This window comes from Nocardiopsis sp. M1B1 (assembly GCF_052466615.1).
On record NZ_CP196194.1, the window covers coordinates 6,796,228 to 6,900,836 of the forward strand.

The following is a 104,609-nucleotide window of genomic DNA, read 5'->3' on the forward strand; positions in this document are numbered from 1 at the left end:
GGCGCCGTGGGCACCGACCTGCTGCGGCCGGTCTCCCTCCAGGCCTGGTGGCTGGCCGAGGACCTGGGCAGGGCCACGTTCAACCTGGTCTTCCGCGGGGTGCCCACGTTCGCGGTCGGGATGGTGCTCTTCGACCTGGAACTGCCCGGCGACCCGCTCCGCTGGGCCGCCGTCCTGCTGTCCGCCGTACTGGCCACGCTGGTCTCGTTCGGGCTGCGCTACCTGTACGAGCTGGCCGGTTTCTGGATCCTGGACTCCAGCGGGATCTGGGCGGTGGCCGGGCTGCTCGGCCCGGTGGCCGCCGGGATGCTGCTGCCGCTCACCCTGTTCCCCCCGGCACTGGCCGACACCCTGCGGCTGCTGCCGTGGGCGTCGATGGTCCAGATCCCCGCCGAGATCATGCTCGGCAAGAACACCCTGCCGGGCGGCACCGTGCTCGGCGGGCTGGCCCTCCAGGCGTGGTGGGCCGCCGCCCTGTTCGGCCTGGGCGCGTGGGTCACCGCCCGCGCGACCCGCAGGGTGGTGGTCCAGGGTGGCTGACCTGCTCTCCCGCGCCCGCGAGTCCGTGGCCTGGCCGCTGCGCGCCTACCTGCTGCTGGCCTGGACCTGGTGCCGGGCCCTGGCCCAGTACCCGACCTCGCTGGTGCTGATGACCCTGGCGACCTCGATCGGGGTGTTCGCCGAGATCGGCGCCGTCCTGGTGGTGTTCGGCCACGCCGGGCGGCTGGCGGGGTTCGACCTCACCGAGGGGCTGCTCATCGCCGGGCTGGCCGCGACCGCCTTCGCCTGCGCCGACATGATCCTGGGCAACGTCGAGCGGCTGGGGGAGCACATCCGCACCGGGTCGCTCGACGTGATGCTGGTGCGCCCGGTGCCGCCGCTGGTGCAGATGGCGACCGACCGGTTCGCGCCGCGCCGCCTGGGCCGGATCGTCCCTGGCTCGGTCGTGACCGTCTTCGCCCTGGCCGCGTGCGACATCGACTGGACCCCCGGCAAGGTGCTGATGCTGCCGCTGCTGTGGGTCTCGGGGACTGCGATCTGCTGCGCGGTCTGGGTCATCGGGGCGTGCCTCCAGTTCCTCGTCGCCGACGCCCGGGAGGCGGCCAACTCGGTCACCTACGGCGGGCAGGCCCTCACCGAGTACCCGCTGGCCATCTACGGCCGCGACCTCGTGCGTGCGGTGACCTTCGTACTGCCGCTCGCCTTCGTCACCTGGCAGCCCGTCCTGTACCTGCTCGACCGCCCCGACCCGACGGGGCTGCCGGACGCCCTGCGCCACGCCACGCCCCTCGTCGCCGCCGTCCTGTGCCTGGTCGCCGCCGCCTGCTGGCGCTTCGGGCTGCGCCACTACCGATCCTCCGGGAGCTGAGCATGACCTCCGTCCGCGGGTCCGACGCGTCCGACGCCGAACCGATCATCGAGGCCGTCGGCCTGGGCCGCGACTTCGTCCTGTCCGAGGGGCCGTTCCTGCGGCGCAGGCGGCGCACCGTCAGCGCCGTGCGCGACGTGAACCTCACCGTGCGGCCCGGTGAGATCGTCGGTTACCTGGGTCCCAACGGCGCCGGGAAGAGCAGCACCATGAAGATGCTCACCGGCATCCTCACCCCATCCTCCGGGCGCCTGCGGGTGACCGGCCTGGAGCCCTCCCGCCAGCGGACGAGACTGGCGAGCCGGATCGGCGTGGTGTTCGGCCAGCGCACCACCCTGTGGTGGGACCTGCCGCTGCGGGACAGCCTGGAGCTGACCCGGCACATGTACCGCGTTCCGGCCGCCGACCACGCCCGCCGCCTGGCCGAGATGACCGAGCTCCTCGAACTCGGGCCGTTCCTGGCCACCCCCGTGCGCCAGCTCAGCCTGGGCCAGCGCATGCGAGGCGACCTCACCGCGGCCCTGCTGCACGGCCCCCGGCTGCTGGCGCTGGACGAGCCGACCATCGGCCTGGACGTGGTCAGCAAGTCGAGCATCCGCGAGTTCCTGCTGCGGCTCAACGCCGAGGAGGGCACGACCATCCTGCTGACCACGCACGACCTGGGCGACGTGGAGCGCCTGTGCGAGCGGGTGGTGGTCATCGACCGGGGAAGCCTGGCCTACGACGGCGGTCTGGACGGGCTGCGCGCGAGCGTGCCCGCACCGCGCGTGCTGGTCGTGGACCTGGCCGAGCCCGCCCCGGACATCGAGGTGGAGGGCGGCCGGTGCGTGCGCGTGGACGGCCCGCGCCAGTGGCTGGAGCTGTCGGAGAACCCGGCGGCGGTGATCGCCCGCGTCGCCCAGCGGCACGAGGTGGTCGACCTGACCCTGCGCGAGCCCGACATCGAGGGCGTGGTGGCCGCGCTGTACCGGGGGGCGGCCGTCGGCGGCGGAACGTAGCGCCGTCGGCGGGTGGCGCGCGCACCACCCCCGGAGGGGAACGGACACCATGGAGACCGCGCCCGCTTCCGGAGAATCCTGGAGGGCATGAGAAATCCTGAGACCGCGCGAGAGACGGTTCCCGGCTCGGTGCGCAGGACGGTTCCCGGTCCGGTGCGCTGGGCGGCAGCGGCGTGGGCGACGGCGGTGGCCTGCGGCGTCGCCGAGAGCGCAGTGGCGCTGGCGGGCATGGTGTCGGCGGGTGAGGGCGTCCCGTGGCCGGGGCTCGCGCTGCGCCTGACGGTCTACACGTCGGCGGCCCTGGTGGTGGCGTGGTTCGCGCGGGGCCACCGGTGGGCGCGGGTGGCCCTGGTCATCGGGCTCGGCGTGGTGGGTGGCCTGGGAACGCTGGTCGCGCCCGTGGTGCTGGCCGTGCTGGGGGGCGGCGGGGTGCTCGACGCGATGGGTTACGGGTCGCACGGGCCGCTGTACCTGGCGCTGCGGATCTGGCACATCGCGTCGGTGGCGGCGGCCGTCGTGCTGGCGTTCGCCCCTTCCGCGAACCGCTTCTTCGCCAAGGCCCCCGGGCGGTCGGAAAGCGCGCCGGTGTAGGGGACGAGACCAGGGGCGGGTGCGCCCGTTCCCCCGTGCGGTCGGAAAGCGCTCGCTGGCCGCGGTTTTCCGGCCCCCGCGGCGAACCGGGCCGGGGACGGCGGGATCATCGCTGTCATGGAATCAGGCGTGGTGTCGGGAATCGCGTTCGCGGTGCTCTCGTGTGCGGCCTACACGGCCGCCGCGGTGGCCCAGCGCAGGTTGGCGGTACGGGTGGCCGGGCCGCTCACCGGCGGTGGACAGCTCGCGGCCCTGCTGCGGCACCCGCTGTGGTGGCTCTCGCTGCTGTTCAACGGGGGCCGGGCCGGTTTCCAGGTGGCGGCGGTGAGCAACGCGCCGCTGACCGTGGTGCAGCCGCTGGGCGTGCTGGTGCTGGTGTTCGGCATCCCGTGGTCGGCCCGGCTGGGCGGGCGCCGTGTCACCCGCGAGGAGTGGCGGGGGGCCGCGTTCACCTCGGTGGCGCTGGGCGTGCTGCTGGCGGTGACGGTGACCGGCGGTCAGGGCGGTGTCCTCGACGACACCGGCTCGGTGGTGGTCGGCGGCGGGACGACCGCGCTCCTGCTGGCGGCCGCGTGGGCGGCGGGGCGGGTCCGCTCGGCGGCCTGGCGCAGCTACCTGCTGGCGGGCGCGGCGGGTGTGGCCTTCGGGGTCTCCTCCGCGACGGTCAAGACGGCGGTGGCGGTCATCGGGGAGACCGGCGCGATCGGGCTGGTGCACGCGTCCTCGCTGGCCACGCCCGTGATCGCGGTGCTCGGACTGTTCCTGGCACAGGCCGCCTACCAGGGCATGGAACTGGGCGCCCCGCTGGGGATCACCACCTTCACCAACCCCGTCTCCGCCACCGTGGTGGGCGTGGCCTTCATGGGCGAGACCTACGCGGGCGGGTGGATCGGCGGCGCGGTCGCGGTGGTGTGCGCCCTGCTGGCGGCGTACGGGATCCGGCTGCTCACCGTTCCGCAGGGCCCGGCTCCCGAGCGGGAGCCGCGGAGGGAGCCGGAGTCCGGAAGCGTGGCCGGGGAGCGCTGAGCGGTCGGCGGCCCCGACCGGAGGCAGGGTCGGACGCGGCCATTGCGTTGGCGGCGCAGGGCTGTTCGCGGGCCATTTTCCGTTGGCCCGGAGGTGACGAAACCCTTTGCGTAGCCGATCGCGATTTCGTTGCGTTGTTTCGTCACCCGAAAACGCGTTCGGTCACACCCTGCCGGGCGTCCGCCCGGAGGCGCAGCCGACCGGCCGGGGCGGTGCCCGCCGGGGTGCCCCGCCCCGGGGGCCGCTCCGGTCGGGCGGAGGCCGGTGAATTCCGGGGCCGCACGGCGTGATCGGGCCGCGTCCCGGCGGAGAACGCGACCCCGCGTGCGCGCGCTGTTATGGGAACGCTCCCAAAAGGGGGGATGGGCACCCTCGGGAATCTGGGGGATACTGACCGCCATGGCCGGTACGGTCCCGCTCCGACTGCCTCGCGCCACGGTGTTCGCCGCGGTGTGCACGGGCGTGTCCTCCACCGGCCACGTCCTCGCCTCCGGACACGCGGTGTCGCCGCTCGGCCTCGCGGCGGGGTTCGTCCTCGTCCTCGCCGTCGCCCACGGGCTCTTCCGCTCCGAGCAGCACCTCGGCCCCCTCGTCGCGACGACCCTGTGGGGACAGACCGCCCTGCACCTGCTGTTCGCGGTCGCCTCACCCGGCGGCTCCGCGTCGCACGGCGCCGACCACGCGGCCGGTTCCGGGGCCCTGGCCGGAGCCGGGGTCGGGGCGGACATGCTCCTCGCCCACGCCGCCGCTGGGGTGGTGTGCGCGTGGTGGCTGCGCCAGGGGGAACGGGCGGCCTTCGCCCTCGTCGACCTCGTGCGCTCCCTGTTCCGCCGTCTGCTGGTCCTCGCCTCGACCCCCGCCGTTCCCGCGCGCCGCGGTCCCGCACGGCTCCGCGGACGCACGCCGCTCCGGCACGGCGTCGTCCTCCTGTTCCTGCGGCACGTCCGGATCCTGCGCGGACCGCCCGCGGCCTTCCTGTTCTGAACCACCCGCCGGTGCCGCCAGCGCCCGGCCTCCACCGACACGTCGGTGCCCCAGGCGTGCCCGCACACCCCCCGGGCCGCCCCGAACCAGACCCAGGAAGGTCGCCCCCATGACGTCCCATGCCCCCGACCGGCTCGACTCCCCCGAGCCGCCTCCCCCTCCGAACCGCCGCTCCTCCGTCTGGGCGGCCCTGCGCCAACTCCTCCTACGCCTGCACTTCTACGCCGGAGTCCTCGTCGCGCCGTTCATCGCCGTGGCCGCCCTCACCGGACTGCTGTACGCGTACGCGCCGCAGCTGGAGCAGGTGCTCTACGCCGACCAGCTCCGCGTCGCCCCCGGCGACAGCGCGCTGCCCCTCCAGGAACAGGTGGACACCGCGGTCGCCGCCCATCCCGAGGGAACGCTGAGCGCAGTGCGCCCGGGCACGGCCCCCGACGAGAGCACCCGCGTCCTGCTGGACGTGGAGGGGCTCCCCGAGAGCTACCGGCTCGCCGTCTTCGTCGACCCCTACAGCGGCGAACTCCTCGGCGAGACGACCAGCTACGGCAGCAGCGGCGCGCTGCCCGTGCGGTCGTGGCTGTCCGAACTCCACCGCCACCTGCACCTGGGAGAGTTCGGCCGCCTGTACGGTGAACTCGCCGCGAGCTGGCTGTGGGTGGTCGCGCTGGGCGGGGTCGTGCTGTGGACCGCGCGCCGTCGCAAGGCCCGCCGTCTGCGCCGCACCCTGCTGCCCGAGCCCTCCGCCAAGGGACGGAACCGGACCATGTCCTGGCACGGGTCGCTCGGCATCTGGGCCGTGGTCGGCCTGCTGATGGTGTCCGCCACCGGGCTGACCTGGTCCCGGTTCGCCGGGGCCAACGTCACCGACATGCGGGTGGCCCTCGGCTGGACCACGCCGTCGCTGTCGGCGCCCGCCCCGTCCGAGCACGCGGACCACGAGGAGCAGTCGGACCACGCGGGCCACGGTGACCACGGCGGGCACGGCGACCACGCGGACCACGGCTCGGGCGGGCAGGACGTGGACCTGGACAAGGTCCTGGAGTCGGTGCACGCCGCGGGGATCGACGGTCCGATGGAGATCTCGGTGCCCGTGGAGGAGGGCGCGCCCTTCACCGTCCAGGGAACCGGGCGGAGCTGGCCCGTGCACCAGGACGCGGCGGCCGTGGACGCGACGAGCGGCGAGGTGGTCGAGGAGCTGCGGTTCGAGGACCACCCCTTCGTGGCCAAGCTGGCCACATGGGGGATCGCCTTCCACATGGGCCTGCTGTTCGGCCTGCCGAACCAGCTCCTGCTGACGGGGATCGCCCTGTCCGCGCTGTTCCTCGTGTTCTGGGGCTATCGGATGTGGTGGCTGCGCCGCCCGACCCGGGACACCGCGTTCTCCGTGGGACGGCCGCTCGCCCCGCGCGGGACCTGGCGTGGGCTGCCGTGGTGGTGCCTGGCCCTGGTCGCCGCGGCGGCGGTGGGCGTCGGCCTGTTCCTGCCGGTGTTCGGGGTCTCCCTGCTGGCCTTCCTCGTGGTGGACGCGGCCCTGGGCCTGCGGCGCACGCGCCCGGAGTCAGTCCCGAAGCCGTGACCGCGCCGCCGGGGCCGGACGCACCCGCCGCGTCCGGCCCCGGCGGGCCCGCCGTTCCGCGCCGAACCGCCGACGGGCGCGGATGAAGAATTCCTCATGTTCGTTTCATCTCGTATTCCCCCGCGCCCGGAAGGCTCGGGGAGTATGAGATCACCACTGTTGTTGCTGTTAGCGGGCACCGTCGCGGCCTTCCTGGTCGCGGGTGCGGTCCTGGTGTGGGCGATGCCCGAGCGCACCCCGGACACCGCCGCCCCGGGTGAGGTGGTGGTCGGGGAGTCCCCCGGCGCCAGCCCCGCCCCTCCCTCCGACGAGGACGTCGTCCCTCCCCCGCCGCCGATCACCGACCACGACGGCGACGGGACCCCCGACGCGGAGGACCCCGACCACTCCGAGGCGTCGGACGAGCCCTCGCCGTCCCCCTCCGCGACCCCGAGTCAGGCCCCCGCTCCCACCTGCGGTGACGGCAGCGGCGATGATGATGACGACGACTGCGACGATGACGGCGACTACGAGGGCGGCGACGATGACGACTGAGGGTCGTTACGACGGGGACGCCCCGACCGAGGACCTCAGCGGCGTGGTCGGCGGGAACACCTGGGGCGCGTCGGCGCACACCGACATGAACTCCACCATGGTCATGAGGGGCCCCCAGCCGGAGGTGCCGCAGAAGCGGCGCATCCCCGCCAGACTCCTCATCATGGCCTGGGTCGTCCTGCTGATGGCCGCCGTCCTCGTCCTGGTCAACATCCTCACCTGGAGCGCGCTCACCGCGCGCAACGACGAGCGCGTGGACAGGGCGCTGTCCCAGGAGATCGGCGAGTTCCAGGAGTTCGCCGCCGTGGGCGTGGACCCGAACACGGGTGAGCCCTTCACCGACGTCTCCACCCTCATCCGGCTCCACCTGGCCCGCCAGTACCCCGACCGGGCCGAGATCCTGTTCGGCTGGGTGGAGGAGTCGGCCTCCGGCGGAGGCGCGGGCGGCGCCCCGGACGCCGGGGCCCAGCCCGGACGCATCCGCCAGGGCCAGGAGCCGCCCTTCGACGTGTCCGCGGATCCCGCGATGGTCGCGGAGGTGCTGGAGGCGTCCAGCGCCCGAGGGACCCTGGACACCCCCGCCGGTCCGATGCGGTGGGAGAAGATCCGCGCCCTGCCCCCGGGCGGCGGCGCCGACGCCGCGGGCTCGGGGTGGTTCGTCATCGGCTACTTCACCGAGGCCGACGAGGACACGGTCACCTCCACCACGCAGACGATCGCGCTGGTCAGCCTGGCCGGGCTGATCGCGGCGAGCACCGCGGCCTGGTGGGTGGCGGGCCGCTTCCTCGCGCCCGTGCGCCTGGTCCGGCAGACGGCCGCGCAGATCACCGAGGAGGACCTGACCCGGCGCATCGACGTGTCCGGGCGGGACGACATCGCCGCGCTCGCCGAGCAGTTCAACAGCATGCTGGACCGGTTGGAGGGCGCCTTCACCGCCCAGCGGCAGTTCGTGGACGACGCCGGGCACGAGCTGCGCACGCCCATCACCATCGTGCGCGGCCACCTGGAGCTGATGGGCGACGACCCCGAGGAGCGGCGCGAGGTCGTGCGCCTGGTCACCGACGAGCTGGACCGGATGAGCCGGATCGTGGAGGACCTGCTGCTGCTCGCCAAGGCCCAGCAGCCCGACTTCCTGCGCGAGGAGGAGGTGTCCCTGGCCGAGCTGACCAGCGACATCGACGCCAAGGTGCGCAGGCTCGGCGACCGCGACTGGCGCCTGGAGTCGCTGGCCGAGGGGGTCGCCCTGCTCGACCCGCAGCGCGTCACGCAGGCCGTGGTACAGCTGGCCGCCAACGCGGTGCGGCACACCGAGCCGGGTTCGACGCTGCGCGTGGGCTCGGGGTTCAGCGGCGACGACGTGCTGTTCTGGGTCTCCGACCAGGGGCCCGGCATCCCTGCCGAGGAGCACGGCCGGATCTTCGAGCGCTTCTCGCGGGGCAGCGGGGCGGCCAGGGGGGACCGGGGCGCCGGTCTGGGCCTGGCCATCGTCCGCGCCATCGCCGAGGCCCATCACGGGCGGGTGGACCTGCGTTCCGCGCCGGGCGCCGGTTCGACGTTCACCCTCGTCATCCCCACCGGAAAGAGGTACGTGTGAGTCGCATCCTCATCGTCGAGGACGAGGAGCGGATCGCCTCGTTCGTCCGCAAGGGCCTGGACGCCAGCGGGTTCACCACCACCGTGGTGGGCACGGGGGCGGAGGCCGTGGACTACGCGGTGACCGGCGGGTTCGACCTGATGCTGTTGGACCTGGGCCTGCCGGACACCGACGGGTTCGACGTGCTGCGGCGCGTGCGTTCGCTGGGCGTGGACATACCCGTGGTCATCCTGACCGCGCGCGACGGCGTGCGGGACACGGTGACGGGCCTGGAGATCGGGGCCGACGACTACGTCACCAAACCGTTCCGGTTCGAGGAGCTGCTGGCCCGGGTGCGGCTGCGGATGCGCAACGAGCGCCCCACCGAGCTGACGGTGCTGCGCGCGGGCGGCCTGGCCCTGGACCTGCGCACGCGGCGGGTGGCGGTGGAGGGGACGTCCGTGGACCTGACCGCGCGCGAGTTCTCCCTGCTGGAGCTGCTGATGCGCCACCCGGGCCAGGTGCTCACCAGGCAGCAGATGCTGTCGCACGTGTGGGGCTACGACTACGACCCCGGGTCGAACGTGGTGGACGTGTTCGTGCGGGCGCTGCGCCGCAAGGTGGGCGCGGAGCGGATCGTGACCGTGCGCGGGATGGGTTACCGGTTGACCGGATGAAACGGGTGACCCGCGTGATCCGGGCGGACCGGCGACCCTGTGCCCCGAGCGATCAGCGTGACGCGGGCGGCCTGAAGCGGCCCGGTGTGACCCCGGATGACCGGCGTGCTCCGGGACGGCAGGGCCCCGGTGTGCGGCGGGCGATGTCCCGGTGACGAGGGGGCGGAGGTGTCGGTGACGCCTCCGCCCCCTCGCCCGTGTCACGGATGACCGACGCATGACAAACATGAGGGTTCCCTCATCCACTCCTCATGGGTTCCTCACCGCCCGTCCAGAGGATGAACACATGTTCTGGTTCGCACTGGCGGTCAACACGACCGCGATCATCGTCCTGTCGTACGCCATCTACTTCCGCCGCCACGGACGACGCGACCTGCTGCTGGCCTACGTGGCGCTCAACACCGGCATCTTCGCCGTGGTGTCCATGCTGACCAACCAGGAGGTCGGCCTGGCGGTCGGCTTCGGTCTGTTCGGCGTGCTGTCGATCCTGCGCCTGCGGTCGGACCTCATCAGCCAGGGCGAGATCGGCTACTACTTCACGGCGATCGCCCTGGGGCTGGTCAACGCGGTGGCGGCCCCGATGCCCTGGGTGCTGCTGGGCCTCAACACCCTGCTGCTCACCGGCATGTACGCGGCCGACCACCCGCGCCTGCTCTCGCGGCACGAGCGCCGCATCCTGACCCTGGACGTGGTGCACGAGGACCCCGTGGCGCTGCGCCAGGACCTGGAGGCGCGGCTGCGCGGCCGGGTCACGAAGATCGAGGTCACCGAGGTCGACTACGTGCGCGACCTGATGATCGTGGACGTGCGGTTCCGGGCGCCCCGGATCGCGTCGGCCCCCGGCTCCGGACGCGGGTTCGGACAGGGCTTCACCTCCGTGGCGGGACGGACGGGACGCCGATGAGCACAGCCGTCCTCGCCCCCGCGCAAGCCCTCGTCACCGTGGAGACACCCATGACCCTGGACGCCCTCAGAGCCGTGGAAACGCCGGCTCCGTCGGACGTTCCCTCCCCGGTCCTCGCGGGGCTGCGCCCGATGTCGCTCGCCGAGATCAACGAGCGCGCCGCCCTGGTGACCCGGACCTGCCGCAAGTACCTGGTGCCCGTTGAGCTGCTGGAACCGCTGTTCGCGTCCGCAGGGGACCGGTTCGGGGTGCTGACCATCGACGGGCAGCGGGACTTCCGGTACTCGTCCACCTACTTCGACACCCCCGACCTGCGGACCTTCCACGACCACCGACAGGGGCGGCGGGTGCGCTTCAAGGCCCGGACGCGCACGTACGTGGACACGGGGACGCGCATGTTCGAGATCAAGCTCAAGGGCGCACGCGGGATCACCGACAAGACGCGGATCGCCTACACGGGGCCGCCGGACCGGATGACCCCCAAGGCCCGGCGGTTCCTGGACGACACCCTGGTCTCGTACGGCATCGAGGCGCCGGACGTGCTGAGGGCCAGCGCGGTGACCGACTACCGGCGCACGACGGTGGTGGCCTTCTCGGGTGAGGAACGGGTGACGGTGGACACCGGCCTGGTCGGCTACCGGGCGGGCTGGTCGGTGCGGATGCGCCCGGAGGCGGTGCTGTTGGAGATCAAGACGCGCGGCGGGCTCACCGCGACCGAGCGCAGACTGCACGAGCACGGGGTCCGGGAGGCGCGGTTCACCAAGTACGGGGCGACGGTGGCCGCTCTGGAGCCCCGGCTACGGGGCAACCGGTGGCACCGGGCGATGGGCGCGTGCCTGGACCACCCGGCACCGTGCACCCTGGAGCGGGCGCGGGTGGGGGCAGCGCTCGTTCGCTGACCGGCCGCCGACGGGCGCGGGAACCCACCGCGCCCGGCTCTGGCCGGTTCGGCCGAGGCCGCCCGGACACCTCGTGCGCGAATACTTTCAATTCCGGCATGAGGGATTTTTTGGATAGGGCCAGCAGTTAGTGCTGGCCCCTTTTTCATGCCCGCTGAGCTGGCATTACATAAGGCCGTAGAAGTTTTTTCGGCCGCCTCGCGGGAAACGTGCTACGTCCGAACAGGCGTGCCCTAATCTGGCTGCGAACACACAACTGAACCCACACGATGACCCCGCAACGGTTAACTGCCGTTCGGGGCCGTGGCCAGCAACTCAACACCTTTAGACAAGGAACCTGCCAGCATGCGCCAGTTTAGCGCTGCCGTTCTCAGCCGTGCCCTCGGCCCGCTGATCGCCTTCCTCTCCGCCCCCTGCGGACGCCACTCCACGGTGGCCGGTCGCCGCCGACGCCGCTCCACCCGCGTGCGGCGCTACGTCCCCGCCCCTCCCCCGGCCCCGCTTCCACCTCCCCGTCTGGCTCCGCCCAGCACGTCCTTTCCGGCCGAGGACATCGCCCTGGTCAGGCCCTACTTCGCCGCCCACGAGCGCTCACGCGCCGCTGTGTCCGGCACCCGCGCGCCCCGCGTCCCGGCACCCCGTGTTCCCGAACTCCGGACCTCCGCCGCGCCCCGGGGCCCCGGCCTCGCCTCCGAGACGGAGGAGGTCCGGCGCGCGTTCGCCCTCGCCGTGGAACGCGCCGCCGCCCTGCGCCAGCAGTGGAAGGACGACCCCGGCGGCGACCTGCTCGGTGAGCCCGCGCCCCGTTCCGGGGTGGTCAGGGCCGCCGGACCCCGGGAGCGGTACGTGCTCTCCGGCCTGCCGCACACCCGGCTCGACCGACAGCGCCAGGCCGCGCCCGCGTGACTTCAGCACCGACAGCACCGACAGCACCGACAAGGAGACGTATGCCCAGCCGAGCCCATGAGATCCCACTACGGATCATCCAGAACCAACCAGCCCTGGCCTCAGTGCTACTCAAGGAGTCCTTGGGATTCGATGTCCCCCACCACACCGAGGCGCTGCCCACCACTTCGGTTCTCACCAACTGTGACCCGAAGGAACTCAACAGCGACGGAGCCACACTGCTCCGCGACGGGACCCGTAACGTGCTGGCGATCGTCGTGGAACGCCAGCACGACCGGGACAAGGAGAAACGGGCGAGTTGGCCCGCCTACCTGGTCAACCTGCACGTCCGCCTGGAGTGCCCCGCCGTGCTCGTGGTCCTGTGCCCTGACGACGCGATGGCGCGCTGGTGCGCCAAGCCCATCAGCATCGGCCATCCCGGCTTCGTGCTGAGGCCGTTGGTGATCGGTCCGGGCAACACTCCCGTCGTCACTGATGTGGAGCAGGCACGCGCGATGCCCGAACTCGCGGTGCTGTCGGCCTACGCCCACGGGGACACCGACCCGCGCACCCTGAAAACGGTGGTGGAGGCGCTTGACTCCACCGCTCCGAAGAACCGCACGTTTTACTATGACTACGTACTGGCCGGTCTTCAGGAGGCCGCCCGGAAGGAGTTGGAGGGCTTGATGGCCTTGGACACCTACAAGTGGCAGAGCGACTTCGCCCGCAAGTACGTCCATATGGGCCGCGAGGAGGGCCGCGAGGAGGGCCGCGAGGAGGGCCGTGCGGCCGAGGCCGCGAACAGCGTCCTGCTCTTCCTCGACGCACGCGGTCTGACCGTCTCCGACGAGGTCCGCCAGCGCGTCGATTCCTGCACCGACCTGGAGACCCTGCGGACGTGGGTTCGTCGCGCCAGCGAGGTCGAGCGCGCGGAGGACATCTTCGGCTGAGACGCCCGCGTCCAGCTCGAAGGTTTCACGTGAAACCTCGCTGAGCTGCGGGAACGAGGCAGCCACCGTCCCGTATCCGATCGGGACGGTGGCCTGTCGCGATGCCCCTCCCGCTACCGGAGGGGCGCCGCGATCTCCAGAGATTACCGGGTCCGATCCCGCCGTCGACGGGACCTTCGCCCCTCAGGAGGAGGCGCTCAGGTCCACCCGGCGCAGGAGTTGGGCGTTGAGCGCCACGATGATCGTGGACAGGCTCATCAGCACCGCTCCCACGGCCGGGGCGAGCACGATCCCGACCGGCGCCAGCACCCCGGCGGCCAGCGGGACGGCGAGCACGTTGTATCCGGCGGCCCACACGAGGTTCTGCACCATCTTGCGGTAACCGGCCGCCGACAGCTCGCGGACCGCCACCACGCCGCGCGGGTCGTCCGAGGCCAGCACGACCCCGGCGGACTCGATCGCCACGTCGGTGCCCGCGCCGATCGCGATGCCGACGTCCGCCCTGGCCAGGGCGGGCGCGTCGTTCACACCGTCGCCGACCATCGCCACCCGGTTCCCCCTCGACTGGAGGTCGCGGACCACGGCGTCCTTCTGGTCGGGCAGGACCTGGGCGAAGACCTCGTCGAGGCCGAGCCGCTCGGCCACGGCGTCGGCCACGTTGCGGGCGTCGCCGGTCACCATCGCGACGCGCACGCCCCGCTCCTGGAGCCGCCGGACGGCCGCGGCCGACTCGGGGCGGACCTCGTCGGCCAGCGCCAGGGCTCCGGCCACCTCGCCGTCCACGACCACGTGCAGCACCGTCGCGCCGCGCTCACGCCAGGGCCCGGTGCGTCCGGCCAGGTCGTCCGGCTCGGTGAGACCGAGCGACTCCAGCAGGGACGGGCCGCCCACGTGCACGTCGGAGCCCTCGACCGAGGCGCGGACGCCGCGTCCGGTCAGCGACCGGAAGCCGGTGGCGGCGGGCACCGGGCCCGCCTCCCGCGCCGCCCGGACGATCGCCCTGGCGAGCGGGTGCTCGGAGTCGGCCTCGACCGCACCGGCCAGGGCCACCACCCGCTCGGAGGTGCGCCCGGAGGCGGCGGCGGTGTCGGTGACGGCGGGGGCGCCCTTGGTCAGGGTGCCGGTCTTGTCGAAGAGCACGGTGTCCACGAGGCGGGTCCGCTCCAGGGCCATGCGGTCCTTGACCAGGATGCCGTTGCGGGCGGAGACGGCCGTGGAGATCGCGATGACCAGCGGGATCGCCAGCCCCAGGGCGTGCGGGCAGGCGATGACCAGGACGGTCACGGTGCGTTCGACGGCCTCGGTGGCCTCGCCGAGCAGGGTCCACACGGCGGCAGTGAGCACGGCGGCGACCAGGGCGAACCAGAACAGGAGGGCGGCGGCCCGGTCGGCGAGCGCCTGCGAGCGCGAACGGGACTCCTGCGCCTCGCTGACGAGCCGCTGGATACCGGCCAGGGCGGTGTCCTCGCCGACCGCGTCGACGCGGACCCGGACTGAGGAGTCGGTGGCGACGGTCCCGGCGACGACGCGGTCGCCCTCGGAACGGGTGACCGTGCGGGACTCGCCGGTGATCATCGACTCGTCCATGGCGGCACCGCCTCCGACCACGGTGCCGTCGGCGGGGACGCGCCCGCCGGAGCGGACCAGGACGGTGTCGCCGGTGCGCAGGTCGGCGAGGCCCACCTCCTCGATCCCCCCGTCGGCGCCGACCCTCTCGGCGCGGTCGGGCAGGAGCGCGGCCAGGGCCTCCAGGGCACCGGACGCCTGGCCGAGGGCGCGCATCTCCAGCCAGTGGCCGAGGAGCATGACCACGACCAGCAGGACCAGCTCCCACCAGAAGTCGAGTTCCATGCCCACCACGCCGAACGTGGCGAGCATGCTGGAGCCGAAGGCGACGGTGATCGCCATGGCGACCAGGGTCATCATGCCGGGCCTGCGCTCGCGGAGCTCGCCGACGACGCCGGAGAGGAAGGGCCAGCCGCCGTAGAGGTAGACGACGGTGCCGAGTACCGGCGGCACCCAGGTCAGCGCGGAGGGGACCTGGTAGCCGAGCCAGCCGGAGATCATGTGACTGGTGAGAACCACGGGAACGCTGAGCAGCAGGCTCCACCAGAAGCGGGTCCGGAACATCGCGGCGTGGTCCCCGTGGCCCCCATGGCCACCGTGACCCCCATGACCGCTGTGGCCACCGTGACCGGCGTGCTCACCGTGTCCGGGGGCGTCCCCGTCACCGGCATGCTCATCGGCGCTGCTGGGGCCTTGGCGATCCCTGTGGCTGGAGCGCTCACCATGCCCCGGGGTACCGGCGTGAGCCGTGTGCGTGCCGTGACTGGCGTACCCCTCATGCCCCTCGTGTGTCTCATGAGCTGAGGGGTTCGTGTACCCGGCACGCCCCTCGGGGCTCTCGTCCCGCCACCGGGCCCGGTCACCTCCGTGGCCGTGCGGTCCGTGTTCACCTGCGGTCATGTCGTTCTCCTCCTCACTCTCGCAACATACCCCTTAGGGGTATCCACGGGACAGACGTCCACCCCGTCGGCGTGTCACTACAAGCAATATACCCCTGAGGGGTATTCCCAAAAGGGATGACGGCTCATTCCCCGTTCCGGAACCGGTGTCTCCCGCCACGGCGCCGCCCCGCCTCCGCCGGAGGGAACGGGGCCGCCCGCGTCCGACCCCGGGCCCGGACATCCGGCACAGCGCTACCCCGCACGGCGCCACCCCACACGGCGCCGCCCGACACAGCACCCCGCGAACAGCCCCACCCCGCACGGCGCCCCCGCCCGGGTTCCCTCCGGGGGCGCCGGGGTAGGCCGATGCCGAGTGGACCTGGAGGGACACCATGGCCGGACGCGAGATCGACGAACGCGGGCTCCTGAGCGGCCCGAACACCACCGAACGCCCCCGTGCCACGAGCACGGCGGTCTACACGGCCCACTTCGACGCGCCGCCCGACCGGGTGTTCGCGTTCTGCACGAGCCGGTCGGGCCTGGAGGACTCCATGCCCGGCGGGGTACGCGTCCTGCGCTGGCCCGAGGCGGGCTTCGCCGTGGGCGAGACGATGGTGATGCGCTGGCGCCTGGCCGGGCTCCTCCCCGTGCGCTGGGTCGGCGTCATCGACTCCTTCGAGGAGGGCGACCACTTCACCGACCTCCAACTGCGCGGCATGTTCCGGTTCTTCCGGCACACGCACACGACGGCGCCCGAGGGGGCCGGGACCGCCTACACGGACCGGGTGGAATTCGCCAGCCTCTTCGGTCCCGTTGTGGACAGAACCGTACTAAGGTTTGTGATGGACCGGATGTTCCTGCAACGTCTGGCCCGCATGCGGGAACTGGTGGAGGCCGGGGCCTGACCGCGGGGAGCCCTCACGGCTCCCCCACGTCGGTTCCACGGACCCGCCAGCGCCCCCACCAGCACGTACGCGGCGCGCCGACACGTCGGCGCACTTGGCCCCGTCCCGGACGGGCGTCGGGACCGCGGACGAGCGCGGCGCCCGCCGGACCGGGTCCGACGGGCGCGGTGCCACGGGTGGGAGGGCGGCTCAGTCCCTCACGGGAAGCGCACCGTCCCCCTCGCCGTACCAGGGCCACCACTGCGTGGTGCGCCCGGACGGGATCATCCGGTCCAGCCGGATGGTCACCCTCAGTGCGAAACCGCCCGCGACCATCCCCGCCATCAGATCCGTGAACCAGTGGAAGTGCAGGTAGATCGAGACGATGGACTGGAGCAGGGCGATGGCGACGATGCAGTACGCCAGGCGCCGGATGATGTGCGGCCGGGCCGCCCCGAACCGGATGATCAGGAAGAGCACCAGGCCGTAGATGAGGATCGCGTTCGCCCCGTGCCCGGACGGGAAGGCCACGTTGCCCGGCCCCATGAAGAAGTCGGGGTTGAAGTCCTTGGCGTGCCCGCGGTTGATGGCCAGCTTCATCACCGACACCAGGGACATCATCCCCACGACGCCGACCGCGCCCAGCACGATCGGACGCCAGCTGCGATGCCAGTAGGCCAGCTGGAGCGCGGTGACGCCCAGGACCGGCAGCGCGACCGCACGGGAGGCGACGGTGTCCGGCCACAGGATCATGGGCTCGCGGAGCGTGTCCCAGTAGGGCCGGGGCAGCTCGTTCAGGAAGTTGTCGACCGGGTGCAGCGGCCCCGCGGCCAGCATCGTCATGACGAGCAGCGCCACGGCGAGCATGATGGCGATGCGGTCCGACGCGATTCCCCACGCGATCTCGCTCACACTGGGCCATCGGACCGGGCGCACGACGGGCCGCCCCGGGTCGTACACGGTGGTACGAACCATGGGGATCGGTCCGCTGTAGGGTCCCGGGAGCGGTGTCGCCCGCTCTTGCCTGTCGTGTGGCTCGGTCAACTGCCTCGCCCGTGGATGTCGTCGTGTCCTCGAAGAGTGCGTCATGTGCTCAGTGCTGTCTCACACGTCGTGGGCTTGCCTGTGGCACTTGTGAAGCGTGGGGGACGGGCTAGCCGTGGTTACTGGAACTGATCTGACGTCCTCAGCGCCGACTCGGAGTGGACATGACGGAGAGTTCACTACTCTCCGCCCACTCCGTTCGACGGCCGGTCCTTCGGGCTGGTTCACTACGTCGTGACCGGCCTCTGGGCAGGATCGGCGTCCGAGGAACAAGGGGTGTCGACCGTGGCGTCTACGGTGCGCCGTGTGCTCGGCCCGGACCAGTCGGCGCGGACCGCTTGAGCGCGGATGAAGGCGGCGCAGGTCAGGGCGCCTCATCGAACTCCTCGTCGTTACGTGCGTCACGCTCCGTACAGCTTTGTGTGAATATTGCCGACAGATGAGCCTACCCGGACAGTTCCCCCCGTCGGTGGTGTGGTGGCCCACGTGCGTTCGCCGCCACCTCGGACTTTGCCCCACGCCCCGACACTGGACGTTGGCGGTTCACCGCCATGCGACCTGTTCGTGAGCCTTCTGTTAGCGGTTCGAGGCCTGCTGTCCGGTTGACCCGCGGGTGTGTGGCACTCTTCAGAGAGCTTGTACGACGCTGAGCGAGCCGGTCCGCGCACGGGCCGTGTGCTGGACGTGGAACGGAAGGGCCCTGGATGGTCGACCTGCCCCAGCTGCCGGATGATCCCTCGAAGCTGGCCCGTGAGCCGCTCAGGGAGCAGATCCGGCAGGTACTGGTCGAGGGCCTGCTGTCCGGTCGCTGGCAGCCCGGCGAGCGGATCGTGGAACGCCGCGTCGCCACGGAGCTGAGGGTGAGCCAGGCGCCGGTGCGCGAGGCGCTGCGCGAGCTGGAGACCCTGCGCCTGATCGAGACCGTCCCCAACAAGGGCGCCCGGGTGCGGGCCTTCGGCGTCCAGGACATGGCGGAGATCTACCCCGTGCGCGCCGGGCTGGAGCTGGTCGCGGCGCAGTTGGCCGCGCCCCGGCTGGCCGACGACCCCTCCCCCCTGGAGCGGGAGGTGGAGGCGCTCCAGCGGGCGACCGCCCAGGGCGACGTGTCCGAGCAGATCCGGCACAGCGTGGAGTTCCACCGCGAGGTCGTGCGCGCCGCCCGCAACAGCGTGCTGCTGCACACCTGGGAGTCGCTGGGCGTGGAGGTGTGGACCGCGCTGTCGGTGCGCTGGCTGAACATGGAGCTGCACGCCAAGGCCGCCGACCACGCCCAGATCACGCGCGCCTTCGTCGAGGGCGACCCCGCGGTGGGACAGATGCTCAGCGACCACGTGCTCAACTACGTGGAGGCCGCGCTGAAGTCCCACGAGAGCGCCCGCTGACCCCTGGCCCCGGGACCGCCCAGCATCCCCGTTCCGCGGGAGCGCGGTGACCTGCCCCGTCGCACCGAAACCGGACCTTCTGCCATAGAGTTGTATTGATCGATCATCGATCAGACCGTAGAGTGTGCGCGACACACATCACACACGAGCGAACCCCTCCCGGGCAAGCGGAGTCGTTCATCCGGCCGGTGGACGAACCCGTGCGACCGGCAACCGCCGCGCCGGACCACGGACGCATACGCGGGTGCAGACCGGGAAGCAATGCGGCAGGGGTTCTGCGGACAACTGCACACGAGACCCCACCAGCGCTTCGTGTCCGGGAGAGGACGAGCCACCCTCCCCCGGGACGCGCCCCGCAACAGCCACAGAGCGCCGCCACCGCATGAGCCGGGTGGCTGCGCACGCCACGGTCGCACCCGACAGCGCGGCCACGGCGGGCCTGGTACCCCGGTCCACAGACCCGGGGCCCCAGGCCTTCTCGTACGTAGAAAGGCACACCATGGCTGACACGGCCAAGCCGAAGGGCCGCACCGCCAGGTCCTCAGGGACCCGGCGGCGTACCACCCGCAAGGACACCTCCCCCGGCCTCGCCGACGAGAAGCCCGACACCCTCCTCGACTACTACCGCCAGATGGTGTTCATCCGGCGGTTCGAGGAGCGCACGGCCCAGGCCTACACCCAGGCCAGGATCGGCGGCTACTGTCACCTCAACCTCGGCGAGGAGGCCACGGTCGTCGGCCTGATGACCGCCCTCCAGGAGCGCGACTACCTGTTCACGAACTACCGTGACCACGGGTACGCGATCGGCAAGGGCATGGACCCCAAGCGGGTCATGGCCGAGCTCTACGGGCGCACCGACGGCGTGTCCAAGGGCTGGGGCGGCTCGATGCACATGTACGACACCGAGACCCGCATGCTCGGCGGCTACGGCATCGTCGGCGGACAGCTGCCGCTGGCCGCCGGCGCCGCGCTCGCCGTCTCCTACCGGGGCGGCGACGAGGTCGTCATGTGCCAGATGGGCGACGGCACCACCAACATCGGCGCCTGGCACGAGACGCTCAACATCGCCAAGCTGTGGAACCTGCCGATCGTCTTCGTGGTGATCAACAACTTCACCGGCATGGGCACCACGGTCGAGATGTCCTCCGCCGAGCCCGACCTGTACAAGCGCGGCGCCGCCTTCCGCATCGAGGGCGAGCGCGTGGACGGCCGCGACGTGCTCGCGGTCCGCGACACCGCGTCCAGGCTCATCGAGCGCGCCCGCGAGGAGCAGACCCCGTTCCTGCTGGAGGCGTGGAGCTACCGGATGAAGGGCCACTCCGTGGTCGACCCGGCCAAGTACCGCACCGACGAGCAGAAGGACGAGGCGCGGTCGGAGGAGAACGACCCGATCGCCCTGTTCGAGGCCAGGCTCACCGAGGAGGGCGTCCTCACCGACGAGCTGCGCGAGGAGATCGCCGCCTCCGTCAAGGCCGAGGTCGCCGAGGCCGCGGACTTCGCCGAGAACAGCCCGCACCCGGAGGTCTCCACCCTCTTCGACTACACCTACGCCACCCCGGTGCCCAACGAGTCCACCCGCATGCCCGCCGACCCGGTGTTCGCGGAGTAGGGAAGGAACCCACATGTCTGTGATCACTTACCGCCAGGCTCTGCGGGACACCCTTCGCGCCGAGATGGTCCGCGACGAGAACGTCCTCGTCATGGGCGAGGAGATCGGCGTCTTCGAGGGCTCCTACAAGATCACCGAGGGCCTGCTCAAGGAGTTCGGCCCGCGCAGGGTCAAGGACACCCCGATCGCCGAGGAGGGCTTCGTCGGCGCGGCCGTCGGCGCGGCCATGCTGGGCCTGCGCCCGGTCGTCGAGCTGATGACGATCAACTTCTCGCTGATCGCCATCGACCAGATCATCAACCACGCCGCCAAGATCTACGGCATGTTCGGCGGACAGACGAGCGTGCCCATGGTCATCCGCACGCCCGGCGGCGGCGGCCAGCAGCTCGGCGCCACGCACTCGCAGAACATCGAGCTGTTCTACTCGTTCATCCCCGGCCTGAAGGTGCTCGCTCCCAGCACCCCGGCCGAGGCCTCGCAGATGCTGCGCGCGGCGATCCGCGACGACGACCCGGTCCTGTTCCTGGAGAACCTGGGCCTGTACAACTCCAAGGGCGAGGTCCCCGACGACTACGCCGAGCCGGAGAACGACAACGTCGCCACCATCGGCCGCGCCAAGGTCACCCGCGAGGGCAGCGACATCACCCTCATCGGCTACTCCCGGATGGCCATGGTCGCGAACCAGGTCGCCGAGAAGCTGGCCGAGGAGGACATCGACGTCGAGGTCGTCGACCTGCGCAGCCTGCGGCCGCTGGACCGCCAGACCTTCGTGGACTCGGTCAAGAAGACCGGCTCCGCGGTGATCTGCGAGGACGACTGGCTGACCTACGGGATCGGCGCGGAGATCGCCGCCTCGATCCAGGAGGGCGCCTTCGACTACCTCGACGCCCCGGTCCGCCGGGTGGCGATGGCGGAGGTCCCCATGCCCTACGCCAAGCCGCTGGAGACGGCGGCCCTGCCGTCGGTCGAGTCGATCAGCACCGCCATCAAGGAGACCCTGAGCGCCGTCGGCAAACGGGTCGGGTAGAGGGAGTTTCAAGCATGAGCGAGATCCAGATGCCGCGCCTCTCCGACACCATGGAGGAAGGCGTCATCAGCACGTGGGTCAAGAACGTGGGCGACAAGGTCGCCTCCGGTGACGTCCTGGTCGAGATCGAGACCGACAAGGCCGTCATGGAGTACGAGGCCTACGAGGACGGCTACCTGGTCAAGCAGTCCGTCTCCGAGGGTGAGACGGTGCCGATCGGCGCGGTCATCGGCGTGATCGCCGACTCCCCTGACGCGGTGCCCGAGGACTCCGGCGACGGCGGCTCGGAGCCCGAGCCCGCCGCGGAGGAGCAGGGCGAGAAGGCGGAGGAGATCCAGGAGGCCGCCGAGGGCACGGAGAAGGAGGCGGAGGAGTCCGAGGAATCCGCCCCGGCCTCCGGCGACGAGGCCGCGCGCCCGCGCACCTCCCCGCTGGCCCGGCGCCTGGCCAAGGAGTACGGCCTGGACATCAACAAGATCCAGGGGTCGGGCCCCAAGGGCCGGATCGTGCGCGCCGACATCGAGGCCGCCCGGGAAGGCGGTGCCGCCGAGCAGGCCGCACCCGCCGCGCAGCCCAAGGAGGAGGCCAAGCCCGCCGCGGAGAAGGCGGCGACCGCTCCGGCCTTCGACGACGGCCGCGCCTCCGAGGAGCTCAAGGTCAGCAACGTGCGCAAGGTGATCGCGCGCCGCCTGACCGAGAGCAAGCAGACGGTGCCGCACTTCTACCTGCGCCGCACGATCGACGCCGAGAAGCTCAAGGCCTTCCGCGCGCAGATCAACGAGCAGCTGTCCAGCACGGGCGTGAAGGTCAGCTTCAACGACCTGATCGTCAAGGCCAGCGCGACGGCGCTGAAGCTGCACCCGGCGGTGAACACCTCGTGGGTGGACGACAAGCTGCTCCAGCACCACCGGGTCAACGTCGGTGTGGCCGTGGCCGTGGACGCCGGGCTCGTGGTGCCGGTGCTGCACGACACCGACAAGGCGACGCTGTCGGAGATCTCCACGCGCACGCGCGAGCTGGCGGGCAAGGCCCGTGACGGCAAGCTCAAGCCGCAGGAGATGAGCGGCGGCACGTTCAGCGTGTCCAACCTGGGCATGTTCGGCGTGGACAGCTTCTCCGCGGTGATCAACCCGCCGGAGGCCGCCATCCTCGCGGTCGGCGCGATGCGCCAGGAGCCGGTGGTCGTGGACGGCGAGGTCGCCGTGCGCAACCGGATCTCCCTGGAGCTGTCGGTGGACCACCGCGCGGTGGACGGCGCCGTGGGCGCCGCGTTCCTCAAGGACCTCGCGGAGATCCTGGAAGAGCCGATGCGGATCATCCTGTAGCGTCCGGCGCTCGGTACACGCGACGCCCCGGCCGGAAACGGCCGGGGCGTCCGTCGTTCCCGGGGCCGCACGTCCGGCCCCGTCGTTTCCGGGCGGACGCGGCGGATTCCGTTCACAGCCTGTGGACAAGTGGACGCGGGGACATGCCGACGAGTCGACACGGCGACGAACCGACAGGGTGACAGAGTGACAGGGCGGCGCCCTCACCGCTCCGACACCGGAGGTCCCGGCGTGGCGGCCACCGCTGTCCACAGGCTGTGGACAGCCGAACGAGCGAGCGGGCGGGCGAACGGGCGAGAGGACACGCCACCAGGGCGGCATGGCGAAGACCTGGCCGAGAAGGGACCCGCCCGCGACGGCCGCGCCGTAGGCCAGCATCCGCCAGTCGGACCACCGGAACCGTTCGCGGAGGGGCCGCTGGTGGCGGCGGTGGCGTCCGCCCTCGGCGGGTTCGGTTCCCTCCTCCAGAACGCCTGGCCGGGACGAGGCCCGGTTCCGCTGAACGCGGCGCTCCTCGGCCACCCTCATCCAATGGGGCAGGACCCCGTGTTCGAGCCGGTAGGCGACCCGTGGGTTGCTGCGCATCTCTTCGAGGAGCCGCTGTTCCCTCGTGAGCGGGGTGGGCTCGGAGGTGTGCGAGGGGCGGGAGAAGCGACGGCCCCGGGGTGCGCCGAGCACCTCCCGCATGCGCGGGTTCACGGTGACGGCGGTCATCGGAGGGCCTCGCCCGTACCGGGGATGGTGAACTCGGCCCACACGGCCGTTCCCAGGTCGGCGCAGAAGGGGAACGGGACGACCGGGTAGGTACCCCAGGTCTGTGCGAGGTTGTCGATGAGGAGGAGTCCGCGTCCGCGTTCGGCGGTCATCCACTCCGTCTCGGTGCGCTGTTCGGGTATGCGCGGCGCGGTCTCCCGGGCGCCGTCGTCCACCAGGACCAGGCGCAGGACACCGGGGTTGGTGAGGAACAGAGAGCGGAGCACACGTCCTCCGGGTTCTCCGGAACAGGTGTGCTCGACGGCGTTGGCGGCGGCCTCGCTGGCGCACAGGACCACCGTCTCGACCAGGTCGTCGTCGAACCCGGCCAGGTCGGTGCGCACGTCGGCTCGGACGTCGGACATCCGGGAGAGGGTTCCGGGGTAGATCCGGGCCTTCCACCGGGAATCGGCGGGTATCACCTGCGGCACAATGGACATGTCGACAGCTCGCTTTCTGGTTATTGCTTGGATGTCGGCCTGCTCTGGGGGTGTGATTGCACCCGCCAGGGCTTTTCTCTTTCTTCCGGCTTCAGCGGGCGGCGTGCTGGGCGGCGACACCGCCGAGCGGTGTGGACGTGTCACTGTCGGCCTGACCGGCCGTGATGGCCCTGCGTGCGGGAGTCGTGTCGAACGCGGCCGCGATGTCGGTGAGCAGGTCCAGGGATTCGGCCGTCGGAAGCGCGGCGCCGCGCAGGTCCTCGAACAGGTCGATGAACGCTTGGACGTCGCCGGGTTCGGTGATGAGCTGGCCGTCGCCGCAGGGAGCCATGACGTGGGCGACGGTGTAGGAGGGGCCCAGCGTCAGCAGGCGGAAGGGACCCATGGGGCAGGGGTGTTCGCGTGCTTCCCGGGGGATGATCTGGAAGCGCAGACCGCTGTCGCGAACGGAGCAGCGGAGACGCCGCAGTTGTTCGCGCATCACCTCCCGGCCGCCGATCGCGGTGCGCAGGGCCGTCTCGTTGACGACCACGCGCAGGCCGTCGCTCCTGTTCCACCCGCTCTTCCTGCCACGGCCGTGGTCCCGGCCCAGAGCGGTGGAGTAGTCGTGGGTCTGGAGTGACGCGGGAATGAGCCCGGGGTGGAACTCGCGGACGGTGCCCGCACCGGAGTCGAGCCCGTGCGGGGGCGCTCCGGACGCGAGGTGGGCGTTGATGGTCGCGCGGGCCCAGGCGTTGACCAGGCGTCCCCTCGCCCCGGTCCTCCCGTCGAGGTAGTTCGCGGTGGAGCGGAACGGGACAGTGGTTCCGGACTCGACGCGGCGCAGCTCGTCGGCGCTCAGCGCCTCGCGCATGGCGAGGTCCTCGTGGGAGAGTCCCGCCGCCAGCCGGAGTTGCTCAACCCGCCTGCCGAAGGCCTGCCACTCCCCGCTTCCCGAATCCTTGCCAGAGGGCCCGGCAGCCTCGTTTCCCTTGAACTGACCAGTGGTTTTCATCCTCGTTCCTCGCTCCTCACGGCGATCCGGATCTGCTGAGCATGGCGGCAGGTCTCATGTGATTCACACGAAACGCTCCGCACCGAAGCACTCAGCCACTACTCTGAGCAATAAGCTGACTACCAACATCATGCATAGCAAACTGCGATTTAGCAAGAGACTGGAAGCAAACTCCAGAGATTGGGGTGGCGTGAAGCGTTACCATCGGTCCATGCGTCGTCCCCGTGCCCAAAGCCCCAGCGTGCGCCGTCGCCGTCTCGCCGCAGAGCTACGCAAACTCCGGGAGGAGTCGGGGCTGACCGGAGCTACCGCAGCCAAGACCCTCGGCTGGCAGCACTCCAAGATCACGCGGATCGAACGCGCGGATCAGGGCATCAACCAGGCGGATCTGAGCAAGCTCCTCGATCTGTACAAGGTCTCTGATGAGCGCTACCGCGAGGGACTCATGCAGCTCGCGAAGGAAGCGAAGCAGCGTGGCTGGTGGTCTGACTACCGTGATGTCTTCGGCCCGGGGGCACTGCCCGACTTCGAAACCGAAGCGTCGATCATCCGCACCTTCGAAGCGCAGGTCATCACCGGCCTCCTCCAGACACCCGACTACGCGGCCGCCATCTTTCGCGGAGGCGCCGCCCATCCCGCCAGCGTCGTCGAGCGTCATGTACAGGCCAGGTTGGAGCGACAGAGGATCCTGGAGGGTGTGCACCCGGCCAAGCTGTACGCGATCCTCGACGAGGGCACCCTACGCCGAATGGTCGGCGGACCTGGCGTCATGCGTGAGCAGCTTCAGCACCTCGTCAACTCGGCCACCAGGCACAACGTGGACCTCCGAGTGCTTCCCTTCTCCGCAGGCGCCCACTCCGCGATGCTCGGCTCCTTCATCCTTCTCGACTTCGAGGACCCTCTGGACCAGACACTCGCGTTCACCGAGTCGGTCACTACTAGCCTGTTCCTGGAGGAACCCCACCAGATCGAACGGCACAACGACGTGTACGGGCACCTACAAGGCTCGGCACTTCTGCCCGGCCCATCGGTGGAGTTCATCGAGCAGATGTTGCGTGACGACTACACGTAGAAGGACATGAGTGATACCGATGTTCGACCTGGCGTTCCGCAAGTCCTCTTACAGCGCTAACGCTCAGGCGTGCGTAGAGGTGGCGGACACACCGACCCTCCACGCGGTCCGCGACTCCAAGGCGCCGGAGCAAGCGCCTCTCATGTTCGACCGCACCGAGTGGCACGCCTTCATCAGAGGCACCAAGAACACCCACCACTAACCGCAGAACCAGCAGTCCCCGTCCGCCGACACCGGGCAGACGGGGACTTCGTCGTCCACAGGCGCGCTGACCGGTTCCGGACACGTGACATGGACCCCCACAGCGGCTGGGCACGGAACCGATATCCCTCCCACCAGGTATGACAGGTGTCCGCCTGCCCTCAAAAGGTCTTTCATAGTGATTGGACCTTCTTGTGCCGTCTGCGACATCATTCGACAACGCAGAGGAATCGACTTACAGCGCCCCCGCGACCGAAGGAGAGCCACTTGTCGGCGTGGAACATCCAGCCCTCGGAGGTCAGCGCGATCCTGACGAGCGTCTCAGGTCATGTGGGCGACGAGGAGGGCACCGAAGGACTCACCAGTCACATGAGCTCCCTGGAGACCCACCTCAACGAGGCCAGCAGCGGGGCCGCCAGCGACCCCATCGGCATGGCCCTGGCGGAGTTCGCCGACCACTACTTCGGCGAGATCGGTGACATGGTCTCCATCTCCTCCAGCGCGGTCACCGGAGCGAGCGACGCCACCCTGTACTACGTGAACGGAAACCTGGAGATGGCCGCCGAGTCCCAGGCCAACGCCGGAAAGATCCCCGAACCGGTGGACGGCGCCGGGGGCGGCCAACCCGTCAGCCCCTACTGAGCGAACCGACGCCCACGCGGACCGGGTCCCACTCCTCCCCCAGTGCCACTCGTCTCGCCCCCGCCCCCACCCCGACGGAGACATCCCCGTGAGTGACGGCTTGATCAACCCGGACGCGATCCCCATCCCCGCGGCCAACACCTGGGAAATCGAATCCGCCGCCGCTGGCATGAAGTCGGACGGCGGCGACATCTCCCAGGCGGGCCACGACATCAAGTCGACCTGGGCCGGCCTCCAGTCCGTCTACAGCGCCCCTGAGTCCGAGACCCTCTTCGCCGCGGTGGACCCCGTGTCGACCAAGGGCGACGAGGCCGAGACAGCCCTGAACACGGCGGCCCAAGCCCTGGAGACCTTCGCCGAGACGGCTCAGCGGATCCGCGGCGAACTGATTGCCGCACAGGGCGAGGCCCGTCAATTCCTCGCCGACATCGAGGGGAACGAGGACTGGAACAGCGGTGAGCACCCCTTCGACTTCGAGAGCAAGAAAGGCCAGGAGCACGACGCCCTCCTCAGCCGCATCAACGGGCTGGTACACGAGTACCAGGAGGCCGAGCGGACGTGCGCCAACGCAATCACCGGTACGTTCGGCGGCACGACCTTCATCGCGGGCGACGCCGAGGGCACCACCCAGCCGGGTGCCGACGAGATGGTCTACGGCTTCGATGAACCGCTGGAGAACGTCGCCACACCGTGGGGCACCCCGCAGGGCATCGACCACTTCTGGACCGTGGACGCCGCCTGGGCGGCCTGGGACGTGGTGCGGGGCAGCGTCGAGGACGTGGGCGGCGCGGTCGGAGCCTACGGCGAACCGGGATGGTTCACCGGCGACTGGGGTGACAACTTCGACGCCTACTGGGGCGACGTCCTCGCTGGCATGGGAGCGGCGGCCGGGGTCTGGAACCCGGAGACCCAGGACTGGACGAACAGTTTCGGAGAGGGTGTCCAGGTCAGCACGGACGCCGGACTCAGTGCCCTGCACGGGTTCTTCCCCTGGACCGAGTTGGAGGAGCGCCCCGGATACGCGTGGGGCACGCTGGGCACCAACGCGGCCTTCATCGTGGGCGGCGTCGCGTTGTCCATGACAGGTGTGGGGGCCGTGGTGGGCGTTCCGATGGCAGCCTCCCGCCTCACCCGCATCTTCGGCGGCATCGGAAGCGGGGAGGGCGTACCTGGCGGAGGCGAGGGCTCCGGCGGATATGACGGCTCCGAAGGCAACGGCAACGGTGGCAACCGGCCCCGGTCTGCGGACTCCGGCTCGCAGAGCCCGCAGGCCCCGGAAGAGGGCGGCATCAGCGCCGACGACCACTACGAGTCCTCCGGCATCGGTGGGATGAACGAATCCCTCTCCGATTTGGAGAACAGCCAGACCCAGGGACCGCCCACCACCCCAGACACACCCCCACTGTCCCAGGAAGTACCTGACAGGCCATCCACCACATCAAACAGCGACGTGCCAGTCTCCGACGAGGCGTCCCCACTAGAGCGCGCCGACGCGCCAGAGCACGTTAGAGCCCCGGAACACGACGTTGTCGGAGCCGAGTTGCCTGAGCTCACCAGCCGGGAGGCGCAGGAAGAACTCACCCTCGCCGAGATGATCCGCAACGACCCCGAACTCTTCCGGATTCTGGAGGACATCGATGCGGACCTACCCGAGCAGCTCGACTCCACGGATCCTGACGCCCCCTGGGCCATCAGCCCTCTTCGAGAGCCCGAGATGGCCATGGCTGGAGGCAGCGGAGAAGGTGGCGGTCCCTCCCATAACGGCGGAGGTCCTCTCGACACCCCCACCGCTGGCACGGAACACAACCATGCGGACACTCCCGGCACAAGTTTAGGCGACTCCTTTCACGGTGGAAGCAGCGGTTCACAGGGATACTTCGAAAGTAATGAATTCAACTTTCCCACAGGAGACCCGGAACTCGCCGAAGAAGAGAAAAACAACAATCCTCAGATCGAAATTTCTGACTACATACCCGGAGGCAGCCTTCAAGCAAACGAATACCATAACGGCGAACAACTCGGACACACACTGGAGCGCCATGTAGAGAAATCAGACCACTACCTCAGGCAAAGAACACTTCAAAACCCCGATCCCCCCGGAATACCATTCTCAGGAAAAGTCGCAGGAAGATACAAAGATCTAGAAACCGCCGAACTTGCCACGGCAACGGCGATAAGAATGAGAGGAGAAGAGATACAAGAGTGGCTTGATCTCGATCCAAGCCTTCCAGAGAACCACTCCCTGGTTCTACGCGATGTCGAGGTCAACCTAGGAGAAATAGGTTTCGCACTGGAGCGACAGGGCAGCAAAAACAACCCCACGGGATGGATTCCCAGAGACCCCCGCAACGTTCGCGTCCTGCTAAGATACCACCCAGATTTCGACCCGCCGTATTACGTACATACCTCCTTCCCAACACCAGCGCCCAACACAAACCTAGGAGCCAACCAATGAATAGATACAAGTACAGATATGACATGATCGAACACCTTTTTACCGCCTACCTCCATCAAGATTGGACCATCGACGGCGACTCCCTGGAGGAGATTTTTCAGAACGTCGAACCACTACAACTACTTGCACCAAAAATTCATGGCCAGATAGGCCAGCTTCTCGAAGAGAACCCTACAAACGAGGAGCTTGAAGAACTTTTCTGGGGACAGTGGCAAACAGGCTACGAACCGGACGATCCCGAAGGAGAGGACTGGATCGGCACCCTCAAGAGGATCATGGATATATGCGAGTGCTACATGGACAAAAAATCCTCGCGCGAAGGAGAATGAAATACCAAATTTTCCAGGGACCCCAGACCCACCGTACGCGCATGAATTAGCCGAACGCCTGTCACGCGTCGACTGGCGAGGAAATTTCGACCACACGCGCTCCAGGGTCGCTTTGATGAAGGAGTACCTTCGACGATCAGCCCTTTGGGCACACCACCTCAACGCCAAGGCTTGGCCGTTTTTCGACCCTGCCGAGATCATAAACCCCGACGTGCGCGCCAGCAAAGAAACCATTTCAATGGTTACAGAAAACGAGGACCTTCTTCAGAATTTCTCCTTGGTGAAGGACACCTGCATCTGGGCACTGCACTTCAGCGCTTTGCGCGACGCAGGAGAAGAGCTTCCTGACATCCCGGACATGTTCAGCCCGCTCATCATCTTCTACGAGCGAGGCGGCGGTTTCGGGATTGACACGACCAGACTGATTCAGATAGACGATGCCGCCATGTGCCGAGGATCCGCACTTCAGTATCGCGAGAAAGAACCCCAGACCTCGCTTGATTCAGCCACGTTGGACATCTTGGACCAGTAGATCACTACGCCACAAAAAGGATACCAATACCAGAAAAAAATCTACATTCTGAAAATAAATGATCCTATTCCCACCCGTGTGATGTGGAAAATCTATGAGATGAAATACCCAGCAAAATACTCGTCGTGACCGACCGTGTTTAACCTGAGGACTCCGATGACACACGACGTGGTCGCCCTTCTGGAGCGGGCTCCCACCATGCGCGGGCTGACACACGCGCTGGTACAGGCTGGGCCCGACCTGCGCGTGCGCTCAATCGCCGAGGGAGCCGTCGTCCAGCTCCGCGACGGATCCGGGCGACTGGTCGCCGCGGTCCAGGCCGCGCAGAAGCTCGCCTCCCCGAGCGAGGCAGACAGGTTGCTCGCCCAAGGCATCGGCGACGACCTGCCCGCCCAGCCCTACTGGGTGGAGGCCCTGGCCGCGGAAACCGGTCCCGGCGAAGCCGACACCGCCGGGATGGTGCGTCGCTTCGCGGACTCCCTGGTGGCTCAGTTCGGCGGCGTCGTGTGGCAGTCTCCGTCATCCCTGCGGCGTGACGACCCTCTCCTGCTCGGGGCGACTGACCACCCGGCCGTCACCCTGACCACCGACCGGGTCGCCCTGGCGATACAGGACCGGACGGTGGTGCCGATGACCACGTGGCTGGGTGACGCCATCACCACTCACACCCGTGAGGGACGGGGCTTCCAGTTGGTGACCCCCTCCAGCTCACGGCTGACCCACGTCCTGCGCTCGTCCCTGGCCCACCCGATGACCCGGTGGGTGGTGCGTACTCCAGAGGGCAGGTACCACGACGGATTCTCCGGTCTCCCCCTCGCCTGGCACGAGGAGTGGGGCTTCGTTCGTGATCCGTCAGCGAACACAGCTGGCAAGGTGCCCGGGGACGAGGCTTCGGGCACGCACCTGCTGGTGGACCTGTCCCTGCTTCACCCCGCCGAGGGGAACCTGCTCCTGGGTGGCTCGGTGGAGCTGCTGACCCAGACCCTGGCCGGGGCCGTGCCCTCCCTGTGGGGCACCAGCGAACCCACACCGCTGTCCTGGGACACCGCCGACCTCACCGCGGTGGCGCGCAGGCGCGCCCCCAACGCCTCGTGGTTCGTCCTCAACAGTCCGCCGCCGGAAGGAGGAGGCAGCCCCTTCACCGGAACGCTTCGCGTCACCAGAGTCCCGGACGGAGTACAAGAGCACGTCACCCTCGCGATCGGTTACCCTCCGGGCGCGGACCCGGACCTGACCGTGCTGCCCGGCCTAGTCGAAGAACTGGCTGCCCGGGGAGACCTCCGGACGATCAGCGTGCGCAGGCGCTCCGGACGCCCGGATCTCACGTACGAGCCCGGCTCGACAGACCTGACAATTCAGGTCGGGCTGGGCGTCGGAGCGGAGGCGGTGGCTTCCCTCGGTGTCGAGCACGCCCTGTCCGCGCCTGTGGAGGGTGTGCCGTTCGGCCCGCCGCTGACCCCGGCCGTCTGGTACCCGATCGGGGACGGCACTGAACCAGAGGACCGCAGACGCTCACGTGAGCTGATGGAGCACCTCCGCCCGGAAGCCCCCGCTCGGGGCGCTCACACCCGTGAGGTGGGTTGACCGTCTCCGGCCCGGCCGAGCCCACGACAAAGCCCCGGGCGCGTGGAACAGAGGCGGCACCGGGGCGTTCCCCGCAAAGATAGCCTCTCCGCATGCCTGGTGTCGATGATGACGTTGACCTCGTGTGGAGTCGGCTCTCCGAGCCCCGGATGGCCCCCTACCTCGACATGACCGGGGGCGACAGACACGCCGCCCTCGCGGTGTACGAGTGGAGCGGCCACATGGCCGCGGCGGCGTTCGAGGACGTCGGGCACCTGGAGGTCCTGCTGCGCAACACCCTGGACCGCTGCCTGCGAGAGCACTACAGAGAAGACACCAGCGGCATCCCCTGGTTCCTCATGCCCGTACCCGGTGGCGAGTACGTCGGCGAGGCCGTGGGCTTCGTACGCCAGCGCCTGCGCGGGAACACCACGCGCTTCCCCGCCCCGCGCGAGACGCGCGACCAGATCGTGGCGGGCCTGACCTTCGGGTTCTGGTCAGGTCTCGTGGGCGCCAGGTACGAGCAGTTGTGGCGCGAATGCCTGCACCGGGCCTTCCCGCACTCCTCGGGGCAGCGCAAGGAGGTCTCCGTCGCCCTGGACGGGGTGCACAAGTTCAGGAACCGACTGGCCCACCACGACTCCATGCTCAACGTCGACGTCCCCTTCGAGATCCGGCGGATCTTCGAGGCGGCCGAGTACATCGACCCCCGGGTGGCCGCCTGGCTCAGGCGGCGCAGCCGGGCGATGCGGGTGTACCGGCAGCGCCCCGTCGACACCGAGGACACCGTGGTCGTGGCCGCCGACGACGCCTGGCCGCTCTACCAGGAGTGCCACGCCTACGTCTGCCGGGCGGGCCGCTTCTTCCGGGACGTGGAGCGGATCGCCTTCCACTCCGACGGGGAGGTCAAGGCCGCGGTGCCCGCGATCGTCCACCGGCGCGACCAGGTCGAGTGGTCCCCCGGAGCCGTCGCACGGCTCCTGGCCTCGCCGGACCGCGACGACCGCAGGATCGCCGAGGTCATCCAGGCCTCCCGGGCCCGGGGCTGGCACGAGGGCCGCTACCAGGTCTTCCTCCTCACCCGCGACGGGGACTCCCGCCACCGCGAGCTTTCGGCCGACCTGCCCGACGAGCGGGCCGGAGGCGGAGCCTCCCTCACCCGGGACCAGCGCTACACGTCACTGCACTCACTTCAGACAGCGGAGACGACGGCGGACCTGTGATCGCGTCTGCCCGCGCATGTTGTCCACAGCCTGTGGACAACGTCCTGCCTCGCCCCGACTGGTGTACGGTCGGCCGCATGCCCCACGTGCTGCACATGACCGAACTCGAACGCTGGACCTCTGGCGGCGACATCGAGGCCGACTCCCTGCACACACAGGGGTTCGTGCACGCCTCGCCGGACGAGGCCACGCTGCTGGCGGTGGCCAACGCGCTGTACGCGCGGGCCGCCGAACAGCTGGTCGCCCTCGTCGTGGACACCGACGCGGTCGGCTGCGAGGTGCGCTGGGAGGCCGCCGAACCCGCCCCGCCACCGGGCGTCGGGGAAGACGTCCTCTTCCCGCACGTCTACGGACCCATCCCCCGCGAGGCCGTGACGGGCGTGCGCTACCTGCGCCGCGACCCCTCGGGTCGATACACGGGCGCCGAGGAGCGGCCCGCCACGGCCGAGGCGCTGAACCTGCTTCCGCACCCCGAGGGCGGCTGGTACCGGCAGACCTGGCACAGCGGCGTCACCGTACACCCGGAGGGCTACCCGGGGCCGCGATCCACCGCCACCGGCATCCACTTCCTGCTCGGCCCCGGGGAGGAGTCACGCTGGCACCGGGTGCGCTCCGACGAGGTGTGGGTGTTCAACCGGGGCGGGCCCCTGGTGCTGGAGTACGGCGGCACGGGAGAGGCGCCCGAGCCCGACGGGCAGGTGACCCTGGGCTCGGGGATCGAGCGGGGAGAACGCCTCCAGGCGGTGGTCCCGGCCGACACCTGGCAGGCCGCACGCCCGCTGGGCGGCGGGGAGGCACTGGTCAGCTGCTTCGTCTCCCCCGGTTTCGACTTCGCCGACTTCGAGGCGCTCTGACCTCACCCGACCCTCTCGCGGACGCGGTCGGCGAGGTCCCCGTCCCGCGCGATGCGGGCCAGCCCGGCCGCCAGGTGCGCGACCTCGTCGCCCTCCACGAGCTTGGCGAGCTTGCCGCCGTCCTCCGGCAGGCCGACCTTCTTGGCCCCGCCCAGCACGTACTTGTCGGTGTAGGGCCGCAGCCAGGGCCACACCGCCTGCACCTCCCGGCAGAACATCACGGCGCCCGTCGGCCCGATGCCGGAGAACTCCCGGACCATCGACTCCACCCGGCTCGCCCGGTGCTCGGAGCGCTCCCCGAGTCTGCGCAGGTCGCCCTGGTACTCCTCGCGCACCCGGTCGACGCACTCGCCCAGCCGGGTGGCGGTGCTCTCGTCGTAGCGCACGTAGTGCCCGCGCCCCAGCGCGTCCACGCGGTCCTGCCAGCTGAGCGAGGCCATACCGTCGGGGGTCGTGCCGCCCGCCTCGTTGAGCTCACGGGCGGCGGCGATCGCGATCCGCGCCGAGATGCGCGCGGACAGCAGGTTGACCAGCACCAGCAGCTGCCACAGCGCTGAGGGTCTGTCCGCCATCCGGATCCCGGCCTCGGCGGCGAGGGTCGTCCCCGCCTCGTCCACCACGGCGCGGGCGACGTCGGCGTTCCTGGCCATCTCCCGGTCCCCTTCCAGGTGTGGTCGGATGCGTCCTGGTACAGGGCTGATACCCGGCCGGAGAGCGCTGACGCGCTTGTCCACAGGGCTGTGTACAACCCTTCCCTCCCGGAGCCGGACACGGGAGAGCCCCGGATCCGGGTCCCGTCCCGGTTCCGGGGCTCTCCTCCCCGCCGCGGCGCCAGGCGCCGGGTTCAGGCGTGGCTCAGTCCGTTGCGGTGGGGCGGCACGTCGCTGTGCTGGCCGACGCTGGTCGGGATCGTGTGGCGCGCCCTCCCCTTGTCGATGCCGAGGAAGCGGTTGAGGTGGCCCTTGCGGCCCACCACGAACCAGGCGATCGCCCCGAACAGCGGGAACCAGAGGATGAAGATGACCCACAGCAGCTTGCCGCCCGCGGAGGTGTCGCGGTCGGCCAGCGCCGAGATGACCGCGGCGAGGAGCAGGACCAGCAGTGCCAGGCCCACGAGCGCCAGGACCACTCCGAAGATCCCGCTCATCCAGGTGACGGCCGTGTCCGCGCGGTCCGCGAGGTTCGTGATCATGGTCTCCCCCAACAAGGCACACTCCCTATTGTTACGCAGAGTAACCTTTTGAGCGGGGGTTCCCGTGGTGCTTCCGTTTTTCGGGCGTTTCCACTACGCAAGGACCGGATTCCGTTTCCGTGGTGACTTTCCGAACGCACGTCACTACTTTCAGGTAAGTCCACCTGTCAGGCCCTTCCGCTGCTTTACTGGGAACCATGGGCGAGCTTCGGCGATCTGGCAGGTTCACTCCCCTTCTCTCCCCCGGGTCCCCCACCGGAGACGGTGGCGGCCCCGGCACCGTCGACCACGGCGTCCCCGTCCCCCTGGCCGAGCGCAGAGACCAACGGGTGACGGGAGGCCGCACGGCCGAGGCCCGGTGACCGTGGGCAGGCAACCCAGGTACCTCTGGCTGGCGGAACAGCTGCGCGGGCCGATACTGAGCGGCGAACTGCCGCCCGGCACGCGTCTGCCCTCCCGGACCCGGCTGGCGCGCTCCTACCGGGTCAGCGAGCAGATCTCCCGCACCGCGCTCCGGCTCCTGGTCACCGAGGGCCTGGTCGAGTCCAGGCCCGGCTCCGGGTACTACGTGCGCACCGTCCCCGAACTCTTCCGGATCTGCCGGACCGACTCCTCCTCGGGCTCCGGCCTGGGGCGGCTCAGCCGTGAGTCGATCGGCACCGAGCAGGAGCAGTGCGCGCCGCCGCTGAGCCTGCGGCTGCGGCTGCGCGAGGGGGAACCGGTGTACCGCACCACCTCACGCGGGCTGTCCTCGGAACTGCCGATCACGCTGCACCGGTCCTGGGAGCCCGCGTCCCTGACCGCGGGCACCCTGCGCACCCCCTTCGACAGCTCGCCCGGCAGCGGACTGCTCGAACGGCTCAGCGCGGCGGGCCACCCGGTCGACCGCGTGGTGGAGGAGGTGGGCGTCCGCGCGCTGCGCGACTCCGAGGCCTCCCTGCTCGGGTCGGCGCCGGGGATACCCGTGCTGGTGGTGGAGCGCACCCACTTCAGCGGCAACCGGCCGGTGGAGACCTCCGACCTCATCGGCTCCTCCGAGCAGTGTCGACTCCTCTACAAACTGACACTGGCCCGGCCCCGCCGCGTCGGCGACCCGCGGCGGTACTGACCCGGGCTCGCGCGGGGCCGGCGCTCCGGGACGGGACCCGGGCATCCGGCACCGACCCCGGACACGCGTGAGGGCGGCGGCTCCCTCCCCTCAGGAGGGGGCCGCCGCCCTCACCGTTCACCGGTCGTCGCTCCGGTACGGACACCACCGGACGCCTGCTCCGCCCAACCGTTCCCCGTCACGCGGAGTGACCGGCTGGAGTCGCCCGGCGGTGTGCGCGGTCAGGCCCGGGTGAACTCCCCGGCCACGACCTCGGCGATCTGCGCCGTGTTGAGCGCGGCGCCCTTGCGCAGGTTGTCGCCGCACAGGAACAGGTCCAGCGACTTCGGGTCGTCCAGCGACTGGCGGATGCGGCCGACCCAGGTCGGGTCGGTGCCCACGACGTCGGCCGGGGTCGGGAACTCGCCGTTGGCCGGGTCGTCCTGGACCCGTACGCCCTCCGCGGAGCCGAGCAGCTCGCGGGCGGCGTCGGCGGGCACCTCCTCGGCGAAGGACGCGTGCACGACCAGCGAGTGGGTGGTGATCACGGGGACGCGGACGCAGGTGGCCGAGACGCGCAGGTCGGGCAGGCCCAGGATCTTGCGGGACTCGTTGCGGACCTTGAGCTCCTCCGAGGACCAGCCGCCGTCCTTGAGCGAACCCGCCCACGGAACGACGTTGTAGGCCAGCGGCGCCGGGAACGGGCCCAGCTCGCCGACGGCGGCGCGCACGTCGCCCGCCGTGTCGCCCAGGCTGCGGTCGGCACCGGCCTTGGCCATCTGGTCGCGCAGGGTGTCGATGCCCTCCTGGCCGGCGCCGGAGGCGGCCTGGTAGGAGGAGACCACCAGGTCGGTGACGCCGTAGGCGCGGTGCAGGGCACCGATGGCCACGATCATCGACAGGGTGGTGCAGTTGGGGTTGCTGATGATGCCGCGCGGGCGGTTGCGGACCTGGTCCGCGTTGACCTCGGGCACCACGAGCGGGACGTCGGGGTCCATGCGGAACGCGCCGGAGTTGTCGACGGCGACCGCGCCGCGGGCGGCGGCGACCGGCGCCCACTCCTTGGACACCTCGTCGGGGACGTCGAACATGGCGACGTCCACGCCGTCGAAGACCTCGGGGGCCAGGGCCTGGACCACGACGTCCTCGCCGCGCACGCGCAGGACCTTGCCCGCGCTGCGCGGGGAGGCGACGAGGCGGATCTCGCCCCAGACGTTCTCGCGCTGGGTCAGGATGTCCAGCATCACGGTGCCGACGGCACCGGTGGCGCCGACGACGGCGAGGGTGGGAAGACGGTTGCTCATCGGCCGGTACCTCCGTAGACGACAGCCTCGACCTGGTCGGCGTCGAGCTGGAACTCGCTGTGGGCGGCGCGGACCGCCGCGTCGATCTGGTCCTCCTCGACGATCACCGAGATGCGGATCTCCGAGGTGGAGATCATCTCCACGTTGGTGCTCGAACCGGCGATCGCGTCGAAGAAGCGGGCGGTGACGCCCGGGTAGGAGCGCATGCCCGCGCCGATCAGCGACACCTTGCCGATCTTGTCGTCGTAGCGCAGGGACTCGAACCCGACCTTGTCCTGCACCTTCTTGAGCGCGGCGACGGCCTCCTTGCCGAAGTCCTTGGGGACCGTGAAGGAGATGTCGGTGCGCGAGGTGGAGACCGCCGACACGTTCTGGACGATCATGTCGATGTTGATCTCGGCGTCGGCCAGGGCCCGGAAGATCGTCGCGGCCTCACCGATCTTGTCGGGCACGCCGACGACGGTGATCTTGGCTTCGCTCCGGTCGTGAGAGACACCGGAGATGATCGGCTGTTCCATGCCTTCGCTTTCCTCGACTTCCGGGACGACCCAGGTCCCTGGCTTCTGGCTGAAAGATGAACGGACGTGAAGGGGGATGTTGTACTGACGCGCGTACTCGACACAGCGCAGGTGCAGGATCTTGGTCCCGGACGCGGCCATCTCCAGCATCTCCTCGTAGGAGATCTGGGGGATGCGCTGGGCGCTCGGCACGATGCGCGGGTCGGCGGTGAACACACCGTCGACGTCGCTGTAGATCTCGCAGGCGTCGGCCTCCAGGGCGGCGGCCAGCGCGACGGCGGTGGTGTCGGAGCCGCCCCGGCCCAGGGACGTGATGTCCTTGGTGTCCTGGGAGACGCCCTGGAACCCGGCGACGATGCAGATCGCGCCCTCGCCCACGGCCTCCTGGATCCGGCCCGGGGTCACGTCGATGATCTTGGCGTTGCCGTGCAGCGACGTGGTGATCACACCGGCCTGGGAACCGGTGAAGGACCTGGCTTCGAACCCCAGGTTCTCGATGGCCATCGCCACGAGTGCCATGGACATGCGCTCGCCCGCGGTGACCAGCATGTCCAGCTCGCGGGCCGGCGGCATCGGGCTGACCTGCTCGGCCAGGTCCAGGAGTTCGTCGGTGGTGTCGCCCATGGCCGAGACCACGACGACGACGTCATATCCCGCCTTTTTCTGAGCGACGATCCGCTGGGCTACTCGCTTGATGGCTTCCGCGTCTGCCACGGAAGACCCACCGTACTTCTGCACGATTAGGGCCACGATCGATGCTCCTGAGGAGTTGGGATCAAGACAATGAAATGGAGTGTAGTCACAGACGTCCTCGTCCACCCCATCTGACCTGCGAAGGGAGGGCGTGGCGTCTTGACACACCGGCGATGGGGCTTACCCGGTCAGGCGGAGGTTACTCGTGTTTCGCGCGGATGAACGGCGAATGTGAGCTAGAACTCCAGAGCGCGACGCGCTAGAACTCCAGGCTGCGGCGGCCCTCGAAGGCACGGCCGAGGGTGACCTCGTCGGCGTACTCCAGGTCGCCGCCCACGGGCAGGCCGCTGGCCAGACGGGTCACCTTCAACCCCATGGGTTTGACCAGCCGCGCCAGATAGGTCGCGGTGGCCTCCCCTTCCAGGTTGGGATCCGTGGCCAGGATCAGCTCCGTCACCTGGCCGTCGGCCAGGCGGGTCATGAGTTCCTTGATGCGCAGGTCGTCGGGGCCCACACCCTCGATGGGGCTGATGGCGCCGCCCAGGACGTGGTAGCGGCCCCGGAACTCGCGGGTGCGCTCGATGGCGACGACGTCCTTGGACTCCTCGACCACGCAGATGATGGCGGGGTCGCGGCGGACGTCACGGCAGATGCGGCACTGGTCCTCTTCGGCGACGTTGCCGCAGACCGAGCAGAAGCGCACCTTCTCCTTGACCTCGACGAGCGCGCTGACGAGGCGTTTGACGTCGGCGTGCTCGGCGGACAGGAGGTGGAAGGCGATGCGCTGCGCGCTTTTCGGACCGACGCCGGGCAGCCGCCCGAGCTCGTCGATCAGATTCTGCACCGCGCCTTCGTACATCGCCTACCCATCAGTGACGGACCGGGTCTGTCGGGGCGGTCCGCGGCCCCGTTCCCCCACCGTATCCGGCGCGGAGGACTCGCGCGTACGCCGGGACCCGCCCGGCCGGTCCCGGTGCCGTTCCCGCCGCCGGGACCGTCCCCGGGATCTGTCTGTGAAGCGGTACCGGGACCTGTCTGTGAAGCGGTACCGGGACCTGTCTGTGAAGCGGCCCCGGGACCGGTCTGTGAAGCGGTACCGGGACCGGCCCCGGGAAGTCCGTGCGGCTGTCGCGGACCGGGCTAGAAGCCGGGGAGGCCGGGCATGCCGCCGGGCATCCCGCCGCCGCCCAGGCCCTCGGCGAGCGGGCCCATCTTCTCCTGCTGGAGCCGCTCCACCTGCGCCTCGGCGTCGCGGATGGCCGCCAGGACCAGGTCCGCGACGGTCTGGGCGCTCTCGGCGGGGTCGGCCGGGTCGATCGCCTCGGGGGCGACGGTCACGTCCTCGACCTGCCCGCGCCCGCTCAGCTTGACCTTCACCAGGCCGCCGCCGGAGGTGCCCTCGACCTCGGCGTCCTCCAGCGCCTGCTGGGCCTCCACGAGCTGCTGCTGCATCTGCTGGGCCTGCTGGAGCAGGGCCTGCATGTCCATTCCGCCAGGGTTCACGGCCGTCTCCTCGCCGCACTCTTCGTGCTGGGTCTCGCTGTCATGTCGCTGTTGCTGTGAGCGTAACCGGTCATCAGCGAACATGCGGGCGGGCCGGTGGGCGATGGGAGGGAAGGGGAGGAGACGGGCGGGCCGCCCCTCGGAGGACGCCGCGCCCCGCCGGTAGGACGACTCTCCCGAAAGGGCACCTACCAGGAGTGAGAACCAAGAGTGGCGCTAACATCACTCTCGGTTGAAAAGGTGTTCTGCGGGGCACAAGAGTCCCGGTAGTGCCCTCGGGCACCACCGGCAGCGCTGAGAGCCACGGGGGAGTGAGGACGTGTTGACCGCCAGAGAGCGCCACTCGGCGCTGGTCGAGGCGATGGTCGCGGACGGCACGCTGACCGACGCCGCCCTCACCGACACGTTCCGGTCGGTGCCCAGACACCGGTTCGTCCCCGAGACCGGCGCGGTGACCGCGCACGGGACCGCCCTCAACGCCAACAGCAACCCCGAGCGGTGGCTCGCGGCCGTGTACGCCGACAACGCCATCGTGACCCAGGTAGACGGACCCGACCCGTCCGCGTACCGGGAGGCGCCCGACCCCCGGGCCCCCGGCTTCCGGGCGCCCGGCGAACAGGAGCCGGAGCCCCGGGAGCAGCGCGCCCACGACGCCGGGGAGTTCGGGTCCGGGCAGCGGGGGCCGAGCGGCCCCGACTCCCGGGAGCGGGCGGAGGCGGCGACCTCGTCCGTCTCGGCGCCCCGGGTCCTGGCCCGCATGCTGGAGCTGGCCGACCTCGCCAACGGGCAGAGGGTCCTGGAGGTGGGCACCGGAACCGGCTGGAACACCGCCCTGCTGGCGCACCGGCTCGGCGACAGCGCCGTCACGTCCGTGGAGACCGACCCGCGCCTGGCAGGAGTCGCCCGCGAGGCCCTGCGCGCGGAGGGCTACTCCCCCGCCGTCCACCTGGCCGACGGCTACGAGGGGTACCCGCCCGGCGCGCCCTACGACCGGATCACCTCGACCTGCGGCGTGCGCCGCGTGCCGCCCGCCTGGGTGGAGCAGTTGCGCCCCGACGGCCTGGTGGTGTGCCCGTGGGGGCTGCTGGAGGGGGCCGGGGTGATCGCGCGCGTGGAGTGCCCCGGGGACGGTTCGGCCCGGGCGAGCTTCCACGGCGGTGTGGGGTTCGTGCCGCTGAGGACACCCGACGCCCAGCCCCGACCGGTACGGGACTCGGGGCAGCAGCCCGACGAGTACCGGCTCACGCAGACCGACCCCGTGGCGCCGCTGATGACCTTCCCGTCGGCGTTCGCGCTGTCGGTGATGGTGCCGGGCTGGCGGGTGCGGCGGCGGTGGATCGGCACCGGGTCGGGCGTGTGGGTGTTCGACCGGAGCGGCGGCTCGTGGGTGCGCGTGTACCCCTACGGCACCTCGTGGATGATCGAGCAGGGCGGCCCGAGGAGCATCTGGGACGAGTTCGAGGAGGCCCTGGAGCTGTGGACCCGGTTGGGCGCGCCCGACCCGGACCGGTTCGGGCTCTCGGTGGGCGCCGACGGCACGCACCGGGTGTGGCTGGACGCACCGGACGGACGGGGCTGGACGGTGTGACCGCGCGAGGTTCGCGGACGCCGACGGCCCCCTCGGAGGGGGCCGTCGCCGCGCGCTCACGCCTGTCCCTGGGCGCCTTCGGTCTTCTCGGGCTCCGCGTTCGCGTCCTTGCCCTGCTTCTCGCGGAGCTTGCGCAGCAGCTCCTGCTTGCGCTCCACGGCGTCGTCGCTGGGGCCGCCCCGGCCGCCGCCCTTGCCCCCGCGAAGCGCGGAGCGCGAGACGGTGTTGCGCTGTCCGCCCATGCCCAGAAGGTTGTCGCTGTTCCTGCCCACGCGGACCTCCTTTCCCTCCAGACGAGGCGAGACGCCTCGACAAGTCGATCCGACCTCCGCAGGATATCGGCACCAAGACGATACGTCTCGTCATTTTTCAGCGGTTAACGTGGCAGGTATGGCAGAGAACACCACACAGGAAGAGACCAGGGTCCGCCGCGGTCCCGACCCCCGCCGCCGCAGCGAACGCGCGCGGCGCGCCATCGTCGACGCCGCCGCCGAACTGATGGGCGAGGTCGGTTACGCCGGGCTCACGATGGAGGCGATCGCCGCCAGGGCCAAGGTCGGCAAGCAGACCATCTACCGCTGGTGGCCGTCCAAGGCGGCCGTCGTCCTGGACGTGTTCACCGCGCTGACCGGCGGGGTCGCCGGTGAGCCCCTGCCCGACACCGGCGACCTGGCCGAGGACATGCGGACGGTGCTCCGCGCCACGGCGGACGAGTTCCGCATCCCGGAGATGGACCGGACCACGCGCGCGTTCACCGCCGAACTCCAGCACGACCCGGTCTTCGCCGAGATCGTCCAGGAACGCCTGATGGGCCCGAACGCGCGGGTTTTCGAGGACCGGCTGCGCTCCGCCGTGGCGGCGGGCGAGGTGGACCCGGAGATCGACCTGCGGCTGGCCACGGAGCTGTTCCTCGGTCCGTTCCACCAACGCTGGCTGCTGCGCACCGGGCCGCTCACGCACGAGTACGTGGACGAGCTCGTGGACGTGGTGCTGCGCGCGCTGCGCCCCCGCGAATAGCCGCGAGGGCGCCCTTCAGCGGCGAACGCGGAGGTCCGGGGGACACCACCTAGAGGGAGGGGTCCGGGGCCTCGTGCTCGATCTCGTCGATGACCCGGCCGCCGAGCTCGGACTCGATCAGCCCGGCGCCCAACGTCCCCGAGGCGCTGGAAGGCCCGGAGGCCCTCGCGCCGCCGGGGGCCTCCGCGCCGCCGGCTGCGCCCGCGGAGGCGGCTCCGGCGGACTGCGCCGCGGCCTCGGGCCGCGGCGGGACGGGGCGGGGGGCCTGCTCGACCGCGGGCGAGGAGTCGCCGTACTCGGGCGGCGGCGCGGCGGCCGCGTCCTCGTAGGGGTCGGGCGGCGGTTCCTGGAGTCCGGTGACGATGCGGTCCGGCGGCGGACCGGTCGGTGCGGGGTCCGGGGCCGGAGCGGGTTCCGGAGCCTGTCCGGGGTTCGGTCCGGAGGCCGCCTGCGGCGCGGGCTCGGGCGCCGCGGGCCGCGCGGGTTCGGGAGCGGGCGCGTCCCACCCGGCGGGCTCGGCCTGGCGCGCGGGCTCGGGCCTGCGCGCGGGGGCGGCTGAGGCCGTGGCGGCGCTGCCCGCGGCGGCGACGCGCACCTCCATGCCCAGGACCTGCTGGATCGCGGCGGCCACCACCTGATCGCTGCCGCTGTTACTGAAGCCCTTGGCCTCGTTGGGCCGGGAGAAGCCGAGCAGGACGGCGTTGCCCTCCACACCCACCGGACGGACGTCGCTGCCGCTCAGCACCATCCAGGTGAACCGGCGGCGGCCCTTGACCGCCTCCAGGATCTGCGGCCAGGCACCCTGCACGCGCCCCAGGTCCAGGGAGCCGCCGGACGCCGCGGGCGCCTGGCTCCGCGCGGGGGCGGCCTGCTTGGCCGGGGCGTCCCAGCCCGCGGGCTCGGAGCGCTGCTGCGCCGGGGCCGGGGCGGCGGGGGCCTCCGGAGGAGCCGGAGCGACCGACGGGGCGGGAGCCGCGGCGGCGCGCACGGGTTCGGAGGGCACCACCGGGGAGGCCGGTGTGACCGGTGCGGGCGCGGGCGCGGGGGCGGGCTGGACCGGCGCGGCGGAGGGGGTGGCGGCGCCGGAGGCGATCCGGCGCTCCATCTGCTCCAGGCGGGCCAGCAGGGCCACGCCCTGGTCGCCGTCGGCGGCCGGGAGCAGCACCCGCGAGCACATGAGTTCCAGCAGCAGACGGGGCGCGGTGGCGCCGCGCATCTCGGTCAGGCCCTGGTTGAGGATGTCGGCCGCGCGGCTCAGCTCGGCCGGGCCCAGGCGCGCGGCCTGGTCCTTCATCCGCTCGGTCGCCTCCGGGTCGACGTTGACCAGGCCCTTGTCCAGGGCGTCGGGTACGGCGGCCAGGACGACCAGGTCGCGGAAGCGCTCCAGCAGGTCCGTGGTGAACCGGCGCGGGTCGAGCCCGCCCTCCACCACGCGGTCGATCAGGCCGAACACGGCGGCGCCGTCGCGGGCGCCGAGCGCGTCGACCATCTCGCCGAGCAGGCTGGAGTCGGTGTAGCCCAGCAGGGAGACGGCGCCCTCACGGGTGATGCCGCCCTCGTCCGAACCGGCGATGAGCTGGTCCAGCACCGAGAGCGTGTCGCGCGCCGAGCCCGCGCCCGCGCGCACGACCAGCGGCAGCGCGGCCGGGTCGTAGGAGACGCCCTCCTCCTTGAGGAGGTCCTCCATGAGCTCCTTGAGGGTGCTCGGGGGGATCAGGCGGAACGGGTAGTGGTGGGTCCGCGAGCGGATCGTGCCGATGACCTTCTCGGGCTCGGTGGTCGCGAACACGAACTTCAGGTGCGGCGGGGGCTCCTCGACCAGCTTGAGGAGGGCGTTGAAGCCCTCCCGGGTCACCATGTGCGCCTCATCGATGATGTAGATCTTGTAGCGCGAGTTGACCGGGGAGAAGAAGGCGCGTTCGCGCAGGTCGCGGGCGTCGTCCACACCGCCGTGGGAGGCGGCGTCGATCTCGATGACGTCGATGCTGCCGCCGCCGTCGGGGGCCAGTGCCACGCAGGAGTCGCAGGTGCCGCAGGGGTCGGGGGTGGGGCCCTCGGCGCAGTTGAGGGAGCGGGCCAGGATGCGGGCGCTGGTGGTCTTGCCGCAGCCGCGCGGGCCGCTGAACAGGTAGGCGTGGTTGATCCGTCCGCTGCGCAGCGCCTGGCGCAGCGGGTCCGTCACGTGTTCCTGGCCACGCACCTCGCCGAACGTCGCGGGCCGGTACTTGCGGTACAGCGCGATGCTCACGGTGTGATTCCTCCCCTGGTCCCTGCCACGTGTCCATTCAACCCGCGGGCGGTGACAGCTCGCGCCGGTTGACGAGGACCGGGAGGGGTTCGACCGGGCCGGAGAAAGACAAAGGACCCCCCGCGCACCCGCCAGAGCCCATTTATCCTTGCTGCCTTCCGGCCCTGGGGAGGTTCATAGGGTGACGCCGCACGAGGGGTCTGCCCCGAGTGTATCCGAACCCCGGACCGCTCGGGCAACCCGTGCGCCCCCGGCCCCTCCCCCGGAGCGCGTCGCCCTCCGGAACACCGGCATCGGGCGGAACGCACACCCCGCATCAGGCGTCTCATCTCGGGCACGGGGCCCACGGGGCCCGGACCGGCACACACGTAACCTCTCAGAGATCATGGACGGCATGGGCATGCTCGACCGGCTCGATTCCACCGACAGCTCCCCGGAGCGCCGCGACCTCATCGTCGCCACGCTGGAGAACGCCTTCTCGGACCTGATGGCCGCCGACCCGGCGGCGTTCCGCGTCAAGTTCCGCAAGATGGCGGCCAACCCGTTCGCCTTCTACCGGGGCAGCGCCGCGCTCTTCTACAACGACGTCTCGGGCATGGACGACCCCTGGGCCGACGAACGCACCTCGCGGGTGTGGATCCAGGGCGACCTGCACGCGGAGAACTTCGGCACCTACATGGACTCCACCGGGCGGCTGGTGTTCGACGTCAACGACTTCGACGAGGCCTACCTCGGCCACTTCACCTGGGACGTGCTCAGGTTCGCGGCCAGCATCGGGGTGATGGGCTGGCAGAAGGCCCTGTCCGACGAGGACATCAGTGCGCTCCTGCCGCACTACATCGACGCCTACATCGCCCAGGTGCGCGAGTTCGCGACGACGGGCAACGACTCGGAGTTCTCGCTCAAGCTGGGCAACACCGACGGCACCGTGCACGACGTGCTCCAGAGGACCCGGCTCAACAGCCGCGCCGAGATGCTGTCGTCCATGACGTCCCGCGACGGGTACACCCGCCGCTTCGCCGAGGGCCCCCGGGCGCGCCGCCTGGACGACGCCGAGCGGGAACGGGTCATGGTCGCCTACGAGGCCTACCTGGACACCATCCCCGAGGACCGGCGGTACGCGTCGATCAACTACGCGGTCAAGGACGTGGTGGGCAGCGGCGGCTTCGGGATCGGCTCGGCGGGGCTGCCCGCCTACACCCTGCTCATCGAGGGCCAGTCGGAGGCGTGGGACAACGACATCGTGCTGTCCATGAAGCAGGGCAACGTGGCCGCGCCCTCGCGGGTGGTGACCGACCAGCGCATCATGGACTACTTCCAGCACCACGGGCACCGCACCGCGGTGTCCCAGCGGGCGCTCCAGGCTCACGCGGACCCGCTGCTGGGCCACACCGAGATGGGCGCCGTGGGTTTCGTGGTGAGCGAGGTCTCCCCCTACACCAACGACCTGGACTGGGACGACCTCACCGAGCCCGCGGAGATCGCGCCGGTGCTGGACTACCTGGGGCGCGCCACCGCCAAGGCGCACTGCGTGTCCGACTCGCACGCGGACGCCACGCTCGTGCGCGGCCAGACCGAGGAGGCGGTCATGGCGGTGCTCGACGGCCGCGAGGCGGAGTTCACGCGGTGGTGCGTGGACTTCGCGCACCGGTACGCGGCCCAGACCCGGGCCGACTACTCGCTGTTCGTGGACGCCTTCCGCAACAACGCCATCAGCGCGGTGAGGTCCAGCCGGGCCCTGTGATCCCGGGGCCGGGCGGGGACGCGGGAACCTGTTCGGAGCACCCCGTCGCGGCATGTAGAGTTGTTCGCGGAGGATTCGCCTAGTGGCCTAGGGCGCACGCTTGGAAAGCGTGTTGGTGGCAACGCCTCAGGGGTTCGAATCCCCTATCCTCCGCGAGCGGCCCGTGGTGGTCGACGACCTTCGGTCGTCCTCCCCACGGGCCGAAGTCTTTCCCAGGGGTACGACCCCCTGAAACCCCCGAAAGCCAGCAGCCGAAACGAAAGGCCCCGACCGGACACCGGCCGGGGCCTTCGTCGTACCTAGTCTCACTTCCAGTCTCAGTCAGCCGTTCCGGAGCCTGAGCCGCCCTCCTCCCACAGACCCCCGACGGCCTCTCGCTCCCGTTCCCGGTCGGCCCGGGCCCGCTCCCCCGGTACACGAGGTGCGCCCACGACCCTTTTTGCAACTTGTTGCATAATGAGTGCGGGCCGACCGGACACCGGCCCGCGAGGCACCGCGCGAGGAGACGACATGGGCGACTACCCCCACCTGCTGGAACCGCTGGACCTGGGCTTCACCACCCTCGCCAACCGCGTGGTCATGGGCTCCATGCACCTGGGCCTGGAGGAGGCGCCGGGCGGCTTCGAGCGGATGGCCGCCTTCTACGCCGAGCGCGCCCGGGGCGGCGTCGGCCTCATCGTCACCGGCGGCATCGCCCCCAACCCCGAGGGCGCCACCTACAAGGGCGCCGCGAAGATGACCACCGAGGCGGAGGCCGGGGAGCACCGCGTGGTCACCGAGGCCGTGCACCGCGAGGGCGGGCGCATCGCCATGCAGATCCTGCACACCGGCCGCTACGCCTTCAACGAGGACGCGGTGGCGCCGAGCGCGATCCAGGCCCCCATCAGCGCCTTCACGCCCCGGGCACTCACCGGCGACGAGGTCGAGCGCACCATCGAGGACTTCGCCCGCGCCGCCGAACTGGCCAGGCACGCCGGGTACGACGGCGTGGAGATCATGGGCTCCGAGGGGTACCTGATCAACCAGTTCATCGCCCGGGCCACCAACAGGCGCGAGGACGACTGGGGCGGCTCCTTCGAGAACCGCATGCGCTTCCCCGTGGAGATCGTGCGGCGCGTGCGCGAACGCGTCGGCACCGACTTCATCGTGGTCTACCGGCTGTCCATGCTCGACCTGGTACCCGGCGGCTCCACGTTCGACGAGGTGGTCCGGCTGGCCAAGGCCGTGGAGGAGGCCGGGGCGACCATCATCAACACCGGTATCGGCTGGCACGAGGCGCGCATCCCCACCATCGCCACGTCCGTTCCACGCGGCGCCTACAGCTGGGTGACCCGCAGGCTCCGGGGCCGGGTGTCCGTGCCGCTCGTCGCGGTCAACCGCATCAACACCCCCGAGGTCGCCGAGGAGATCCTGGCCGGGGGCGACGCCGACATGGTCTCCCTGGCCCGCCCCTTCCTGGCCGACCCCGACTTCGTCGCCAAGGCCGCGGCGGGCACCCCCGAGCAGATCAACACCTGCATCGGCTGCAACCAGGCCTGTCTGGACCACACGTTCAGCCTGAAGGTCAGCTCCTGCCTGGTGAACCCGCGCGCCTGCCACGAGACCGAACTCGTGCTCTCCCCCACCCGCCTGCGCAGGAGAGTGGCCGTCGTGGGCGCCGGACCCGCCGGGCTCGCCTGCTCCGTGTCCGCCGCCGAGCGCGGGCACGAGGTCACGCTGTTCGACGCGGCCGGGGAGATCGGCGGCCAGCTGAACCTGGCCCGCCGCGTGCCGGGCAAGCGGGAGTTCGACGAGACCCTGCGCTACTACCGGGTCCAGCTCGACCGGCACGGGGTGGACGTGCGGTTGGGCACCAGGGTGGGGGCCGCCGACCTGGAGGGCTACGACGAGGTCGTGCTCGCCACCGGCGTCACCCCTCGCGTGCCGGGGATCCCGGGCGTGGACCACCCCAAGGTGGTGGGCTACGCGGACGTCCTGCGCGGGAACGCCGAGGTCGGCGAGCGCGTGGCGGTCATCGGCGCGGGCGGCATCGGCTTCGACGTGGCCGCCTTCCTCACCGACGGCGGGGGCGACGTCGACACCGGGGAGTTCCTGCGCAGGTGGGGCGTGGACACCGACCCCGCCTCCCGGGGCGGCCTCGGCGAGCCCCTGCGTCCGGCGTCGCCGCGCACCGTGCACCTGGTCCAGCGCAGGACCGGCAAGGTCGGCGCGGGCCTGGGCAAGACGACCGGATGGATCCACCGGCTGGAGCTGCGCCACCGCGGCGTGGAGACGGTCGCGGGGGCCGAGTACGACCGGATCGACGACGAGGGCCTGCACCTGACCGTCGACGGGGAGAAGCGCGTGCTCGACGTGGACACCGTCGTGGTGTGCGCGGGCCAGGAACCGCTCCGGGACCTCGCCGACGAGCTGACCGCCTCGGGCCGCGCGGTCCACCTGATCGGCGGCGCCGACGAGGCGTCCGAGCTCGACGCCAAGCGCGCGATCGACCAGGGCACCCGCCTGGCCGCCGCGCTGTGACGCCCGCCCCGGCCTCTCCGGCGCAAGAGCAACGGGAGGCCGGGGAAAGCCGGGTTCAAGGATCCGCGCGGCCCCGTGTCCCGTGAGTGGCACGCGCGCACCCCGGGTAGCCGCACCACCATGAGAATCGGTGAACGCATCCGCCGGATCGAACGCGACGAGCAGCTCGACCCCGCGGTCTCCGGCATGAAGAGCCTGGCCGAACGGATCCCGTCCGGCACCGTCCGCGACATGCTGCACGGGGTCCAGCTCGGGCACCCCGTCCATCCGATCCTGGTGCAGCTGCCCCTCGGTACGTGGATGGCGGCGGTCCTGCTGGACTCGCTGCCCGGGGACCACCGCCGCAGCGCGCACGCGCTGGTCAACGCAGGTCTGGTCACGACCCTGCCCGCCGTGGTGAGCGGCCTGGCGGACTGGTCGCAGCAGCACGAGCGCCAGCAGCGCGTGGGCGTGGTGCACGCGGCGACCAACGGCGTCGGCACCCTGCTGTTCGGCGCCTCCTCGCTGGCCCGGGCCCGCGGCCGCCAGGGCTGGGGGAGGTTCCTGGCGCTGGTCGGCGTGGGCGTGGTCGGCCTGAGCGGGTCCCTGGGCGGGCACATGGCCTACTACCGGTCGGCGGGCGCCAACAGCGCCGACCACCTGGTCGACCTGCTGCCCGGGGGCTGGCACGACCTCGGCCCGCTGGACGGGTTCGACGACGGCGGTCTCGGCGGGGGCGACGTGGCGGGCGTCCCGGTCCTGGTGGCGCGGACGGGCGGCTCCGTGAGCGCGATGCTGGGCACGTGCCCGCACATGGGCGCTCCCCTGGCCGAGGGCGAGCGGGTGGACGGGTGCGTGCGCTGCCCCTGGCACGGCAGCGAGTTCCGCCTGGACGACGGGACGGTGGTCCACGGCCCCGCGACCGCTCCGCCGCAGGTCCTGGACGCGTCGGTCGTGGAGGGCAGGGTCATGGTCCGCCTCCCCGAGTCCGCCCCGTGATGGGGCGCGGATCTTTTTTCTGAGCCTGCTACAGGGGGGTCTTCGGGCGTCCACGGGGTTCTGGAGGTGACGGAGGTGGGACTGCAAGCAGGACTGCGCCGTAGGCGTCGGTTGAGGGTGGTGGCGGGCGACGGGTGGGACGAAGCGAAGCGGAGGCCCCAAAGAACACTGCCTAGAATGCGCCCATGTCCCTGCCCCACGCCATCCTGACCGCCCTGCTGGAGAAGCCCTCGTCCGGCCTGGAGCTGGCCCGGCGCTTCGACCGCTCGATCGGGTACTTCTGGTCGGCCACCCACCAGCAGATCTACCGGGAGCTGGGCAAGCTGGAGCGGGCGGCGCTGATCCGGGCGCTGGCGACGGACGGGCCGACCCGCGGAGGGCGCAAGGAGTACGAGGTGCTGCCCGCGGGACGGGAGGAGCTGGAGCGCTGGGTGGACCTGCGCGAGGACCCCAGGGCCTCCCGCGACCCGCTGCCGCTGCGGCTGCGCGCCGCCGGGGTGGTGGGCGTGCGCGGCCTGGTGGCGGAACTGCGCCGCCACCGCGACCTGCACCTGCTGCGGCTGGAGGAGTACCGCGGGTTCGAGCGGCGCGACTACCCGGACGGGCCCGCCACCGAACGGGAGCGGGTCCAGCGCCTGGTGCTGCTCGGCGGCATCGACGTGGAGGCCGGGTGGGTGGCGTGGCTGACCCGCGCCGTCGAGGAACTGGAGGGCGTCCCGGACGCCTGAACCCGTCGGATCGAGGGCGTCCCGGACGCCTGACCGCGCCCACAGGGCGTCCCGGACGCCTGACCGCGCCCACAGGGCGCCCCGGACGCCTGGCGGCGACGGCCCGAGGGCTCCCCGACACCGGGCGGACGGTGTTCCGGCGGGTTCCGGCGGGTTCCGGCGGGTTCCGGGTGGACGGCCGCGCCGGTCCGCGCGGCACCGGACCCCGCAGGGCGCTCAGTCCCAGTCCTCCCCGGACTCCGACAGGTTCGCGGGCAGGCGCAGCCCGGGGCGCAGCGGAACCAGTTGGCCCTGGAGGACCATGGCCGCCGCGCCGATGGCGGGCGCGGTCGCGGCCGACGTGGACATGCGCACCTCGACCGGGTGGGCGGCGCGGGCGAAGAAGGCCCGGTCCAGCTCCTCCTGGATGACGGGCAGGTAGACCGACCCCGCCGCGGCCAGGCTCGAACCGGTCAGCACCAGCAGGTCCAGGTCCATCAGATTGGCCAGCGTGCGGACCGCCACGGCCAGGCGGCGGGCGGAGCGGTCCAGCAGGGCGCGGGCGGTGGGCTGGCCCAGGCGGGCCGCGCGGACCACGGCGGTGAACTCCGCGCCCACCGACGGCCGGACCCGGCCGCCGTCCCGGGTGAGGCCGGCGGTGCGGGCGAGCTCCCCGTCGGCACGGGCGGCCGCCACGACGGCGGCCGGACCGGCGACCGCCTCGGCGCACCCGCGTCCGCCGCACCAGCACAGCGGCCCGTCCACTTCCAGGCACACGTGCCCGATCTCCCCGGCGTTGCCGCTGGCCCCGTGGTAGGGGATGCCGTTGACCAGGACCCCGGCGCCGACACCGGTGCCCATGTACACGGCGGCGAAGATGGACGACCCGCCGACCACGCCGGACCAGTACTCGCCGAGGGCGGCGGCGGTCGCGTCGTTGCCCGGCACCACGGGCAGGCCGACCGCGCCCTCCAGCTCCTCGGCCGCGGGGTAGCCGGCCCAGTGCCGCAGCGAGGGGTGCCGGTGGAGCCCGCCGGTCGGGGCGACCAGCCCGACGCCGAGCACCCGCTCGCGGTCCACCCCGGCGCCCTCCACCAGGGCCTCCACCTGCCGGGACATGCGGGAGGTGGTCTCGGCCGGGTCCTCGTCCCGGTTCACCCCGGCGCGGGTCATCCGGGAGACCACGGCGCCGGTGAGGTCGATGAGGGCGTAGGTGATGCCGATGGGGTCGATGTGGACTCCCACGGCGTAGCGCGACTCCCGGTTGAGCCGGAGCAGGACGCGCGGCTTGCCACCGGTGGACTCGGCGCGCCCGGTCTCCAGGACCAGGCCGTCGTCGATGAGCCTGCGGACGACGGTGGAGATGGTGGCACCGGTGAACCCGGTGGCCTCCACCAGCCCCACGCGGCTGATCGTGCCCGCGGCACGGATGACGTCGAGGACCGCCGCCCTGCTCGTCGTGTGCGGGATCACCCGTGACGGCCCGCCCAATGCCACCTCCACCACCTCGACGGCCGGTCCCCGGCCGCGGTCCGCGCTGTGCTCTCCCCCGCTCCGAGACGCCGCGTCCGCGCGCGGACCGCCCGGGTCGCGTCGCCGGGGCCGGTCGCGTCGCGCCCGCGCGCGGGGACCCGCCCCTTCGCGTCCGGCGGGCGAGTGTGGGCCAAGTGTCGCGCCCGCGCGCGGGGACGGCAACCCGGCCCCTCCTTCGCACCGCGCCCGCACGGGGACGGCCCCCTCCCGGACCGCTCCCCCGCCCGTCGCGCCTCCGTGACGCGCCCGCGCCGGGAACGGCAGCGTTCCGGGGCTGCCCGCGGACCGCCACACGCCGTCTCGCGCCCGCGCGGGGGTGCCGGGCCGGAAGCCGGGCAATCCGGCACGGCCCCGGCGCCGAAGAACCCGGGGAGACCGAACCGAGCGGCACCGGGCCGCGCGGTCCCCCTCAGAAGGGAGTTCACCGAGGATGCGGGCTTCTCCCACGCACCGCCCCCGGTCGGCCGAGCGGGCCCTCGGGCCGCTGGGCCCCTGGATCACCCGGTGGGCGCCGCCCCGCCCGGTGGCCGCGGTGGCGATCGTGCTGCACGGCGGCCAGGTCACCGGGCTGATGAGCACGGAGCAGAGTCAGCTCGCCGTCCGGCGGATGGACCCGTTCGCCTCCGCGCTGGCCCGCGCGCACGGCGACCGGGGGCTGGCCGTGTGGCGGGTGCGCAACCGCGTGCGCGGCTGGAACGGCGACGGCCGGTCCTCCCTGGAGGACGCCGGACGCGCGGTCGACGAGGTCAGGCGCCACCTGGGCGGCGTGCCGGTGGTCCTCGTCGGCCACTCGCTGGGCGGGCGCGTGGCCCTGCGCTCGGGCGGGGTGCCCGGAGTGCGCGGCGTCGCGGCGCTGGCCCCGTGGCTTCCCGAGGGGGAACCGGTGGAGCAGCTGGTGGGCCGACGCGTGCTCCTCGCCCACGGCTCCCGCGACCTGACCACCAACCCCCGGGCGTCGGCCGACCACACCGCGCGGATCGCCCGCGTGGCGGAGTCGGCGGAGTTCGTCCGGGTGCCCCTGGACGTGCACGCGATGCTGCGCTGGCGCACCTGGAACCGCCTGGTCACCGACTTCGCGGGCACGGTGCTGGACGCCTGCGCCCGGGAGCCGCGAGGATAGCCCCGCCGCACCCGGGCCGCCACGCACGACGGAACGCCGCGCCCCTCCGGACACACCGCACCCGGCCCTCCCGCGCGCAGCCCTCCCGCGTACCGGCCCGCGACCGGGTTCAGAGCCGGGTGGCGCGCACCAGGACCAGCCGTTCCGGGAAGAGCACCGGTGCCTGGAGTCCCGCGTTCTCCAGCACCGCGCCCCTGACGCGGACGCCCTCGGGGGTCCACCAGGGCAGCGGCACCCCCCACCGGTGGGCGTTGCCGTCGGGCACGTCCCCGGGCGCCTGCGGTCGGACCCGGTAGACCGCCTCGGGGCTCAGGCCCGGCAGCCGGACGGGCCCGGTCGGGTACAGCTCCGAGGTCCCCGTGGCGACGATCGCGTAGAGCGCCTCGGACCGGTCCTCGGCGACCACGCCGTGCACCCGGACCGCCGGGTCCGGGTGGTCGCCGTGCACGGCGGTCCCCGTGTGCAGCAGACCGCGCAGCTCCTTGTACAGCTCCACCCACTCCCGCAGGCGGGCCAGCTCGGCGTCGTCGGCCCGGGTGAGGTCCCACTCGATCCCGAAGTGCCCGAACAGGGCGGTCCCGGCCCGGAAGTCGACGGTGTGGCGGCGGTCGGTGGTGTGCGCGGTGCCCGCCCCCACGTGGGTGCCCATCAGCTCCAGCGGGACGAGCGCGTTGGTCCACCGCTGGATGTCCTGCCGCTCCAGGGCGTCGATGCAGTCGGAGACCCACACGCGGTCGGTGCGCTCCAGCACCCCCAGGTCCACCCGCCCGCCGCCGGACGAGCAGGACTCGATCTCCACGCCCGGGTGGCGGCGGCGCAGTTCGTCCATCAGCCGGTAGACCGCCAGGGTCTGGCCGTGGACCCCGGCCCGCCCGGTCGGCCGGTGCCCGGCGTCCACCAGATCCCGGTTGTGGTCCCACTTGAGGTAGGAGACCGGGTAGGCGGACAGCAGGTCGTCCAGGCGCTCCAGGACGTACGCGAACGCCTCCGGGCGGGCCAGGTCGAGCACCTGCTGGGAGCGGGCCGGTCGGGGCAGCCGGTCGCCCGCGGCCATGATCCAGTCCGGGTGCGCGCGGGCCAGGTCGGAGTCCTCGTTGACCATCTCCGGCTCCACCCACAGCCCGAACCGCATGCCCAGCCCGGTGACGTGGTCGGTGAGCGGGCCCAGCCCGTCCGGCCACACCTCGTCGGAGACGTACCAGTCGCCGAGGCCGCGCCGGTCGTCGCGGCGCGAGCCGAACCAGCCGTCGTCGAGCACGAACCGCTCGGCGCCCACACGGGCGGCGGCGTCGGCCAGCTCGCGCAGCCGGTCGAGGTCGTGGTCGAAGTACACGGCCTCCCAGGTGTTGACGACCACCGGGCGCGGGGTGGAGGGGTGGTGCGGCCGCGAGCGCAGGTGCCGGTGGAAGCGGGCGGAGACCTCGTCCAGGCCGTGCCCGTGCGAGCCGTACTGCCACGGGGTGGTGTAGGACTCCCCCTCGGCCAGCACGACCTCCCCGGAGAGCAGCAGTTCGCCCGAGCCCAGCAGGGACACCGCGTGGTAGGTGCGCTCGGCGAAGGTGCGGTGGTTGCCCGACCAGGCCGTGTGCACGGCCCACACCTCGCCGGAGCGGTTGCTGAAGCCGTGCGTTCCCGCGGCCAGCAGGTGGGCCGCGTCGTACCCCGTGCGCCCGGTGCGGTTCTCGCGCACCCGCAGGCCCTGGGTGAAGGCGGTCCGCTGCGGGCTGCGCTCGCGCATGTGGCGCCCGCCGAAGTCGAGCAGCTCGACCGCCTCGGCCGGGACGGGGAGGACGAGGTTGACGGCGTCCACGGCGAAGGGGGACGCGGCCCCGTTGGTGACGGTGGCGCGCTGGCGGACCAGGCCCGAGGGGGTCAGCTCGACCACCAGGTCCAGGGAGAGCCCGGCCCGGGCGTCCTCGGCGCGGACGGTCAGGCGCCCGCCCGCCGGGGAGCCGTGCTCCACCGCGGACTCGCGCACGCGGAAGGCGGTGGAGAAGTCGGCGCCGCCCCGGTTGCCGACCAGGCCCGGCGTGCCGAGCCAGCCGGCGGACTGCTCGGGGAGCACGGCCACCTCCACCGGCCCGTCCACGGAGAACCCGATGGGCTGCGGGCTCAGCGCCAGGCGCAGGTCGTCCAGCTCCCCGCGGGGGAGGTCGCCCAGGTCGGAGCCCCAGTGCAGGACCCGGGGCAGGGTCTCGCCGGTCAGGTCCAGCAGGAGGCTCACCCCGGCGGCACGCAGGTGGGGGAGGTCGGAGCCGCCGGAGAGGGGGCGGTGCGATGCCACGGTCGCCACGTCCTTCGTGGTCGGGAACAGGGTTGACTTACTTTGTTCGGGAAAGTAAGAATCCCCGAGGTGGCTGGTTCGCGCAAGAGGGACCGCCGCCCGACGACGACCGCGACGCCCCGCGGAGCGTGCTCCGCGGACACGCCGGGCGTCCCCGCCCCCGAAGCCCCCGAGAGGCACAGATGATCCGTCACACCCTGCACGATGGCTGGCGGCTGTCCGCGACGAGCGGGCCCGTCCCGGAGAACGTCGCGGGCCGCACCGTCCCCGCCCAGGTCCCGGGAAGCACCCACCTGGACCTGCTGGCCGCCGGGCTGATCCCCGAGCCCTACCTGGACAGCAACGAGACCGAACTGGCCTGGATGCACCGCGCGGGCTGGCGCTACTCCCTCACCTTCGAGGCCGACGCGGTCGAGGACGGCGAGCGCGTCGACCTGGCCTTCGACGGCCTGGACACGGTGGCCACCGTGGAGCTCAACGGCACCGTGCTCGGCACCACCGCCAACATGCACCGCGGATACCGCTTCGACGTGCGCGACGCGCTGCGCGCCGGGGCCAACGAACTCGTGGTTTCCTTCCGGTCCGCGCTGGAGTACGCCGAGGAGGTCCGCGGGGAGCTCGGCGAGCGGCCGCACACCAACACGCACCCGTACAACATGGTCCGCAAGATGGCCTGCTCCTTCGGCTGGGACTGGGGGCCCGACCTCCAGACCGCCGGGATCTGGAAGCCCGTGCGCCTGGAGCGGTGGCGCACCGCCCGCCTGTCCCAGGTGCGCCCGCTGGTCACCGTGGGCGAGGACGGCACCGGCCGGGTGGAGGTGCACGCCGACGTCGAGTGGTCCGGGAGCGCTCCCGGCTCCGGCCTGGTCCTGGTGGCCGAGGTCGCCGGTGTGCGGGCCGCCGCCGACGTGGCTCCCGGCGCGGAGAACGGTGTGGTCGTGGTCGAGGTGCCCGACGCCCGCCTGTGGTGGCCGGTCGGCCACGGGGACCAGCCCCTGTACGACCTGTCCGTCACCCTGACCGCGGACGGGGAGGCCGGGCCGCTGGGCTCAGAGGCCCGCCGCGTGGGCTTTCGCACCATCACCGTGGACACCGCTCCCGACGAGCACGGCACCCCCTTCACCGTCGTGGTCAACGGCAAGCCGATCTTCGTCAAGGGCGCCAACTGGATCCCCGACGACCACTTCCTCACCCGGATCACGCGCGAGCGCCTGGCCCGGCGCGTGGACCAGACCGTCGGCGCGCACATGAACATGCTGCGCGTGTGGGGCGGCGGGATCTACGAGAGCGAGGACTTCTACGACGTCTGCGACGAGCGCGGCGTCCTCGTGTGGCAGGACTTCCTCCTGGCCTGCGCCGCCTACCCCGAGGAGGAGCCGCTGTGGAGTGAGTTCGAGGCCGAGGCCCGGGAGAACGTCGCGCGCCTGACCTCGCACGCCTCGCTGGCGCTGTGGAACGGCGGCAACGAGAACCTCTGGGGCTTCATGGACTGGGGCTGGCAGGAGCGTCTCGGGGACCGGACCTGGGGTTACGGCTACTACACCGACCTCTTCCCCCGCGTCGTGGCCGAGCTCGACCCCACCCGGTTCTACGCCGACGGCAGCCCCTACAGCCCGGGGTACGCCCCGAAGGAGGTCCACCCCAACGACGAGGCGCACGGCACGCGCCACGAGTGGACCGTGTGGAACCAGACCGACTACCGGGCCTACCAGGACCACGTGCCCCGGTTCTGCTCCGAGTTCGGCTTCCAGGGTCCGCCCACCTGGGCCACCCTCACCGACTGGGTGCACGACGAGCCCCTCACGCCCACCTCGCCCGCCTTCCTGCTGCACCAGAAGGCCGAGGACGGCAACGGCAAGCTCGCCCGGGGCCTGTCCGCCCACCTGCCCACGCCGAGGAGCTTCGAGGACTGGCACTGGGCCACCCAGCTCAACCAGGCCCGCGCGGTGGCGTTCGGCATCGAGCACTTCCGGTCCTGGTGGCCGCGCACCGCGGGCGCCCTGGTCTGGCAGATCAACGACTGCTGGCCGGTCACCTCCTGGGCGGCCGTGGACGGCGAGGAGCGTCCCAAGCCGCTCTGGTACGGGCTGCGCCGCGCCTACGCGCCGCGCCTGCTCACCGTCCAGCCCCGGGACGGGCGCCTGGTCCTGGTGGCCGTCAACGACACCGACGAGGCCTGGTCGGAGCCGGTCAGCGCAGAGCGCCAGACCTTCGGGGGCGAGGTGCTGCACACCGCTAGGATCGAGCTGGCCGTACCGCCCCGTTCCGCGGCGGAGTTCGACCTGGCCCGGGAGCTGCTCGCGGCCGGGGACGCGAAGGAGGAGGTGCTCGTGGCCACGACCCGCGACGCCCGCCTCGTGCGGCCCTTCCGCGAGGACGTCCACCTGTCCTACGACCCCGACGCGCTGACCGCCACCGCCACTCCCGTGGAGGGCGGCTACCGGGTGGAGGTGCGCGCCTCGTCCTTCGCCAGGGACGTCTCCGTGCTGGCCGACCGGGTGGCCCCCGACGCCGAGGCGGACGACATGCTCGTGGACCTGCTGGCCGGGGAGACGCACAGCTTCCTGGTGCGCACCGGCGCGGAGGTCGACCCGGCGGCGCTGACCGCCGCCCCCGTCCTGCGCTCGGCCAACTCCCTCCGCGCGCGGCGGGCGTGATGGACGGGTCCGGGACCGGAGGCGCGGTCGGGCTGGTCCTGGCCAGGCCGCGCCGTCTGCTGAGCGCCGAGCCCTTCTTCATGGAGTTCATCGCCGGGATCGAGGAGCGGATGGCCGAGCGCGACATGTCGGTCCTGCTGCACCTGGTGACCGGCCGGGAGGCCGAGCTGGCCGCCTACCGCCGGTGGGCGGAGCGGCGGCTGGTGGACGCGGTCGTGGTGGTCAACCCGACCGAGGGGGACGAGCGCCCCGCCGTGCTGCGCGAGCTGGGCCTGCCCGCCGTGGTCGCGGGCAGCCCGGTCCCGGACCCCGCCACGCCCACCGTCCTGACCGACCACGTGTCCCCGGTCCGGACGGCGCTGGAGCGCCTGCTGGAACTGGGCCACCGGCGCGTCGCCCGGGTGACCGGGCCGGTGGAGCTGCTGCACACACGCGCCCGCACGGAGGCCCTCGCGGAGGGCTGCCGGGCGGCCGGGATCCCCGACCCGGTGGTCCTGGAGGGCGACTACTCCTCCGAGGCGGGCGCCCGGCTCACCGGCGAGCTGCTCAAGCGGAAGGACCCGCCGACGGCGGTCCTGTACGACAACGACGTGATGGCGGTGGCCGGACTGGACGCCGCCCGCGGCATGGGCGTGCGGGTACCCGAGCAGCTGAGCCTGGTGGCCTGGGACGACTCGACCATGTGCCGCCTGGCCGAGCCCGCGCTCACCACCATGAGCGTGGACGTGTACCGGTACGGGGTCGCGGTCGCGGAGTCGGCCCTGGAGTGCGCCGACGGGTCGGCCGTGGCGGAGCGGTGGTCGCCGGCGGCGCGCTTCGTGCCCCGGGGCAGCACCGGCCCGGCCCCCGCCGGGGAGTAGCCGCACCGGCTTGCCGCCACGGCGGCTTGTCGACTTGTCGGTCCGCCGGCTTGTCGGTCTGTCGACGGGACGACCTGTCGACAGGCCGACAGGTCGCTCCGGGGCCGCGCTCCGGCCGCCGGACCCTGTTCCGGCCGCCGGAACGCGATCCGGGAAACGCGAAGGGCCGGTTGCTCCGCGCCGCGCACACCGTGCGTCGGCTCGGACCAACCGGCCCTCGCTACCTCTACCGGCCGGACGCTCACCAGCGTGAGCATCGGCCTCGTGCGGTGGAGGAGGGATTTGAACCCTCGAAGGGTTGCCCCTTACCCGCTTTCGAGGCGGGCGCCATCGGCCACTAGGCGACTCCACCGCGAGACACTCTACCGGATACGGCGCCGTGCGAAAAACCGGCTCAGGAGATCGGAGCACCTGTCCGAGAGCTCCCGCGGCACCAGGTCCGGCGGGACGACCTCCGGGCGGTGGTTGAGACGGGGGTCGCGGACCGCGTCCCACACCGATCCGGCCGCGCCCGCCTTGGCGTCCCGCGCGCCGTAGACCAGCCGGTCCACGCGGGAGAGCACCGTCGCGCCCGCGCACATCGTGCAGGGTTCGAGGGTGACCACCAGGGTGCAGCCGCCCAACCGCCACTCGCCGCGCGCGCGTGCGGCGGCCCGCAGCGCAAGCACCTCGGCGTGGGCGGTGGGGTCGCCGGTGGCCTCGCGCTCGTTGCGCCCGGTGCCCAGGACGGCGCCGTCGGCGTCCAGCACGACCGCGCCCACCGGCACGTCACCCGTCTCCAGGGCGGCCTCGCCCTCGGCGATCGCCGCGAGCAGAGCGGCGTCGAGGACGTCCCGTCCGATCACAGCCTCATACCGTCGAGGATCTCTGCGAAGCCCGCGCGCTCGGCCACCACGGCCAGGACGTCGCTGGGCAGGACCCCTCCGCCGACGGACAGAGAGCGCAGCTCCTCCTCGGTCAGGCCCAGGTCGGAGAGCAGGTCCCCGTCGCCGTCGGGCCGCGGGTCGGGCCGGGCTCCGGCGCTCTCGGAGGGCGGCGGCGCGCCCAGCCCCCCGGCCTCGGAGAGCACCGAGGCCAGCGGGTGGTCGTGCACCACCCGCGCGTCGGAGAGGTACACGCGCGGCTCACCGCCGTCGTCGTCGGCGCGCACGATGGCGAACCACTCGTCGTCGGCCTCCACGAGCAGGATCGAGACCCCGCTGCCCCGGTCGGTCGCGAAGTCGAGCATCAGTTCGGTGACGTCGTCGATGACGTCCACGTCCCCGAGTTCGACCTCGGTTCCCCGCCACGTCCTCCCGTTGGGAGCGAAGACCGCTGCGAAGGTCGACACCGCGTGCTCTCCTGTCCGCCCGGATGCTCTTCTCGGCAGGTCCTTACCCCATACCGTCCAGTACACGCTGGAAGGACTGGGCGAATCCCAGCCGCTCGGACACGCTGGCCAGCACCTCGTCGGGGTACAGGTCCAGATCGCCCGCCAGGGCGCCCAGCTCCATCTCGTCCAGCCCGAGGTCGGCCACGATGGACAGGTCGCCCGCGGGCAGCACCTGGTCCAGGTCGTCGTCGTCCGGCTGGTCGATGTCCAGGTAGTCCAGGACGTCCCGGGCCACCTGCCAGTCCACGGACGCGGTCACGTCGGACAGGAAGAGGGAGACGTCCTCACCGTAGACCCGCACGATGACGAAGAAGTCGTCACCGACCGAGACCAGGCCGAGTGAGCCGCTGATGCTCGGCTGCTGGCGCAGGGCGTGGATCAGCCCCTTGAGGTCGTGCGTCAGGGTCACGGGGAGCAGGTCGACGTCCCAGTACTCCTCTTCCCTGTACGCGATGGCCGCGAAGTCGCCCGAGTCGTCGTCACCATGATCGAGCACTGTCATCGTCACCCCAACCCGGCCGGTGTATCGGTGCGGACGAAGGAATCCCGGATCGTCCGTGCGAGTGACATGGTAACGATCACTCCGGTGCCACCGTCCCCCTCGGTCCGCGTCATTCCGGACCACGCTCTCATGAGAACCGGTTCCCCGCTCGCCCCTCCGCCATCCCCGCGCCCCCCCGGGCGCCCCCGGCCGCGCGGCCGCGCCGGTCCGGAGAAGGGACCACCCGGCCCGCGGCGCCTCCGGTCCGGTGGACGCGCGCGGTTAGACTCGGGCAGGCCTCCTCCCCAGCCACCGTCTTGTTGTCCCAGCTCAACCGGAGAACGCTTTGGAAACCCTGGTCGTCGACCACCCCCTGGTCGCGCACAAACTGACCACCCTGCGCGACGTGGGTACCGACTCCCCGACCTTCCGGCGCCTGACCGACGAGTTGGTGACCCTGCTCGCCTACGAGGCGACCCGGGACGTCCGAGTGACGGACGTCACCATCCGGACCCCGCTCGTGGAGACCACCGGAACGCAGCTGACGCGTCCCACTCCGCTCGTGGTGCCGATCCTGCGCGCGGGCCTGGGCATGCTCGACGGGATGACCCGCCTGCTGCCCACCGCCGAGGTCGGCTTCCTGGGGATGGCCCGCGACGAGGACACCCTCCAGCCCGCCACCTACGCCGACCGGCTGCCGCAGGACCTGTCCGGCCGCCAGTGCTACGTGCTGGACCCCATGCTGGCCACCGGCGGCACCCTGGCCGCCGCGCTCAAGCTCCTGGTGGAGCGGGGCGCCGACCACATCACCGCGATCTGCCTGCTCGCCGCCCCCGAGGGCCTGACCGCGGTGGAGCAGCGGCTCACCGAGGGTCTGGACCCCGACCACGGCGCGACCCTGCGCGTGGTCACGGCCGCGGTGGACGAGCGGCTCAACGAGCAGGGCTTCATCCTGCCGGGGCTGGGTGACGCGGGCGACCGCCTCTACGGCTGCTCCTGAGACACACCCGTCCCGTCCGCCCCCAGCGCCCGCCGGATCACGGTCGGGCGCTTTTTCGGCTCTTTTTGCGACCGGAGGAATGAACGACCGAAAATCGGGCATGCCTGCTGCCGACTCCCCCGTCCGCCCTGGTGGACACGGCGAGCCGGCGCAAGCGCCGACACGGCTTTGCATTAGCCGAATTCATTTCGAGACGGTAATGTAACAGAGAGGAGCGATGATGGTTCCCGCACGCCCGTAAGCGGAGACCAGCCGGACCGAAACGCCCCTCACCCCAGATCTCCCTCTCAGCCCGCTGACACCGCACGCCCGAGCCTCCTCCGGCGCGGCGCTTCGTCCACCCTCCAGCGGCTACCGAAAGATCCCGAAAGAACACACAGCGCGACCCCCGTAGCCCCCAAGGAGTGAGATGAACGAGAACCCCTCCACCTCGACCGCCCGCGACTCTCGCTTCGAACCGGTGCGGAGCCGGTTGGCCGAGGAGTTCTCCGACGTGCACCACACCTCCACCGTCACGCGGTGCGTGGACGCGGCACGGCACGGCGCCGAGGACGTGACCGGCAAGGCCACCCCCGACCTCGTGGAGCGGATCGCCCGACAGCACCTCCAGGTGCTCGCGCTGGCCTTCGCCGAGCAGTCCTAGCGGATCCGAGCGGGCCCTACCTAGGTTTTCGGCCTGTCCGAACTCCGGTGGCCTGCGTAGGGGGAGATGAATTACCCCCTTATATCCAGCAGTGTCCTTAATGTCATAGCCCTCGATGGACCTGAACCACATTCCGGACCACCAATCACTGGGTTACCAACACCACCGGAACCGGACACAGCCCGCATGCGAGGAAGGTCCGACATACCGCCACGCCGAGGGTGCGCCCCAGGCTTTACGGGCATGATGGTCGGTGCGACAATCACTGCTGGGTTGGTGGGTCAGGTGGATTCCAAGAGGAGTCAGTCGTGGCGAAGTTGAAAAAATGGGGCGGCTACGCGCTCATCGCTTTCGTGGCGTTCTATCTGTTCACACAGCCGGAAAGCGCTGCCGGGGTGATCGAGAGCGCTCTGGGCGGTCTGATGGGGGGCGCGGAGTCGATGTCCCGTTTCGTCAACGCGCTCCTGTAACCGGAACGGTCGGGTGGCATGCGGCTCGTAGCGTCGAGTAACAGCGCTCCTGCGTCGGTCAACCGCTACCTCCTGCCGCACGAGCAGGACGTGGTGACCATCCGTCGGCACCCCGCGGTGCTGATCGGTCCGGTCGGAGCGGTTCTCGGCGCGCTGATCCTCGCCGGGATCCTCAGCAACACCTCCATCGCCGACAGCGCCGCGACGCTGGCGATCATCTGGTGGGTGTGGCTGCTGGTGTTGGTGTGGTTCGTGTGGCGGGTAGCGGAGTGGTCGGTGGACTACTTCGTCATCACCTCCGCACGGCTCCTGCTGACCACCGGCCTGATCGTCCGGCAGGTGAACATGATGCCGCTGGGCAAGGTCACCGACATGAGGTTCGAGCGGACCCTGCTGGGCCGCTTCCTCGGTTACGGGACCTTCGTGATGGAGTCGGCCGGTCAGGACCAGGCCCTGAGCCGGATCGACTTCATCCCCTACCCGGAGCAGCTCTACCTGGAGGTCGTGGGGCTCATCTTCAAGGAGTGACCCCGCACCTCAAGGCCCACGCGGAGCACCCGCCGTCCCGGCGGGTGCTCTCGCCGTGTTCGGGCCCCTGCCGGGCGGGCGGGAGGCGGCCCCCGGTGGGCCGTGGCCGTCGTACACGGCCGGGTCCCTCCGGTGCTGCCGCGCGGCGCCGGGCACGTGCGATCGGACCGGTCACCCCCTTTCGCGCTTCGTTCACCTTTTGTTCACCTTTCCTACGAGTGACACACTTCTTTCCTCATTGCAGGTCAGCGGTCCGTCACACAGTGAAGTCAGCTCATCACGCATAGAACTCGCTGACCTGGGCAGGTCTCCAAGCAGGCCTCACACGGAGGCCGAACCCCTGATGGACCACGCCCACGAAATCCGGCGAATTGACTCGAAGGTGAACGTAGGGTTAACTTGGGACATCTGAAACGGAAACGAGGAGGGTCCCATGGCGCGCAGGACGGACCGTGCACCCCACCCCACTCGGTTCTCGACGACCCGTCGGCGCATCCGCCTCTCGGCTGGGACCAACCGCCTCTCCGGTCTCGCGACCGAGCCGGTCAACGTCCCGCAGCCCCGCGAGGACGCCGACGCGACGACGTCGGGACACCCGATCATGCACTGGGTGCTGGTCACCGACGACAACGGTCGGAGCCGCCCCGAGGTCCGCTGGCTCTAGCCGGCGGTTCGAACGAAGGCCTCCCCACCCGGAACCTCCGGGCGGGGAGGCCTTCGCCGTTGCCCGGGGCCGACCGCGCCCCCGCACGGACGGCCCCGGTGGGCGAGGGGCCGCGCCGACTCCGGCGCACGGGTGCGCGGCGAACCGAAGCGAGCACAGGGGGCCGCCCCACGGGGCGGCCCCCTCGTCGTGCGCGGAGTCCGCGCGGGGCCTCCCTGCGGCCTCCTCCTGACTCCACAACCCTTTGTCGACAAATCGGTTTGACCATAAAGAGCAAAGTGGTTAGCCGTTACAGGCCTCCTGTCGCCCCGAACCCCGTGATGTCGGTCTCACGAATCTCCGCTTGACGGCCAGCGAAACGAGACGTATCGTCTTCCATATGAGGCTGATCTTCCTGTAGTCCCGCGTCCGACGCCCGAGCCACCGCCGCCAGCGCCCAGTGCCGCACGGCGACCTCCCCGCGCTCCCCGGCGTCGCCGTACCGCGGTCGACCACGGAAGGCCTCACCGTTCCCTTTTCTCGGACCCGCGCCATCGCCGCGCCCTGTCCGAAACCCGGAACGCCAGCGCCCCACCGTCGATCCGCGGCTCCTCTCCCAGCCACACCGCAGATCAGGAGGCGCGCATGCTCACCGCCCGAGTACGAGCACAGTCCCAGCTCACCCTCAACGACATCACCCACCGCTACGGCGACCACACCGTGCTCGACCGTGTCACCCTCACCATCAGCCCCGGCGAGCGCGTCGGGATCATCGGCGACAACGGCTCCGGCAAGAGCACGCTGCTGCGCCTGCTCGCCGGGGAGGAGGAGCCCACCAACGGCGACCTCACGATCCGGGCCCCGGGAGGAACGGGCTACCTGCCGCAGACCCTGGAGGCGGTGGGGGTCTCCACCGGCACCGTCGGCGACGCGATCGACTCCGCCCTGGCCGTCCTGCGCGACATGGAGGCGCGCCTGCGCGCGGCGGAGAGCACGCTCGGCTCCGCCACCCCGGAGGAGCTGGACGCCTACGGCGACCTGCTCGCCCGGTTCGAGGCGCGCGGCGGCTACGACGCCGACGCGCGCGTCGACGCCGGACTGCACGGGCTGGGCCTTCCCGGCCTGGACCGCGACCGCCCGCTGAGGACCCTCTCCGGAGGGGAGCGCTCGCGCCTGGCCCTGGCCGCGATGCTGGCGGCCTCGCCCGAACTGCTCCTGCTGGACGAGCCCACCAACGACCTGGACGACCGCGCGGTCGCCTGGTTGGAGGACCGGCTCCGCCGCCACCGGGGCACGGTCGTGGCCGTCACCCACGACCGGGCGTTCCTGGCCAACGTGACCGACACCGTCCTGGAGGTCGACCACGACCTGCGCCGGATCCACCGGTACGGCAACGGCTACGACGGGTTCCTGGCCGCGAAGGCCTCGGCCAGGGCCCGGTGGATCCGCGAGTACGAGGAGTGGAGGGCGGACCTGGCCCGGCAGCGCAGGCTGGCCGAGAACAGCATCGCGGCGCTGCGGGCCATCCCGCGCAAGATGGAGAAGGCCGCGTTCGGCCACGGGGCGTTCAAGATGCGGGGGGCCGCGCACGGTTCCATGGGCCGCGTCCGCAACGCCAAGGAGAGGATGGAGAGGCTGACCGCCGACCCGGTGGCGCCGCCGCCGGTACCGCTGCGGATGACCGCCGGGTTCACCGGGTCCCGCGCCGGGGAGAGCGCTCCGGCCGCCTCTCTGGAGGGGGTCCGGGTGGACCACCGCCTGGAGGTGCCCTGCCTGGACCTCGCTCCGGGCGAACGCGTGCTGGTCACCGGACCGAACGGGGCGGGCAAGACCACCCTGCTCCGGGTCCTGTCCGGGGACGCGCTCCCCGACGAGGGGCGGGTTTCGGTCCCCGGTCGGGTGGGTTACCTGCGTCAGGAGGACGGCTCCTTCGCCGCCGGACAGACCGTGCTCGGCGCCTACGCCGCGGGACGGCCCGGTTTCGCCGAGGACCACCGGGACGAGCTCGCCTCGCTCGGGCTCTTCCGGCCCGGGGAGCTGGACCAGCCGGTGGCGTCCCTGTCGGTGGGCCAGCGCAGGAGGATCGAGGTCGCCCGGCTGACGTCGGGGGCCTACGACCTGCTGCTCCTAGACGAGCCGACCAACCACCTCTCCCCCGGTCTCGTGGAGGACCTGGAGGAGGCGCTGACGCGCTACGAGGGCACGCTGGTGGTCGTGTCACACGACCGCAGGACCCGGCAGCGCTTCACCGGCCGCCACCTGGAGCTACGGGAGGGGATCGTGGTCAGCGACTCCGCGTGAAGCGGACGTAGCGCTTTGTCGACAAATCGGTTTGGCCATAAACCGCTATTACGACTAGCCGATATTCGGGGCCCGCTGCGCGGCGGGCCCCGACGCGGCGGCCTAGCCCGGCGCCATGTCGACGAACCGGCTGTAGTGGCCCTGGAAGGCCACGGTCACGTCCGCCGTGGGGCCGTTGCGGTGCTTGGCCACGATGATGTCCGCCTCGCCCGCGCGCGGCGACTCCTTGTCGTGCACGTCCTCGCGGTAGAGCAGGATGACCATGTCCGCGTCCTGCTCGATGCTGCCCGATTCGCGAAGGTCGGACACCTGCGGACGTTTGTCGGTGCGCTGCTCGGGGCCTCGGTTGAGCTGGGAGAGCGCCACCACCGGGACCTCCAGCTCCTTGGCCAGGAGCTTGAGGGACCGCGACATCTCCGAGACCTCCTGCTGGCGGCTCTCCACCCGGCCGGGCGAGCTCATCAGCTGGAGGTAGTCGACGATGACCAGCTTGAGGTCGTGCTGCTGCTTGAGCCGCCGGCACTTGGCCCGGATCTCCATCATCGACATGTTCGGGGAGTCGTCGATGAACAGGGGCGCGTTGGCCACCTCGCCCATGCGCCTGGCCAGGCGGGTCCAGTCCTCGTCGGTCATCAGCCCGGAGCGCATGGTGTGCAGGGGCACCCGGGCCTCCGCCGACAGCAGGCGCATGACGATCTCGTTGCGCCCCATCTCCAGGCTGAAGAAGACCGCGGTCATGTCGTGCTTGATGGACGCCGCACGCGCGAAGTCCAGGGCCAGCGTCGAGTTGTGGGTGGGGACCATCGACCGGGTGGCCAGGAACAGGTGGTCCGGGTGGTCCACCTGGACGCAGCGGACCGGAACGCTCTCCACCGGTCGCACCTCGGTGACGAACCGGGAGCCGATCCGTGCGTAGCCTCGGTCGGCGCCGCGCTCCCGGTGCGCACGCCTCTTGCGTGCGAGTCGGAAGACCTCGCTCCTGGAGCCGAAGGTGACCGTGTAGCAGGTGGACGATTCCTCCGACCGGCCGCCGACCCGCCTGGTCGACATCCCGGTGCGGTACCCCAGGCTGTGCGCCAGTTCCCGGAAGCCGTTCGCCAGGCGCTGGCTGGTGACCGCGAACTGCACGGAGCCGGTGGCGTTCACCGTGCCGTCCGTGTCCAGCAGACCGGCGAGGAGGGCGCGCCGCTGGTCGACCGAGGCGCGCAGGTACTCCTGGGGGATGTGCTTGTTCCCCAGAACCCCGAGGGTGCGCAATCTCGCTTGGACACTGCCGTGGCTGGCGACGCACTCACGGCACCGGAGCTGACCGAAGCAGGAGCGCCCGCAGTCGACGCAGGAGGTGTGCGGCACAGGATCGGAGACGAAGCGCGCCTTGCCCCCGCACGACTGCCCACAGCTGCGCACGTGAGGCAGGGAGGGCACGAACTCCGTTCCGCACACCACGCACTCACGGGCCGCGGGCGTGGTGTCCTCCTCCGGCAGGAAGACACCGTAGGTCATGCCGGTGGAGCCGACCGGCTTGGTCACGAGTCCCTCGGCCTCGATGTTGAGCAGGACCTCGGGGTCCGTGCTGGTGACCCGGGCGGCGGCGGAGGCTCCGTCACCGAGCCAGGCGCCGAGGAAGTAGGGCGGCAGGGGGAGGTCGCGTTCGGGCAGCTCGATGGCCTCCGCGTTGACCACCGAGTGGTTCAGCCTGCGGTCGGCGGTTTCCGTACGCAGGGTCCGGGCGATCTCCCTGGTGCTCCTCACCTCGGGCAGCACACGGGGAACCGCGCCCCGGAGCCCGGCCTCCCGGGCCGCGCGTCGCGAGGCCCGCGTGTGGGTCAGCCACTGGTGGTCGCCGTCGGCGACCACGGTGGTGCCGTCGTCGAACACGACCTCGAAGCAGGGCCGCCCGGTCATGACCTCGGTGGCGGCCACCACCCGGGTGGGTGTCCCGTCGGCGGCGATCAGCTCGGTGCCGACCTCGACCTCCCCCATGGTGGTCCATCCGCCGGGTGTCGGCAGGGGCGTGTCCAGGGCAAGCGCCTTGCCCACGGCCGGGCGGGCGGCGATGATGACCATCTGGCCGGGGTGGAGGCCGTTGGTGAGGGCGTCGAAGTCGGCGAAGCCGGTGGGCACGCCGGTCATGGTGCCGTCGTTGGCGCCGATCGCCTCGATCTCGTCCAGAGCGCCCGGCATGATGTCGGCGAGCGCGACGTAGTCCTCGCCGGTGCGCTTCTCGGCGACCTTGTAGATCTCGGCCTGGGCGTGGTCGACCAGGTCGTCCACCTCGCCGTCCCCGGCGTAGCCGATCTGGGCGATGCGGGTGCCCACCTCGACCAGGCGGCGCAGGACCGCGCGGTCGGAGACGATCTTGGCGTAGTAGCCCGCGTTGGCGGCGGTCGGGATGGCCTCGGTGAGGGTGTGCAGGTAGAGGGCGCCGCCGACACGAGTGGCCTCGCCGCGCTTGGTCAGCTCGGCGTTGACCGAGATGGCGTCCACGGGCTCGCCTCGGGAGAAGAGGTCGACGACGCTCTCGTAGATGATCTGGTGCGCGGGCCGGTAGAAGTCCGCGGAGCGGATGATCTCCACGACCTGCGTGATGGCGTCCTTGGACAGCAGCATGCCGCCGAGCACGCTCTGCTCGGCCTGGATGTCGTGGGGCGGGGTGCGCTCGTATCCGCCTTCTTCAGGTGGCTGCTCAGCGACACTCACGAACGCTCCCCCGGGACGGTACTTCCGTCGGCCCGGGAACGGGCCGACCCTTCCAGGATGCCCCATGGCGGATGCCGGAGGCGCCTCGGCCGGAGGTTGTGGACACGTCCCTTACCACCATGTCCGGTGCCCCGCAGGGCATCCCGGACCGGGGTTGTGCACATCACCTGTGGATAACTTTGCCGCGACCGCTGCATACAGCCCTTGACCTGCCAAAACGCAGGATGCAGTCAGGGGGTGCAAGATGCCTCACAGGGCGTGTTTCCACAGGTTATCCACAGGCTTCAGCCGGGGTGTGGACAACTCCACACCCGCGTAGAACGCGTGTCCGATACTGTGTGCTCGTCATGCCACAACTGCTTTCGGCCGCCCCTTTCCGGCACCGCCACGACCGCGAGATCCTCGCTCTGGCGGTCCCGACGTTCTTCGCGCTCATCAGCGAGCCCCTGTTCCTGCTCACCGACTCCGCGATCGTCGGCACGCTGGGCACCGAGGCGCTCGGCGGCCTGGGCGTGGCCGGGCAGGTGCTGCTCACGCTCGTGGCCGTCTGCGTCTTCCTCGCCTACGGCACCACCGCGGCGGTCTCGCGCAGGTTCGGTGCGGGCGATGTCCCCGGGGGCGTGAGGGACGGCGTGGACGGGCTGTGGCTCGCGGTCCTGCTGGGCTTCGCGGCCGTCGCGATCGGCTGGCCGCTCGGCCCGGTGATGGTGGAGGCGCTGGGCGCCTCGCCCGACGTGGCGCCCTATGCCCTGACCTACCTGCGCATCAGCCTGCTCAGCACGCCGTTCCTGCTCATCGTCATGGCGGGCACCGGTGTGCTGCGGGGCCTCCAGGACGCCCGGACCCCGCTGGTGGTGGCGGTCTGCTCCTACGTGGCCAACGCGGTGCTGTGCTCGTTGTTCGTGCTGGTCCTGGACTGGGGCATCGCGGGTTCGGCCTGGTCGACGGTGCTCGCCCAGGGCGGGGGCGCGTTCTGGTACGTGATGACGATCGCGCGCGCCGCCCGGCGCGAGGGCGTGTCGCTCATGCCCACGACGGCGGGCCTGCGCGCCTCGGCCTCGGCGGGGTTCGCCCTGTTCCTGCGCAGCGTGTCGATGCGCGTGGTGGCCCTGGTGACCACGGCGGTGGCGGCCCGGCTGGGCGACGCGTCGATCGCCGCGCACCAGGTGAGCCACAACATCTGGGCGCTGCTGGTGTTCGCCATGGACGCGATCGCCATCGCCGGGCAGTCCATCGTGGGCCGCTACTTGGGCGCGGGGGACGTCCAGGGCACCCGGGACGCCACGCGGCGCATGGTGGAGTGGGGCGTGGGGCTGGGCCTGGTCTTCGCGGCGCTGGTGTTCCTGGCGCTGCCGTGGGCGTGGATCCCGTTCACCTCCGACCCCGAGGTGCGCGTCCTGATCACGGCCTCGCTGGTGGTGGTCGCGCTGCTGCAGCCGCTGAGCGGGGTGACCATGGTGCTGGACGGCGTGCTGATGGGCGCCGGTGACCAGCGCTACCTGGCGTGGGCGTCCCTGTGGACGATGCTGGTCTTCCTGCCGTTCGCCCTGGTCCTGCCGCGGCTGGCGGACGGCCCCCTGTGGGCGCTGGTGAGCCTGTGGGTCGCCTTCGGGGTGTGGATCCTCGCCCGCGCGGTCACCCTCGGGTTCCGGGCCCGGAGTACGGCCTGGCTGGTCACCGGCGCGTACCGGCCCTGATCAGGGGGCCCGCCACGGCGCGGCCGTGACGGGCCCGGTGCCCGTGTCCCTCCGGCGGACCGGCGGGGTCACGTGAACGTGTCGCGCTCACCGACGGCGGGTCCGTGACTGTAGGGCCTCACCTGTTCGTCCCGCGGCACGTCGGGGTAGGTCGGCAGCTGGTCGGGCTCCGGTGCCGCGACCGCCGCCGCGCCCGGGTGGGCGAGCTGTTCCCGCATCCTGCTCCTGACGGTGGAGCGGAGTCGGGGCAGCGCCGCGTAGAGCTTGTCGCCGGGGCAGCCCGTCGCATTGAAGTCGCGGTGGCCGACGATGGCCTCGTCGGGGTCCAGCCGGTAGGCCAGGCACAGCCAGGCACAGGTGTCCGCCAACGAGTCCAGCAGGACCGCGGGCGGGGCCGCCGAGGTGTAGGTGCCCTCGTTCTCGATCCCGATCGCGTGCTCGTTGTGGTTGGCGGTGTGCGCGCCGAGGACGTGGTGTCCCGCGCTGACGGCCCGCAGGCTCTGGTCTCGCCCCTCCATGATGTGGCCGCCGCGGCTGATGGTGAACTGCTGCCCCATGTCGCTCCACCCGTTGGTGTCCATGTGGTACCGCTGGATGGAGCGCGACAGCGACGCGGCGTGCGAGGTCGAGGTGTCGGACGCGTTCGCCGTGGCGGTGTGGTGCACGACGATGTGCGTGGCCCCGCGGCGCACGACCTCGATCTTGTTCTTCGGAGCGCGCGCCCCCCAGTCGGCGCGCGTGTACACCTTGGGTCGCGTGGCCGCGGAGGCCCGGTCCGCGGCGGGGATCCCGGCGATCCCGCCGAGGAGCACTCCCCCGGCGGCGAGGGCGGTTCCCCGCAGAACGGTCCTGCGGTCCACCCGTGTGTGTCGGCCCGGCTCGTCTCTTCTTTCCACGGTCATGGCTCTGCGTCCTCTCCGTGCTGGGTGGTGCAACGTACGACACCAACACAGAGAACACGATAGATTACAAAGAGTAATCAAAGGGTTGTCTGTTGACCAGGCGTGTCAGGAGAACCGAGCAAGAACGCGGACCGCCTCCGGGGACCGGCGGACCCGCGGAGGGCCGTCGGGGGCGCGGCGGAGACCCCGGGAAGCATGGAAAAAAGCGGGGCCCCGCCTCCCGGAGGGAGACGGGGCCCGGCGTGCACGGCGTCGGTCAGGAACCGACGACGTCCAGCTTGATCGTCGCGGAGACCTCGGGGTGCAGGCGGACCTGGACCTTGTGGCTTCCGACGGCCTTGATCGGGTTCTTGATCTCGATCCGGCGCTTGTCCAGCTCGGGACCACCGGTCGCCTTGACGGCGTCGGCGATGTCCGCGGGCGTGACCGAGCCGAACAGGCGGCCGCCCTCGCCGGCGCGCTGCTTTAGGCGCACGGTGAGCGCGTTGACGCGGCCAGCGACCTGCTGGGCCTCGTCGAGCGTGCGGATGTCACGCGCGGAGCGCGCGCGCTGGATCAGGTCGATCTGCTTCTGACCGCCGCGCGTCCACCGGATGGCGAACCCGCGGGGCAGCAGGTAGTTGCGACCGTAGCCGTTCTTCACCTCGACGACATCGCCGGGGGCTCCGAGACCGTTGACCTCGTGGGTCAAAATCAGCTTCACGACAAAAACCTCCCTCGGATATCGCCGTTAGCGGGCGGTGCTGGTGTAGGGCAGCAGGGCCACCTCGCGCGCGTTCTTGATCGCGGTCGCGACGTCGCGCTGGTGCTGGGTGCAGTTACCCGTGACGCGGCGGGCGCGGATCTTGCCGCGCTCGGAGATGAACTTGCGGAGAAGCGTGGTGTCCTTGTAGTCGATGTAGGACTGCTTCTCCTGGCAGAAGAGGCAAACCTTCTTCTTGGGCTTGCGCGCTGCCGGCTTAGCCATCGTGGTGCTCCTTCGCAAGAGCCCCGGGGTCCTCCCGGGGATGGTCTGATGTGGAAAGGGTCTGGCGCCTCGGGGCGCCGGACGGGGTACTCGCCGCGGTTAGAACGGGGGCTCGTCGGAGAAGCCCCCGCCTCCGCCGCCGAAGCCGCCGCCACCGCCGCCGTTGGTCGCCCACGGGTCGTCGGCCGGGGGGCCGCTGCGGCCTCCGCCGCCCTGCGACCCGCCGAAGCCGCCGCCCTGGTTCCCGTAGCCGCCGCCCTGCTGGGGCTGGCCGCCACCGAAACCACCGCCGCCGCCACCGCCGAAGCCGCCTCCGCCGCCCTGGCGCTGCGACTTGGTCACCTTGGCGGTGGCGCTGCGCAGGGCCGGGCCGACCTCGTCGACGTCGATCTCGAAGACGGTCCGCTTCTCACCCTCGCGGGTCTCGTACGAGCGCTGCTTCAGCCGGCCCTGCACGATGACGCGCATGCCGCGCTGAAGGCTCTCGGCCACGTTCTCCGCGTACTGCCGCCAGACGGTGCAGGTGAGGAACATGGACTCGCCGTCCTTCCACTCCCCCGACGCGCGGTCGAAGGTGCGGGGCGTCGAGGCCACACGGAAGTTGGCGACCGCGGCTCCACTGGGAGTGAAGCGCAGTTCAGGGTCGTCGACCAGGTTGCCGACGAGCGTGATCTGGGTTTCGCCTGCCATGGATGGGCTCCGGTTCGAGGTAGTCGGATCAGGCGGTTTCGCCTGTTCCCCCGATCATCCGCGCGACCACCGACATAACAGCCGGGGCCGGGGGTGGATCGGGGCGGGGGACGGCGGCGGGACGCCGCCTAGTGGACCTCGGGGCGGAGCACCTTGGTGCGGAGCACGGCCTCGGCGATACCGAGCTGGCGGTCCAGCTCCTTGACCGTGGCGGGCTCGGCGGTGAGGTCGATCACCGCGTAGATGCCCTCGGCGTTCTTGTCGATGTCGTAGGCGAGACGGCGCTTGCCCCAGATGTCGACCTTCTCCACCGAGCCGCCGTCGTTGCGGACGACACCCAGGAAGTTCTCCAGCGACGGGGCGACGGTGCGCTCGTCGAGGTTGGGGTCGAGGATGATCATGAGTTCGTAACGACGCATAGGCGTACGTTCCTCCTCTGGACTGTCGCGGCCATGGAATCTCCATAGCAGGAGGGCAGGAGTCCGGGACGGGTTCCGCGCCGCGGGGGCGGGCGTCGCGCGGACTCTGAGCCATACGGGATCAAAGATTACCAGCAGCCGCGCACCCTCCGGTGCGGCCTGTGGACGGAGCCCGGGCACACTCGAAGGGGGCCGGTGCGCTCCACGCGCACCGGCCCCCCACTCATCCAGAACCGGGTCAGTCGTTCCGGCCGAGGATCACCAACCTGCCGGGGTCTCCGCTGGTGTTGGTCGTCCTCCCGAAGCCACCGCCGCCCTGCTCCCCGCCGTCCTGCTCGGGGTCCGAGGCCTCGCCGCTGGGGTCGGTGTCCTCACACTCGGGCTGCAACCAGCCGCCGCACTCCTCCTGGTCCCCCGTACCGGGGCTCTCCGGGCAGTCCCGGCCCATTCCGGGTTCGCAGGGCTCGTCGGTCTGCTGGTCCTGGCACTCCGGGGAGTCGGGCATGGACGGGTCGCACTCCGCCGGGCTCTCCGTCGGGGACTCCTCGACCGTGGGCTCGTCGCTCGGCTCGTCGCTCTCCTCGGCGCTCGGGGAGGGCGTGGGCACGAAGCTCTGCTCCGTGCCGACGTAGGCGGGCGGCGGGAACGGCGCCGGTTCGACGCCCTCCATGGCGGTCGTCATGAACTCGCGCCACACGTTGGCCGAGGTGGTGCCACCGTAGATCTCGCCCGCGGTCTGGCCGTCGAACTCCAGGGGCTGGCTGGCGTCCGCGCGGCTCAGGCCCACCGCGGCGACGAGCTGCGGCGTGTACCCCACGAACCACGCGGAGACCGCGTCGCTGGAGGTACCGGTCTTGCCCGCGACGGGGCGCCCGTCGGGCAGCGCCGCCTGGTCGCCACCGCCACCGGGCTCGACGACCTGGGTCATGGCGTAGGTGACGTCGGCCGCGACATCCGCGGTGACCACCTGCTCACCGCTCTCCAGCAGGTCGGCGTCGTCGGGCGGGATGACCTGGCCGTCGGAGGTGCGCAGCTCGGTGACCATGTGCGCCGGGCGGTGCACGCCGCCCGCGGCGAAGGTGGAGTAGCCCTCGGCCTGGTCCAGCGCGCTCACCTGGTGGGTGCCCAGCGCGATGAGCGGCCCCTGGGCCGAGGTCGTGGTCTGCTCCTCGGCCACACCGGCCTGGACCGCGAGCTGGTCCACCGCGACCGGGGTCATCTGGACCGCCAGCTCCACGAACGGGGTGTTGACCGAATGGGCGGTGGAGTAGACGAGGTCGACCGGTCCGTGGCTGGTGCCGTTGGCGTTGATGACCTCGCTCTGCAGCCCCGGGAACTCCTGGGGGGAGTCGCCGTCGAACGTGCTGTTGAGGCTGATGCCGTTCTTGAGCGCGGTCGCGAGCACGTAGGGCTTGTAGGACGAACCCGCCTGCGTCCGGTGGGTCAGCGAGTTGTTGACGTCCTCGACCACGTTGTCGCCCCCGTGGAAGGCGACGATCCGCCCCGTGGCGGGGTCGACCGCGGTCAGGCCCATCATCGTGTCCTCGGGGGTGTTCGGCAGGACGTCGAAGGAGCTGCGCGCGGCGTCCATGAGCGCGGGGTCCAGCGAGGTCTGCACGACGAAGCCCTGGGTGGCGATGTCCTGGGCGGTGATCCCGGAGTAGCGCTCCTCGATCTCCTGGACGACCGCCTGGCGGACGTAGTCGAACTTGGGGTCGTACTCCTGCTCCTCCTCGCCCTCCTCGGTGCCGTACGGAACCAGCTCGGGGATCTCCAGGGCCTCGGCCTCGGCCCTGGGCAGGCCGAGGTCGGGGTCCTCCTCGTGCATGAGCGCCAGCTGCTCCTGCACGTAGGGCCAGCGCTCCTCGTTGAGGTAGGTCCTGGTCCAGTCGCCCATCTCGCCCTGGAAGTTGCTGGGCATCTGGATGATGATGCCCAGGAAGGCGCCCTCGGCGTCGGTCAGCTCGTCCAGGTCCTTGCCGAAGTAGGACTGGGAGGCCATCTGGATGCCCATGGCGTTGCGGCCGAAGTAGATGGTGTTGAGGTAGGTGGAGAGGATGTCCTCCTTCTCCATCTGCTGGTTGAGCTTGATGGAGATGAAGATCTCGCGGATCTTGCGGATGTACTGGTTCTCGATCTCCAGGTCGCTGTAGTAGTTCCGCGCCATCTGCTGGGTGATGGTGGAACCGCCGCCCGCCTCGCCGCCGGAGAGGAGGGCGCGCCCGATGCCGGAGACGCTGATGCCGGGGTCGGTGTAGAAGGTGCGCTGCTCGGCGGCGAGCACACCGTTGATGACCGTCTGCGGGATGTCCTCGCTCTGGACCTCGACCCGCCTGACCTCGCCCGTGGTGACCGCGACCTCGGGCTCGGCGTCGCCCTCCGGAGCCCACATGATCTGGGTGGCGGACAGGTTGGCGTCCGACTTGGCCTCAAGCTCGTTCACGTTGGGGGCCATGGCGTACAGGACCGCGAAGGCGGCCACGCCGCCGATGATCATCAGACCGAAGACGGCCAGGGCGGGTTTCCACGCCTTGGACAGGAAGCGCTTGAACCAGGGGCGGTCGTCCGGCTCCTCGTCGCGGGAGCGGCGCCGGCCGCCTCCCCGGCCTCCTCTGCCGCCGCCGGCGGCGGCGCGGGAGCCGCGGCCCGGGGCGCGCCGCCCCTCGGAGCGGGCGGCGTTCTCGCGGTCACGGCCGCGGTCGCGGGGGTCGCGGGGGTCGCGCGGTCCGGAACCGGCCGCCCTGCGGCGGCCGCGGGGGTCCTCGTCCGGGCGGCGGCGCTGCCCCTCGGGACGGCGCGGGCGCTCGCCCTCGGAGCGGTGGCCGGAGCGCTCACCGTCCTGGGGCCGCCGGGGGCGCTCGCCCTCGGGACGGCGGCGGGGGCGGTCACCGTCGGCGGGGGCGCGGCGCTGCCCCTCCGGGCGGCGGGGGCGGTCGCCCTCGGAGCGGCGGCCCTCGGAACGGGCCTCCTGCTCCGGGGGGCGTCGGCGGCGCGGGCGCTCGGGCCCGGTGTCGTCCCCCCAGAAGCCGTCACCGGCGTCCGGGCGGCGGCGGCCTCCGGAGGGTTCGTCCCGGGGCGGGCCGTCGGCCCGGCGCCGTCCGCCGCCGCCGCGCGAGCCGTCGGCCGGGCCGTCGGCCCGGCGACGGCCGCCATCGGCGTTCCGTCGTCGTTCGGTACTCACGTGGTCCTCGATTGCCTCTCACGGCCGGTCGGCCTGACGATTCCTTGGTGGAAACGGGGGGACGGTCCCCCTGGGGGATCGGTGATCCGCGACCTGCTTCTCGCGACGACTGCGTGGACCGGACCGGCGTGGCCGTGTCCAACGCTGTGCCTGTCGTTCAAGGCTTGATAAAGGACGCCCGAAGGCGGGCGGGGGTTTTCACACAGGTCGCGAAGACGTAAGCCGCTTCTTCCTCCTGGTCGTTGGCCTGCGGGAGCGACAGCCCTCGGTGCTCGGTGCCTACGGAAACGCCGCCGCGGCAGGGGCTGGGTCCGGGGGCTCTACCGGCTACGCACGCAAATCACAGGTCACGTTAGAGCGATCGAACGGTATAGCACAACCCACGCGCGAGGTTATCGCGCGTCTTGGCACACCTGGCCATGTTTCGCCTGGAATCGCCCGTCATGCCAGTTCAGAGCGGGCAAACCGAACCCCGACGAGTCTGCCGGGCGTCGACCCGCCCGAGAAGTGTTCGGTGTCGGCGCTGGTAGGGATGGGTGTGTGAGATTTTCCCCGCAGGACTCCGGGGGTTCACGGACGGCGGCCGACGCGCGGGCGCACTCACGCGGACTCGTGTCACAGGTCTGGCATGCGGGCCCGCGGGTGGGCGGAGATAGAGTCAGAACTGAACAAAACAGCCAGACATGCATGTTCCCCCTGCGGTTCCCGGTCGCGGGACGCGAACCGTGCCCGGTCCGTCCGCCGAGGCGGCGCGGAGGGCACGGGGACCGCGCGCGCCGGACACCGACCACCGCGGGCGGTGCGGGGCGGCGGGTGGGAACAGAAACGCCGTGTGCGCTGCTGACCACATACGGGAAACGAACGCGTGGCGACGGGACCCGGAACCGCCGTCGGCGCGGTCCCGTCGTCGTGCGCCGTGGAATCCATGTTCGCGAACAAGAAGGAGCAAGGACCAATGGGTTCGGTACGTGTAGCCGTCGTGGGCGTCGGCAACTGTGCGGCGTCGCTCGTCCAGGGCGTGCACTACTACAAGGACGCCAACCCCGAGTCCCGGGTACCAGGCCTGATGCACGTGCAGTTCGGCCCGTACCACGTGCGCGACATCGAGTTCGTCGCAGCCTTCGACGTGGACGCCAAGAAGGTCGGCCACGACCTCGCCGACGCCATCACGGCCAGCGAGAACAACACCGTCAAGATCTGCGACGTGCCGCCGACCGGCGTCACCGTCATGCGCGGACCGACCTACGACGGGCTCGGCAAGTACTACCGCGAGGTCATCCAGGAGTCCCCCGAGGACGCGGTGGACGTGGTCGCGGCGCTCAAGGCCAGCAAGGCCGACGTGCTCGTGTCCTACCTCCCGGTGGGCTCGGAGGAGGCGGGCAAGTTCTACGCCCAGTGCGCGATCGACGCGGGCGTGGCCTTCGTCAACGCCCTGCCGGTGTTCATCGCCTCCGACCCCGAGTGGGCCGAGAAGTTCACCAGAGCGGGTGTGCCGATCATCGGCGACGACATCAAGTCGCAGATCGGCGCGACCATCACCCACCGCGTGCTGTCCAAGCTGTTCGAGGACCGCGGCGTGATCGTGGACCGCACGTACCAGCTCAACTTCGGCGGCAACATGGACTTCAAGAACATGTTGGAGCGCGACCGCCTGGAGTCCAAGAAGATCTCCAAGACGCAGTCCGTCACCTCCCAGATCCCGCACGAGCTGAAGGCCGGCTCGGTGCACATCGGCCCGTCGGACCACGTGCCGTGGCTGGACGACCGCAAGTGGGCCTACATCCGCCTGGAGGGGCGCGCGTTCGGCGACGTGCCGCTGAACCTGGAGTACAAGCTGGAGGTCTGGGACTCCCCCAACTCCGCGGGCATCATCATCGACGCGGTCCGCGCCGCCAAGATCGCCAAGGACCGCGGCATGGGCGGCCCGATCCTGGCCCCGTCCTCCTACTTCATGAAGTCCCCGCCCGAGCAGTACAGCGACGCCGAGGCGCACGACAAGGTCGAGCAGTTCATCGCCTCGGGCCAGCACGACGGCGCCGACGAGTAGAGCGCTCCTGAGAGCGGTCCCGGCGCACGGCCGGGGCCCGCTCCTCCCCGGGGCCGTCCCGGCCCCGGGCACGGCCTACCCTTGGTGCCGTGTCCTTCTTCGGTGATCTGCGCGTGGTCCTGCGGGGGCCCCGGTTCCGCCGCCTGTTCGGCACCCGGCTGGTGGCGCAGTTCTCCGACGGGGTGTACCAGGCCGGGCTGGCGGGCTTCGTCTTCTTCACCCCCGAGCAGCACACCAGCGCGGGCGCGGTCGCCGCGGCCTTCGCGGTGCTGCTCCTGCCGTTCTCGGTGGTGGCGCCGTTCGCCGGGGTCCTGATCGACAGGTGGCCCCGGCGCCAGATCCTGCTGCTGTCCTCCCTTGCCAAGGCGGCACTCGCTGTGGCGAGCGCGTTCCTGGTGGCGGAGGGCGAGAGCCCGGCCTTCCTCCTCACCGCGCTCCTGGTGCTGAGCGTCAACCGCTTCTTCCTGTCCGGGCTGTCCGCCGGGCTGCCCTACGTGGTGGACCGGGACAAGCTGATGATGGCCAACGCGGTCACTCCGACCAGCGGTACCGCGGCGAGCTTCCTGGGCGCGGGGGCGGGCGCCGCGATCGGTCTGCTCGGCGGCGAGGACGCCCTGGGCACCGGGCTCATCCTGTTCGTGGCCGCGCTCGGCTTCGCCGGGGCGGCGCTGGTCTCCCTCACCCTGGGCCACGACGAGCTGGGGCCGCACCTGGAGCGGGAGCCGGACGAGGTCGCGGCGGCCGTGCGCAACGTGGTGCGGGGCATGGTCTCGGGAGTGCGCCACCTCTGGGCGCGCCCGGACGCCCGCGACGCGCTGCTCACGATCGGCGGCCACCGGGTGCTCTTCGGGATCTCCACGCTGCTGACGCTGCTGCTGTACAACAACACCTTCACCGGCGGCGGCGTGGCCGGGCTGGCCGGTTTCTCGGTGGCGATGGGCCTGTCGGGGACGGGGTTCCTGGTGGGCGCGGTGGCCACGCCGTGGGCGACCGCCCGGATGGCCCCGGGGACGTGGATCGCGCTGCAACTGGCGGCGGCGTCGGCGGTCCTGGTGGTGTTCGGACTGCCCTTCTCGCCCGTGCTCTTCCCCGTGGCCGCGTTCGCGCTGGGATTCGTCTCGCAGGGGGTCAAGGTCACCGTCGACACGTTGGTTCAGCGACATGTCGACGACGCGTTCCGGGGGCGGGTGTTCTCGGTGTACGACGTGCTGTTCAACGCCACGTTCGTCCTGGGCGCGGCGCTGGCCGCCGCGCTGGTCCCGCCGTCCGGGGTGAACCCCGCGGTGGTCGTCGCGATGGCCGCGGCCTACCTGGTGATGGGCGCCGCCTGGGTGGTGCGCGGGCGCCGCGCCAGCGCCGCGGAGGCGGAGCGCGAGGCCGCGTAGCGCCTTGTCGACCTGGCGACAGGTCTTCTTGTCGCCCCTCGGCCGACCTCAGACCGAGGTGTCACCCGTGGCCATGCCCAACGCCTCACAGGCGTCGAGAAGGCGCCGGTCCCCGCAGGCCACGACCAGATCTCCGCTCTTGAGCCGTTCGACGGAAGCGCAGTGGACCGCGTCATAGCCACGCAGACCGAACTCCCGTGCCAGTTCCGCCGCGCGCTCCACCAGTACCTGGTCCGCGTCCAGGACGTTCACTTCCTCCCACAGCTCCGAGAGGAGTTCCATGGCCTGGGTGTACGCGACACCGGTGATCCGACCCATGCGCTCGGCCTGGGCCAGTGCCGCGGCGGCCTCGGCGTAGAGCAGGCGGGAGGAGACCACCGAGTCGGCCGTCTCCCAGAGCCGGAGGCACCGCTCGGATCCGGGCTCCTCGATCAGGAGGGGCACGAAGGCCGAGGTGTCGAAGTAGCAGTTCACCTGCGCTGCTCCTCCACGAGGTCGCTCACGGTGCCGTCCGCCTTGACGGGAGTGGGGACGCTGCGCTTGGCCCTGCGCGCGGGCTTGACCCGTCCGTCCAGGATGAGCTGGTCCAGAGTGCTGGGCCCCTCCGCGGGAACGATCCTGGCGATGGGCCTGCCGTGGTCCGTGACGGTGATGGTGTGCCCTTCACGCACCTCGGCGAGGTGGCGGCTGAGGCCGTCGCGCAGCTCTTTGATGCCGAGTCTCATAACCCTCTCCTTCGTGGCTACTTTTACAGACGATAATATAGCCACTTCCTGCAGCGACAAAGCCTTGGCCGCCCGTGAAGCCTTGTCGACCCGACAACACGTCGACACGTCACCATGTGATCACCTGCTGTAGTCTCCACGGGGAGACTTGTCGACAGCGGGGATGGTTCTCCATGCACACCGGTGACGCACTGGGCGACGCCTCCAGCGCCCTCGGGCCGCGGGGGGTGGTCAAGCGCGTCGGGGCGGTCTCCCGTCAGCTGCCCGTCCGCGGCGACCGCCTGCTCGACGTGGGCTGCGGCGACGGCACCTACACGGTCGAACTGGCCGGGGGCTACGTGCGCGTGGACGCGATCGACCTCGAACCCGAGCGGCTCGACGCGTTCGCCGGGCGCATCGCGGGCACCGGGCTGGAGGACCGGATCGGCATCCACAAGATGTCCGCCGACGCGCTGGCCTTCGACGCCAACACCTTCGACCGCGTGACCGCGTTCGAGGTGGTCGAGCACGTCGAGGACCTGGAGGGCACCCTGCGCGAGGTCCGCCGGGTCCTCAAGCCGGGCGGCGCGTTCTCGCTGACCACGCCCAACCGCTGGTTCCCCTTCGAGACCCACGGCGTGCTCTGGGGCGGTCGGCGCCGCTCGGCGCTGACCGCGCCCTTCCTGCCCTGGGTCGGGCCCCTGCACGCGCGCATGTCGGACGCGCGGGCGTTCACCACCCAGCAGATGGGCCGACTGCTGCGGGGGGCCGGGCTGCGCGTGGGCGCCATCGACTACCTGATGCCGCCGTTCGACCGCCGCACCACGGCGTTGCAGACCCTGTCCGACACCCTGGAGGGCACCCCGCTGCGCGTGTTCGGCATGGCCATGGCGGTCACGGCGGTCAAGCCGGGCCGCTGACCCTCACAGGTGCTCGGCCGCCCAGGCGCGCAGCTCCTCGGTCGCGGCCTCCTTGCCCATCGGGCCGTTCTCCAGGCGCAGTTCCAGCAGGAAGCGGTACGCGCGGCCGACCACGGGACCCGGCTTGACCCCCAGGATCTCCTGGATCTCGTTGCCGTCCAAGTCCGGGCGGATGCGGTCCAGCTCCTCCTGCTCGGCGAGCAGCCCGATCCGACGCTCGATGTCGTCGTAGGAGCGTGCCAGCGCCGCCGCCTTGCGCCGGTTGCGGGTGGTGCAGTCGGCGCGGGTGAGGATGTGCAGCCGCTCCAGCTGCGAACCGGCGTCGCGGGCGTACCGGCGGACCGCGGAGTCGGTCCACTCGCCCCTGCCGTAGCCGTGGAACCTCAGGTGCAGTTCGACCAGGGTGCTGACGTCGGACACCACGTCCTTGGGGAAGCGCAGCGCGGTGAGCCTCTTGCGGCTCATCGAGGCGCCCACCACCTCGTGGTGGTGGAAGGTCACCCGCCCCCCGGACTCGAAGGCGCGCGTCTTGGGCTTGCCGACGTCGTGCAGCAGCGCGGCCAGGCGCAGCACCAGGTCGGGCTCGTGGCCCCGCTTCTCCTCCAGCTCGACGGCCTGGTCCAGGACGGTGAGCGAGTGCTCGTAGACGTCCTTGTGCCGGTGGTGCTCGTCGATCTCCAGGCGCAGCTTGGGGATCTCCGGAAGTACGTACCGGGCGATGCCCAGGTCCACCATGAGCTCGACGCCGCGGTGCGGGTCGGGGCTGAGCATGAGCTTGGTCAGCTCGTCGCGGACGCGCTCGGCGGAGACGATGGAGAGCCGGTCGGCCATGTCCCGGGCGGCCTCGGCCACCTCGGGCGCCAGGGTGAAGCCGAGCTGGGCGGCGAAGCGGACCGCGCGCATGATGCGCAGCGGGTCGTCGCTGAAGGAGTCCTCGGGCCTGCCGGGGGTGCGCAGCACCTTGTCCCGCAGGTCGGACAGGCCGCCGAACGGGTCGACGAACTCCAGGCCGGGCAGGCGCACCGCCATGGCGTTGACGGTGAAGTCGCGGCGCAGCAGGTCGTCGTGGATGTCGGTGCCGTAGGCCACCTCGGGCTTGCGGGACTTGGGCGAGTAGGACTCGCTGCGGTAGGTGGTGACCTCCAGTTGGAGGCCCTTCTTGCGCAGGCCCACGGTGCCGAAGTCGATGCCGACGGTCCACACGGAGTCGGCCCAGCCGTCCACGAGCTCCAGGATGCGCTGGGGCACCGCGTCCGTGGTCAGGTCCACGTCGTTGGCGGGCCTGCCGAGGAGGGCGTCGCGCACCGGCCCGCCGACGAGGGCGAGCTGCTGGCCGTGCGCGGCGAAGCGCTCGCCGAGTTCCTCCGAGACGGTCGGGAAGGAGTCCGCCAACGCCGTGACCGCGGCACGCTGCGCACCGGTCAGCGCACCCGCACCCGGTGCGTCCCCGGCGTCCGGCTGCTGGGCGGCGTCGCTCTCCCGCGAAAACTCTGTGTTCGGCACACCACGAGACTAGGCGGCGCCCGAAGCAAACCGCGAATCGTCCCCGCCCCCCGGTACCGGGCCTTACACGGTTCGGAGGCCGCCGCGGCGGACCGCCGACGTTCGGCGGGGGCGCCCGGTCTCCCCCGCACGCCGCGCGGCGGCCGCGACCCGACTCCACGCACGGGGAAGGCGGTATCTTCGAGGGAAGTGGTAGGACGCCCCGGTTGCCCCGCGTCCACCCGACCCGCGTACGCCGTGTGCGCCGTGCGGGTACTTCCGACCGTCCCCCCGCACCGCGTCACCGGCGGGACGGCCACCTGGACCCGAGTCAGGAAAACGGTCAAGCGTTGCGTCGATTTGCCTCCGCGACGGTGGTCATGGCCTTCACCACCGCGCTGCTTCCGATACCGGCCACGTCCGCGAACGCGGAGCAGACGGCCGATCCGCTCGTCGTCGAGCGCGTCACACCGGACGCGGCCGACGAGGACAGCACCCTGCGGGTCACCGGCGAGGTGACCAACACCACCTCCGAGGACCTGAGCGACGTCAGCGTGCGGCTCAGCTACTCGCGGAACCCCTTCAGCGACCGCGGCGAGCTGGACGAGTTCGCCTCGGGAGAGGGCTGGCAGCCCGACGCGCCGGGGCCCGACGAGGAGGTCACCGCCGAACTGGCCCCCGAGGCCAGCGCCGAGTACTCCCTGAGCGTGCCGGTCGAGGACCTCGGCCTGGACTCCTACGGCGTGTACCCGCTGGTCGTCGAGGCCGTGGACGGGGACGGCCGGGTCGTCGGCTCCCAGTACACCTTCCTCCCCTACACGGGCGGGGACGACGCCCCCTCCGTCGACATCGCCTGGGTGTGGCCGCTGATGGCGCCGCCCCAGCGCGCGGACGAGAACACCTTCCTCAACGACGGCCTGCACTCGGCGGTCGCCGCCGACGGCCGCCTGGGCCGCCTGCTGGCCGCGGGGGCGCAGGAGCCGGTGTCCTTCGAGGCCGGGGAGGAGGACCTGGTCGAGCTGCTGGGCCTGAACGAGGAGTCCGTGGAGCCCTCGGAGGGCACGGCCACCGCGGAGGAGACCGCGGAGGCCCTCCCCACGGAGGAGGCCACCGGAGAGGGAGCGGAGAACGCCGAGGACGAGGACGAGCCCGCAGAGGAGGACACCGAGCGCGACGAGGGAGTCCCGGTCACCTGGGCCGTGGACCCCGGCACGCTCGACGACATCCTGCGCATGGCCTCCTCCGGGCACGCGGTCGTGGAGGACCCCCTCGCGGTGCCCGCCGAGTCCGAGCCCGTGCGGCACCAGGTCGAGGCCAGCGAGGCTGCACAGGTGTGGCTGCGCGAGGCCCGCCGCGTGCTGGCCGCCGACCACGTCGTCGCCACCCCCTACGCCCGGGCCGACCTGGCCGCCCTGCTCCGGAACGACATGGGCTCCGACGCCGAGGCGGCCCTGCGGGTCGGCCAGGAGGCGGTCCTGCGGGCGCTGGAGACGGAGGCCGACGAGACCTTCGCCCTGCCCCCCGGCGGCCTGATGGACGGGGGCGTCCACCAGCTGCTCGCCTCGCACGGCGCGACCCGCTTCCTGCTGGACGAGAAGGCCGTGCCCGCCTCGTCCTGGCTGTCCGCGACCCCCACCGCGCAGGCCCCGCTGCCCGCGCCGGAGGAGGAGACGTCCGAGGAGCCCTTCGCCCTGGTCGCCGACCAGGGCATCACCGACGTGCTGTCCATGCCCACCGGGGAGCCGGGCCAGACCGAGCTCGCGCTCCAGCGCTTCGCCGCCGAGACGGCGATGATCGCGGGCGAGAACGCCGGGGGCGGCCGGGTGGTCGTCGCCTCGCCGGAGTCGGACTGGAACCCCGACGCCGAGTTCGCCCGGGGCGTGCTGGCCGCCTCCGAGGACCTGCCGTGGCTCTCCCCCCGGAGCCTGGACGAGGTCGAGCTGCCCGAAGCCGGTGAGCGCGAGCGGACCCGCCGGTCCCTGACCTACCCCGACAGCGCCCGCGGGGAGGAGCTCAGCTCCACCTACCTGGGGCTGGTCGAGGACGTGAGCCGGGACGTGCGCCTGTTCAACAGCGTCCTGGTCGGCGGCAGCGACCCGCTCCGCCCGGTGCTGCTGCGCCTGGAGTCGGTGTACTGGCGGGAGGAGGAGGCCCTGGCGGGAGCCACCCGCGCCATGGTCGACCAGGACGTGCAGGACCGCATGAACGACGTGCGGGTCATCCCCGGCGAGCCGGTCACCCTGGCCAGCCGGACCGGCACCACCGGCATCCTGGTCGCCAACGACCTGGAGGACGAGACCGTCTTCGTGAACCTGTCGGTCTTCTCCGAGAACTCCGACCGCCTGAGCGTGGGCGAGTACAACCACTCCTTCGAGCTGGAGCCGGGCACCAGGACCACGGTCTACATCCCGCTGTCGGCCCGGGTCAACGGCCGCACGGTCCTCAACGTGGGGCTGCAGAACTCCGAGGGCGAGCCGATCAGCAGCCAGGACGTCGAGATCCCGGTGAACGCCACCGGTCTGGGCACCCAGGCGCTGGCCATCAGCGGTATCGGCCTGCTGATCCTCGTCGCGGCCCTGGCCCCGCGCGCGCTGCGCAAGTGGGCCCGCGGCAAGGCCGCCGCGGCCGCCTCCGAAACCGCCGGGACCGCCGAGGCGCCCGAGGCCGCGGAGGCCTCCGGGACCGCCGCCGGGGCGGACCGCGACGGCGCGAACGCCGAGGACTCCGCGGGCGTCACACACTCCGGAGGGACGCCCTCCGGGGACCCGTCCGGGGACGAGCCCTCCGGGACGGACCGGGACACCGCCCCGGACACGTCCGGGGGCCCCTCCTCCGCGGAGGACGCCTCCCCCGCCCGGGACGCAGCCCCGGACGGGGAGGCGGACGGAGCCGAGGACACCGAGCGGCCGGAGGACCCCTCCGGCCGAGAGAAAGCCGACTCCCCAGCCGCGGCGGGCGGCGCGGAGCGGGACCGCGACGGCACGGGCACGTGACCCAGCGGTTCCGGAGAGGTGACATAGCTCCCTACCGACAGGACGCCATGTCGACACACCCGCACGTCTCCATGTCGGCGCACGCGGTCCGCACCCGCGTGGCCGACCCGCGGACGCCGGACCACGGCGCCGCGGCCGGACATTCCCCAGTCGGACGAAAGGAAGCCTGATCCACGGTGGTCACCGACTCTTCGAACGGCGGCGGGAAGCACCGCCGACGCCCCCAGCCGCAAGCACCGGTCCCGAGCGCGGTCCGTCCCGAGAGCGGCCCCGCGCCCACCTTCGAGGAGGGTGACGTGCCGGGTCCCGTCACCGACACCGGCGCCGACCCCGGGCACGGGTCCGGAGGGGGCTCCGGCGGCGGCTCCGGCCAGGGCGGGGACGCCGGGTCGGGCGGCGGCGGAATGATGCGCTCCAGCGCCATCATGGCCGTGGGCACCATGGCCTCCCGGATCACCGGCTTCGCCCGCACGATCGTGCTCGGCGCCGCCATCGGCACCCACCTGCTCGGTGACGCCTACCACACGGCGCACACGATCCCCTTCATCCTCAATGACCTGCTCATCGGCGGGCTGATGGCCAGCGTCATCATCCCGTTCCTGGTCAAGCGGCGTAAACGCGACGCGGACGGCGGCAAGGCCACCGAGGACCGGCTGTTCACCACCACGCTGCTGGCACTGCTGCTGCTCACCGCGGTCGCGGTCGCGGCCGCCGAGTTCCTCATCTGGCTCTACGGCTCCCGGTTCACGCCGATCCAGTTCGACGCCTCGGTCTACCTCGCGAGATACCTGCTGGCGCAGATCTTCTTCGTGGGCATGAGCGGCCTGCTGAGCGCCATGCTCAACACCCGCAACCGGTTCGGCGCGGCCGTGTGGGCCCCGGTGCTGAACAACCTCGTCATCATGAGCGTGGCGGCCGTGTTCCTGTGGGTGGCCGGTCCGGGCCGCACCCCCGAGACCGTCACCGACGGCCAGCTGACCCTGCTGGGCGCGGGCACCGCGGCCGGTATGGCGCTCCAGGCCGTCGTGCTGTTCGCGGCCCTGTCCCGCACCGGCTACCGCTGGCGGCCCCGCCTGGACCTGCGCGGCTCCGGGCTCGGCGACGCCGTGCGCACCGCCGGGTGGATGATGCTCTACACCCTGCTCACCCAGGCCGGACTGTGGATCACCACCAACATCGCCAACGCCGCGAACGTGGCGAGCATCAGGGAGGGCCTGGACGTCGGCGCGGGCATCAGCGCCTACAACCTGGCGTACCAGCTCTTCCAGCTGCCGTACGCGATCATCGCGGTCTCCCTCATCACCGTGCTGCTGCCCCGGATGAGCGCCCACGCCGACGACCACGACTGGGACGCGGTCCGCGCGGACTTCTCCCGCACCCTGCGCGTCTCCGCGTTCGTGCTGGTTCCGACCGCCTTCGCGGTGGCGATGTTCGCCGAGCCGCTGTCCGTCCTGGCCTTCGCGCGCGGGTCCATCTCGGTGGACGACGCGGAGAGCATCGGCCAGATCCTCGCGGTCATGTCGCTGGGGCTGGTGCCCTTCACCGTGTTCCAGCTCATGCTGCGCGTGTTCTTCGCCATGGGCGACACCCGCACCCCCGCGATGCTCGGCCTCGCCAACCTGGCCGTGCACAGCGCCCTGGCGCTGACGTCCTACCTGGTGCTTCCGCCGAACCTGGTGGTCGTGGGCGTGGCCGCGGGCTTCATGATCTCGTTCCTGTCCGGGCTGACCATCGCCGGAATCGTGCTGAGCCGGCGCATCGGGGGGCTTGACGGCAAGCACGTCATTGGCACATTGTTGCGCCTGCACCTGGCCGCCGTCCCGAGCATCGCGGCCGGCCTCGGTGTGCTCTGGGCCTTCGACACCTACGTCGGCCCCGGCCTGGCCACCTACATCGGCGCCCCGGCCGCCGGATGCGTCCTGGGCGCGCTGCTCTTCCTGGGATGCGCGCGGCTGCTGCGCGTCCCGGAGCTGACCGGTGCCGTGGAACTGATCCGCGCCCGGCTGCGTCGTTGATGCCGTGACCCCCCTCCCCCGGCTCTGCCCCGCCGAGGCCCCGAAGCCGCCCGAACGAGAGTGAAGGACAGCACGACGGTGTCCAGCGAGCTGCCGCAGCGGACGTCCCCCGGGGACGCCGAGCCGCCCGACGGGAACAGAACCCGTCGGCGGCCCGCCATGGTGATGCCGGAGGACGTGCTCGACACCTACGAGCGCGAGGAGCCGGGCACCGAGCCCGAGACCGGACTGCACACGCTCCGGGACCCGAGCGACATCGGCGACGTGGGCACCGCCGACCGCCTGGAGGACGGCGACGAGATCGGCGGTACCTCCCACACGGCGCCGGGCAACCTCGCCCGGTCGAGCGCGATCATGGCGCTGGGCACCATCGTCTCCCGTGTCACGGGCTTCGTGCGCACCATCATCCTGGCGGCGGCGATCGGCACCCAGCTGCTGGGCGACGCCTACCAGACGGCGGGCATGGTCCCGTACATGGTCTACGACCTGCTCATCGGCGGGTTGCTGGCCAGCGTGTTCGTGCCGTTCCTGGTCAAGCGGCGCAAGCTGGACGCCGACGGGGGCGACGGCGTCGAGCAGCGCCTGGTCACCCTGATGCTGCTGGTGCTGTTCGCCCTCACGCTGGTGTCGGTGCTGGTCGCGGAGTGGTTCATCCGCATCTACGCGGGCGGGTTCTCCGGGGCCCAGTACGAGGTCTCCGTCGTCCTGGCCCGGTACCTGGTCACGCAGATCTTCTTCATCGGCGCCAGCGGGCTGGCCAGCGCGATGCTCAACGCGCGCAACAGGTTCGGCGCGCCCATGTGGGCGCCGGTGCTGAACAACGTGGTCATCATCGGCGTCTGCGTGTGGTTCCTGAACCTGGCCGGTCCCGGGCGCACCCCCGAGACCGTCACCGACGGCCAGCTGATGCTGCTGGGGCTGGGCACCGCCCTGGGGCAGGTGGTCCAGGCCGCCGTCCTGGTGTGGGCGCTGGCCGCGGCGGGCTTCCGATGGCGCCCGCGCCTGGACCTGCGGGGCTCGGGCCTGGGCGAGGCGGCCGGAGCCGCCTCGTGGATGATGCTCTACATCGTCGTCGCGCAGGTGGGGGCGCTGGTCTCCACCAACGTGGCCACCCGCGCGGGCGCCCTGGCCGCCGACGCGGGCTTCGAGTCCGGCGCGGGCATCGCGGCGTACAAGTTCGCGTCGATGCTCTTCCAGCTCCCGTACGCGGTCATCGCCGTCTCGGTGATCACCGCGCTGCTGCCCAGGATGAGCGAGCACGTGGCCGCGGGCCGCAAGGACCAGGTGCGCAGCGACTTCTCACGCGGTTTCCGCCTGTCCTCGGTGCTGATCGCGCCGCTCTCGGTCGCGATGATCGTCTTCGCGATCCCGTTCTGCGTGCTGATCTACGCGCAGGGCAGCACGAGTGCCGAGGACGCGGCCGCCATCGGGCGCATCCTCATGGTCTTCTGCGTGATGCTGATCCCGTTCACGCTCTTCCAGCTCCAGATGCGCGTGTTCTACGCTCTGGGCGACACCCGGACCCCGGCCCTGGTGTCGATCCCCTCCGAGATCGCCCACGCGACCACGGCGATCGGCCTGCTGTTCCTCGTGGAACCGCAGCACGTCGTGGTGTGGCTTCCCGTACCGTACGGCCTGTACTACGTCGTCGGTTCCGTCATCATGTGGTACATGCTGCACCGGCGGCTCAACGGCCTGGACGGGCGCCGGACCGCGGCCACGCTGCTCCGGCTGCACCTGGCCGCCGCCCCGTCCGCGGCCTTCGGGGTGGCGATGATCTACCTCTTCCGGGACCTGCCGGGCGAGGTCTGGCCGGGTCTGGCGGCGATGGCGGCGGGAGGCGCCGTCGGAGCCGTGCTGTTCGTGGTGACCGCAAAGCTTCTCAAAGTGACAGAAGTCACATCCTTCCTCGATTTGCTCAAAACCCGGTTGCGACGCCGCTGATCACCAGGAATAGCTGAGATTGGGCGGACCCGCTCCGTTAAGCACCGGAAGGTGGCCGAGTATCCGTTGTCCTCCGAAGATGCTGTTCACGCGTCCTAGCATGGACAGGCATCGCTTTACCGCTACCGCATTGTTCAACCGAACTGCCCGAAGGGAGGCTGGGGACAGCAGGCAGGGCCGACGGACCCCTCGCGCGCACCCCGTAACGCTCCGGTCCGCACACGGCCAGGGAGCGCGGACGCACGCGAAACCACGGCACTGGCACCCGTCACTCCCATCATGAGCACCTTCCTCATCGAACCCGGTGCGAAGCTGGCCAACCGCTACCGCCTGGACCAAGTGGTGAGCGAGACCGGCGGCGCCACACGCTGGAAGGCCACCGACGAGACGCTCGCGCGTCCCGTGGCCGTGTGGACCTTCGCCGAGGGCTTCCCGCGCACGTCCGAGGTCGTGCGCGCCGCCCGGGCCACGAGCCGCATCCCCGACGCCCGCGTCACGCAGGTCTTCGACGCCGACGACTCCTCCCCCGTCCCCTACGTGGTCGAGGAGTGGGTCATCGGCTCCTCCCTGGCCGACCTCCTCGCGCAGGGCCCCATGGAGCCCGAGCGCGCCGCCGGACTGGTCGCCGAGGCCGCCGAGGCGATCGCCGCCGCGCACGCCGGAGGCCTGCACCACCTGTGCCTGACGCCGAGCAAGCTCATGTGGAGCAGCGGCGGCGCGGTCAAGGTGACCGGCATCGGCGTGGACGCCGCCCTGCTGGGCGCCGGCAACCCCGACCCCGCGGCCACCGACGCCCAGGGGCTGGGCAACCTGCTCTACGCGGCGCTCACCGGGCACTGGCCCGGCGGCCCGCAGAGCGGCCTGCCCGCCGCACCCGAGGGCCCCGCGGGCCCCTACCCTCCCCACCACATCCGACAGGGCGTCACCGAGCCCCTGGGCACCATCACCACGCGCGCCGCCCTGCCGCAGCTCGCGGGGCAGCTGGTGCCCGGACCGCCCATCGCCTCGCCGGCCGACTTCTGCGCGGCCATGGCCGAGGTGCCCAGGCTCATCCCCCTGCCCGTCACCCAGGCCGAGTCGGCCCCGCCCGTGCCCGGCACCTCCCGGCGCACCGGCGAGTTCGACAGCACCGGCCCGCGCCGAAGCCCACGGGGTACCCGCGGCGGGGCCGCGGGCGCACGGGACGACCAGGAGGCCCGCCACGGTTCCGTCGGACGGACGGGCTCCGCCTCGCGGGGCGGCGCCTCCGTCCGGGGCGGCTCCGAGGTGCGTGAACGGCAGGGTCCCTCCCGGATGGAGCAGCGGACCGCGCGCACGCAGCCCTCGCTCCGCAAGATCCTGGTCGGCGTGGCGGCCCTGGTGCTGTTCGCCGGTGTGGTCGTCGGCGCCTGGACGGTCGGGACGATGTTCAGCGCGGGCGGAGGCGAGGAGGCCCCGCCCGAGGGCGGCGGCGGCCAGGCCGCGGACGGCGGCGGGGAGGTGGAGCTGAGCCCGCTGGAGATCCAGGGGTCACGCGGCCTCAACCCGCACGGCAACACCGACGAGCACTCGGACAAGGCGGGCCGCGCCCACGACGGGGACACCGCCACCGAGTGGAACACCCAGGGCTACAGGGACCCGCTCAGCGACATCAAGCCCGGCGTCGGACTCCAGCTCGACCTCGGCGCCGTCCACGAGGTCCACGAGGTGGACCTCAACCTCGGCGGCAGCGGCTACGAGTTCCAGATCCTGGCCGGCGAGAGCGACTCGGACAGCGAGACCGGTTACGAGGTCGTCGGATCGGGCACGGGCGGCTCCCAGGTCGTCACCCTCGACGAACCGGTCGAGGCCCGCTACGTCGTGGTCTGGTTCACCGAGCTGGCCGGGTCCGGCGAGTGGAGGGGCACGGTCTACGAGGCCGAGGTACGAGGGGTCGAGTAGCGGAGTACGTGATCGGGTACTGATGGACGCGGTCCAGGAGCTTCCTGACCGGGAGCTGTTGACGAGGCACGCTCAGGGCGACGACCAGGCCTTCGCGGTCCTGGTGCGTCGGCACCGCGAGCGCCTTTGGGCTGTCGCCGTGCGCATGATGGGCGACCGCGAGGAGGCCTCCGACGCCCTCCAGGACGCGTTCCTGTCCGCGTTCCGCGCCGCCGACCGCTTCCGCGGTGAGGCGCAGGTGAGCACGTGGCTGCACCGGATCGTGGTGAACGCCTGCCACGACCGGCTGCGCCGCCGCAAGGTGCGCCCGGCCACCCCGACCGAGGACGAGACCCTGGACGTCATGTCCAACGAGCGTCTCGGCCGCTCGGGAGGGGGGCCGGACCACGCCTCGCAGACCGAGACGCGCCTGGACGTCAACGCCGCGCTGGACCTGCTCCCGCTGGACCAGCGCATGGCGCTGACCCTCGTGGACATGCTCGGCTACCGGGTGGAGGAGGCCGCGCAGATCCTCGACGTGGCGTCGGGGACGGTCAAGAGCAGGTGTGCGCGAGGTCGCGCCAGACTTCTCCCGTCGCTGGCCCATCTGAGGAACCCTCGACAGGCCGGAGACGTCACAACTGGGAGAGGAGGTGCCAACCCATCGTGACGTCCCATCCAGACGTGGAGGCACTCGCCTTCTTCGCCGAGGAGCTCTTGGAGCCCGACGAGGAACGCACCGTCGCAGCCCACATAGACACCTGCGCGACCTGCGCGACGACCCTGGGAGAACTCGCCGGGGTGTCCGAAGCGCTGGCCGCCGCACCGGTTCCCGCCCTGCCCCCGGACGTGGCCGACCTCCTCGACCAGCGCGTCGCGGAGGCGGTGCGCGAGCGCGCGGCGGTGTCCCCCGTCGCCGCGGAGGGCGCCGGGCCGCCGCCGACCGGGGGCGGCCCGGCGTCCGGCGGCGCCACGGTGACCCCCCTCCCGCGCCGGCCCCGGACCGGGCGGAGCCTGAGCAGGGCCCGGCTGATGATGCTGGCCGCCGCCGCGGCGGTCGTCGTGGGGGGCGGCGGCGCGGCCCTGTTCAACGGCGTGCTCACCCCGGGCGGCCAGGACGGCGAGACCGGCGTCGCGGCCCCGCTGGCGGAGAACGGCCAGGAGAACGCCCCGGACACGGCGCAGTCCTACACACCGCAGGTGGTGCGGAGCGAGACCGTCTACACCGAGGCGGCCCTGACCGAGCAGGCCGCCCGGACACTCGACCTGTCCCCCGTGGGCGGGTCCGATGCCGGGGGCGGAGGCGAACCCGGCGGGGGCGCGGAGAACGGCCCCCTGGCCGTCGAGGCGGCTCCCCCCGGCCTCCAGGAGTGCGTGGTGCTTCTCAGCGAGGAGTTCGGCGGGCACTTCACCCTGGTCGACGACGCCCACTACGGCGGCGGGGACTCCCCCGCGTGGGTGCTGTTCTCCCCCCGGGGCGAGCGGTTCGAGGTGTACGTGGTCGATCCGGCCTGCGCCCGGGGCGGCGACCCCGGCCGGAACGTCCTCGCCCAGGAGACCGTCCAGGCCCCCTGACCGCCCCGGGTCCGTGTCCGCCTGACGCCGGGTCCTCGTGACCCCGTGTCCTTTTGGCGCCGTGTCCTTTTGACCCCGTGTCGACATGTCGGCGGAGTGGGAACGGGGCCCGGCCCGGCGCCCTCGGGCGTCCGGTCACCGGCCGGGGCGGACCAGGCCCGTCTCGTAGGCGACCACCACCAGGCCGACCCGGTCGCGGACCGCGAGCTTGGCCAGGAGGCGTCCCACGTGGGTGCGCGCGGTCGCCGGGCTCAGGTGGAGCGCGGCGCCGATCTCCTGGTTCGACATGCCGCGTCCGACCAGGGCGAGCACGTCGCGCTCCCGTTCGGTGAGCACGTCCAGCCGGGAGGCGCTCCCCGGGGCGACCGCGGTGTCGGCGAGGCGCTCGATCACCCTGCGGGTGACCCCCGGCGAGAGCAGCGCGTCCCCCGCCGCCACGGTGCGGACCGCGTCCCGCAGCTGCTGCGGACCGGCGTCCTTGAGCAGGAAGCCGGAGGCGCCCAGCCGCAGCGCGGTGAACACGTTGTCGTCCTCGCCGAACGTGGTGAGCACGACCACCCGGGCCCCGCGGGCCGTCGACGTGTCGACATGCGGATCTGTGGACCTGTCGCCCCCGGACGCGGTACCGCCGCCGCGGCGCTCCAGCTCGCGGAGCACCGCCAGGCCGTCCATCGCGGGCATCTGGAGGTCGAGCAGGACCACGTCGGGGCGGTGGCGGTCGATGTCCACGAGCGCCTCGCGGCCGTTCTGGGACTCGGCCACCACCTCGATCCCCTCGTCGCGCTCCAGCAGCGCGCGCACCCCGGTGCGGACGAGGGGTTGGTCGTCCACGAGCAGGACCCGGATCACCGGTCGTCCCCGAGCGGCAGCAGCGCACGCACCCCGAACCCGCCGCCGGGCCGGGGCGCGGCCTCCACCGATCCGCCGACCAGGCGCACCCGTTCGCGCATCCCCGCCAGCCCGCTGCCCCCGGGGGACGCGACCGGCACGGCCGTCCCCTCGTCGGTCACCGTCACGTCGAGCGTCCCGTCCCTCCTGGAGAAGGCCACCCGCGCCCGGGGGGCGCGCGCGTGGCGCAGCGTGTTCGTCAGCGCCTCCTGGACGATCCGGTAGGCGGTCGCGTCCACCATCCCGGGCACCTCGCCGGGAGCGGGAACCCCGGTCACCTCCACGTCCACCCCGGCCGCGCGCACCGTCGCCACGAGTTCGTCCAGGTGCGCGAGGGAGGAGACCCGGTCGCCGCCGGGGTCGGCCTCGCGCAGCGCGCGCACGGTGGCCCGCAGCTCGCTCAGACCCGCCCGCGAGGCCCTGGCCACGTGATCCAGCTCGGCTCGCGCGACGGGCACGTCCGCCGGGTCGTCGTCCAGGGCCTCCGCGGCCACCCCCGCGTGCAGGGACACCACGGAGAGGTGGTGCCCCACGGCGTCGTGCAGGTCGCGGGCGATACGGGTGCGTTCGAGCGCCTGGCGCTCGGCCGCCTCGGACTCGCGCGCCTGCCGGTCGAGGACCTCGATCCGCACGCGCTGGTGCTCGGCCCGGCGCCGCTGCCACTGCACGTGGCCCAGGGCCGTGGCCGCGCCCATGACGGCCACCGTGGTGGGCAGCTCGTACCCCAGGAGGTAGGCGGGGTCCTGCCCCTGCTGCAACCGGGTGAACGTGGAGACCAGGACCAGCGCGGCGGCCAGGCCCACCGACCACAGGGTGCGTCCCGCCTCCGCGGCCGAGTACAGCGCTGCGGCCACCGGGACGGCCAGGCCGATGACGGGCAGCTGGAGCACGTAGTTGGCGACGACCAGGACCGAGGTGGCGACCAGGACCGCGACCGGTCGGCGGCGCCGGACCAGCATGAGCGCGCCGAGGACCCCGGCCACCCCGTACCCGAGCGGCAGGTTCCCCGTGTCGCTGACGTCGGAGGCGACCGCGATCGCCACCACGGCGAAGACGGCGAACCCGAAGAGCGCGTCGACCACGACGCCCCGGCGGTCACTGGGCATGCGGCGATTCTACGGACCCGGCCCCGTGGCGGCACGGGACCGGTTGTCCTCGTCGCCGTCCTCCGGGTGGCCGCCGTCCTGGCCCTGAACGCCCCGTGGGGGCTCGCGGCGGGCGCGGTCGCCCTGGGGGTGCGGTCGGCCCTGGACGGCCGCCAGCGGCGCCCCTGAGGGTTCCCGACCGCCCTCGGGGACGCACGTTCTCCCGGGGCCGTCCCGCGCCTCCCGGCCGTTCCCCCGCTCCCGGTGTCCCCGCCCGCCGCGCGGGCGCCGGCCGGCCGCCGACGGGCTCTCCCGGGGAGGGGCCCGAAGGGTGCGCGGCACCGCCTCCTACGCATACCCCGCCCCCGTAACCTGGGGCGATGTCCCGAAGGGAATGCCCTGCGCCTACCATCGGTTGTGCTAACCAACTTCCCCTGAGGTCACACGGCGTGGCCAGGGCAGCGACTGTGTGAAGGGCCAACGAGCGTGAGTGACGTCCGCAATGTCATCATCATCGGTTCCGGACCGGCGGGGTACACCGCCGCCGTGTACGCCGCCCGTGCCGAGCTGCGACCCCTGGTGTTCGAGGGTTCCATCACCGCCGGCGGCGCGCTGATGAACACCACCGAGGTCGAGAACTTCCCCGGTTTCCCCGACGGTGTCATGGGCCCCGACCTCATGGACCACATGCGCAAGCAGGCGGAGCGGTTCGGCGCCGAGCTGGTGCCGGAGGACGTCACCGAGGTCGACCTCACCAAGCCGGTCAAGGAGGTCGTCGCGGGCGGTGAGACCTTCCTCGCGCACACGGTCATCCTCGCCACCGGCTCCGGCTACCGCGAGCTGGGCGTCCCCGGCGAGAAGGAGCTGTCCGGGCGCGGCACCTCCTGGTGCGCCACCTGCGACGGCTTCTTCTTCCGCGACCAGGACATCGCGGTGGTCGGCGGCGGCGACACCGCCATGGAGGAGGCCCTGTTCCTCACCCGGTTCGCGAGGTCGGTGACCGTCATCCACCGCCGCGACCAGCTGCGCGCCAGCCGCATCATGGCCGAGCGCGCGCACGCCAACGACAAGATCACCTTCCTCTGGAACTCGGCGGTCACCGAGGTCCTGGGCGAGGAGCGCGTCTCCGGCCTCAAGGTGCTCGACACCCAGACCGGCGAGACCAGCACCCTGGACGTGACCGGCCTGTTCGTCGCGATCGGCCACGACCCGCGCGTGGACCTGTTCGACAAGCAGATCGAGCTGGACGAAGAGGGCTACGTCAAGGTGGACTTCCCGTCCACGCGGACCAACCTGGAGGGCGTCTTCGCCGCGGGCGACGTCGTCGACCACCAGTACCGGCAGGCGATCACCGCCGCGGGAACCGGCTGCTCCGCCGCCCTGGACGCCGAGCGCTACCTCGCCGCGCGCGGCAACTAGAGGCGGCTGGCCCCAGGGCCCGATCCCGGGGCCGCCGCCACCGACTCCCCCCTCGCCCCCTGCCCCGGACACGTCGAACCAAGGAGAACCATGTCCGCTGTCAAGCACGTCACCGACGCCACCTTCAAGGAGGAGGTCCTCTCCAGCGACAAGCCCGTCCTGGTGGACTTCTGGGCCGACTGGTGCGGCCCGTGCAAGCAGATGGCCCCGGTCCTGGACAAGCTGGCCGACGAGTACGGCGACAAGATCGAGGTCGTCAAGCTCAACACCGACCAGAACCCGGAGACGCCGCGCTCCTACAACGTGCTGTCCCTGCCGACGATGAACCTCTACAAGGACGGCGAGGTCGTCAAGCAGATCATCGGCGCCAAGCCCAAGCGCGTCCTGGAGAAGGAGCTCGCGGAGTTCCTGTAACCCGGAACCCGCCGCACCCGCGGCTCCTCCGCAGGCCGGTACGGCGAAGGGCCCCCGAGATCCCTGGGATCTCGGGGGCCCTTCGCCGTACCGGGCCCCCTTCGGCGGTGATGTTTCACGTGAAACATCACCGCCGAAGGGGGCTAACCCATCTGGCTGATGATGCGCTCCAGGTCCTCGTGCGTCGCGAACTCCACGACGATCCTGCCCTTGCGCTTGCCCATGTTGACCTTCACCGTGGTGTCCAGCCGGTCGGAGAGGCGGGAGGCCCACTCCTCGACCTGGGGAGGGTTGGCGGTCCGCGTGGGGGCGCGGCGGACCCTCTCCTCCTCGGGCTCCTCCCGCAGGGCCACCATCTCCTCCAGGGAGCGGACCGAGATGCCCTCCTCCACCACCCGGGCGGCGAGGCGGTCCTGGAGGTCGGGGTCCTCGACCTTCAGCAGCGTCCGCGCGTGCCCGGCGCTGAGCACACCCGCGGCCACGCGCGTCTGCACCTTGGGCGGGAGGGTGAGCAGCCGCAGGGTGTTGGTGATGTGCGAACGGGAACGGCCGATCCGCTGGGCCAGCTCCCCGTGGGTGGCGCCGAAGTCGTCCAGCAGCTGCTTGTAGGCGGCCGCCTCCTCCAGGGGGGTGAGCTCCTGACGGTGCAGGTTCTCCAGGAGCGCGTCGCGCAGCAGCTCGTCGTCGTCGGTGCTGCGGACGATGGCGGGGACGCGGGTGAGACCCGCCTCCTTGCTGGCCCGCATCCGGCGCTCGCCCATGATGAGCTCGTACCGGGGGCCGCCCTCACCCTCCAGCTTGCGCACGACGATGGGCTGGAGCAGGCCGACCTCGCTGATCGAGTCCCGCAGCTCCTCCAGGGCCTGGTCGTCGAAGTACTTCCGCGGCTGCCGGGGGTTGGGGATGATCGAGCTGAGCTCGACCTCCTCCAGGTACGTCCCGTCGGGCAGGGCTTCCACCCGTGGCTCGACGGGCTGGGTCTCCTCCTCGGAGACGGTGACGGGGGCGGGGGCGGGGGCCGCGGGCCCCTGTGGGATGAGCGCCCCCAGTCCCTTGCCCAGTCCGCGCCGCTGCTGGCTCACCGGCACCTCCACACTCCTCTTCCGCTTGTCAGACCTTGGCCCTGTGGGCGATCTCCCGGGCGGCTTCCAGGTAGGCCACCGCACCGGTGGAAGCCGGGTCGTACGTCATCACCGACTGGCCGTAACTGGGCGCCTCGGACACCCGGACGCTCCGGGGGATCAGCGTCTCCAGGACGGTGTCCCCGAAGTGCGAGCGCACCTCGTCGGCCACCTGCTGGGAGAGCCTGGTCCGGCCGTCGTACATCGTCAGCAGGATGGTGCTGACCGCCAACCCCGGGTTCAGGTGGGACTGGACGAGCTCCACGTTGCGCAGCAGCTGCCCCAGGCCCTCCAGGGCGTAGTACTCGCACTGGATCGGGATCATGACCTCGTCGCACGCCACCATCGCGTTGACCGTCAGCAGGCCGAGCGAGGGCGGGCAGTCGATGAGGATGTAGTCCAGGTCCGAGGTGTCGTAGGCGGCGAAGGCCCGCTTGAGCCGGGCCTCGCGCGCGACGAGCGAGACCAGTTCGATCTCGGCGCCCGCCAGGTCGATGGTCGCCGGGGCGCACCAGAGGTTGGGGATGTCCGGGACCGGCTGGGCGAGCTTGCGGATCTCCTCGTCCTCCACCAGGCAGTGGTAGATGGACCGGGTCTGGTTGTCGCGCTCCATGCTGAGGGCGGTGGACGCGTTGCCCTGCGGGTCGAGGTCGACCACGAGGACGCGCTGTCCGTGCATCGCCAGGGCGGCCGCGATGTTGACCGTCGTGGTGGTCTTGCCGACGCCGCCCTTCTGGTTGGCCACACTGATCACCCGGCAGTCCTTGGGCCGGGGCCAGATGTCGTCGGGCCCGCGAACCGCCCTGGCCTCATGGGCCGCACGGGCGAGCGGAGTGTCGGGAACCCCGGACGGTGTTTCACGTGAAACATCGAGCAGGTCTCCGTAGGAGGATGTTTCACGTGAAACACCGGGGTTGTCGGATGGGTTCACGAAGGAGTTCACCTCTTCCGTCCGCGCTTCTTCTTGCCGCCGCGCGCCTTCGGCGCTGGCGGACCACCGGTCACCGTGACGCGAACGACCGTGGTAGCGGGATCGACTTTACCCCGCCCCACCCTGATCACATCGCTAACGCTGGGCCGCAGTTTCGAAACGTCTTTCTCCGCGGCGGCCAGTTCGGCCTCCGCCTGCTCCCCCTTGAGCGCCAGCAGGCTGCCGCCCTCGCGCAGAAGGGGCAGGGACCACCCGGCGAGTCGGCTGAGGGGAGCGACCGCACGGGCGGTGACGAAGTCGGTGTAGACCTCGCCGTGCGCCTCCTCGGCACGGCCGCGCCGCACCTCGACGTTGGGCAGCTCCAGGATCTCCACGGCCTCGTTGAGGAAGACCGTCCGGCGCAGCAGCGGCTCCAGCAGCACCATGCGGATGTCGGGGCGCAGCAGACCGAGCACCAGCCCGGGCAGCCCGGCGCCCGAGCCGACGTCCACCACCTCCGCGCCCTCGGGAAGCAGCTCCTCCACGACGGCGCAGTTGATGAGGTGCCGCTCCCACAGGCGGGGGACCTCGCGCGGACCGATCAGTCCCCGGCGCACCCCGTCGTCGGCGAGCAGTTCGGCGTAGCGCCGCGCCGTCGGCAGGGAGGTGCCGAAGACCGCCTCCGCCTCCGCCGGGGGAGCGGGGAGCGCGGCACCGGGCTCCTCAGTGCCCGAGGTCATCGGTCACCACCTGTGAACTCGTCCATCATCACTTCCATGTCGGTTCGCCACGGCGTCCGCACACACGGCGGGGCCGGTGGGCGAGGGGGGACGCGCAGCGGCGCGGAGAAAAGGGGTCCACCCTGAATCCTACGCGCGGGAGGACACCGCGGTTTCACGTGAAACATCCACGGCCCCCGCTTCTGCCTTCCCCCCGCGCGGTCCGGCCACACATGGCGAGAAGTCGACAGAGCTACATGCCGACACGGCGGGGGCGCGCACGGCAGGGGCCGGGCACAGACGGAGGGGGTGGCGATGTTTCACGTGAAACATCGCCACCCCCTCCGGGGTGTCCGCGCCTAGGAGGCGGGCTGCACCACCACGTAGCGGTTGGGCTCCTCGCCCTCCGACTCGCTGTGCAGACCGGCGGCGGCGACCGCGTCGTGCACGACCTTGCGCTCGAACGGGGTCATCGGCTCCAGAGGCTGGGTCTGGCCGGTCTCCTTGGCCTTGTTGGCGGCGTCGGTCCCGACCTGGAAGAGCACCTTGCGGCGGTCCTCGCGGTACCCGCCGATGTCCAGCATCAGGCGGCTGCGCTCACCGGTGGCCCGGTGCACCGCCAGCCGGGTGAGCTCCTGGAGGGCCTCCAGGACCTCGCCCTTCTCCCCGATCAACTCGTCGAGGGTGGCACCGACGACGGAGACCATCGCGCGGTCGCCCTCGACGTCCATGTCGATGTCGCCGTCGAAGTCCGCGATGTCGAGGAGTCCCTCGATGTAGTCCGCGGCGATGTCGCCCTCGTTCTCCAGGGCCTCGACATCGATTCCGGCCTCAGGCGCCTCAGCCACCGCTACGCCACCGCTCTCTTCCTCGCTACTTGCCACAGCGATCCCGTCTCCTCATCCCTCACGCCCTGGCCGCCGTACGCCTCAGGGGCAGTGTCGCCTGCGCACTCGAACGCCTTCTCGGCCGGGAGCCGCAGAACCTAGCGCGGGCCGCCACCGGACCGCTTGGAACGCGACTGCTTCTTCGGCTGCTTGCGATCGATCTTAGGCTGTTCCTTCGGCTCAGGAGCGGATTCCGCCGCCTTCTTTCGGCTGAGCATTCCCTTGGCGGAACCGTTGGCGGAGGCGGCGCTCCCGGCCTTGGCCTGCTCCTGGCCGGGCATCGGCTGCCTGCTGTAGAGGAAGTGCTGCTGCCCCATGGTCCAGACGTTGGAGGTGACCCAGTAGACCAGCACACCCACGGGCATCATGAGACCGAAGAGCCCGAACAGGGGCGCCATGTACATCATGATCTTCTGGGTCTGCATCATGGGGTTGTCGGGCATCTGGGAGACGCTGCGCTTCATGCTCTGGCGCATGGTGAGGAACGTCGTCGTACCCATGATCACGCAGGCGATCGCGATGATGACCTTGGCCATGATCGGGTCGGACGCGCCGAGCGCGAGGAGCTCCTCGGGGGAGCTGTTGAACTGGGCCGCGACGGGCGCCTCGAAGATAAGCGCCGCACGCGCGCTCTCCACCAGCTCCGGGGTGAAGTTGTACTGGGCGTTGCCCTCGGCGACGCTGCGCAGCACGCTGAAGAGCGCGAAGAAGACCGGCATCTGCAGGAGGAGCGGCAGACAACCCATGATCGGGTTGGTGCCGCTCTCCTGGTAGAGCTTCATGGACTCCCGCTGCAAGCGCTCCTTGTCGTGCTTGTAGCGCTCGCGGAGCTTCATGATCTTGGGCTGGATGTCCTGCATCTTGCGCTGCGTGTTCATCTGCTTGACGAACAGCGGCACCAGCAGGAGCCGCATGAGCACGGTGAGCAGGACGATCGACAGGCCCCAGGCCCAGCCGCTGTCCGTGTCGAGGCCGATGTAGGTCAGACCCGAGTGGATCTGGACCAAGATCCAGCCGACGATGTTGTAAAGCCAGTCCAGCACCGGCCAACTCCTATGTGATTCGCTTCAGCTACTGGTCCCCGGGAGGGGTTCCGGTGTGGCCGGCTCCGCCCGCAGACTCCTCGGACTCCCCGTTCCGGCGCCCCCTGGGCGGCGGAACCGGATCAAGCCCCCCCGGATTGAAGGGGTGGCAACGGGCGATACGCCGGGTCCCCAACCACAACCCGTACAGAGCTCCGTGCACGCGCAGCGCCTCGACGGCGTACGCGCTGCACGAGGGGTAGAAACGGCAGACCGGGGGGAAGAGCGGGCTGATGAAGCGCTGGTAACCCCGGATGGGCAGGATCAACACGCGCGCGAACACCGTCGGTCTGTGCTCGGTCATCGGCCCCACCGCTCTCCGCCCTCGTCCGGGCGTCGGTTCCCTGCTGTCTCGCGCACCGCGGGATCGGCCGCCGGGGGCCGAGGTCGGCCACGGCCGGACCGGCGGCGCGACGACGTCCCGCGGGGGCGCATCGCCGCGGCGATCGCGCTGTCGAGTTGGGCGGCCAGGTCCTCGTGCCGCGCGGTGGCGGCGGCGGGTCGGGCGCGCACTACAAGCAGGCTACCGTTTGGCAGAACAGCCAACCGAGACCGCATCAGGTGGCGCAGTCTGCGCTGTACGCGCTTGCGCACCACCGCTCCCCCGACAGCCTTGCTGACCACGAATCCGACCCGCGGGGGGTCGGCGTCCGCGACGCCCGAGGGCGGGGGGAGGTAGACGGCGCCCAGGCAGTCCCTGGACGCGCGCCGTCCCGAACGCATGACGGAGCCGAACTCGGCGCTGTGGCGCATCCGGTTCCTCGGCGAGAGCATCGGCTTCCTTCGTGCTTCGGTACTTCTCCCACGACAAAGGGACCGGCCGGCGAGAAGGCCGGACGGTCCCGAAGGGCTTGGTGCTGGGCGTGGCCTAGTGGCTCACGGTCAGCGCCGCGCGCCCCTTACGACGGCGCGAGGCGATGATGGCGCGACCGGCGCGCGTACGCATGCGCAGCCGGAAGCCGTGGACCTTCGCGCGACGCCGGTTGTTCGGCTGGTACGTACGCTTGCTCACTACTGGCTCCAGGGGCGTGTCAGGATAAGTACTACGACAGACCCCCAGGATATGCGGGGCCTACGGGTGCATGAGCCGCGGCCGCGCCTCCGTGCGGACACGGGCGCAGGCAGATCATCGGCATAAGCATAAAGAAGATACGACCTGGTCCGGCCGGGGTCAAATCGGGCCCGTGGACGGCGGTCCCACGCGTCCGGCCGGGCCCTCCCCTCCCCCGCGCCATCCCGGACCCCGGTCCCCGGCCCCGCCCTCCTCCGCGGGCGGCCGGCGCGGAGCCCGCGCCCGCTCCCCTCCCCCCGTCCTGTGGACGACTCCTTGTCCACAGGCGTGTGAGACTTCCACACCCCCCGGCGTCTGTGGATAACCTCAGCCTGTGGATAACGTGCCCCTCGCGCTGGCCGACGCTCCCCCGACGCCGGGAGCGGTCTTCTTGCACACCTTCTGATCTGCACATTGTGGATAACTCTGCGCTGCGCGCGGAGATCTGCCATCCTGTGGACAAGCCTGTGGAAAACCTGTGGACAACGTCCTGGGGCTGTGGATACCGGGCTTGTGCCCACAGAGGCGCAGCTCAGGGGGCAGTGAAGTTATCCACAGGCACATAACCACCCAAACAAGCCGATTTCGCTCCCTGACCCGACCCGGCACCGCCGTGGGAGGAGGACAATGGGAAGTCGCTCCCTGCGGCCCCAGGTCCCCGCGAGCGCCCACCCGACCGACGCGCCACGGGCTTCGCCCTGGCCACCACGCCCCCTTCCGCCCCCCACTCCGCACCGCACAGACCCGTACCGAAGGGACAAGCACCCATGGCAGGTCGTC

At 71.4% G+C, this 104,609-nt stretch carries 93 protein-coding genes, 2 tRNA genes and 1 other RNA gene (1 of these 96 running past the window's edge); 57 read left to right on the forward strand and 39 right to left on the reverse strand.

All coding sequences use genetic code 11. The features are described 5' to 3' along the window. The 14 genes from ACSTA4_RS29460 to ACSTA4_RS29525 all read left to right on the forward strand — a co-directional run. Positions 1-540: the 3' portion of an ABC transporter permease gene (locus ACSTA4_RS29460; protein WP_444961920.1), read on the forward strand. 261 nt of this gene lie to the left of the window's left edge; 540 of the gene's 801 nt are visible here — the last part of the coding sequence; the start codon falls outside the window, past its left edge; the stop codon is at positions 538-540. After that, the gene (locus ACSTA4_RS29465) at positions 533-1,369 is read left to right on the forward strand and encodes an ABC transporter permease (protein WP_444961921.1); all 837 of its coding nucleotides are present in this window, start codon (positions 533-535) and stop codon (positions 1,367-1,369) included. Before ACSTA4_RS29460 ends, ACSTA4_RS29465 begins: the two co-directional genes overlap by 8 nt. Positions 1,370-1,371: 2 nt before the next feature. Beyond that, entirely contained in the window at positions 1,372-2,367 is a 996-nt protein-coding gene (locus tag ACSTA4_RS29470) for an ABC transporter ATP-binding protein (RefSeq protein ID WP_444961922.1), read from the forward strand. Between the two features lie 87 nt (positions 2,368-2,454). Beyond that, the gene (locus tag ACSTA4_RS29475; protein ID WP_444961923.1) at positions 2,455-2,958 is read left to right on the forward strand and encodes a hypothetical protein; all 504 of its coding nucleotides are present in this window, start codon (positions 2,455-2,457) and stop codon (positions 2,956-2,958) included. 117 nt (positions 2,959-3,075) lie between these two features. Next, positions 3,076-3,984 (forward strand): DMT family transporter, encoded by a 909-nt coding sequence (locus ACSTA4_RS29480; RefSeq protein ID WP_444961924.1) that lies wholly within the window; start codon positions 3,076-3,078, stop codon positions 3,982-3,984. A gap of 399 nt (positions 3,985-4,383) precedes the next feature. Further along, on the forward strand, positions 4,384-4,968 hold the full coding sequence (locus ACSTA4_RS29485) for a hypothetical protein (protein ID WP_444961925.1): 585 nt from the start codon (positions 4,384-4,386) through the stop codon (positions 4,966-4,968). A 109-nt stretch (positions 4,969-5,077) separates the two neighbouring features. Further along, positions 5,078-6,544, forward strand: a complete 1,467-nt coding sequence (locus tag ACSTA4_RS29490; protein WP_444961926.1) for a PepSY-associated TM helix domain-containing protein — start codon at positions 5,078-5,080, stop codon at positions 6,542-6,544. A 159-nt stretch (positions 6,545-6,703) separates the two neighbouring features. Continuing rightward, a complete protein-coding gene (locus tag ACSTA4_RS29495) occupies positions 6,704-7,078 on the forward strand; it encodes a hypothetical protein (RefSeq protein WP_444961927.1) in 375 nt (124 codons plus the stop codon). Continuing rightward, positions 7,068-8,672 (forward strand): ATP-binding protein, encoded by a 1,605-nt coding sequence (locus ACSTA4_RS29500; RefSeq protein ID WP_444961928.1) that lies wholly within the window; start codon positions 7,068-7,070, stop codon positions 8,670-8,672. Before ACSTA4_RS29495 ends, ACSTA4_RS29500 begins: the two co-directional genes overlap by 11 nt. Continuing rightward, on the forward strand, positions 8,669-9,328 hold the full coding sequence (locus ACSTA4_RS29505) for a response regulator transcription factor (RefSeq protein ID WP_013155784.1): 660 nt from the start codon (positions 8,669-8,671) through the stop codon (positions 9,326-9,328). Before ACSTA4_RS29500 ends, ACSTA4_RS29505 begins: the two co-directional genes overlap by 4 nt. A 286-nt stretch (positions 9,329-9,614) precedes the next feature. Continuing rightward, on the forward strand, positions 9,615-10,232 hold the full coding sequence (locus ACSTA4_RS29510) for a DUF4956 domain-containing protein (protein WP_444961929.1): 618 nt from the start codon (positions 9,615-9,617) through the stop codon (positions 10,230-10,232). After that, entirely contained in the window at positions 10,229-11,131 is a 903-nt protein-coding gene (locus ACSTA4_RS29515; protein ID WP_444961930.1) for a polyphosphate polymerase domain-containing protein, read from the forward strand. The genes ACSTA4_RS29510 and ACSTA4_RS29515 overlap by 4 nt, the downstream gene beginning before the upstream one ends. Positions 11,132-11,476: 345 nt before the next feature. Then, positions 11,477-12,037 carry a hypothetical protein gene (locus ACSTA4_RS29520; protein ID WP_444961931.1) on the forward strand — a complete coding sequence of 187 codons (561 nt, stop codon included), beginning with the start codon at positions 11,477-11,479 and terminating at the stop codon, positions 12,035-12,037. 41 nt (positions 12,038-12,078) lie between these two features. Continuing rightward, on the forward strand, positions 12,079-12,966 hold the full coding sequence (locus tag ACSTA4_RS29525) for a hypothetical protein (protein WP_444961932.1): 888 nt from the start codon (positions 12,079-12,081) through the stop codon (positions 12,964-12,966). Between the two features lie 183 nt (positions 12,967-13,149). On the opposite strand, the gene ACSTA4_RS29530 is transcribed toward ACSTA4_RS29525, so the two are convergent. Continuing rightward, positions 13,150-15,096: a heavy metal translocating P-type ATPase gene (locus tag ACSTA4_RS29530; RefSeq protein ID WP_444961933.1), complete on the reverse strand. Its 1,947-nt coding sequence runs from the start codon at positions 15,094-15,096 to the stop codon at positions 13,150-13,152. A 709-nt stretch (positions 15,097-15,805) separates the two neighbouring features. On the opposite strand from ACSTA4_RS29530, the gene ACSTA4_RS29535 reads away from it, so the two are divergent. Further along, on the forward strand, positions 15,806-16,318 hold the full coding sequence (locus tag ACSTA4_RS29535) for an SRPBCC family protein (protein WP_444961934.1): 513 nt from the start codon (positions 15,806-15,808) through the stop codon (positions 16,316-16,318). Positions 16,319-16,507: 189 nt separating this feature from the next. Here ACSTA4_RS29535 and ACSTA4_RS29540 read toward each other — a convergent pair whose 3' ends face one another. Beyond that, a complete protein-coding gene (locus tag ACSTA4_RS29540; protein WP_444961935.1) occupies positions 16,508-17,272 on the reverse strand; it encodes a phosphatase PAP2 family protein in 765 nt (254 codons plus the stop codon). Between the two features lie 773 nt (positions 17,273-18,045). On the opposite strand from ACSTA4_RS29540, the gene ACSTA4_RS29545 reads away from it, so the two are divergent. The 4 genes from ACSTA4_RS29545 to ACSTA4_RS29560 all read left to right on the forward strand — a co-directional run bounded on the left by ACSTA4_RS29545 (position 18,046) and on the right by ACSTA4_RS29560 (position 22,684). Then, positions 18,046-18,723: a GntR family transcriptional regulator gene (locus ACSTA4_RS29545; RefSeq protein ID WP_212642110.1), complete on the forward strand. Its 678-nt coding sequence runs from the start codon at positions 18,046-18,048 to the stop codon at positions 18,721-18,723. A 499-nt stretch (positions 18,724-19,222) separates the two neighbouring features. Then, positions 19,223-20,332 (forward strand): pyruvate dehydrogenase (acetyl-transferring) E1 component subunit alpha, encoded by a 1,110-nt coding sequence (gene pdhA / locus ACSTA4_RS29550; RefSeq protein WP_444961936.1) that lies wholly within the window; start codon positions 19,223-19,225, stop codon positions 20,330-20,332. Positions 20,333-20,345: 13 nt separating this feature from the next. Further along, entirely contained in the window at positions 20,346-21,359 is a 1,014-nt protein-coding gene (locus ACSTA4_RS29555; protein ID WP_248772813.1) for an alpha-ketoacid dehydrogenase subunit beta, read from the forward strand. A gap of 14 nt (positions 21,360-21,373) precedes the next feature. Beyond that, complete coding sequence (locus tag ACSTA4_RS29560; protein ID WP_444961937.1) at positions 21,374-22,684, forward strand: pyruvate dehydrogenase complex dihydrolipoamide acetyltransferase; 1,311 nt, start codon at positions 21,374-21,376, stop codon at positions 22,682-22,684. 710 nt (positions 22,685-23,394) lie between these two features. On the opposite strand, the gene ACSTA4_RS29565 is transcribed toward ACSTA4_RS29560, so the two are convergent. Together ACSTA4_RS29565 and ACSTA4_RS29570 are read right to left on the reverse strand one after the other, a co-directional pair. Beyond that, positions 23,395-23,802 carry an ATP-binding protein gene (locus ACSTA4_RS29565; protein ID WP_444961938.1) on the reverse strand — a complete coding sequence of 136 codons (408 nt, stop codon included), beginning with the start codon at positions 23,800-23,802 and terminating at the stop codon, positions 23,395-23,397. 166 nt (positions 23,803-23,968) lie between these two features. After that, the gene (locus ACSTA4_RS29570) at positions 23,969-24,871 is read right to left on the reverse strand and encodes a helix-turn-helix domain-containing protein (protein ID WP_444961939.1); all 903 of its coding nucleotides are present in this window, start codon (positions 24,869-24,871) and stop codon (positions 23,969-23,971) included. A 211-nt stretch (positions 24,872-25,082) separates the two neighbouring features. Here ACSTA4_RS29570 and ACSTA4_RS29575 point away from each other — a divergent pair, with 211 nt between their 5' ends. From ACSTA4_RS29575 to ACSTA4_RS29615, 9 genes are all read left to right on the forward strand, one after another. Beyond that, positions 25,083-25,943: a helix-turn-helix domain-containing protein gene (locus ACSTA4_RS29575; RefSeq protein ID WP_444961940.1), complete on the forward strand. Its 861-nt coding sequence runs from the start codon at positions 25,083-25,085 to the stop codon at positions 25,941-25,943. Positions 25,944-25,962: 19 nt separating this feature from the next. Next, positions 25,963-26,145, forward strand: coding sequence for a DUF397 domain-containing protein (locus ACSTA4_RS29580; RefSeq protein WP_358456168.1), 183 nt, complete (start codon positions 25,963-25,965; stop codon positions 26,143-26,145). Between the two features lie 266 nt (positions 26,146-26,411). After that, positions 26,412-26,786, forward strand: coding sequence for a DUF6507 family protein (locus ACSTA4_RS29585; protein WP_174546057.1), 375 nt, complete (start codon positions 26,412-26,414; stop codon positions 26,784-26,786). Positions 26,787-26,874: 88 nt separating this feature from the next. Beyond that, positions 26,875-29,241 carry an RNase A-like domain-containing protein gene (locus ACSTA4_RS29590; protein WP_444961941.1) on the forward strand — a complete coding sequence of 789 codons (2,367 nt, stop codon included), beginning with the start codon at positions 26,875-26,877 and terminating at the stop codon, positions 29,239-29,241. A gap of 23 nt (positions 29,242-29,264) precedes the next feature. Next, the gene (locus tag ACSTA4_RS29595; RefSeq protein ID WP_444961942.1) at positions 29,265-29,570 is read left to right on the forward strand and encodes a contact-dependent growth inhibition system immunity protein; all 306 of its coding nucleotides are present in this window, start codon (positions 29,265-29,267) and stop codon (positions 29,568-29,570) included. A 115-nt stretch (positions 29,571-29,685) separates the two neighbouring features. Then, positions 29,686-30,102 (forward strand): hypothetical protein, encoded by a 417-nt coding sequence (locus tag ACSTA4_RS29600; RefSeq protein ID WP_444961943.1) that lies wholly within the window; start codon positions 29,686-29,688, stop codon positions 30,100-30,102. A gap of 156 nt (positions 30,103-30,258) precedes the next feature. Continuing rightward, positions 30,259-31,686 carry a DUF6177 family protein gene (locus ACSTA4_RS29605; RefSeq protein WP_444961944.1) on the forward strand — a complete coding sequence of 476 codons (1,428 nt, stop codon included), beginning with the start codon at positions 30,259-30,261 and terminating at the stop codon, positions 31,684-31,686. A 92-nt stretch (positions 31,687-31,778) separates the two neighbouring features. Then, positions 31,779-32,888, forward strand: coding sequence for a hypothetical protein (locus ACSTA4_RS29610; protein WP_444961945.1), 1,110 nt, complete (start codon positions 31,779-31,781; stop codon positions 32,886-32,888). A gap of 77 nt (positions 32,889-32,965) precedes the next feature. Continuing rightward, on the forward strand, positions 32,966-33,742 hold the full coding sequence (locus ACSTA4_RS29615; protein WP_444961946.1) for a cupin domain-containing protein: 777 nt from the start codon (positions 32,966-32,968) through the stop codon (positions 33,740-33,742). 2 nt (positions 33,743-33,744) lie between these two features. On the opposite strand, the gene ACSTA4_RS29620 is transcribed toward ACSTA4_RS29615, so the two are convergent. Continuing rightward, entirely contained in the window at positions 33,745-34,392 is a 648-nt protein-coding gene (locus ACSTA4_RS29620) for an endonuclease (protein WP_444961947.1), read from the reverse strand. Between the two features lie 194 nt (positions 34,393-34,586). Next, positions 34,587-34,934, reverse strand: coding sequence for a PLD nuclease N-terminal domain-containing protein (locus ACSTA4_RS29625; protein WP_444961948.1), 348 nt, complete (start codon positions 34,932-34,934; stop codon positions 34,587-34,589). 364 nt (positions 34,935-35,298) lie between these two features. On the opposite strand from ACSTA4_RS29625, the gene ACSTA4_RS29630 reads away from it, so the two are divergent. Continuing rightward, positions 35,299-36,042, forward strand: a complete 744-nt coding sequence (locus ACSTA4_RS29630) for a GntR family transcriptional regulator (protein WP_013155802.1) — start codon at positions 35,299-35,301, stop codon at positions 36,040-36,042. A 221-nt stretch (positions 36,043-36,263) separates the two neighbouring features. Here the strand turns inward: ACSTA4_RS29630 and ACSTA4_RS29635 are convergent, their stop codons facing one another. From ACSTA4_RS29635 to ACSTA4_RS29650, 4 genes are all read right to left on the reverse strand, one after another. Further along, positions 36,264-37,325, reverse strand: a complete 1,062-nt coding sequence (locus ACSTA4_RS29635; RefSeq protein ID WP_019609489.1) for an aspartate-semialdehyde dehydrogenase — start codon at positions 37,323-37,325, stop codon at positions 36,264-36,266. After that, complete coding sequence (locus ACSTA4_RS29640; protein ID WP_212642102.1) at positions 37,322-38,593, reverse strand: aspartate kinase; 1,272 nt, start codon at positions 38,591-38,593, stop codon at positions 37,322-37,324. The genes ACSTA4_RS29635 and ACSTA4_RS29640 overlap by 4 nt, the downstream gene beginning before the upstream one ends. A 202-nt stretch (positions 38,594-38,795) precedes the next feature. Beyond that, positions 38,796-39,395 (reverse strand): recombination mediator RecR, encoded by a 600-nt coding sequence (recR, locus tag ACSTA4_RS29645; RefSeq protein WP_013155805.1) that lies wholly within the window; start codon positions 39,393-39,395, stop codon positions 38,796-38,798. 281 nt (positions 39,396-39,676) lie between these two features. Then, positions 39,677-40,024: a YbaB/EbfC family nucleoid-associated protein gene (locus tag ACSTA4_RS29650; RefSeq protein WP_017562872.1), complete on the reverse strand. Its 348-nt coding sequence runs from the start codon at positions 40,022-40,024 to the stop codon at positions 39,677-39,679. 337 nt (positions 40,025-40,361) lie between these two features. Between ACSTA4_RS29650 and ACSTA4_RS29655 the strand changes: the two genes are divergently transcribed. Further along, on the forward strand, positions 40,362-41,627 hold the full coding sequence (locus tag ACSTA4_RS29655) for a methyltransferase domain-containing protein (RefSeq protein ID WP_444964305.1): 1,266 nt from the start codon (positions 40,362-40,364) through the stop codon (positions 41,625-41,627). Between the two features lie 56 nt (positions 41,628-41,683). On the opposite strand, the gene ACSTA4_RS29660 is transcribed toward ACSTA4_RS29655, so the two are convergent. Then, a complete protein-coding gene (locus tag ACSTA4_RS29660; RefSeq protein ID WP_444961949.1) occupies positions 41,684-41,899 on the reverse strand; it encodes a DUF6243 family protein in 216 nt (71 codons plus the stop codon). Between the two features lie 118 nt (positions 41,900-42,017). Between ACSTA4_RS29660 and ACSTA4_RS29665 the strand changes: the two genes are divergently transcribed. Further along, complete coding sequence (locus tag ACSTA4_RS29665; protein ID WP_444961950.1) at positions 42,018-42,644, forward strand: TetR/AcrR family transcriptional regulator; 627 nt, start codon at positions 42,018-42,020, stop codon at positions 42,642-42,644. Between the two features lie 49 nt (positions 42,645-42,693). Here the strand turns inward: ACSTA4_RS29665 and ACSTA4_RS29670 are convergent, their stop codons facing one another. Both ACSTA4_RS29670 and ffs read right to left on the reverse strand, forming a co-directional pair. Beyond that, complete coding sequence (locus tag ACSTA4_RS29670) at positions 42,694-44,892, reverse strand: DNA polymerase III subunit gamma and tau (RefSeq protein ID WP_444961951.1); 2,199 nt, start codon at positions 44,890-44,892, stop codon at positions 42,694-42,696. Positions 44,893-45,000: 108 nt separating this feature from the next. Beyond that, an RNA gene (gene ffs, locus ACSTA4_RS29675) (signal recognition particle sRNA small type) lies at positions 45,001-45,096 on the reverse strand. A 181-nt stretch (positions 45,097-45,277) separates the two neighbouring features. Between ffs and ACSTA4_RS29680 the strand changes: the two genes are divergently transcribed. The 5 genes from ACSTA4_RS29680 (at position 45,278) to ACSTA4_RS29700 (ending at position 50,862) form a co-directional block, all read left to right on the forward strand. Next, positions 45,278-46,636: a DUF2252 domain-containing protein gene (locus ACSTA4_RS29680; protein WP_444961952.1), complete on the forward strand. Its 1,359-nt coding sequence runs from the start codon at positions 45,278-45,280 to the stop codon at positions 46,634-46,636. Between the two features lie 68 nt (positions 46,637-46,704). Next, positions 46,705-46,789, forward strand: a tRNA-Ser gene (locus ACSTA4_RS29685). 357 nt (positions 46,790-47,146) lie between these two features. Then, positions 47,147-49,156: an oxidoreductase gene (locus ACSTA4_RS29690; protein ID WP_444961953.1), complete on the forward strand. Its 2,010-nt coding sequence runs from the start codon at positions 47,147-47,149 to the stop codon at positions 49,154-49,156. Positions 49,157-49,276: 120 nt separating this feature from the next. Then, the gene (locus tag ACSTA4_RS29695) at positions 49,277-50,134 is read left to right on the forward strand and encodes a Rieske 2Fe-2S domain-containing protein (RefSeq protein WP_444961954.1); all 858 of its coding nucleotides are present in this window, start codon (positions 49,277-49,279) and stop codon (positions 50,132-50,134) included. A 185-nt stretch (positions 50,135-50,319) separates the two neighbouring features. After that, positions 50,320-50,862, forward strand: coding sequence for a PadR family transcriptional regulator (locus ACSTA4_RS29700; RefSeq protein WP_444961955.1), 543 nt, complete (start codon positions 50,320-50,322; stop codon positions 50,860-50,862). A gap of 216 nt (positions 50,863-51,078) precedes the next feature. Here the strand turns inward: ACSTA4_RS29700 and ACSTA4_RS29705 are convergent, their stop codons facing one another. After that, positions 51,079-52,338, reverse strand: a complete 1,260-nt coding sequence (locus ACSTA4_RS29705) for an ROK family transcriptional regulator (protein ID WP_444961956.1) — start codon at positions 52,336-52,338, stop codon at positions 51,079-51,081. Positions 52,339-52,804: 466 nt separating this feature from the next. Here ACSTA4_RS29705 and ACSTA4_RS29710 point away from each other — a divergent pair, with 466 nt between their 5' ends. After that, positions 52,805-53,494, forward strand: coding sequence for an alpha/beta hydrolase (locus tag ACSTA4_RS29710; protein WP_444961957.1), 690 nt, complete (start codon positions 52,805-52,807; stop codon positions 53,492-53,494). A gap of 109 nt (positions 53,495-53,603) precedes the next feature. Here ACSTA4_RS29710 and ACSTA4_RS29715 read toward each other — a convergent pair whose 3' ends face one another. Beyond that, positions 53,604-55,787, reverse strand: a complete 2,184-nt coding sequence (locus tag ACSTA4_RS29715; protein WP_444961958.1) for an alpha-galactosidase — start codon at positions 55,785-55,787, stop codon at positions 53,604-53,606. Positions 55,788-55,960: 173 nt separating this feature from the next. Here ACSTA4_RS29715 and ACSTA4_RS29720 point away from each other — a divergent pair, with 173 nt between their 5' ends. Continuing rightward, complete coding sequence (locus tag ACSTA4_RS29720) at positions 55,961-58,435, forward strand: glycoside hydrolase family 2 protein (RefSeq protein ID WP_444961959.1); 2,475 nt, start codon at positions 55,961-55,963, stop codon at positions 58,433-58,435. Continuing rightward, entirely contained in the window at positions 58,435-59,295 is an 861-nt protein-coding gene (locus ACSTA4_RS29725; protein ID WP_444961960.1) for a LacI family DNA-binding transcriptional regulator, read from the forward strand. Before ACSTA4_RS29720 ends, ACSTA4_RS29725 begins: the two co-directional genes overlap by 1 nt. Positions 59,296-59,562: 267 nt before the next feature. Here ACSTA4_RS29725 and ACSTA4_RS29730 read toward each other — a convergent pair. From ACSTA4_RS29730 to ACSTA4_RS29745, 4 genes are all read right to left on the reverse strand, one after another. Then, positions 59,563-59,647 (reverse strand) — tRNA-Ser (locus tag ACSTA4_RS29730). Between the two features lie 10 nt (positions 59,648-59,657). Further along, the gene (locus ACSTA4_RS29735; RefSeq protein ID WP_274975561.1) at positions 59,658-60,140 is read right to left on the reverse strand and encodes a nucleoside deaminase; all 483 of its coding nucleotides are present in this window, start codon (positions 60,138-60,140) and stop codon (positions 59,658-59,660) included. Continuing rightward, a complete protein-coding gene (locus ACSTA4_RS29740) occupies positions 60,137-60,625 on the reverse strand; it encodes a tRNA adenosine deaminase-associated protein (protein WP_444961961.1) in 489 nt (162 codons plus the stop codon). The genes ACSTA4_RS29735 and ACSTA4_RS29740 overlap by 4 nt, the downstream gene beginning before the upstream one ends. Before the next feature lie 43 nt (positions 60,626-60,668). Further along, the gene (locus tag ACSTA4_RS29745; protein WP_043705448.1) at positions 60,669-61,169 is read right to left on the reverse strand and encodes a tRNA adenosine deaminase-associated protein; all 501 of its coding nucleotides are present in this window, start codon (positions 61,167-61,169) and stop codon (positions 60,669-60,671) included. Positions 61,170-61,494: 325 nt separating this feature from the next. On the opposite strand from ACSTA4_RS29745, the gene upp reads away from it, so the two are divergent. From upp to ACSTA4_RS29775, 6 genes are all read left to right on the forward strand, one after another. Beyond that, positions 61,495-62,148, forward strand: a complete 654-nt coding sequence (gene upp, locus ACSTA4_RS29750; RefSeq protein WP_248772855.1) for a uracil phosphoribosyltransferase — start codon at positions 61,495-61,497, stop codon at positions 62,146-62,148. A 409-nt stretch (positions 62,149-62,557) separates the two neighbouring features. Further along, entirely contained in the window at positions 62,558-62,791 is a 234-nt protein-coding gene (locus ACSTA4_RS29755) for a hypothetical protein (RefSeq protein ID WP_212642086.1), read from the forward strand. 308 nt (positions 62,792-63,099) lie between these two features. Then, complete coding sequence (locus tag ACSTA4_RS29760; protein ID WP_013155824.1) at positions 63,100-63,261, forward strand: hypothetical protein; 162 nt, start codon at positions 63,100-63,102, stop codon at positions 63,259-63,261. 18 nt (positions 63,262-63,279) lie between these two features. Further along, entirely contained in the window at positions 63,280-63,789 is a 510-nt protein-coding gene (locus tag ACSTA4_RS29765) for a PH domain-containing protein (protein WP_013155825.1), read from the forward strand. Positions 63,790-64,222: 433 nt separating this feature from the next. Further along, complete coding sequence (locus ACSTA4_RS29770) at positions 64,223-64,453, forward strand: hypothetical protein (protein WP_019609507.1); 231 nt, start codon at positions 64,223-64,225, stop codon at positions 64,451-64,453. 624 nt (positions 64,454-65,077) lie between these two features. Then, a complete protein-coding gene (locus ACSTA4_RS29775; protein WP_444961962.1) occupies positions 65,078-66,733 on the forward strand; it encodes a TlrC/CarA/OleB/SrmB family ABC-F type ribosomal protection protein in 1,656 nt (551 codons plus the stop codon). A gap of 102 nt (positions 66,734-66,835) precedes the next feature. Here ACSTA4_RS29775 and dnaB read toward each other — a convergent pair whose 3' ends face one another. Next, entirely contained in the window at positions 66,836-69,433 is a 2,598-nt protein-coding gene (dnaB, locus tag ACSTA4_RS29780) for a replicative DNA helicase (RefSeq protein WP_444961963.1), read from the reverse strand. Positions 69,434-69,780: 347 nt separating this feature from the next. Here dnaB and ACSTA4_RS29785 point away from each other — a divergent pair, with 347 nt between their 5' ends. After that, the gene (locus ACSTA4_RS29785) at positions 69,781-71,130 is read left to right on the forward strand and encodes an MATE family efflux transporter (protein WP_444961964.1); all 1,350 of its coding nucleotides are present in this window, start codon (positions 69,781-69,783) and stop codon (positions 71,128-71,130) included. A 68-nt stretch (positions 71,131-71,198) separates the two neighbouring features. On the opposite strand, the gene ACSTA4_RS29790 is transcribed toward ACSTA4_RS29785, so the two are convergent. The 6 genes from ACSTA4_RS29790 to ACSTA4_RS29815 form a co-directional block, all read right to left on the reverse strand. After that, positions 71,199-72,032: a peptidoglycan recognition protein family protein gene (locus tag ACSTA4_RS29790; RefSeq protein WP_444961965.1), complete on the reverse strand. Its 834-nt coding sequence runs from the start codon at positions 72,030-72,032 to the stop codon at positions 71,199-71,201. Between the two features lie 256 nt (positions 72,033-72,288). Then, positions 72,289-72,735, reverse strand: a complete 447-nt coding sequence (rplI, locus tag ACSTA4_RS29795; RefSeq protein WP_013155831.1) for a 50S ribosomal protein L9 — start codon at positions 72,733-72,735, stop codon at positions 72,289-72,291. Between the two features lie 27 nt (positions 72,736-72,762). Further along, positions 72,763-72,999, reverse strand: coding sequence for a 30S ribosomal protein S18 (gene rpsR / locus ACSTA4_RS29800; protein ID WP_013155832.1), 237 nt, complete (start codon positions 72,997-72,999; stop codon positions 72,763-72,765). A gap of 99 nt (positions 73,000-73,098) precedes the next feature. Next, positions 73,099-73,689: a single-stranded DNA-binding protein gene (locus ACSTA4_RS29805; RefSeq protein ID WP_212642079.1), complete on the reverse strand. Its 591-nt coding sequence runs from the start codon at positions 73,687-73,689 to the stop codon at positions 73,099-73,101. A 128-nt stretch (positions 73,690-73,817) separates the two neighbouring features. Then, complete coding sequence (gene rpsF / locus ACSTA4_RS29810) at positions 73,818-74,108, reverse strand: 30S ribosomal protein S6 (protein WP_013155834.1); 291 nt, start codon at positions 74,106-74,108, stop codon at positions 73,818-73,820. Between the two features lie 238 nt (positions 74,109-74,346). After that, positions 74,347-77,289: a transglycosylase domain-containing protein gene (locus ACSTA4_RS29815; RefSeq protein WP_444961966.1), complete on the reverse strand. Its 2,943-nt coding sequence runs from the start codon at positions 77,287-77,289 to the stop codon at positions 74,347-74,349. A gap of 955 nt (positions 77,290-78,244) precedes the next feature. Here ACSTA4_RS29815 and ACSTA4_RS29820 point away from each other — a divergent pair. Beyond that, positions 78,245-79,336, forward strand: coding sequence for an inositol-3-phosphate synthase (locus ACSTA4_RS29820; protein ID WP_274975570.1), 1,092 nt, complete (start codon positions 78,245-78,247; stop codon positions 79,334-79,336). Positions 79,337-79,425: 89 nt separating this feature from the next. Beyond that, complete coding sequence (locus ACSTA4_RS29825; protein ID WP_444961967.1) at positions 79,426-80,721, forward strand: MFS transporter; 1,296 nt, start codon at positions 79,426-79,428, stop codon at positions 80,719-80,721. A 48-nt stretch (positions 80,722-80,769) separates the two neighbouring features. Here ACSTA4_RS29825 and ACSTA4_RS29830 read toward each other — a convergent pair whose 3' ends face one another. Both ACSTA4_RS29830 and ACSTA4_RS29835 read right to left on the reverse strand, forming a co-directional pair. Next, entirely contained in the window at positions 80,770-81,195 is a 426-nt protein-coding gene (locus ACSTA4_RS29830; protein ID WP_444961968.1) for a type II toxin-antitoxin system VapC family toxin, read from the reverse strand. Further along, positions 81,192-81,446 carry a type II toxin-antitoxin system Phd/YefM family antitoxin gene (locus tag ACSTA4_RS29835; protein ID WP_444961969.1) on the reverse strand — a complete coding sequence of 85 codons (255 nt, stop codon included), beginning with the start codon at positions 81,444-81,446 and terminating at the stop codon, positions 81,192-81,194. Before ACSTA4_RS29835 ends, ACSTA4_RS29830 begins: the two co-directional genes overlap by 4 nt. 173 nt (positions 81,447-81,619) lie before the next feature. On the opposite strand from ACSTA4_RS29835, the gene ACSTA4_RS29840 reads away from it, so the two are divergent. After that, positions 81,620-82,345, forward strand: coding sequence for a class I SAM-dependent methyltransferase (locus ACSTA4_RS29840; protein ID WP_444961970.1), 726 nt, complete (start codon positions 81,620-81,622; stop codon positions 82,343-82,345). A 3-nt stretch (positions 82,346-82,348) separates the two neighbouring features. On the opposite strand, the gene ACSTA4_RS29845 is transcribed toward ACSTA4_RS29840, so the two are convergent. Continuing rightward, a complete protein-coding gene (locus ACSTA4_RS29845; protein WP_444961971.1) occupies positions 82,349-83,848 on the reverse strand; it encodes a CCA tRNA nucleotidyltransferase in 1,500 nt (499 codons plus the stop codon). 359 nt (positions 83,849-84,207) lie between these two features. Between ACSTA4_RS29845 and ACSTA4_RS29850 the strand changes: the two genes are divergently transcribed. The 6 genes from ACSTA4_RS29850 (at position 84,208) to ACSTA4_RS29875 (ending at position 94,253) form a co-directional block, all read left to right on the forward strand. Further along, positions 84,208-86,820: a DUF6049 family protein gene (locus ACSTA4_RS29850; RefSeq protein WP_444964306.1), complete on the forward strand. Its 2,613-nt coding sequence runs from the start codon at positions 84,208-84,210 to the stop codon at positions 86,818-86,820. A 176-nt stretch (positions 86,821-86,996) separates the two neighbouring features. After that, the gene (gene murJ, locus ACSTA4_RS29855) at positions 86,997-88,835 is read left to right on the forward strand and encodes a murein biosynthesis integral membrane protein MurJ (RefSeq protein WP_444961972.1); all 1,839 of its coding nucleotides are present in this window, start codon (positions 86,997-86,999) and stop codon (positions 88,833-88,835) included. Between the two features lie 159 nt (positions 88,836-88,994). Beyond that, positions 88,995-90,779 (forward strand): murein biosynthesis integral membrane protein MurJ, encoded by a 1,785-nt coding sequence (murJ, locus tag ACSTA4_RS29860; RefSeq protein ID WP_041553282.1) that lies wholly within the window; start codon positions 88,995-88,997, stop codon positions 90,777-90,779. A gap of 279 nt (positions 90,780-91,058) precedes the next feature. Beyond that, complete coding sequence (locus ACSTA4_RS29865; protein ID WP_444961973.1) at positions 91,059-92,699, forward strand: protein kinase family protein; 1,641 nt, start codon at positions 91,059-91,061, stop codon at positions 92,697-92,699. Positions 92,700-92,721: 22 nt separating this feature from the next. Continuing rightward, positions 92,722-93,348 (forward strand): RNA polymerase sigma factor SigM, encoded by a 627-nt coding sequence (gene sigM / locus ACSTA4_RS29870; RefSeq protein ID WP_013155845.1) that lies wholly within the window; start codon positions 92,722-92,724, stop codon positions 93,346-93,348. Next, on the forward strand, positions 93,345-94,253 hold the full coding sequence (locus ACSTA4_RS29875) for a hypothetical protein (RefSeq protein WP_444961974.1): 909 nt from the start codon (positions 93,345-93,347) through the stop codon (positions 94,251-94,253). Before sigM ends, ACSTA4_RS29875 begins: the two co-directional genes overlap by 4 nt. 135 nt (positions 94,254-94,388) lie before the next feature. On the opposite strand, the gene ACSTA4_RS29880 is transcribed toward ACSTA4_RS29875, so the two are convergent. Both ACSTA4_RS29880 and ACSTA4_RS29885 read right to left on the reverse strand, forming a co-directional pair. Further along, on the reverse strand, positions 94,389-95,102 hold the full coding sequence (locus tag ACSTA4_RS29880) for a response regulator (protein ID WP_444961975.1): 714 nt from the start codon (positions 95,100-95,102) through the stop codon (positions 94,389-94,391). Further along, on the reverse strand, positions 95,099-96,247 hold the full coding sequence (locus ACSTA4_RS29885; protein WP_444961976.1) for a sensor histidine kinase: 1,149 nt from the start codon (positions 96,245-96,247) through the stop codon (positions 95,099-95,101). The genes ACSTA4_RS29880 and ACSTA4_RS29885 overlap by 4 nt, the downstream gene beginning before the upstream one ends. A 465-nt stretch (positions 96,248-96,712) precedes the next feature. On the opposite strand from ACSTA4_RS29885, the gene trxB reads away from it, so the two are divergent. Continuing rightward, positions 96,713-97,645, forward strand: a complete 933-nt coding sequence (trxB, locus tag ACSTA4_RS29890) for a thioredoxin-disulfide reductase (RefSeq protein WP_013155849.1) — start codon at positions 96,713-96,715, stop codon at positions 97,643-97,645. Between the two features lie 90 nt (positions 97,646-97,735). Further along, entirely contained in the window at positions 97,736-98,059 is a 324-nt protein-coding gene (trxA, locus tag ACSTA4_RS29895) for a thioredoxin (RefSeq protein ID WP_013155850.1), read from the forward strand. 143 nt (positions 98,060-98,202) lie between these two features. Here the strand turns inward: trxA and ACSTA4_RS29900 are convergent, their stop codons facing one another. The 8 genes from ACSTA4_RS29900 to rpmH all read right to left on the reverse strand — a co-directional run bounded on the left by ACSTA4_RS29900 (position 98,203) and on the right by rpmH (position 103,790). Next, positions 98,203-99,141, reverse strand: coding sequence for a ParB/RepB/Spo0J family partition protein (locus ACSTA4_RS29900; RefSeq protein ID WP_248774740.1), 939 nt, complete (start codon positions 99,139-99,141; stop codon positions 98,203-98,205). Positions 99,142-99,169: 28 nt separating this feature from the next. Further along, complete coding sequence (locus ACSTA4_RS29905) at positions 99,170-99,934, reverse strand: ParA family protein (RefSeq protein WP_274975583.1); 765 nt, start codon at positions 99,932-99,934, stop codon at positions 99,170-99,172. A 185-nt stretch (positions 99,935-100,119) separates the two neighbouring features. Continuing rightward, on the reverse strand, positions 100,120-100,830 hold the full coding sequence (rsmG, locus tag ACSTA4_RS29910; protein WP_444961977.1) for a 16S rRNA (guanine(527)-N(7))-methyltransferase RsmG: 711 nt from the start codon (positions 100,828-100,830) through the stop codon (positions 100,120-100,122). Between the two features lie 338 nt (positions 100,831-101,168). Then, positions 101,169-101,657: a Jag family protein gene (locus ACSTA4_RS29915; RefSeq protein WP_212642060.1), complete on the reverse strand. Its 489-nt coding sequence runs from the start codon at positions 101,655-101,657 to the stop codon at positions 101,169-101,171. A gap of 137 nt (positions 101,658-101,794) precedes the next feature. After that, positions 101,795-102,739: a membrane protein insertase YidC gene (gene yidC / locus ACSTA4_RS29920; protein ID WP_274975585.1), complete on the reverse strand. Its 945-nt coding sequence runs from the start codon at positions 102,737-102,739 to the stop codon at positions 101,795-101,797. Between the two features lie 28 nt (positions 102,740-102,767). Next, complete coding sequence (yidD, locus tag ACSTA4_RS29925) at positions 102,768-103,082, reverse strand: membrane protein insertion efficiency factor YidD (protein WP_026114436.1); 315 nt, start codon at positions 103,080-103,082, stop codon at positions 102,768-102,770. Continuing rightward, the gene (gene rnpA / locus ACSTA4_RS29930; protein WP_212642058.1) at positions 103,079-103,552 is read right to left on the reverse strand and encodes a ribonuclease P protein component; all 474 of its coding nucleotides are present in this window, start codon (positions 103,550-103,552) and stop codon (positions 103,079-103,081) included. Before rnpA ends, yidD begins: the two co-directional genes overlap by 4 nt. Before the next feature lie 94 nt (positions 103,553-103,646). Then, the gene (rpmH, locus tag ACSTA4_RS29935) at positions 103,647-103,790 is read right to left on the reverse strand and encodes a 50S ribosomal protein L34 (protein WP_013155858.1); all 144 of its coding nucleotides are present in this window, start codon (positions 103,788-103,790) and stop codon (positions 103,647-103,649) included. Positions 103,791-104,609 lie beyond the last annotated feature (819 nt).

Excerpts from the sequence above, each read along its gene's own strand:
- ACSTA4_RS29470 (WP_444961922.1), top strand. The coding sequence starts at position 1,372 with ATGACCTCCGTCCGCGGGTCCGACGCGTCCGACGCCGAACCGATCATC.
- ACSTA4_RS29475 (WP_444961923.1), top strand. The coding sequence starts at position 2,455 with ATGAGAAATCCTGAGACCGCGCGAGAGACGGTTCCCGGCTCGGTGCGC.
- ACSTA4_RS29480 (WP_444961924.1), top strand. The coding sequence starts at position 3,076 with ATGGAATCAGGCGTGGTGTCGGGAATCGCGTTCGCGGTGCTCTCGTGT.
- ACSTA4_RS29485 (WP_444961925.1), top strand. The coding sequence starts at position 4,384 with ATGGCCGGTACGGTCCCGCTCCGACTGCCTCGCGCCACGGTGTTCGCC.
- ACSTA4_RS29490 (WP_444961926.1), top strand. The coding sequence starts at position 5,078 with ATGACGTCCCATGCCCCCGACCGGCTCGACTCCCCCGAGCCGCCTCCC.
- ACSTA4_RS29500 (WP_444961928.1), top strand. The coding sequence starts at position 7,068 with ATGACGACTGAGGGTCGTTACGACGGGGACGCCCCGACCGAGGACCTC.
- ACSTA4_RS29510 (WP_444961929.1), top strand. The coding sequence starts at position 9,615 with ATGTTCTGGTTCGCACTGGCGGTCAACACGACCGCGATCATCGTCCTG.
- ACSTA4_RS29515 (WP_444961930.1), top strand. The coding sequence starts at position 10,229 with ATGAGCACAGCCGTCCTCGCCCCCGCGCAAGCCCTCGTCACCGTGGAG.
- ACSTA4_RS29520 (WP_444961931.1), top strand. The coding sequence starts at position 11,477 with ATGCGCCAGTTTAGCGCTGCCGTTCTCAGCCGTGCCCTCGGCCCGCTG.
- ACSTA4_RS29525 (WP_444961932.1), top strand. The coding sequence starts at position 12,079 with ATGCCCAGCCGAGCCCATGAGATCCCACTACGGATCATCCAGAACCAA.
- ACSTA4_RS29530 (WP_444961933.1), bottom strand. The coding sequence starts at position 15,096 with ATGTTCCGGACCCGCTTCTGGTGGAGCCTGCTGCTCAGCGTTCCCGTG.
- ACSTA4_RS29535 (WP_444961934.1), top strand. The coding sequence starts at position 15,806 with ATGGCCGGACGCGAGATCGACGAACGCGGGCTCCTGAGCGGCCCGAAC.
- ACSTA4_RS29540 (WP_444961935.1), bottom strand. The coding sequence starts at position 17,272 with ATGGTTCGTACCACCGTGTACGACCCGGGGCGGCCCGTCGTGCGCCCG.
- ACSTA4_RS29545 (WP_212642110.1), top strand. The coding sequence starts at position 18,046 with ATGGTCGACCTGCCCCAGCTGCCGGATGATCCCTCGAAGCTGGCCCGT.
- pdhA (WP_444961936.1), top strand. The coding sequence starts at position 19,223 with ATGGCTGACACGGCCAAGCCGAAGGGCCGCACCGCCAGGTCCTCAGGG.
- ACSTA4_RS29555 (WP_248772813.1), top strand. The coding sequence starts at position 20,346 with ATGTCTGTGATCACTTACCGCCAGGCTCTGCGGGACACCCTTCGCGCC.
- ACSTA4_RS29560 (WP_444961937.1), top strand. The coding sequence starts at position 21,374 with ATGAGCGAGATCCAGATGCCGCGCCTCTCCGACACCATGGAGGAAGGC.
- ACSTA4_RS29565 (WP_444961938.1), bottom strand. The coding sequence starts at position 23,802 with ATGTCCGACGTCCGAGCCGACGTGCGCACCGACCTGGCCGGGTTCGAC.
- ACSTA4_RS29570 (WP_444961939.1), bottom strand. The coding sequence starts at position 24,871 with ATGAAAACCACTGGTCAGTTCAAGGGAAACGAGGCTGCCGGGCCCTCT.
- ACSTA4_RS29575 (WP_444961940.1), top strand. The coding sequence starts at position 25,083 with ATGCGTCGTCCCCGTGCCCAAAGCCCCAGCGTGCGCCGTCGCCGTCTC.
- ACSTA4_RS29580 (WP_358456168.1), top strand. The coding sequence starts at position 25,963 with ATGTTCGACCTGGCGTTCCGCAAGTCCTCTTACAGCGCTAACGCTCAG.
- ACSTA4_RS29595 (WP_444961942.1), top strand. The coding sequence starts at position 29,265 with ATGATCGAACACCTTTTTACCGCCTACCTCCATCAAGATTGGACCATC.
- ACSTA4_RS29600 (WP_444961943.1), top strand. The coding sequence starts at position 29,686 with ATGAAGGAGTACCTTCGACGATCAGCCCTTTGGGCACACCACCTCAAC.
- ACSTA4_RS29605 (WP_444961944.1), top strand. The coding sequence starts at position 30,259 with ATGACACACGACGTGGTCGCCCTTCTGGAGCGGGCTCCCACCATGCGC.
- ACSTA4_RS29610 (WP_444961945.1), top strand. The coding sequence starts at position 31,779 with ATGCCTGGTGTCGATGATGACGTTGACCTCGTGTGGAGTCGGCTCTCC.
- ACSTA4_RS29615 (WP_444961946.1), top strand. The coding sequence starts at position 32,966 with ATGCCCCACGTGCTGCACATGACCGAACTCGAACGCTGGACCTCTGGC.
- ACSTA4_RS29620 (WP_444961947.1), bottom strand. The coding sequence starts at position 34,392 with ATGGCCAGGAACGCCGACGTCGCCCGCGCCGTGGTGGACGAGGCGGGG.
- ACSTA4_RS29625 (WP_444961948.1), bottom strand. The coding sequence starts at position 34,934 with ATGATCACGAACCTCGCGGACCGCGCGGACACGGCCGTCACCTGGATG.
- ACSTA4_RS29635 (WP_019609489.1), bottom strand. The coding sequence starts at position 37,325 with ATGAGCAACCGTCTTCCCACCCTCGCCGTCGTCGGCGCCACCGGTGCC.
- recR (WP_013155805.1), bottom strand. The coding sequence starts at position 39,395 with ATGTACGAAGGCGCGGTGCAGAATCTGATCGACGAGCTCGGGCGGCTG.
- ACSTA4_RS29650 (WP_017562872.1), bottom strand. The coding sequence starts at position 40,024 with ATGGACATGCAGGCCCTGCTCCAGCAGGCCCAGCAGATGCAGCAGCAG.
- ACSTA4_RS29665 (WP_444961950.1), top strand. The coding sequence starts at position 42,018 with ATGGCAGAGAACACCACACAGGAAGAGACCAGGGTCCGCCGCGGTCCC.
- ACSTA4_RS29680 (WP_444961952.1), top strand. The coding sequence starts at position 45,278 with ATGGACGGCATGGGCATGCTCGACCGGCTCGATTCCACCGACAGCTCC.
- ACSTA4_RS29690 (WP_444961953.1), top strand. The coding sequence starts at position 47,147 with ATGGGCGACTACCCCCACCTGCTGGAACCGCTGGACCTGGGCTTCACC.
- ACSTA4_RS29695 (WP_444961954.1), top strand. The coding sequence starts at position 49,277 with ATGAGAATCGGTGAACGCATCCGCCGGATCGAACGCGACGAGCAGCTC.
- ACSTA4_RS29700 (WP_444961955.1), top strand. The coding sequence starts at position 50,320 with ATGTCCCTGCCCCACGCCATCCTGACCGCCCTGCTGGAGAAGCCCTCG.
- ACSTA4_RS29710 (WP_444961957.1), top strand. The coding sequence starts at position 52,805 with ATGCGGGCTTCTCCCACGCACCGCCCCCGGTCGGCCGAGCGGGCCCTC.
- ACSTA4_RS29720 (WP_444961959.1), top strand. The coding sequence starts at position 55,961 with ATGATCCGTCACACCCTGCACGATGGCTGGCGGCTGTCCGCGACGAGC.
- ACSTA4_RS29725 (WP_444961960.1), top strand. The coding sequence starts at position 58,435 with ATGGACGGGTCCGGGACCGGAGGCGCGGTCGGGCTGGTCCTGGCCAGG.
- ACSTA4_RS29745 (WP_043705448.1), bottom strand. The coding sequence starts at position 61,169 with ATGACAGTGCTCGATCATGGTGACGACGACTCGGGCGACTTCGCGGCC.
- ACSTA4_RS29755 (WP_212642086.1), top strand. The coding sequence starts at position 62,558 with ATGAACGAGAACCCCTCCACCTCGACCGCCCGCGACTCTCGCTTCGAA.
- ACSTA4_RS29765 (WP_013155825.1), top strand. The coding sequence starts at position 63,280 with ATGCGGCTCGTAGCGTCGAGTAACAGCGCTCCTGCGTCGGTCAACCGC.
- ACSTA4_RS29770 (WP_019609507.1), top strand. The coding sequence starts at position 64,223 with ATGGCGCGCAGGACGGACCGTGCACCCCACCCCACTCGGTTCTCGACG.
- ACSTA4_RS29775 (WP_444961962.1), top strand. The coding sequence starts at position 65,078 with ATGCTCACCGCCCGAGTACGAGCACAGTCCCAGCTCACCCTCAACGAC.
- ACSTA4_RS29785 (WP_444961964.1), top strand. The coding sequence starts at position 69,781 with ATGCCACAACTGCTTTCGGCCGCCCCTTTCCGGCACCGCCACGACCGC.
- ACSTA4_RS29790 (WP_444961965.1), bottom strand. The coding sequence starts at position 72,032 with ATGACCGTGGAAAGAAGAGACGAGCCGGGCCGACACACACGGGTGGAC.
- rpsR (WP_013155832.1), bottom strand. The coding sequence starts at position 72,999 with ATGGCTAAGCCGGCAGCGCGCAAGCCCAAGAAGAAGGTTTGCCTCTTC.
- ACSTA4_RS29805 (WP_212642079.1), bottom strand. The coding sequence starts at position 73,689 with ATGGCAGGCGAAACCCAGATCACGCTCGTCGGCAACCTGGTCGACGAC.
- rpsF (WP_013155834.1), bottom strand. The coding sequence starts at position 74,108 with ATGCGTCGTTACGAACTCATGATCATCCTCGACCCCAACCTCGACGAG.
- ACSTA4_RS29820 (WP_274975570.1), top strand. The coding sequence starts at position 78,245 with ATGGGTTCGGTACGTGTAGCCGTCGTGGGCGTCGGCAACTGTGCGGCG.
- ACSTA4_RS29835 (WP_444961969.1), bottom strand. The coding sequence starts at position 81,446 with ATGAGACTCGGCATCAAAGAGCTGCGCGACGGCCTCAGCCGCCACCTC.
- ACSTA4_RS29840 (WP_444961970.1), top strand. The coding sequence starts at position 81,620 with ATGCACACCGGTGACGCACTGGGCGACGCCTCCAGCGCCCTCGGGCCG.
- ACSTA4_RS29850 (WP_444964306.1), top strand. The coding sequence starts at position 84,208 with ATGGCCTTCACCACCGCGCTGCTTCCGATACCGGCCACGTCCGCGAAC.
- murJ (WP_041553282.1), top strand. The coding sequence starts at position 88,995 with ATGGTGATGCCGGAGGACGTGCTCGACACCTACGAGCGCGAGGAGCCG.
- ACSTA4_RS29865 (WP_444961973.1), top strand. The coding sequence starts at position 91,059 with ATGAGCACCTTCCTCATCGAACCCGGTGCGAAGCTGGCCAACCGCTAC.
- sigM (WP_013155845.1), top strand. The coding sequence starts at position 92,722 with ATGGACGCGGTCCAGGAGCTTCCTGACCGGGAGCTGTTGACGAGGCAC.
- ACSTA4_RS29885 (WP_444961976.1), bottom strand. The coding sequence starts at position 96,247 with ATGCCCAGTGACCGCCGGGGCGTCGTGGTCGACGCGCTCTTCGGGTTC.
- trxA (WP_013155850.1), top strand. The coding sequence starts at position 97,736 with ATGTCCGCTGTCAAGCACGTCACCGACGCCACCTTCAAGGAGGAGGTC.
- rsmG (WP_444961977.1), bottom strand. The coding sequence starts at position 100,830 with ATGACCTCGGGCACTGAGGAGCCCGGTGCCGCGCTCCCCGCTCCCCCG.
- yidD (WP_026114436.1), bottom strand. The coding sequence starts at position 103,082 with ATGACCGAGCACAGACCGACGGTGTTCGCGCGCGTGTTGATCCTGCCC.
- rnpA (WP_212642058.1), bottom strand. The coding sequence starts at position 103,552 with ATGCTCTCGCCGAGGAACCGGATGCGCCACAGCGCCGAGTTCGGCTCC.